Raw genomic sequence first — 115,343 nt, 5'->3', positions numbered from 1 at the left:
GGCACCCGGAAGCCAGCCGGCGCGCGTGCCGAGGTTCTCACCCGGGGCGAAGGCGATGTAGTTCTGGGGGTCGGGGTAGTCGGCTCCCCACGACCACATGCCCATTTCTTCCTTTCCGGCCCGATAGTTGTCCAGCTCGGTCGCTTCCGGGGCCGGGGCGAGTGCCACGTTGATCCCGGCTCGCTTGAGCTGGGACTGCACGGTCTCCGCGAGAGGCTGCAGAGCGATCCCGGACACGGTGACGTCGTTTGCGTAGTGCAGCGTGACCTGTTCGCCGTCATAGCCCGATTCGGCGAGCTGCTTCTTCGCCGCGGTCAGGTCGAACTGATTGCCGGCGGCGGCGGGCAGTGCCCCGACGAACATCGACGGAACGACGCCGCCGGGCCGGGTCGCACCCTCGCCTGCCAGGGCGAGGAGCTTGTCGTAGTCGAGAGCGAGCTTCACGGCAGCAGAGAACTTGGGGTTGGAGGTGATCTTGCTCACCGCCGGGTCCTGGTTCAGCATCATGTAGATCGTGTACCGCGACGGCGACGACTTCACATTGAGGGCGCCGGCTGGCAGCTCCTTGACCTGGTCAGGGTTGAGGTCGATCGCGACCTGTGACTCTCCGGCCTCGACGTTTATCTTCTGGGTTTCGCCGGCGACGTTGCGCAGCACCACCCGTGAGTAGGCCGGCTTCTTCTCGCTGTACTCCGGATTGGCCTTGATCACAATTTGGGAGGTGGCGTCGTAGCTCTCCAGGGTGTACGGGCCGGAACCGGCCGACGTAGCGTTAAGGAAGCTCTCGGCCTTGTCGTTCTTGTCGGTGGTCCCGCCGTTCTTCTTGACCACCTCAGAGTTGACGACCCCGAGGCTCGGATTCGGCAGCAGATAGGCCAGCGTCGGATTGGGCGCCGCCGAGGTCAGCGTCAGCGTGGTGTCGGAAGTTTTGGCGACCGTGACCCCATCGAGCAGGAATGACGGGTTGCCGGCGATACCCTGCACTCGCTGCAGCGAGAACACTGCGTCGTCGACAGTGACCGGTGTCCCGTCGGTGAACTTGGCATCGCCCGTCATCGTCAGTGTCAGTACCTTGTCCTCATCGCTGAGCGCGAAGGTTGCCAGGCCCGCGACGGGTTTCGAGACGTCGTCTCCGGCAAACGTGAGCAGGGTCTGATAAAGCACATGGTTGACGAGCGTACCTGTCGGTTCGAAAGAACGCCCCGGGTCGAGTGTCTTGACGTCGAAGGAGGTGTCGAGCACCAGCGAAGCGGATGGTTCGGCGCCCTGGGGCGCGGTTCCGGCCGAGCAGCCGGCCAGGCCGATCATGACCAGCGCGGCGGCGGCGGCGAGTGCGGTTCTTCCAAAAGCACGTTTCACGGTCTTCTCCTTGTCAACGCTATTCGAGAGGGGGATCGTCTGGATGGAACTGTGGGTCGTCATGGCCGCGTCACCACGGGCCTTCGAGGGCCGGCTGGTGCAGCCGGAGCAGGTCGTCGTAGCCCTGTCGTTCCGCGCCGACCCGGGCGACACCGTTGGCGCAGAAGATGATGGGCGGGATGAGTGCGCCGTTGTAGTTGTTCGCGAGTGTGTAAGCGTAGGCCCCGGTGACGGGCATGGCGATGAGATCGCCGACCTGCGGATCGGCAAGATTCACCGGCCCGACGAGCAGGTCGCCCGATTCGCACTGCCGGCCGACCACGTCGCTGACTACAGCGCGCGGAAGGGACATCTTGTTGGCGACGACGGCCTCGTACCTCTGCCCGGTAAGCGCAATATCGAGGTTGTCGGCCATTCCGCCGTCGACGGCGACAAAGGTCTTGCCGGTCTTCTTGACCGTGTTGACGGTATAGAGGGTGACACCAGCGCGAGCCACGATCGCGCGGCCTGGTTCGATCATCAGCTTGGCCCCTCGCGGCAGCAAGCGTCGGGCGGCTTCCGTCACAGCGTCGAGGTACTCGTCGACGGTCGGGGCGCTCTCCGAGTCGGTGTACGCAACGCCGAGTCCGCCTCCGATGTCGTAGGCCGCGAAGGGTCCCAGGGCCGCCACGGATTCCACGGCCTCAACGAACTGGTCGGTACCCAGTATCTGTGATCCGACGTGCACGTGAATGCCGTCGAGGCGAAGCAGCGGGCTCTCCCGCACGCGTCCGATCGCCGCGCGGAGCTGGTCGACGGGCAGCCCGAACTTCGACTCATGTCCGCCAGTCGCCTGGGAGGCATGCGTCCGGGCCGAAATGCCGGGAATCATTCGGATCAGGATCCCCTGCTCCGCGGTCGCGAGTCGGTCGAGTCGGTCGAGATCGTTGAAGTTGTCGACGATGATTCCGGCCACGCCGGCGTTCAGCGCCATCGTGATCTCGGCGTCGGACTTGGCGTTCCCGTGCAGATAGATTCGACCGGGGTCGACTCCGGCCGCCAGCGCCATGACGAGTTCGCCGCCGCCCGCCACGTCGACGCTGAGGCCTTCCGATCGGGCGATCGCGTACATCGCGACGCACGGAAGGGACTTTGAGGCGAAGATCACTTCCGAGTTCGGCCAGCGGATGGCGAGCCCGTCGATGAAACGACGGATCTGCCGACGCAGCCCCACCTCGTCCATGAGGTAGCTGGGAGTGCCGAACCGCTGGGCCAGGTCAACGACGCTGCAACCACCGATCGTGAGTTCCCCATCAGCAGTGATGCCGGATACCTCGGGAAACAGAGCGAGGAGCTCCGTCTCGGCGGTGTCGAGCTCCTGCGCTGTCGTCATGGGCTTCCTCAATGTGTCGGGCCAGGTGCGGCCAATCGGCGGGTCACGCCGACGCGGGTTTGGGTTAGGTTGAGTTTCGTCGGTGACCGGGACCCTGGCTTTGGCTCATCCGCTATGCTTTCGGGCAGCCGATTGTGGGATCGAACAAGAAAATGGCACGGCGTGCCGGGAAAGCGGCCTTCAGTGAAACCCGACACCAATCCCCTCACCCTTGGGGGCCTCATCGACACTCTCGGCAGTCAACTCATTCACTCTCTGACGGGGGCGATCGGCCTGGACCAGTCAGTGTCCATTCCCGTGGTCTACGATCCCCTCGACGACCTCCCTGATATTCCGGGAGGCGTACTTCTGATGACCGGAATGGATCCGTCCACCGCCGACACGCTCAGCGCCTTGCGAGTCGCCGCGGTTCGTGGGTTCTGTGCGATCGTGGTCAAATTGCGCGGGTCCACGCCCCTGGAGCTGGTGCGCGTCGCCGCCGAGATCCCCATCGCCGTGCTGAGCGTCGTGGACGACGCACCCTGGACGCACATCGGAAACCTCATCACCGCGGTCATCCGCAGCCGATCGCTCGTCGACCCGACCGACTCTGCCGCGGGCAGCGACCTGTTCGTGCTCGCCAACGCCGTCGCCACGGCCTTCGACGGTGCGGTGGCGATTGAGGACGTCGACCGCAACGTGTTGGCCTACTCCAATCTCGAGCATCATGAGATCGACCCGTTGCGGCGCAGTGGCATTCTCTCGCGCCAGGTTCCCGATCTGGCAAAGCACAATGAGCAATACCGGCGGGTCATGGTGGCCAACGGGATGGTCCGGTTCCCGTTCGACGCTTCGGACGGAGAATTGCCGCGCTGTGCCGCCGCGGTGCGCGCCGGCCGGGAAGATCTGGGTTCCATTTGGGTGATCGTGCCCGAAGGCGGAGTCCACCCTGATGCGGAGGCCGCTCTGCTGGAGGCCACGAGGTTGGCGGCTGTACAGATCCTGCAGGCCCGCAGTTCGGTCAACTTCGAGCGGCAGGTCCGCGCAGAGTGGTTGAGGTCGGTCTTCGACGGGTCGGTCGTTGTCGCGAGCACCGCGACCCGTTTCGGCGTGGTTCCGGGCGTGGCATCGGTCGTCGTCGCATTCTTATTCAAGGCCGCCGAGACCGGTGCCTCCCCACCGCTGATGCGCCAACTGACCGGTGTCATCGAAGGCCACTGCAGCGTCTTCAGGGCGAACGTCTCCTGCGTGTCCATCGGGCCGATCGTCTATGTGCTCTTCCCCGCTGTGCGCGACGCTACCTTCCCGTTGAGGCTGGCACAGGGGGCCGCCGCCGCCGTCGAATCCCGGCTCGAGTGCGGCGTGTATGCGGCACTCAGCTCCCCGAAGACCGGCCCCGAACACCTCTCCGACCTGCGGCATGAGGTCGATGAAGTACTGGGCGTTTTGTCCAGTGCGGGTCACTTCCCCGATATCGCCAGCGCCGGCGACATTCAGGCCCAAATGCTGCTGCTCCACCTCAAGCGAGAGCTTCGCGACAAGCCACGGCTCAGGCATCCGGGGGTCTCCGCCCTGATCAACCATGACCACGCCAAAGGGTCCGAGTACCGGGCCAGCCTGTGCGCCTATTTCGCGGCGATGGGTGACATGGCCGCGGCAGCGCAGCACCTGAACGTGCATCCCAATACGCTGCGCTACCGCATCAAGCGAGCAGAGACACTGTTCGGGCTACGGCTCGACAGTGCCGACGATCAACTTGCGATCTGGATCCAGCTGCGCCTCGCGGAGGACCACGCCACGCTCGGCAGTTGAGCCTTGAACCGCCACCGAAGGCTGGAAAGGCTCAACTCGGGGAAGATTCCGCGGCGGGGTGGAGAATCTCGTTGACGCGCCGCAGCACATCCAACTGTGCCGGGTTGTAAAGCTCGTTCATCGCCTCGCCGATGACGCTCTCGGCGAAGGCCGATCCCCGCACCGAGCCGGCGCCGGGGTCCATGAGCCAGGGGTACTTGTCGTTGAGGTCTTTGACGTGCGGGGCCAATCGCACCGCAAATTGCTGCCGGGATGCTTCATCTGTATCGGCGGGCAGGGCGATGAACTCGGCATCCTGCGAGCTTCGGCGCGCGTACTGCAGCATCTCCGCGTGCCCGGCCATCGCAGTGGGACCGAACACCTGCGAATAGATAAGGATTAGGGCGCGATTGGCATCCGGGAGGTCCGTTGCGATTTCATTGAATCCCGGAGGCAAATCGGTCGGGGCTCGGTGGTGAAGAATAGATTCGAGCTCTGCCCTGACCTGTTGGAGCCGACCGATTCTGTCGGCGAGCTCGGCATCGATTGCCCGCAGCGTTTGGTCCGTCCTGTCGTCGCCCTGTCCTAAGAGAGCAACCTGGGCCAGAGGCACACCGAGGTCCACAAGTCGCTTGATTCGCAGCAGGCGCACCAGGTGGGTGACTTCGTAGTGCTTGTATCCGTTGCTAGCTCGCTCTGGATCGTCAAGAAGGCCGATCTCGTGGTAGTGCCGAACGGTCTTTACCGTTGTGCCGGCGAGCTCCGCGAGCTGGCGGGTGCTCCAGGTCATCAATCCTCCTGCCCCAGGATTCACCGGATCGGTTTGGCTACTGGATCACCAGACCATGCCCGTGCGGCAAGGTCAAGCGAATCCGTCAATGTCTCCGAAATGGTGGCCGGCGGTCGATGGAACGGGTGGAGATCCCGTCTCTGCGGGGCCCGTGGTGACTCTTGGTCAGGGTGTCGCAGCGGCCACGATGACGGGAAGCATGAGCGCGGCTGTGTTGTTGACGCCGTGCAGCATGACGCCGGGCCAGATCGATCCGGTCCGGCGGAAGAGCAACGCCGCGAGGACTCCCACGACGAAGGCGCGCCCCATGATGGGGTTGATTCCGTGGGCGGCGGCGAAGATGGCGGCGCTGGCGATGATCCCGATCCAGGCCCCGTATCGCGCGAGCAGTGAGTTGGCGATGACGCCGCGGAAGAATGCCTCTTCGCCGATCGGGGTGATGACCGATCCGGCGACGAAGGTGAGGACAAGCGACAACACGCCACCCGCCGCGCCGGCCTGATACGACGCCTGAACGTTCTGCACTTCGCCGCCCACGGCCATGAACGCGAAGGCAGCAATCGACAAGATGACGAACGCGGCGAGGCCGAGGGCGGCACCCAGGGCGAGGTGGCGTACTTTCGCGCGGCGAAAGCCGAAGGGCGCCAGGCCGCGAATGCGAACGAGCACCACGACGGCCAGGGCGATCAGCCCCATCAGCCCGGAGACGAACAGGCCGACAACTCCCGTGACACCGTCATCTTCGATGAGAGGCAGAAATACCGCAACAAGACCGTACGATGCGGCGTAGGTGACCGCGCCGGCGAGAATCTCAGGCCATCCTGGCGCTGGGGCTCGTTGCTCGACAAGTGTGTTGTTGGTGAAAGTAGTCATTTGTTGCTCCTGACGATCTCGAGTGGTTTGCGGCAAAACCGCGCATGTTCGCTGACACTGTTCATTTCACTCGAATCGGAGGTATCGCTGTAGTAGCGCTCTGTCACCCGATATCTGTGACACAGCGTCACTACCCGCAGACGTCTGCACCCCCGACCCTCGGGGTGCTTGCGCCGTAGCACCCCCAACAAAGAGGATGTTCTGCGCGGTGATGTGTTCCGCGGGCGGCAAGATTCTTTGCTTGACCGTGTGGTGGGAACAAGGTGTGTACTCGTGGGAGACGAGACGCGCGCGGCCCGCCGGTGCGCGATCACAATTTCTTTCAGGAGACAGATATGACCAGCCCGCTTCACACCACCCTGTCCGACCGACCCTTTGGGGTTCACTTCCGTCTCCCCCGGTGGAAATCGCTAATCGTTCTGATTTCCGTGCCAGTGGTATTGCTGCTTGTACAGGTCCTGGTTTTCCAAGCGGTCGCAATGATCGAAGGTCCTGCGGATCCGTTGAAGCCTCGACTTACGCCGTTGACATTACTGGCGTCAGGAATCAGCACTGCCATCACGGCGCTCATCGCAACGGTGCTAGTAGCCCGGTTAGCGAAAATTTCGTGGCGGAGCGTCTTCAGCCACAACCGCAAGTTTGATTGGCGGCGTCTAGGACTCTATTTCGCTGTTTCAGCGGTGCCGGTCGGACTCAGTGTTATCGTCACTGCCCTCATCGCTCCCGGATCGACAGGTTGGGGCAACTTCGAGGTCGGAGCCACCACGATTGTCATCATTCTCGTGACATTGGTGGCCACTCCACTGCAGTCCGCCGGCGAGGAAGTCGCGTTCAGAGGGGCAGTCGTTCCGGCGGCCGGGTCGTGGTTTCGCAGTGTGCGCCCCGCGATCCTCCTTGGCATCGTCCTGTCGGGTGCGTTGTTCGCCCTCATCCACGTGTCACTCGACCCGTGGTTTGTCAGCTACATGTTCGTTTTCACGGCGTGCACTGTGTCAATGGGCCTGATCAGCGGCGGGCTCGAAGCCGCGATGGCGTTCCATGTCTCAAATAACATCATCGTGAGCATCATCAACGCCTTTTTCGCGGGCAACGACGCGACCGTAGTTGACCGCGGCGCTGGCTCCGGTCCTGGAGCATCACTAGTCATCCTCATGGTGATGAACGTCGTAATGGTCGGCACGGTTTGGCTGATCGAGCGCAAGAAGCGCAGCGCACGTGGTCCCAAGGTGCTTGTGTCTGCTGGCTAAGTTCCCCCCCAACGTAGGCACCCCGCCGCCCTCGTTCCAACGAGAGCGGCGGGGCTAACGGCCCGACCACTATCCGGCGAGCTCGGCGACCTGAGGCAGGATGACGTAGATCAACGTGACCGCCTCGTAGAGCGCGCCGATGACCAGCAGCACGAAAGCGGGCAGGATCAGCCAGCCGAACTGCTGGAGTCCACGCAGGTAGCCCCAGCGCCGGTTGGAAGCACCGACTGTTCGAGGGAAGATCCAGGACCGACCGAGGATGTAGGCGCCGAGGGCGAGGAGTACATAGGCCTCTATCTCGACGAGCACCGTCACGAGATGTGGGAGCATCACGCCCCAGAGGTCCGACCCACTTGCGGCGAGGGTCAGGCCGATCTCGGCCACCTTATAGCCGAAATATCCAATGCCGGCAAACGGCACGACAAGGGAGGGCAAGACGATTACGGCGCCGACGTTTACTGCGTTGTTGTAGAGAATGGCCAGCGCGAAGAACCAGACGTTGCCGAGAAGCGGCGCGATTTGGTCTAACGTGCCGTCCGCGACGAGCCCGTTCACCTGCCCAGCGCTCAGTTCAGGGAAAAGCATCCCCACAATGAATCCCGCCACCAACAGCCCGAACAGCGCAACGTTCAGGACGACAAACGGTCGGCGGTTTTCGTGAATGACCTGAAATGGTCTGAGAAAAACGTTGGTGCGTCGTTCGGTCGTTCGGATACCTGGTTGTGTAGTCATGGGACCACTCAAAACCATATTCCAACCACAGTGTCAAGGGCGACTAGCTGTGGCGGCATTCTCGCGGCGTTTATGTCATGCCACGTAAGCGTTCAGCATCCACATCGCCCATCTGACCGTTGAGGACTACTCCGAGATCGAGATGACCACTTTCCCCTGTACGCCGCGGGTCTCAAGTGCGGCATGTGCGTCCGCGGAACGGGCCAGCGGAAAGACGCGATCGAGTACGGAGCGGATCTCTCCCCGCTCGACCTGTGCGGTGAGCCGCTGGAAGTCGCGCCGTCCAGGCTTGCCCTGAAAGTAGCGGATGCGTCGAGTGCCGAAAGCAGCGCTGGCTGCAATGGTCACAAGGCCGCGTATCGGCGCCTCCTTGTTGAAAGCGATCGACACCATTCGTCCGCCCGGCGCCAGCAGCCGGCGAAACGCGAGCAGGTCACTCCCGTGCGCATCGAAAATGACGTCAAACCTGCCCAGTTCCTCACGCTGCGTTACCCGGTAGTCGTACACCGCATCAGCTCCCAACCCCCTCACGAATTCTTGGCTGGACGCACTCGCGAGCGCCGTCACGTGCGTCCCGAGCGCCTTCGCGAGCTGCACTGCCACGCTGCCGACGCCACCTGCCGCGCCTCGCACAAGCACTCGCTCACCGCGCTGCACGCCGGCTTTTTCCACCAGACCGGTATAGGCGGTCGTGCCGCCAGCGAGGAGCGTGACCGCTTCCTCCGAGGTGAGATTGTTCGGTGCCCGTGCGATCTGGATCGCGGGAACACTCAGGAACTCGGCAAGCGAGCGGGGCCCTCCCTTCTCATCGACAATCCCCCAGACCCGGTCGCCGATGGATAGTCCGCCAAGATCGGCTCCGGGATCTGTGGCGATGAGTGTTCCAGCAAAATCGATTCCCAGTTGCTTCGGGAAACGACGGCCGGTGAGAAGACCAAGCGTGCCCGACCGAAGCAATAGGTCCGCGCCGTTGACTGAGACGGCGTCGACTCGCACAAGGACCTCTCCTGCTCGCGCCTCCGGCATCGGAAGAGTCCCTTGGTAAAGTTCCTCCGGGTTGCCGTACCGATCGAACAGGACTGCCCGCATGCTCTCCATGATGTGCTCCTTGCTATATTTGACCACTAAGTGGTGTGGCCTCTCCAATTACAGACGATAGCATGTAACTGGACAGGGCTAACCACTTACGAGTTTCGCCCAACCGGTATCGTGCTGAAGAGAAAGGGCAGGCCATGACTGTTGCCGAACGTCGACTGCGAGCGGACGCCGCGCACAACCGCCAGCTGATTCTGGACGCCGGGCGCGCGGCATTTGCGAGCGACGGGATTGACGTCTCGATGGCCGAAATTGCGCGACGCGCTGGTGTCGGATTCGCCACAGCGCAACGCCGCTTCCCAACGAAAGACCACCTGCTTCGCGAAATTATCGCTGAGGAGCTCTCAGGCATGCAGGAGGCAGCTACCGACCCCGCTTCAGCAGGCGACCCCTGGCAGGCATTCACCACGTCAATTCGCACGTGCGCGGCTCATCAGGCTTTGCACCCTGGCCTTGCGGGAGCGATCGCTGAAAGCGTGAGCGCCGCAGCTCTCACGGACCCCGCAGGACACATCGGCTCGATGTTTACCTCTATCGCCCAGCACGCCTCCAACGCCGGAATGCTGCGTCCGGACGTCACTTTGGGCGACGTGCTTGCCATCCTCCAGGGGAACGCGGGAGTGATCGCCCACTCGCCCGGGAACGAAATGCCCGCCTCGGCACGCTTCGTCGAGCTCGCGCTGCGCGGCCTTCGCGCCAGCTAAGCGCCAGCAAGCGCCATACCGGCCCGACGCTGAAATGCTGCTCCGCTACACCACCTTCAATGTGGCGGCCGCTCGCCCTCCGTTACGACCTAGACCGGACTATGGCTCCGAGGTTTAACGCTCAGGGCGGAAGTTCGTTAGATCTACCTGCCGGCCAGAAGAGCGAAATATCCCGGAACCTGCTGCGAAAGACCGGTGGATTTCATCGGGACCACTTCGATGTTCACAGGCCCGTCCGCGATCAACTGCCAGTCGGAATCCGAAAATGTGCTGTGCCGTTCCTGGGCGCCGAAACGCCCGGGGCGGGGCAGGTTTTCCAGGGCGCTCTGCAACTGCCGAGGTATGCGTCGCGGGGTGGCGCCCAGCTGCTGCAGGTAGGCGAGGCTGTTTCCTTGGAAGTTGGTTTCGGCGAGGAACAGCCGGCCGCTGCGCCCGATGACGGTTCGAAGGTTGGCAGCCAACATGGACTGTTTGTCGGGTTTCAGGACGTGAAAGACTCCGCGGACGAAAACGTTGGCAGGACCCGTCCGCTCCAACAGGTGCTCTCCCGCACCTACTCCCGCAGCATCCATGACCATGAAGTCGGCGTTCTGGACGCCTTCAGCTTCCCTCCTCGCCAACTCGACCGCGCCGGTTGAGACATCGATGCCGAGCACGCTGGGAAAAAGACCGGCAAGCCAGCGGGTGTTGGTTCCGTTGCCACACCCGACGTCAATCACCGGAAGAGCCGGATCAAAGTGGGCTACGACGGCGTCGGAGTACTGTGCATGCTCGGTCTGGGATCCGGAGTCCCACAGCACGTCTCCGGAACGGCCGGTGGTGTGGATTCCGCGCCAGTAACTATCCCACGCGGCCGCCGGGTCTTTTGGTGCCCGGGAAGTGAGGCGTACTACTGCTGGGACAAGCAGCATCTGTTCCCAAAGCTTTGGCATGCCCTAACTCTACTGACGCTGCGTAAGACTCCGGAGCCGATCCGGCACCTTCGCGGGCGGCAGCGGGTAGCTGTAGTAATAGCCTTGCCCGTACAGGCAACCCATGGCCTGCAACTGGATCGCCTGCTCGGCGGTCTCGATGCCTTCCACGATCGCTATCAGTCCTGCAGAGGAAATCAGCTGAAGAATGGCAGCAATGAATTTCAGCTGCTGCGGGTCCGAGCCCATGTCCTGAATCAGGGATTGGTCGACCTTCACCGTGTCCGCGGGAAGCGACCGGAGATAGCTGATGGATGAATAGCCGGTACCGAAGTCATCGATTTGCAGCCCCACGCCCATGTCCCGCAGCCCGCTGAAGACCTGTTCTTCCGCCGTTCCCCTAGACATCAACACGGTCTCGGTGATCTCCAAAACCAAACGCCGCGGAGCCACCTGATACCGGTCCAGCGTATCCCTGATGTCCTCCAGCAGATCGCTGCGAAGCAGTTCGGCGGCGGAGAGATTGATGTGCAGACGGAAGTCCGTCAGGTCAGGTGCGGTTTCGCTCCAGCGTCTCATCTGGGCGACTCCTTCATGCAGCACCCACCGCCCCAGCTCTTGGATCAGGCCGGTTTCTTCCGCAATGTGAATGAAGCTGTCCGGCATGATGATTCCGCGCACGGGATGATGCCACCGAAGGAGGGCTTCGATACCGATGACCCTGCCGGAGGCCAATTCGACCACCGGCTGGTACCGCAGTGCCAGTTCGCCGCCGGCAACAGCGCTGCGCAGTTCGGCGGTTATGCGCGAGCGTTCCCGGACAGCGTCGAGCATATCGGGGTGGAAGAGCTGGACGTTGTTGCGACCCTGCTCCTTCGCCTGATACATGGCGATGTCAGCATCGCGCATCAGCGCCTCGGCTGGATACCCCGGCGTGCCGATGCAAACCCCGATGCTGGCCATTGCCCAAACCGTTTCGGTTCCGACACGCACGCTGTCCTGCAGTAGCTCGGATGCCCGGTGCGCAATTTGCAGGATCTCCTGTTCCGTGGCCTCGGTGATGACGATGGCGAATTCATCCCCACCCAGACGGGCCACTGTATCGGTGGCCCTGACGGCGGATCGGAGACGCTTGGCCACCTCGACCAGCACTGCGTCACCGGCACCATGGCCCAGAGTGTCATTTATGGCCTTGAAAGAATCCAGATCCAGCACCAGCACGGCCGGGGCTTTCCCGCTGTCCGAACTGGCCAGGATTGCCTCCTGGATCCGCTCGTTGAGCAGGGTCCTATTCGCCAGGCCTGTCAAGGCATCCGTCTTGGCCATCTGTTCCAGCTCAGCCTGCGCTCGCCCCAACATGGCGGTGCGTTCGGCAACCCGCAGTTCCAGATCAGAGTAAATATGGTCAAGTTCCTCCGCGAGCAGGTTGACACCCGTGATGACAGCATCGATGTCATCCCTACGTTCGGAAGCTTTCATGCGTGTGTCCAGCTCACCGGCAGCCAACCGCACAATGGTCTCCACCAACTGCTGCAGGCGCGGGTCCTCCGGGGCCTTTCCCGGGCTCATATCGTCCAAAGGTTCAGTCCACGACAGGAAGTCTGGCCCTGTGCAGACCCCAGCTGAAGAACTGCCAGCTGCCCCGGGGTCTCCCTGAATCGATCTGTCACGTCCTGAATCCAGCGGCACTTCCCGGCGCTCACTCACGGACACTAAGCCAGTCCAAGGCCGCGCTGCGCGATGTAAAAAAACGAGTCGGACACGGCGGGACGTGCACACCGAGGAAGAAGTTCGCCAGGACCCGGTCTACAGGCGATTCGCCCAACAGAGCAATGCGCGAGGCGCTGCAGGGAATGGACCAAACCGCCCTGGCCTCACGGCTAACCGAACCGACTGCTGCCATGTCGACGAGCATGGGATGCTCTTCCTGCTGGCAGACCTCGTTGACTTTCGCCATCGCGGCCCGAGCGTCCTCAACCTGAACGTGAACCCCGGGCAGCCAGCGCAGATGGATCAGCCCGTCAGCACTCATTTCTATGCTGAGCTTTGCCTCGTTTGCAGCAACCGGATCCACCACTATGTGTCCTCCCCCCGAGCACGCCGCCGAACCATTCAGCCGCTCCTCAAAGATACTCTTGTCCATCGATTCTTCCGTCACGATCAACGTTGGGTGGATGCGGTCCTTGCCTCTAACGGGCGCGGGACACCCCATCGTGGGCGCTCGGCGACAGTCGTGGACTGACCGCGGACCCGACGTGACGCTGACCGGCGAACCGCTCGTCACCTCGGCAGCCGCGTCGCAAAGCTCGGGCAACCCGCCATCTAAGCTGAGTCTGGTGCCCACGGAAGGAACCTCAATGAGCATGGAAGGCGCGGCCTGGAGCTCGCTGTACAAGATCTCTACCGCCAGGGACGGCAAACACGGCTTCTCCCGTGAGTCCGTTCGGCGGATCCTGACGTTCGCGGTGCCCTACCGGTCCAAGCTGCTGATCTTCATCACCCTCTCCACCGTGGGAGCCTTCCTCGCGGTCGCGACGCCGGTGCTCGCCGGCCAGGTGGTCGACGTCATCGTCGCCCAGGGCGCGGTCAGCACAATCGTTTGGCTCGCCGTTGTCATCGCCCTGGTGGCCGTGGCCGACGCCGGCGTGTCACTCGTTACGCGCTGGTACTCGGCGCGGATCGGCGAAGGCGTGATCCTGGACCTCCGCACCGCCGTCTTCAACCACGTGCAGAAGATGCCGATCGCGTTCTTCACCCGCACGCGCACGGGCGCCCTCGTGAGCCGCCTCAACAACGATGTGATCGGCGCTCAGCAGGCCTTCAGCGGCACGCTGTCCGGCGTGGTCACGAACCTCGTGGCGCTGATCCTCACCCTGATGGTCATGCTCAGCACGTCCTGGCTCGTGACGGTTCTCGCCGTGATCATGCTCCCCATCTTCCTGATACCCGCCCGCCGCATGGGCAGCCGCCTCGCCGCGCTGCGCCGCGAGGCCGCCGATCACAATTCCGCCATGAGCACACAGATGACCGAGCGCTTCTCGGCACCCGGCGCCACCCTCGTCAAGCTGTTCGGCCGGCCCGACGAAGAGGCCGAGGAGTTCCGTGTCCGCGCCGCCCGCGTCCGCGACATCGGGGTGCGCACCGCGATGCTGCAGTTCGTCTTCTTCACCGCACTAATGCTCGTCTCCGCTCTCGCCCTCGCGCTCGTGTACGGGCTCGGCGGCTCCCTCGCACTCGCCGGCCAGCTGAATACCGGTGATGTGGTCACCCTGGCGCTCCTCCTCACCCGCCTCTACGCGCCGCTGACCAGCCTCGCAAACGCCCGGGTGGAGATCATGAGCGCGGTGGTCAGCTTCGAGCGCGTCTTCGAGATACTGGACCTCGACCCGCTCATCAAGGAGAAGCCCGACGCGGTCGCCGTGCCCGACGGCCAGGTGTCCGTCGAGTTCGACAAAGTCCGCTTCGCCTACCCGTCCGCGGACAAAGTGTCCCTCGCCTCTCTCGAGGAGGTTGCCACGCTAGACACCCGCGGCGGCGAGGAGGTGCTGCACGGCGTCTCCTTCAGGATCGAGCCGGGGCAGACCGTTGCCCTCGTTGGTTCGTCCGGTGCCGGCAAGTCCACCATTGCGCAGCTCCTCTCGCGCCTGTACGACGTCGACACCGGCGCCGTACGCCTCGCGGGCACGGATGTCCGCGACGTCACCTTCGCCTCCATGCGGCACACCCTGGGCATGGTGACGCAAGACGGCCACCTGTTCCACGAGACCATCCTCTCCAACCTGCGCCTCGCAAGGCCGGAGGCATCCGACGACGAAGTGTGGGACGCCGTCCGCCGTGCGCGGCTCGAGCCGCTCATCCGGTCCCTGCCGGACCAGCTGGACACCATGGTGGGCGAGCGTGGCTACCGGCTCTCCGGAGGTGAGCGCCAGCGGATGACCATCGCGAGGCTCCTGCTCGCCCAGCCGCGCGTCGTCATCCTCGACGAGGCGACGGCGGCGCTGGACTCCACGTCTGAGGCCGCCGTGCAGGCGGCGCTCAGCGAGGCGCTCGAGGGACGCACGGCGATGGTGATCGCACACCGCCTCTCCACCATCCGCAGCGCGGACCTGATCCTCGTGGTTGAGGACGGCTCGATCGTGGAGCGCGGTACGCACGAGGAACTGCTGGCTATGGGTGGGCGGTACGAGGAATTGCACCGGACCCAGTTCGCCGTGCAGAAGAATGTTGCGGCGGATGAGGAAGCGCTGAGCGGGATCTAGTCGCTGAGCTCGGTTCCCTTGAACCCGTGACCCGCTGGAGGTTCTGGCTTTAGGGAACGTGGCGCATTGAGGATGTGCCAGCGAGAAAGCGCCCGCGATGACATGCGGTGGTCTTCAGCGCAATCGCTTGACCCTGTGGCAGGAACATGGCGTTTCATTCAGTTGTCATGGATCGCAACAACCATCGACACATCAGAAGCAGTTGTCAGCGCCCTTTCCGGCACGGCCGCGAACACAGCAGCGCGTACGAGGGCCCACACAAAAGGAACACCATGAATGCGGACCGCCCAGGGCTGATCGACCCCGCCCTCGTCCTACCCTCCACAAAAACCGTCGAAATCACCACCGGCTCGATCGACGCCAAACGTTGATAACTCGCAGCGAGGACACCGAGCAGAGTCAACGCAGCAACGACACCCGTAAACGATGGAGGAGGCCGGTGATGGCCGTCACGGCCATAGCTTCCCTCTTAGTCATCGCGGGCTGTACCTCCAGCCCGACACAGGCTGCGGATCGTGGACTGGCAACGCTCGCCAGCCAGAAAATCGATACCACGATGATCTCCACTGGCTCGAACGCCAGCCGATCTACGCTGGCCACCGAGGCCACCGGCGGGGAGGGCGTGACGCACGACGAAAACCCGCGCGTTCCGGAGGGCGCGTCGTGGACGCAACACTACTTCCCGTCTGCCGACGACTCGGAGACCGAACTGCATGCCGACGTCCTCCTCCCCGAGGGATTTCAAGAGGGCGACCAGGTCACGCCCCTCATCTCTGTCGGACCGTACTTTGCCCACATCGGCTCGCTCGAGGACGGTGACTACGCGCAAGCGGGACCTAACGACCGGTTCAACGACCTGATCACAGAAGGTGGAGCTCTCGAACGGGGATACGCTGTGGTGCTCGTTGACGGCCGCGGTTTCGGCGGTTCGACAGGCTGCCAGGATCTCGGCGGCCCAGGCGAGCGAGCCGACGTAACCGCCGCAGTTGAATGGGCTGCCGCTCAGCCATGGTCGACGGGGAAAGTGGGCATGTACGGCAAGTCCTACGACGCGATCACCGGGCTTATCGGCAACAACCTCGATCTCGACCAGCTCGGAGCAGTCGTCGCCCAGGAGCCCATCTGGGACATGGAACGAAACTTCTGGTCAGGTGGCATTCCTCGGGAGACCATCACCAGCATCGGAACGATCTACATGACGATGTCGTTCCTACAGGGCATGCCGGATGACGAACAGCGTTACAAAGACAACGCTGCCGCCATCGACTACCTCTGCACTCTCCAATATCAGAGCGACTTGCGCTCGACCGACTCCGCGTACTGGGACGAGCGCGATTTCGCGTCTCTTGCGAAGGGAACCGATACTCCCCTTTTCCTTACGCAGGGCCTCACAGAGTGGAACACCGAGCCCGAAGCAATCCAGGAGTACCTCGAAAACCACGAGGGACCTGAGCGTGGCTGGCTCGGGCCGTGGGACCACGTGCGTGGCAACGATGTCGATCCGGCAACCGGCGCGCTCAAGATGGGCCGGGCGGGCTGGTACGACGAGGTCTTCGCGTTCTACGACGAGCACCTCAAAGACGCCGAGCCAGCCACCGACGTGCCGTCGTTCGCTGTGCAGGACAACACCGGCACCTGGCGCGGGGAGGAGACATGGCCGTCCACGGATCGTGTGCAAGAGGTCAAGCTCGACGACGCCAGTTACATCGATGACGGCGCCGAACGGACGGCCGACGTTGGCAAGGATTCAAACAGCTACCTCACCTGGTCGGAACCCGTAACTAAGCCGACGCGAATGACCGGCACCCCCGAGTTGAAATTCACCGCCGAGGGACACGGCAATGCGATGATCCGGCTCTACGACGTGGCCCCCGATGGCACCGCCACCTGGATCAACGAACAGGCCACGGCCGTTCGCCCCGGAGATGGAACCATCGAACTGAGGTCGACCGACTGGACACTGGCCGAAGGCCATCAGCTCGCCATCGAGATCGGCACGATCGCGCCTTCAGGAGCGAACCCGCACCGAAGCAACGACTGGATCGTTTCCCCCAGCGGCGAGGAGATCCGTCTGTCCCACACCTCGCTGACGCTACCGCTCGACAACCCCTCAGAGGACACTGCAACCCAGGGCGACCGCGCCGCGTATCTCGACCTGTATCTCCAGTTCGCCGCGGCGAAGTTCGAACCCGCACAGGGCAGCTTCGAACTCACGAGCGGAAAGTAACAACTCCATAGCGACGGACGAGTAGCCGACGCTGACGGCTTCGCCGCATCCGTTGTCGACGCGGGTTGCTGATCCCCACCGGGTTCAGGGACCCGCGTTCGGCCGCGCGTGCACGATGGCGCGATTGCTCGCAGGATTGCAGGTGGCATCGATCGCACCTTCGATCGCGGATGGCCGAGCTGGCGGTAGACGATGTCGTCCAGTTCGCGGGTGGTGTGCGTCTCACGGTCGTTGGGCAGGTGCCACGCTCGACCGGGGGCCTCCGGATGCTCGCCGAGCACTGCCAGCCCTTCGCCGATGTCGGGGATATACGTGTAGGTGTGCGGCTGGTCGAGGTCGCCGAGAACTGCAGCGGTCCGGCCGGCGATCGCCGCAGGGAACAGACGGTCGCCGAGGTGTGACTGGGCTCCCCCTCGAGGTCCGAAATAGTCGGATGCTCGGCCAATCGTCGCTTCCATGTTTCCTAGGCGGTGCGCTTCGAGGAGTTCGACGGCCATCGTCGAGCGGATCTTCCCTTTCTTGGTGTGCGCGTTGTGGGCTCGGTTCTCGGTGAGGGGCTGCCCATTGGGCCGGCCGTACATGTAGACGTTCTCCATGCTCACGAGTCGGGCGCCGTGTGCCTGCGCTGCGTGCAGGACGGATCGCTGTAGGCCAGGGAACTTCTCCGCCCACTCTGCATAGGGCGGGTTGAGGGTCTGGTAGATGACTCGCGCCCCGGCTGTCACGGCTAGGGCGAATGCGAGGTCGCTGGCGTCTCCGCCCACCACTTCGACGCCGTCGTGCACACAGGCGGTGCCGGAGCGGTCGACGATGCGGGGGGGGTGCCCCTATGTGTTTCGTCAAGTCTTGATGGGGGTTTTGTTTTCGTAGAGCGTGCCATCGCGGAGCATGGCGTAGAGCACGTCACAGCGTCGGCGGGCGAGGGCTATGAGGGCTTGGTTATGGCGTTTACCTTGGGCGATCTTGCGGTCGTAGTAGGTGCGTGAGACGGGGTCGCTGAGGGCCGCGAAGGCGGAGAGGAACAGCGTGCGTTTGAGGACTTTGTTGCCACGCCGTGAGGGGTGCTCGCCTCGGATGGATGATCCGGAGCGTCTGGTGACCGGCGCCAGGCCGGCGTAGGAAGCGAGGTGGCCGGCGGTGGCGAACTCCTTGCCGGAGATCTCGGTGATGACACGGGCGGCGGTCCTCACACCGACCCCGGGCATGCTCGTGATGATCGGTTCCAGTGGGTTGGCGTCGACGAGCTCGGCGACCTCGACGGCAATTTCGGTGCGTTGGCGGTGGAGCGTGCTGAGCTGCTCGGCGAGGCGCGGCAGCACGGCGCGTGTGGCGTGGGTGCCACCAACGATGACGGTCTGCTCGGAGAGCGCCTGGAAGATTTCCTCTGCTAAGCGGCGGCCCATCCGTGGCGCGAGCTTGATGAGGCGGTTGCCGACCCGGACCCTCCCGGCGGCCGTCAGTGCTGTCGGTGTCGGGTATTTCTGGAGGAGATCCAGGACGGCCGGGTGGTCGAGGTGCGGGCCCAGTACCCGCTCCAACGCTGGGTGGATCTGCATCAGCAGCCCCCGGATCCGGTTGCTGGTGGCGGTCATCTGGCCGACGATGTCATCGTCGAATCCGCACAGCATCGATAGTTCAGCGATCTGCTCGTCTTCAAGGCGCAGCGGGCGCAGAGCGTGCGGGAGGGTGCGGGCAGCTTCGGCGATGATGGCCGCGTCGCGGGCATCCGTCTTTGCCTCACCGGGGTGCAAGTCGGCGATGCGACGCATAGCCAGCCCGGGCAAATAGGCCACGAGGATGCCTTCGGCATAAGCGACGGCGACGGGCAGAGCGCCGACTGTTTCGGGCTGGTCGACGACCAGAAGGACCTGCCCGCGGACCTTGAGTTTCTGGATCACGGCGCGCAGTCTTGCCTCGTCATTGGGGAGCGCTTTGTCATAGAGGCGTTTCCCAGAGCGGTCCAGAGCGACCGCGTGATGTTCGCTTTTTCCAACGTCAACACCGATGAACACGTCGACGCTGTCGTAATTCTCAATCATGAGTTTCCCGTCAGCCATGCGGATTAGTTGGCCTGTCCACGGCATCAAGTCTCGGCATCCACGTTACGTTCGACCCAGAAACGAGTTCCAGTCGAGCCCCTATTAGCGATCACCCAATGCCAGTCAGGCCCGGTGACAACACCCCCCGGATCATTAACGACTGGGGGCAACAACCATGCCGGGCCTAACAGGCCAACACCCTTCAGAAGCAAGCTTCAAGGGCTACTTACAAGGTAACGGGGGATGCCGCGACGTTGGAGGGCGTCAAGAGTCGCCAAACCGATAGCGCCGGCACCGAAGATGACGTGCTCAGTCGCGCTCATCGTCGGGCCGCCAGTTCCGCAGTGTTGGGTCGCGAGTTCTCTGTGGCGGGCAGGAGGGCGAGCAGGGTGAGGCCGCTGAGTGCGGCGTAGACAAACGCGCCACTGGCACCGAAGGTGATGAACTGCTGGTCGACGTCGATGCCAGTCAGGGTAGTCACGGTCCAGCCGAGGGAGGTGAGGACTGCAATCGCGGGTACCCACATCCACCGGAGGCGCGTTCGGGATGGCAGGGCGAGCGATTGTGCGAGTCCGACGGTGGCGCCGGCGAGGAGTCCACGCAGTGCCAGGTCGGGCAGACCTGTTCGGAAGTCGACGGCGAGCGTACCGAGCACGGTTCCGACGCTGAGGCCGATTGCGGTTGCGAGTATCCAGGTGGGCGCGTTGAGCCTGCGGCCGCTTCCCAGCGCTTGGGCCAGGCCGACGATCGCCCCAACCGTGGCTCCCCCGGCCAGGGCGGAAATGACGTTGTCGACTCGACCGACGACGGCTGTACTCAGGTATCCCGCGATGGGAAGAGCCAGGAAGGTGCTGACTGTGAAGATCGCAGTGCTGCGAACGGCTGTTTTTCGTGTGGTTGTCGCCATCAGGGTCACACTCCAGCCTTGGCGGGCGTTGCAGTGGTCGGCTTGGTTGTGGACTCGTTTTCTGGTTCGGTTTTGCGAAGGATGAGAGCGAGGCCGAGAGCGGCCACCCAGATGCCCCAGCTGCCGCTGCCCACGAGGCCGGCGATGTCGATGACGGGAAACCCTGGAACGGCGGTGGCGAGGATGTCGCCCTGGTTCAGGAGGTAAATTGTGCTCGACGCGATCCCGAACCAGCCGAGCCACAGCGGCAAAACCCTGGTCCGCAGGATGACGATGCTCACGGTGATTGACCAGGCGATGGCACCGAGCTGGCCGAGGTGTTCGCCCAGGAGGGCTCCCCCGAATTGGTGCTGGGCCAGCCACGCGGCCTCGGTTGCCGCACGGGTCAGCGCGTCACCTGTTTCCCAGGAGCGCGCAAGAGCGGGCACGACGAAGACCCAGCGCAGGAATCCGATGAGGGAGAAGATGACCGAGGCCGCCCCGACGACGGTCGCCACCCGGAGGACCGGGTCGTTGGCGCGGCCGAGCACGCGGGGTAGCAGCAAAAGGGGCACGAAGAGAATCGCGTAGGTCCACGCGGTGGCCAACCAGGTCCAGATCAAAGTCGACCCCCCAGCAAGAAATGCAGGGAGCACGATGTCGGCGTCTTCACGCAGGATATCCGGCCAATCGAACGTGACGGAGAGCACCGTTGCGGCAGTCGCGAAAGACAGTGCCCCTACCAGCAGGAGGACGCCGGCGGGGCGCCGCAGAGCTGCGGGATCGCCCACAGCTGGGAGCGTCGTGATCATTTCTGTTTCTCCAATCGGTTAGTGTACGGTGTACGTGAAAGATAATGTACAACGTACACGAGTAGAGAGTCAAGCAATGAGTGAAGAGAATTCGCAGCACCTGCGGCGCCAACGCCGCGAGCGAAGTTCCGTCAGCACGGATGAAATTCTCCAGGCCTCTGAGGTCGTCGCGCGCGGCGGCTTCGATGCCCTGACTATGCGGGCGGTCGCCACGCAGATGGGCGCCTCGCCGATGGCCCTGTACCGGTACTTCGCAACGAAAGACGAGCTCGTTGACGCGATGCTCGACCGGGTGCTGGGCCGGATCGAATTGAAGGATGCAACGGATGACTGGCTAGCGGACCTGGCCGGGTTCGCCACGGCACACCGCGCCGTTCTCGCCGACCACCCGTGGGCGATAGTGCCACTGTTCACCCATTCGAATCCTGGGATCAACGCCACGATCATCGGCGAGGCCGCTCTAGGGATCCTTGAGAGAGGCCGCGTCGCCGGCGGTGAGGCCGTCGCAATTTTCTGCGGAATTCTGGCCCTTAATTACGGCTGGTTCGCGTTTACGGCGGCTCGCGACACCACTCGAATGAATGTTGAACCGGAGGCCGTTCTCGCCACGGCGCTCTCGATGCTTCCCGCAGACCATTTCCCACTTACCTTGTCGGTAGCGGACCAGTTGAGCAACTACGGGAGTGACGCGCACTACGCCTTCGCATTGCAGGCGCTCATTGACGGCGTGGGGGCGACAGCGCAGCCGAAATAGCGCCCGACCCCATCAAGCCGACGTCACCCTTCGGCCACAGAGCGCGAGCGTTCCCCAATCAGCACTGGTGGGTGCTGACACCGGCGCCGCTCTGCCTGGTCATCACTCCGGTGAAGCGGATTGGTGGCTGTTCCACGTGGTGATGGCGGTGCTGTGCGCAACTCGGTCGATTGGTGACTGTGAGTTCGAGGTGTGTGCCGTCCACGTCGTCGCGCAGGGTGACGGTCACGACCGCCTCGCTCGCCGGGCGCGCGAGCCGGAAACGGGTCACGGGGAGTATCGGCACCATCCTGTATCTCGGCGGAGTTCCGGATCACGTCCCTCCCGACCTGATTCTCGAACAAGCCGATGAGGCGATGTACCGGTCCAAGCGCGCGGGGAAGACCAAGACACCACCGACATAGTCGGAGACACTTCGCCGTCGGAGGGCCACCCAAAGGACTCACTCATCTAGACGAGACCGATCTCTGATCGGGCCCATTGTCGGGAGCTAGAGTCTGGCCGTCGAGGATCTGCTCGATCACGGTGACTGTTGCCGGCCCAACGCTGCGCGCCCAGCCCCTTGCGACCATGCCATCCGCTTCCACGCACCCCGTCTTAGAGAGGTGATGGTAAGTCGCCGCTTGAGTGTTGAACAACGTGGAAAGAATGAGCAGTTGCTCCGTTTTCGCGAATCGGACACATTGTCCAGTGTTCTCGAGAACTCCGATGTTGATCAGATGGTCGACGCTAACTTTCTCGTCGTCACGGAAGTCCGCGTAGGCGACGCGGTTTCTTTAGGAAGCCCGGCCACGTTCTCATCGCGAAGCCACTGGTGAATGTAGTTCAAACTCGATTGGTCAGAGAACAGAAGATTTAGACTGCCGACAATCTCCCCGCTTTCTGACAGGTAGAGATGCCCGCGGCTCATCACCCATCGCGCCGCTCGAATGCAGCCAACCTGACCTGGCCGGGGTGAGCCTCAACCACCGGCCGGAACGGGATCGACGACGCGATCGCGAGCAGGGTGAGAAGCGAGAACGTGAGCACGGCGACCCAGACGCCGCGCGCCTCGGTCACCGCAAGGCGTGGTCCGGCGATATCGAACGTCGTGAGGGTCACGCCGACGATCAGCAGGGCACTGAACACGCCGCAGGCGATGCGCGCTGGGAGCCGACCTCGCCCCGAGATGGCGAACCCTCCGCCGATGGCGAGCAGCGCGACCGCTATGGCTCCCCCACCCAAACCCTGGGTGAAAAGCGCCAGAAGGGCATCGGGCAGGAGCATCGGGGCGATGGCGAACGCCGCGGGCGCGGCACCGAGCCACCGCCAGCGGCCGCGTCCCCCGCGCAGCCGAATCGTGTGCGCCCACCCCAGCAGGCCGCCGACGATCACCCCGGGCAGCAGAATGGCGGCGAACGTTTCGAGCCACGAGACGGTCGACCCAGGGCCCGCGAACTCGCTCATCACGGCGCGGAAGGACGCAGCCCAGGCAAGCCCGCACAGGGCTCCGAGGGCCACGGTCGCGCCGGCGTTGCGGCTGCTCATCGGCCCGCGACTCTCTCGGGCTGTGCCGCCGTATCGGCTGCCGCCGGTGCGAGGGTGTGTGCCCACCTGATCATCTCGGCGCCGAGCCACGTGAACAGCAGCAGCCACAGTCCGATTGCGATCCGCCCGACTTCGTACCCGGCGAAGATGGCGGGCGTGAGCGGCACGATGACCCAGACTCCGATCACGAGCACCAGCCAGCTGCCCACGCCCGAGAGCGCTCGCGCCCGCACGGCGGCAATTCCAAAAACGATCAGCGCCGCACCCGTGGCGAGCGTGATCATGCCATAAGCAGCCTCGATCCCATCGGTCAGCGGTGACGGATAGGCCGAATCGGCGGCGCTGATCGCCACCAGTTCCTGCACCGAGAGTGCGAGCATCGCCACCACCGAAGCAATTCCGGCGATCGCAGCCAGGACTCCGCGACCGGCCAGCCCCGCCCGCCAGAACGCCCACAGGGCCCACACCACAAGCAGATGGTGCAGGAAGAAGGCGACTTGGATGATCACGAACCCCGTCGCGGTGAGCGGGAAGCTGAACCGGTCGGTCTCAACTACCGGCGGCACGAACAGCAAGAACGCCGCCGCGCCCGCCCCCAATAGTCCCGCGACCACAGCCGCCCAGCCACCAGATATCGCCAGTTCTCGAGCCCGCATCCGGCTCACCTCCCTCGTCAATGCCTTCTACGAATAATTCTCACGGTAGGCTCGCGACCATCGGGCGGCATCCGTGGAATCACGCATTTTCTCGAGGTCACCATGAGTAGCGACAGTGCAGAAGGACGAGCTTCACGCTCCGACGCGCTGGCTGCGCTCGCCCGGGCGCGCGACGAACTCGCGCACGGTTCCGTCGAACGCGGCTGGGACGCTTGCATGATCGCGGCCGGAATCGGACGGGAGCTCGGCGATGCCAGTCTCATCACGGACGCGGCCACGCTGATTCCGGGGCCCCAGCTCGGGTCGCACCACATGACCACGGCGCGCCAGGCACTGTGTGTCGAGGCGCTCGGGATGCTGGACCCCGGGGAATCCGCTCGGCGCCGGCGCCTCGAGCACTACCTTGCTGCGCTCTCGGGCGGTTGGACAGAGACTCCCGCGGTGACAGGGGTGCCCCTGACCGAAGAGCAGGCAGACTCCCTGATCCTCGAGTTGCGCGCCGCGCACGCCGCGGCCATGGCTCCCGACCGGCTTGCAGAGCGTCTCGAGATCGCGACCCGGCTGCGAGACACGGCGCTCGCGGCGCACCGGGACGCCGACACCGCATGGGGGATGTTGTGGCGGTTGGATGCGCTCGCTCAGTTCGGCCGACGAATCGAGCTGAACGCGGACTTCATTGAGCTGGTCGGCGTCATCCGCCGGCTGGACAGCCCGCAATGGCATTGGCGGGTCGCGACCATCCGCTCAGTGTTGGCGTTACTGGACGACGACATCGACGACGTGCCCGCGCTCACCGCGGACGCCGCGCGTCTCGGGGCGAACGCCGGTGTGGAAGAGGCCGCGTTCATCGACCTGATAGTGCGTTCCGATCTCGCCCTCCGCACGGGCGAAGGGCTCCCCGGCATCGACGAGGAAGTGCGACACGCGCTCACGGATGCCCCGTTCCTGGCGCAGGGCTGGCGGGCCGGCATCCTGATCGCACTGGGGAAAATCGACGACGCGCTCGAGATCTGGCGTGCGCTCGCGCCGCACGTCGATGAGGTTCCGCCGACCGCAATGGAGTGGCTGCTCGCGGCGACCACACACGCCGAACTCAGCATCATCGCCCGGGATCGGCCCGCCGCCGCTCACCTCTACGAAATGCTCGGCCCCCATGGGCACCTGCACGTGATACCGACCGTGATGTCCCCTTACTCGGGCCCGGTCGCGCTCTACCTCGGCGACCTCGCCGCATTCCTGGGACGCTCCGCGAGTGCGCGGACGCACTACGAGGCGGCGCTCTCGAGCAGCCAGGACATGCACGCGCCCGCATTCTCGCGCCGGGCGCGGGAGGCGATCGCACGGCTCGGTGCGCCCACGTCTCCGCATTCGCCGCGCTCGACGCTGTCGCCGCTGTCTCTGCGCGAGGCGGAAGTCGCCGAGCTCATCGGAGCGGGGATGACGAATCGCGAAGTGGCGCATCGGCTGTTCCTGTCGGAGCGAACCGTCGAGAACCACGTCAGCAACATCCTTCATCGCCTGGGTCTGCCGAATCGCGCTGCCGTCGCGGCATGGGTGTCACGGCAGAACCCCGCCTGACTGGCCGGAACGACCACGCGCGGGAAGCTGGGCATGCCCGCCAGTGTAGGCCCGGGCCAGGGCACGCATCCGTTAGAGGTTGCGACGGCGCGACCTGACGAGCCAGACCACGCCCAGCACGATCATCAGAACGGCGACGGCAGCACGCTCATTGCAGTGCCGTCACCCATCCGATGAACTGGGGTGGGCTTGAATAAGAAATGACGCCGTCCCGGAGTCCATCGACCTTACTTTTAGAGGCGAGTTAACGGCCGCCCAACACGGAGCCGTGGATGTTCTGAAACACCACGACGCTGGTGTACCGGTTGCACCACCAGGCTCGGGAAAGACGGTCATCGCCTGCGCCCTCATCGCTGAAAGAGGCCTACCCACGGCGAGCATCGTTAATCGTGCGGAACTTGTCGAACAGTGGCGCGAGCGGCCGAGCCAGTTCCTTGACGTCGATCCCCGCCAGATCGGGCAGCTGGGCAACGGCCGGCGCAAACGCACCCAAGTCATCGACATTGTGATGCTGCAGAGCATTGCCCATCGCGCGGCGGATCCGACAATCCTGAATCGCTCCGGGTTGATCATCGTAGATGAATGCCATTCCCTGGGCGCGGCGGCGACTGAGGCCGCCGTGCGACAGGTCGCGGTGAGGCACTGGATCGGCCTGACCGCGACGCCATACCGTGCCGACCAAATGGACGACCGAAATGTCTGACCGGGACCCACTGGGACGCCGAGGTACCGGTTTTTGACCGGATGTTCCGCAAACGCCAGCGTGTCATGGCGAAGCTCGGCTTCACCGCATCGGGCGAGTTCCGACGTTAGGCCCCCGGGATCCGGCGCTGGTTCATGGAAGCAAGCCGTCCAGAACCGTTCGCCGGATTCTCTCGACCGCGTCGGCCGCGTCGGGCCCCCCAGTCCGCTGGACGTCCCACGCCACGAGAACCGGGTCGGCCGTCCAGCCGGACACCATTGACGTCCACGCCCGGGCGGTCGACCAGATCGTCGGGTCGGCCGGAACGACGTATTCGAGGGTGGCGTTCTCCGGCGTCGTCTCGGAGAAGCCGAGTCGAACCAGATCCAGACCTGTCCGTGCGTAGACAACCGCATGGCGGGCCACCCGCCACGGGGCGAGCAGATCAGCGGCCGGGTCCCCCGACACGATGACGTCCAGCTCAGCGGCAGCGGCCCGAACCGACTGCGCCTGACGCACGATGGCGTCCAGGCCCAACCAATAACTGGAAATGCCCTGCGGCCCCGGATACTCCGCCAGGAATCGGTCCCACAGGGTCTCCGGCCGCGCTGCCCGCCAGCCGCCCTCGTCGCGAACCACAGCATTGTCGAGTGCGCAGAGACCCTTGGAAACGGTCACTTGGGACACGCCGCACTCTGCGGCGAGGTCCATCTGAGTTCTCGGTCGTGACGTGCGGAGGAGCACCCGAAGCAGGGCGAATCGACCCCACGCGACACGCCCACGTCCTGCCCCAGCTCCGCGGGCGGAGGAGAGCGGCCCTCGCAGCGCGTCCTCTACCCTCTTGCCCACAAGAATGACGACCCCATCCTCCAGCGACACGACCGCAATCCCTGAGTCGGCTAGGGCTGCCTCGGCCAGTCCTACACTCGCTTTCGGGACTACGTAGAGAAGGATGTCGGGGGCAGGGTCCCGTGAACGACCGGATTCCACATCGCGCTGGATGTCCCAGTGAGAGGGGGGTGAACGGCGCACGTGCACGCGGGTAATGATGCGGCTGCCGGACAGAGTGAGGGTCACGGTGTCCGCGTCCAGGACCAGCACGTTCACGCCCAGCGCGGTGAGGAGGTTGAGGCCCTCCGAGGCAGTCACTGGTCTCATGGCTCTGGTCGGCTTCCTATAAGGTGAAGTTCAATACACCACTATAACTTATAGCCCAAATAGTCACTACAGGTTATAGAGTCGGTCGATTGTGGCGCCCCATCCGTCTCGGGTGCCGCCTTCGATGAGATTGCGCACCTCCTCATCCGTCAATTGGTCGGAGAAGGTGACTGTGAGTTCGAGGTGTGTGCCGTCCACGTCGTCGCGCAGGGTGACGGTCACGATGGGTGCTTCGTGTTCGTGATCTCCTGCGAGCTCTGGCCATCCGCCGGTTGCTCCCCACCGAAAGACCAGCCGTTCGTCCGGGACCACTTCGAGGTACACCCCGCCGGTGGGGTATTGGAGATCGTCATTGACCACCATGTGTTGTCGCCATATACCGCCGACTTTGAGGTCGACGTGGATGGGTGTGCTGGGCGTGGGCATAGCGGGGTTGTAGAACCAGTCGAGGTGTTCCGGTTTGGTCCAGGCATCGAAGACGACGCTGCGCGGTGCCTGCAGTGTGCGACTCAGGGTGAAGCTTCGTTCAGTGGGTGCGGGGGTCATCGTCATCCTTCTTCCTTGTCGAAGTGTCAGTTTCTGGTTGAGCCAGCTTCGCCGTGCCGCTGGGTCGCAGTGCTGCGGCCGCCTCGCGGAGCAACTGCTGCCGATCGAGGTCTGATGTTGCACGTTGGGCGGCGCACCCGAATGCGGTAGCGGCCTCGATATGGCGCCCCGCCCGAACGAGCATGTCGGCGCGGGCCGCCGGTAGGAGATGCGAGGTGGAGAGTCGCGCATCAGCGTCAAGGTCTTCGAGAATCTCCAGGGCCGCTTCGGGGCCGGTCGCCATCCCGACGGCGATGGCACGGCTCACGGCGACGACCGGCGAGGGCGACATCGTGACGAGCACGTCGTAGAGGTGCACGATCTGCCGCCAATCGGTCGCGCCGGGGGTCGGCGCTTGCGCATGACAGGCCGCAATTTCGGCCTGGATCCGATAGAACCCACGCCTATTGCCCGGCGTCAGCGGCGCGAGAAGCTTCAGGGCTTCGTCGATCGACTGCCGGTCCCAGCGCGATCGATCCTGATTTTCCAACGTGAGTTGCTGGCCGTCCTTGTCACGGCGCGCGGCACGGCGCGATGACTGGAGCAGCATGAGCGAGAGAAGGCAGCGTGCCTCGTCGGTGGAGGGCGCGAAACGCACCACGTTGCGGGTCATCCGGATCGCGGCATCCGCAAGGTCGGTTCGGCTCGCATCGCTGTAGCCCTGGTTGAAGAGCAGGTAGAGCACCGCGAGTACTCCCCCGAGGCGTTCGGGGAGCAGATCCGCCGTCGGAATCCGGTAGGGGATGCCCGCATTGGTGATCTTCTGGCGCGCTCGCACGAGACGCTGGGCCATGGTGGATTCCTGAACAAAGAACGCGGATGCAATCTCGCCGGTCGTGAGTCCGGCGACTGCCCGCAGGGTCAACGCGACCCGGTTCGGCAGTGCGAGGGCCGGGTGGCAGCAGGTGAACAACAGCCGCAGCTGCTCGTCGGGCAGCGTTGTTTCATCGATCTCGGGAAGCTCGTCGACCTGCGCTGCGAGATCGGCAATGTCGCGGAGCTTTTCGCGTTCGACGATGGTGTGACGAAGGCGGTCACGAGCCTTGTTGCGGGCCACTGTATACAGCCAAGCGGCCGGGCGGTCCGGCACGCCGCCGGACCGCCCGGCCACCAGTGCGGACGCGAACGCGTCCTGCACACAGTCTTCAGCCACGGCCCAGTCGCCGGTCATGCTGACAAGACCGCCGACCAGCCCGCCCCACTCTGCACGGTGCAGGTCGTCGAGGACCGCACCCAGCGGGGGTGACGTCAATCGAACGGCCAGATCGGGCGCAGCTCAAGTCGACCGAATCGAGCCATCGGATGCTTCGACGCCACTTCGATCGCCTCGTCGAGATCCGCGCATTCGAGCACGTCGTATCCGGCGATCCATTCTTTCGACTCGGTGTACGGCCCGTCGGTCACCAGTAGTTCGCCGTTACGCACGCGAACCGTTGTGGCATCCTCGACCGGCCGGAGCCGGTTGCCGTCGATCCACACGCCGCGCTCTTCGACCTCCTTGCCCCAGTCTTCAATCCGGTCGTCCTCAGCGGAATACGGGTCGCCCTCGGGGTCCGTTGCCACAAACATCATGTATCGCATCTGTTCTCCCTTTGTTAGACGGTACAGAGAGAGGACGTTCGAGTTCGAGTGAATTCGACACACCGGGCAAAGTTTTTTGTTCGAGTGCGAGCATTGCAGGCGAACGTTCGCCTTTGTCAGCGGGGCGCATAAGCTCCTGGCGGTCGAGAAGCCGGTTACTGTACTCGCCTCCGGCCGGGTGTTCGGGTGGGCCCTCACCAGCTACCGTGCGGGCGACATTCGGCCGATCGTCGAGCTGACTGCCGACGCCTCCCTTCGGGCGATCGGGAACGCACGGAAACTCGTGAAGGATATTCGTGACGTCCGTGAGAGTTGGAACGGCCAGCTGACCGTTCGCCGGGACTCCGCCGCACGGAAGATCCTCGACATCATCGCGCGTCAGCCCGTCATCTCCGCTGAGGGCGTCGCCGCGGAGCTCGGCATCGCGCCGTCAAATACCTACCGGCACCTCAAACAGCTTCAGGGTTTCGGGATTCTCCGATCAGAATCCGAGTACAAAATCGGCGTCCTCTGGCGATCTGACGAGATCCTCGTAGCAGTCGACGCTTTCGCGGAACGGGCCGGCCACCGCGGACGCTAAACCAATGTCCCTTCCAGCAGCCTGTGGGACGACGGACGGGTTCACCGAACGTCGCTCGCTGGCGCCCGGTCAATGAGCTTGGCGACGCGAAACAGTATTCGATGCGTTTGCGGTAAAATCCCAGATGAAGCTGTGCCGCCGCGGTGGCGGCACCCTGACGAATCGCCGCACCGCCGGCTTCACCTCGGACGCACGGTGCCCCAGACCTGAAGCTGGGCGAGGAGCTCCGGAACAGGGTGCACAATGCGCTGGGCCAGAGTTCAACGCTTCTTACCGCCGACACCCGGCACGGATGCGATCTGCATCATCCACGCAGATATCTGGCGTTCGTCGATGTCGTCCACGGACTCGAGCTCCACGCCCCTCGTTGACCTGCCCATCCCGATTGGCGTCACCGGCGGTACCGGCTCGAGCACCATGCCATTGATGAACATGAGCTTGACGTGGCCGGCGAAGGCGCCGCAGCTGAAGCACCATCCGTCGCCCACCCCGTAGTACGCCATGCCCCACTTCACGGAGCGCTGGAGGTCGGTCAGCGTCTTGACCGCGAGAGCATCGACTGCTTCCGCAATGCCGCGTTGCGGCTGCGGGAGGCTTGCGATGTAGGCGAAGACCGGCTTGTCGCCGACGGCCGCTTTCGAGGGGCTGGCCCGGCCGGTCATGGCTTCTGGCAGAGTCCAGGCCGTGTCGCCTAGCGCGTGAGCCTCCGTCGCCGGTGGCTCGCCCTCGGTCTTACCGATGTCCTTGCTGTCCATGGCGCGATCATATTCCTCGCCTGACCGGGCGTAGGAGTCTCGTCCAAAATCGCGGCAGCACACAGTGCAACGACGGGACTTTGCAGGTGCGAACCCAAAGGTCCCGGAAACCACACGGTTTCCGGGACTTCACGGTCGGGCTGACAGGATTTGAACCTGCGACCCCCTGAAGGTTCTGGCCTTAATTTAGTCGTTACCGAATGTCTCCGAAAACCCTCGGATTCCCTTGTGTTTACAGGGAACCAGACGATTCGCTGCCTCCGATTGTAGCCCATCGTTTTGGGTCAAATAGAGATGAATTAGATGGGTAAATAATGGACTTGTGAACCGCCTTGAGCGACACCCAGACCCCCCCTCCCAACCGCTCCCCCCGCATGACGCCGCATGTGATCGAGCGGGTCCATGCCCGCCAGGGTGGGAGCGTCACGCCGTTGGGCGACCGTCGAGCAGCTGAGCGGCACGATCCCCAATGATCACCTGGCCCAGCGCAGACATTTGAGCTGCGGCCCTCGATCGGCTCGCGCCCGCCTGAACGTCAACCCACGCCGATCGCCATGACACCGCGGAACTGGGTGAGAAAACGGCACCCAAGGTTACGAGCGGCTGAGCCGCGTTCCGCGGACACGCGGACCGCTCAGGGAGAGCCGTAGAGCTCGGGCCAGCCCGCCTTATAGTCGCTCAGCGGCTACGCTGGCGGCCACGGCGGGCGTCGGGTCAGACCTGTAGCCTTCACGTCCTTGGGTAGGGCCTCGTCGAGGTTGGCCATCGCTTGATACTTCTTCAGAAATGCAACCTGAGAGGCGAAAGCGCCGGCCTCGATGGCCCAGCGAAGAAGCGTGAGCGTGTCCGCGTGCTGGATCTGACCGCCCGCGACGTGTTGACCACGCACGTGTTGCATCTTGAGCACGCTCGCCTGCTGTTTAATCTTCGACGTTCCTGCTTCTTCGTCGCAGACCAAGACGACCCGTTCCCCTGCGCGGGCCAGGAGTACGCCGTGCAGAATGGCCATGTTCTCGCCACGGTCCTTCCTGCTTGCGTACATGTCGTCGAAGTCCAAGCCGAGGACGCTACGGCAGCACGCGCGTAAATCGGCCGTGGGCGTATCCGGGATCACTTTCTTGAAACGTTCCGGGAAGTTCGGCCAGACCTCCGCGGCCCGTTTGAACTGCTCCCGCCTCTTCGGCGTGTCCGTGATCTCGAAGTCCACGGCCTCCGGGACATTCACGACGTTGTTTCCTAGCGCAGCCAAGAGCTGGGGGACGCAATCGGTAGCGAGAAACTTGAAGATGGGACCGGTATCTAGAATGTGCATCAATCGATGCCACTTATGAGCCGCGCCAGCTCGTCCGGAGTTAGACCCTCGCCGACGTCTGTCGGGCGTTCGGGTACGGAGTCGTCTGCTCCCATGGGCACGATGCCCTCGGCTTCCAACTGCTCAGTCACAATGTGCGGGTCTCGCTTGCCGTCCAGGCGCGCGATGGTTGCGGGTGTGACAAGGTTCCAGCGATAGCCTTCAATGGCGCGTGCCAAGAGCGCCTGCGGTGCTCGAGGCGTCTTGGTCTGGGCGACAAACGTCTGGTACTCCGAACGCCACCCGAACTGAGAAGCTAGCCGGCCCGCGGTCAGTTTGCTCCACTCGCGGCAGGTGTCCTGGTCTATAGCTTTAGCGTCTCGCAACTGGATCGCCACGATGTTGGGTGAGGCCATGTATCTCTGCACGAGGTCTGACAGCAGAGCGGTCGTGGCCTCAGTCGTGCGCGCCGCCGCTCGTGCTGCATCCAGCGGGACGAGAAAGTGGCGCGCGAAGGCGTCGGCCTGAATCTCCTCCGGCGTGCGCTCATCCCAATCGCTGTGACTGAGGCCCCGGTCCACACTGCCCAGACGAAGATGCCCCAATTCATGGGCCAACGTGGACCTGAGCCGCATCGGGTGCTCGGTGCACGCCACGGACATCATGAATCGGTTGCCGAGGCGCATTGTCATACCGTGTCCCGGAGCGGGTGTGTCGACGTAGGCGACGCCGACATTCATCGTCTGCTCGATTAGGCGTGCCACGTTCGCGATCGGTTCAACGCCCAGATCGGACTCGCGCCGGAAGTCCTCGGCCGCTTTCTGACCGATCCTCTCGTTGCTCACGCAGCCTCAGCTACACCGAGCTCGTCGAGGCGCTGAGCCAGCCCGAAGGCGTAAATCATATAGTCGACCAGCGCCTGGGATCCAGCATCGTTCGTTCGGCCAGCGCACAGGACCTGCTCAGCCAGAGTGTTGGTCCCCTGCAGGTCAGCGATCAGCACGCCGCAGGAGTCGGCGAGGGCGGACAACTCCAAGATTGACACGGCGCGATTCCCCGTCTCGATCCGGTGGATCGTAGATTGCGAGATCCCGGAGTACTGCTCCAGGTCACGCTGGGTCAGTCCGACAGCTTCACGTGCGGCAACCAGCCGCTTCCCGATCTGAACATCAACGACAGACATCTTGAATCACGCTCCTTATTCTTTGATTCTACGGGATTGCCGGTCAGTCATCAAGACGTGTTCGTATCCGGGCCGCCGCTGGCACTAGTTCCGAGACACGAGCATCAGCTGCACTCCCCTGCTCAACATGTTCTCGAGCGATCGCTTACGGGCGGCCGCGACCAAAGTGGGATTCGAGCGTTGACACTGCCGTTAAACGGCTGGTCAGATTACGCTCGGCCAAGAACGGTTCAAGCTAAGACGGGGCCTGGCCGACCGTCGGTCCAATGAGAACGAGGTACGCGCATCAAGGAGAGCAACGAGATGGGACCACTCCGATACTCGATCAACGTCACGCTCGACGGCTGCTGCCATCACGAGGCAGGACTTCCCCCGGACGAGGAGTCGATGCACTACTGGACCGCTCAGCTGGAGCGCGCCGATGCCCTGCTCTTCGGCCGGGTGACCTACAAGATGATGCAGTCGGCGTGGCGGAAGCCGGCCACGGGCACGTGGCCTGACTGGATGGATGAGTGGCAGAAGCCGTTCGCCGAGACCATTGACCGGGCGAAGAAGTACGTCGTGTCGAGCACACTGAGCGGGGTCGATTGGAATGCCGAGCTGGTGCGAGGCGACTTGGGGCAAACGGTTCAACGGCTCAAGCAGGAGTCCGGCGACGGCCTGTGGGTCGGTGGCGTGACGCTCCCCCTGGCGTTGGCAGATCTGGGGCTGATCGACGAGTACGAGTTCCTTGTGCAGCCGGTCCTCGCCGGACACGGGCCGACGTTGCTTGCCGGTCTGCGTGAGCGCATCCAGCTCGACCTCGTGTACCGCCAGGAGTTCCGGTCGGGGGCAGTCGCCGTGCGATTCCGGCCCACGCGACTTACCGCTTGACGTGTCTTGTCCAGGCGCGTTGGCCGCTAGCTCGCCACGGAAGGACGGCTCGGGGCGGGTCGAGGAACACCTGAGAAAGAACTGCGCTCTCAGCCATTCCCAACCGCGGCTGCACGCATGGGCCTCTGTAGGCATGAGGGATGGTCATTTCCGACAGCGCGGCGCCGCGATTCGACCCCGGGGCGGCCGGGTGCATCCCACAAAGGGGAAGGCGTGACCTCGCAGGCGCAGTCACCATCAACTCAAGCATCCGCCCGCCCTGCTCTGACCTAAACGGCGGTGTCCCAGTCAATCGCTCTCGTGCTGAGGTCATGCGCGGCGTGAGGCTGCCCGCTTGCCGATTCCACCCGGCCGCCCTATCTTGACCACATGGAGGACTACGTCCCGCTCTTGCAGACCGGCGTCTGGGTGATCATTGCTGGAATCGTCACATTCGTCTTTCGTAAGGATCTCGCTGCCATACGGCGAGCGGTCGTAGCGCGCCTCGAGTCCGGCAGCTCGCTGAGGGTTGGGTTCTTTGAAATCGGTGAGGAGCTTGCCAAGGTGAAGGATGAGGTGGGTGCGCTGCAAAACAAGGTCAGCGAACTGTTTCTGCTCACGATGTCACCGGCCATGTACGAAAACCTGAGAAAACTGGGCACCGGACGTTTCGGCGCGTTCGTGAAATCGACAGCCCTCGAACGGGAGCTTCGTCACCTTCGCGACATCGGGTACATCCGAATTGACTCGATAGGTCAGCTGCCGAGCGAGGGTTCGCAGCTCAACGACTTCGTGGATGTGACACAGATTGGTGGGGCGTTCATCGAGCTGCGGGAAGGCTGGAGTAGCGTCGCCGTCCGTGGATCATCAAACGTCCACAGGCAGGTGAATTGACGGCCCCGCTCCGGCGAAGAAACTTGCTTTGCGCCCACCGGCGTCTTGCCAACGCTGACCCGGCACTCGCGTCCCAGTCCACCGGCGACGTAGTGCACCGTCTATCGCGGACAAGACTTTTGACTTAAACCCTCGGGCCTTTTGTCCTTCAAGGTGTCCCTTGATCCTTCGCCCACCACAGAAACTGTGCGGCGTGTTGTTGTGTTTGGAAACCATCACCGATGAGAGCCAACAGCAAGTCGTTGCTCCAGATGATGAGCCGGCCTGTTGTCCAAGTGACTCGCTCTGGGTCGGGGAGCTCGAGACCCCAGATGGACCTCGCGATTTCCCGTTTTCCTGCTTCGCCGGTGTACTTGAGGATGGTAAGGAAGCGGTCGGGATAGACGATGCACAAGACCTTGGTCAGCAACGCCTCCTTAAACCCCTTCATGCCGAAAGACTTGGTGTCATGGATCAGGGCCGTCAACCGCTCCTCCAGCTCGACGCTCTCCGGGCCGCGTAGAAGGTACTCCAGAACCTTGCGTACGCGGATGGCGCCGTCTTCGGATCCCATGTCGTTCCAGGCGTCGTTGAAGACGGACATGTTGCCGGGATTGGCACCGATATTCGCGTTAGCAAAGTCTTTGAGGTCCTGAGGGGCGGCGCTCAGCAACCCGTCGGCACTGAACACTCCCTGGTAGTAGTCCCAATACACAGCGACGGCCGGATCTGGGACAGGAACCGCTGTCAAGAATTCCCGTTTGAGGTCCTGAGCCCGGGCAAGGCGTATTGGGTCAACGTCCCCCGGCTTGGGAAACCGTGCCTTGATCGCTGCGAGGGTCGGCGGCGCCGGGGCCTGGAAGGCTGCGGTGCCCCGAGTCCACTCCTCACCGCACGGGCTACAGCGCAACTTTCGTCGTGAGTCTGGCAAGACTTCGACAAGGCTGACGTGGTCGTCTGTCCCGCATGCAGGACAATCCAGATCGAGGATCATAGTTCCCTGTCTGTTTCGGAGATGCCGGTCATGGCTTTGCGATGCGTTGCTCGGTCATCTTGCGGATGACATCGAGGAAGGTCGGTGCGTACTGACCCCATGAGTCACCGATCTTGTCGAGGTCCAGCTTCCCGGTATGAACTTGTTCGCACAAACGCAGCCACCCCTCGCCGATGGCGGCCGTCAGCGCGAATGCAACGCTCGCACCCACAACGCTCCCAGCACCGGGAATGAGCTTGAAGAAGCTACGCGCCAATGCCTGCCCAGTGATCTGAACGCCCAACTGCGCCAGGGCACCCGCGGAGAGCATGGTCTTGAGCTCGAGGTCGTAGATGGCCGCGATACGCCCCATCATGGTTAGTTGGATCGGCGCCAGAACAACGGCATCCGCGACAGGAAAGGGGATCGCGGCGGCACCGGCCGCTGCGGATGCGGCCGCTGCGATGATCGGACGAGCCATCTCCCGCTTCCACGGGAGGTTGAGTCGCTGAGCGATGCGAAAGGCATCCTTCTCGTTCTCCGGAGAGAGTGTGAGGGTTTCCGTGACGAGCTCACCGAGGCCGTGCTCCTTGCCCTTTCCATGCTTTCCCTGCGCCGATGTCAGGATGACGCGTTGGATCGGGATGTCAACCGGCATATCGTTCCCGTCGACGGGGTTCTCGAGCCAGTCGCGGAATTGCTCGACATCGTCCGGTGCCGTGCGCTTACCGGTGACCGGGTTCTTTATCCAGTCCACCTTTGTGAGGACGAGGACGACGGGCAAGCCGGCGGCATCCAGTTCACGGATCATTCCGATGTCAGGTTCGGTGAGCCTGGGAAGCTGAGAGAGCACGCAGTACCAAACGACCGATATCTGCTCGATGGAAGGTCGCTCCGCGACCGTTTTGAGATGGCGCCGGAGGATGTCGACGGGTGCTTCACGCGAACCGATCTCGAAGCCTTCCAGATCCCAAATCCCGAGCGACTCATCGTTGTAGTAGTGAACACCTCGAGTCACGGGGAGGCCCTTGCCGACCTTTGCCAAGTCGCGCCCGAACACGGCGTTGATTAGCGAGGACTTACCCACGCCCGTCCCGCCAATGACCGCGAGATTGAATCGGCCGTATCGGGACTTCGCATCTGCGTTTGCCTCGATAAACGGTTTGTCGTCGATCTCGAGCGCTTTCACCGCGCGTGCTTCTGGCTCCGTCGCCATGGTGGGGATCTCTTTCTTTTCGTTTCGGGATTTCACTGCGCGAACTCGAATTCAAGCGTGATGGTCGGGTCGATGGCGGTAACGATGTTCGTATAGAAAGTGCGCGCTTGCTCCTCGAGCACCGGACGAAGGCCTTCGATGTGCTCCAGCGCGACGTCGTCGGTGAGAAGTTCCTGCGTCAGCTGGAGGGTGTCGATCTCAGGTGTCGCGAAACTGAGCACACCATTGTTTTCGTTGACAACGGAGTACTCGGGGTCGGCGGTTCCGATAAGGATGAAATCCGGGATCGCCACTCGGAACGATTTATCTCCGGTCGGGACGATGGAGACTCCGCGGCCATCAATTCCCACCATGGTGTCGAACTCATACTGAAGCAGCAACGAACGGTCGCTCCACGGAATCACAACGCCATTGATGTCCTGGACCTCACGCTCCGGCTTGAGACCGGTAATGCCCGATCTCACCAGCACGACTTGCTCCTCCAGCTCGACAGACCTGATCACTTGGACTTCTCGTTCCTGGGCGGCACCGAAAAACATCCCCGCCGCCACGCCGGCACCACCCGCGATGCCCCCAACAACAAGGGTGAGGACTAAGAACAGGAGGACCTTCGCCCACACTGGCGTCTTGCGTGGGACAGCGGCGTTGCGGGTCATGTGTGGGCTTCCTGCTCGGATGGTGGTGACGAGATTGTCGGGTGTGGTCTGGGCAAACTAGGCTGCTCGCTCCTCGCTGTATCGAGGAGCCATCGACTCCATCTGCTCCATGACTAGCTTGATGGCCCCAGGCTGGCGGTCCGGCGGATAGCCGTGTTTGACGAGCAGCCGTTTGATCGAGGAGCGCAGCTTGGCGCGCACGTCGTCACGCACGGTCCAGTCGGTGCGCACGTCGCGGCGCATCACGGCCACCAGCTCACGCGCGATCTCGGCCAACACGCCCTCACCCTGCACCTCGACGGCCGAATCGTTCTGCGCCACCGCGTCGTAGAACGCCAGCTCGTCGTGGTTGAGCGGTGGCGCGAATCCGGCGCCGCGATTCGCTTCCGCGGCGACTTCCTGGGCCAGAGCCACGAGTGCGGCGATCACCTCGGCGGAGGTGAGCTGTTGGTTCGTGTACTTGTTCATCACCTCGGAGATCCGGTCCGAGAACGCACGCTGCCGCACAAGGTTGTTCTGAGTTGATCGGGCCGACTCTTCGGTCAGCAGCTTGCGCAGCGCTTCGATCGCGAGCTGCGGGTTTCGGGCCTGCTGCGTCTTGGCGATGAACACCGGGCTGAGATCGTCGAGCGTCGGTTTGGGCATGCCGGCGGCCTCGTAGATGTCGAGCACTCCCCCGGTAGCCATGGCAGATTCGACCAGCACATTGAGCAGCCGCTGGATGTCCTCCGGTACCGGCTCGCCACGCGCCTGCCGGTCGGCGGCGTCGTACTTCGCCATCCACACGCGCACCTCTTCGTAGAGCTGGATCTCCGGGCGGCGCTCCTCCAGGTCCTGCGACCCGGCACCCGAGCATAGCGCCCATGCGCGAGACAGCTGACCCGAGAAGCGCCGGTAGGCGGCAGCGAGAGTTTCGGCGCCCTCTTCAACTTGGTTGCCCGGCGTCGCAACGTCGCGCAGGTAGTTGACCGAGCCGGTCACCGCGTTGAGGTAGCGCTTGGGTCCGGGCTTGGCGAGGTCGGTTTTCCAGTCGTAGCCGGCGAGCATGCCGCGCAGCGTGTCGACGAGCGAGAGCGTGAGCGTGATGGCGTCGTCGACGTCACGTCCGACGGGCTTCTGGTCCTGGTCGGTCTTGGAGTATTCGCGCAGCGCCTTGGCGAGGTTGTCGGCCAGCGGCGCGTACGCCACCAGGAGCCCGTCCTCTTTGCCGCGGAAGGTGCGGTTCACCCGCGCGAGCGTCTGCATCAGCAGCGCGCCCTTGAGCGGCCGGTCCAGGTAGAGCGTGTGCAGCGGCGGCGAGTCGTAGCCGGTGAGCATCATGTCTTTCACGATCACCAGCTGCAGCTCGTCGTCCACGTCCTTGAGCCGGCCCTTGATCACCGCGTTGGCCGAGTCCCGGCGCACGTGGTCGATGACCGGTGGCTTGTCGGATGCCGTGCCGGAGTAGACGACCTTGATGACACCCTTGTCGAGCTCGGTGGAGTGCCAGTCCGGTCGCAGCGCCACGATCGCCGAATAGAGGTTTGCGCAGATCTCGCGGGTGCCGCCCACGATCATGGCCTTGCCAGGGGTCTCGATGAACTTCTTCATCTGGCCGCTCCGGTTCTCCCAGTGCGTCACGATGTCCAGCGCCAGCGCGGCCAGTCGTTCCGGTGCGCCGTAGACAGCGTTGACCACGGCGACGGATGCTTCGATCCGCGCCCGTTCGGTGTCGTCCAACCCGACGGTGGCTTCATCCGCCGCTTCGTCGAGGGTGTCTTGCGTCACGTCCGCTGCCAGGCTCACCTTGATCAGACGCGGCTCGAAGTAGACCGGCACCGTGGCCCCGTCGTCGACGGCGCGGGAGAGGTCGTAGATGTCGATGTACTCGCCGAATACGTCGCGGGTGTTGCGGTCGTCGAACGAGATCGGCGTGCCGGTGAACGCGATCAGGGTAGCGTTCGGCAGGGCGTCGCGCAGGTGCCGGGCGTAGCCGTCGAGGTCGTCGTAGTGGCTGCGGTGCGCCTCGTCGACGGCCACGATGATGTTGCGCCGGTCGGAGAGCAGCGGGTGCTCCGCGCCGGCGTCCTTTTCCGCCTCGCTGCGGCCGAACTTCTGCAGCGTGGTGAAGTAGATGCCGCCCGTGGTGCGGTTGCTGAGCTCGTCCCGCAGCTCGCTGCGGCGCTTGATCTGCTTGGGCTTCTCTGGCAGAAGCAGGCTCGCGGCGAAGGTCTCGTAGAGCTGCCCGTCGAGTTCGTTGCGGTCGGTGATCACCACGACGGTGGGGTTCATCAGCTTCGGATGCCGCGACACCAGGTTGGTGTACAGCTCCATCTCCATCGACTTGCCCGAGCCCTGGGTGTGCCAGACCACTCCGGCCTTGCCGTTGCTCTCTACCGCCTGCACGGTGCTGCCCACGGCCTTGGTGACGGCAAAGTACTGGTGCGGTTTGGCGATGCGCTTGACGAGGCCGTCGGCGCCCTCGTCGAAGGCGGTGAAGGAGCGCATCAGCTGCAGGAACCGTTCCTGGTTGTAAAGGCCGAGCAGCGCGATCTCCATGCCGGTGGTCGCGTCCCAGTCGTTGGTGTCACCGGGCTTCACCGGGGTGCCGTCGTCGTCGATATTCCACGGTGAGAAGTGGTTGAGCGGCGTGAAGGGGGTGCCGTACTTGGCGAGGATCCCGTCACTGGCGAGCGTGAACACGCAGAACCGGAACGCCATCGGAAACTCGCGCAGGTACGTCTGTAGCTGCGCGTGCGCCGCGGCGACGTCGGCCGTCTCACTGCCGGCCTTCTTCAGCTCGATGATGCTCACCGGCATGCCGTTGCAGTACAGCACGAGGTCGAGGCGGCGCTTGTAGTCGCCGCGGATGAGCGTGACCTGGTTCACCGCGAGCCAGTCATTCTCGGACGGTTCGGCGCTGACTAGGCGGATGCTCGGATTCACCTCGGTGCCGTCGTCGCCGACGTAGCTCAGCCGGAACCCGTCTATCAAATAGTCATGGACGCGGTGATTCTCGGTGATGGCGTCCTGCGACTTCGGCGACGCGATCTCGGCGAGCGCCTGCTGCAGGTACTCCCCCGGAACAGTCGGGTTCAGCCGCCGCAGTGCGTCAAGCAGTCGCGGACGAATGAGTAGCTCATCCCAACTGTCCCGCTCCCCGCTGCCCGGCGCGATCTTTTCGCCTGCCGACGGCTGCCAGTCGAGTGGACCTGCTAACAGATCAAGCGCGACGTTCTCCCACTCCGCTTCCGAAAATCCCGCCATTCAGAGCACCCCCTCAAGTACTTTCTCTGCATCCGTCACCCGAAGCTTTCCAGACATGAGCTGCGGAAGGAGCGCGTCACGGGTTGCGGCAAGGGTGCGATTTTCATCAAGAAGTTCTCCACGGAGCAAAGTGTCCGCCCACGTCTTGACCTGCAAGAGCTGTTCGCCCACCAGCATCGGCACGGAGACACCAGCCAACATCGCACCGACATCAAGGTTGGGAAATGCAGTCCCGGACTTGAAGTTCTCGAATCCTCGTCGCTCCCATTCCAGCAACATGGCAAACCAAGCCGATGGCAGGAGATCTTCTCGCCCCGAAATAGGCACGAGTCTCTTTACGAAATTGCTGTAAACGACAGGTAGGTCAAATGCTTCACGAACCCCAGGAGTAATGAGTAGCGTGGGGCCGAGGTGCGATCCCGAACCTGCCGTCCAAATCTCCAAAGAATGCTTTTGAATTCGCCGCTGTGCTTGCACGGGGGTGATCCAACGCCTCGGTGGAGTGACTTCGCGCCTGCGGGCGAGGTCTTCGAGGTCACGGCCACGAAGCGCAAGTACTTCCACAGTCGCGGTTTCCGTGCAGCTATCCTCACCCCAGACTCCCGAGAGACCCACTTCCACTACAGTCCCGAGCGGAACCGACTCGGCTGAGAGAGCAGCCTGCAACCATTTGGCCCTTGCCAATTGAGAGAGCAAATCGACAGCCTTCCTGTTGGCGGATATTTTCTTGTCGATAGCGCCCAACACCTCTGCAATCGCCCGCTGATCCTCCAGGGCTGGAACTGAGATTGGCCAAGATCCCATGGACGAGAGACCAATCCGATTCACGGTTGCACCATGAATCGTGTGCTTCTCAATCACCCCTTTGAACTCTGGGCTGATGTAGAAGTACAGCAGGAACGCAGGGTCGACTACGTCCCGATAAGGCCTAAGAAGAGCCATCCTTCGGCCCAGGCACGCAATAAGACCGGGTGGCATGAGCGCCGCGTCCCCCAGACGCGTTTCATACGAAAACAGTAGATCTCCCTCCTGGGGAGTGACTCGTCGAGTCCACTGCGCGAATTCCTCGGGGGAGACGTGATCAGACTGCGTGAGGTCAAGTCGGCCATCCACAAGGCTGGATATGTTAAGAAAATACGGCCCCACATCAGTGCGTTGGGGAGTCGCATGCGGCCCATCAAAGAGCTCCCCGAGGTCTCCAAATTTGAGACTGATCCGATCAAACATTGACTCGACCCAACTGCATGCGGACGACGTTCGCGAGGCGCTCAGACTGCTCGAACTGGGCGACTAGCTCTTTACTTAGCCGCTCGATCTTCTCGTCAAGCGGCTCGTCGTCCTCTTCGACCTCGGCGGCACCGACATAGCGGCCAGGGGTGAGTGAGTAGCTCGCCACCTTGATCTCGGTGAGGGAGGCCGAGTAAGCGAATCCAGACTCATCTGTGTAATCGAGTGCGGCATCCGTGGTCTCGACTCGCCCCACTACCGAAGATGTACCGCGCCAAGCATGGTACGTGCTCGCGATTTTGGCGATGTCCTCGTCGGACAGTGCCCGCTCGGCACGGTCGACCATGTGGCCAAGTTTGCGAGCATCGATGAAGAGAACCTGACCAGTGCGGTCGATGCTGCCGCCATCGCCTGCTGTCTTGTCGTTGGCGAAGAACCAGGTACACACCGGGATCTGGGTACTGCGGAAAAGCTGCGTCGGCAGCGCGATCATGCAGGAAACGAGGTCCGCCTCGACAAGCTGGGCACGAATGTCACCCTCGCCGCCGGAGTTAGACGACATAGACCCGTTGGCCATCACGACGCCGGCGCTGCCGCCAGGGGCGAGCTTGGAGATGATGTGTTGGATCCAGGCGTAATTGGCGTTGCCGGCTGGCGGCACACCGTACTTCCAGCGCGGGTCGCTTTCGCTGCGGGCCCAGTCCTTGATGTTGAAGGGCGGGTTGGCCATGATGAAGTCGGCCTGTAGGTCGGGGTGCTGGTCGCGTGCAAAGGTGTCGCCCCAACGGCTGGCAAGGTTTCCGTTAAGCCCGTGGATGGCGAGGTTCATCTTGGCCATGCGCCAGGTGCGTTCGTTCAGTTCCTGTCCATAGACGGAGATGTTCGAGCCCTCCTTCTGGTGCGACTCGAGGAACTTCTCAGTTTGCACGAACATGCCGCCCGAGCCGCAGCACGGGTCATAGACGCGACCGTGGGAGGGTTCGAGCACTTCAACAAGCACCCGCACGACGCCGGCGGGCGTGTAGAACTCCCCGCCGCGCTTGCCCTCGGCGTGGGCAAACTTCTCCAGGAAGTACTCGTACACCTCGCCGAGGATGTCCCGGGCCTTGGTGGCCCCGTGGCCGGTGAAGCGGGCCGAGTTGAGCAGGTCGAGCAGCTCGCCGAGGCGGCGCTGGTCCACGTTGTCGCGGTTGTAGATGCGCGGCAACGAACCGGCGAGGGCGGCGTTGTCGGCGGAGATCAGGTCCATTGCCTCGTCGATGAGCAGACCGATCGACTTGGGCGCCTCCCCCGCAACGGCCGCCAGGCCCTTCGCGTTATCGGCGAGGTAGCTCCAGCGGGCACGCGCGGCGACCCAGAACACTCCACGGCCGGTGTACTCGTCGACGTCGTCGATGAGCTGGCTGATCTGGTCCTCGTTGAGACCATCGGATTCGAGCTCGGTGCGGATCTGTTCGCGGCGCTCATCGAAGGCATCCGACACGTACTTGAGGAAGACCAGGCCGAGGATGACGTCCTTGTACTGGGAGGCGTCCATCGAGCCGCGGAGCTTGTCAGCTGCCTTCCAGAGCGTGTCCTTGAGTTCTTTCATGGTCGACGGCAGCGCGGCGACCTTGGTCTTTGGTGGCACTAGGAGATTCCTTCCGGTAGAGCGAGTGAGTCTGAGTCAGATGAGTCGGGGGCGGACGATCCAGGGGCTGCCGCGAGTGTGAGGGTGCCGGCGGTGACGCCGGTCATAATCAAGGCGATGAGTTCCTCGAGCTGGGCGAGGCGCTGCTGCGCCTGCTGCTGTTCCGAGCGTACCGAGGCGAGGGCCGCGGCCAACACACCGCGCTGGTCTGGGCTGGCCTGCCGCAGCGGCCAGCGCTGCCACCGCTTGTCGCGTCGGTCTCGGGCGTTAATGTCGGCTGCGGTCACCGCAGCGACCAGCCCGCCGGGTTCGGCAACGTTGATGCGCAGGATACGGGCGGGAAATACCACCACCGAGGTTCCCTCGTCGTCGACTACAGCCGCTGGGTGCGGTGAGGTGCAGAAGATGACGTCACCGGGTTCGGTTACCCGGCCGGCCGGGTAGGCTGCAGCAAACTTCAGTCGGTCGATGCGGCGACCACCGAGCGGCGCCTCACCGAGCAGTTCGGCGGGACCGATCACACGGATGCTCGTGGCCGACCGCCCGGTGGGCTCGAGGTCGATGTCGTCGGCTTCGAGGCGATTGCCGGGGATGTACCGAACATGGCCGTCTGCCAGCAGGTGGGCGACCGTGGCCGCCACGGTTGCGTCTGCAGGTTCGTCAGCGGGTGGCACGGGATGGATGACGAGGCGAGCCAGCGCAGGCACGTCTGCGGGAGTATCCGTTGTGCTGTTTGTGCGGGCAGGCGCATCGCCCGTTAGAACCGCAAGTAGCTCATCGACGCGGAGGGCGAGCTGCGCCGCTGAGCCTGCGGGTGCAGTGGCAGCTCGGGCACCGGCCACGAGGGAATCACGGCTGGCCAGTAGCGTGCGGGTGAGAACGAGCCGGGCGTACCGGAAGGCGTGGGCGCGCACACTGGAACGGTCACCGAGGGAAGCGACGAGGTCGCTCACCAGGTCGTCGATGGCGGCGGGAGTCAGCGGAATCTCGGTGAGGTCGGCGACGAGGGTCCAACGGTCCGCGAGGCTGACCTGGGTGTGAGCTGCACCGAGCACCCAGAGAGCTTGGGGCTGGAGCGGCTTGTGCACGAGCAGCCCGGCGGGCAGGCGAACGACCGCGCGCACCCGACCGGAGCGGAGCAGGGTGGAACGGGCCTCGTCGACCTCGTGGGTCAGGCCGGTGTCGCTGAGCACCCCGGCCGGGGCGATGACGACGGCGAGTTGCTCGTCGGTCATTTGCAGCACGATCTGGTCGATGGCTGAGAGCATCTCGACCGGGGGCATCCCGGCGCAGTGGGAGGGCGGTAGTTGCGCCGTATGCAGGGCGGCACCCTGCACGGCGAAGGCGCCGGATGGCTGCACCGCCAGAGCCTCGCGGGTGATGCCGTGCACGAGTAAGCGGCGGCGCAGCAGCCGGGAGGCATCGGTGTTGTCGTCGGGCGTGGCCACGGTGATGTCGCCGCGGGCGCTCTCGACACGGTGAATGGCAAGGATCACGTCGCTCGCGCTACCCGTGGAGTCAACAATGAAGGAATCGTGCGGTTGACCGGCTCGCAGCGCGGTCGCGACTTCGGCCATCAGAGTTAGAGCGGTGTCACCAAGGGCCGTGTCGCCGAGGGAGCGCAGGTCTAGTCGGAACCGGTCGGCCATCATCCGCTCAAATGCCGGCCCCTCGCCGAAGGCTGCCTCGACGAGGGCGTCGACGTAGGTAGCGAGGTCGGTAAGGGCGGGGCCTGCTGCCACGAGCTCGGCATAGAGGAACGCGTCGTCGGGGTCGTGTTCGTCGGCGAGGTCGAGGAGATCGGCGGCCGACATGGCGCCGAACGAGCGTCCGGACAACGTGCGCAAGGCGAGCAGGGCGGTCACCACGCTGAAGGAGCTCTCGTCGTTGGCCGACGCGTAGTTGAGAGATGCATGCGCGGCGGCATCCGCAGAGGGATCGGGATTGTTTCCGCGCCGGGTATTGGTGAGCCACGTTGCCACCTGACCGGCATTGAAGACGTCCTGCCCGCCTCTCCGGGCGACCGGCTGCGGAAACGGGTTGTCAGTGTGCGCGGACCGTGAGCGCCAGACCGAGACAACCGGTCGCTGCACACGGGCGAGATCGGCGATGTCAGACATCGTCATCAGCAGGGTCTGCTCGGTCATCGTCACGCGGCATCCCCCTACTTGTTGTGTGCACTCAGGTTAGGGCAACTCGGGACTCTGTAGATGAATCAAGTGATAACCCGGCTTATCACTTGAATTCTGGCGCGGATACCGACGTCCGCCCTAGCTTGTTCCTGCACCCGATTCACCCGAAGGAGCGGATGCCGGCGGGCGGCGCACACCTGGGGGAACAGACGTGCACCGCCCGCCACTCTCACCCGCCGTTCCGTAAGTTCTTCGACGAATAGGACCACGCACCATGACCATCGACGAATCCGCTGCTTCTCACGCAGAGACTCAGGCAGGACCCACGAACGCAACCGTGAATCCCTACGCCGGGACCACGCCTTCTCCCAAGCCGGCGCCCACCGTCAGCCGCCGAGAGCTTACGTTCGGCACGGCCGGCATCACCCTCGGGCTCACTGCAGGCGTCGCGGGGTCGCTTTTGATCGGCTCGCTGACGAGCGGAATCACATCGCTGGCACTCAACGACGCGATAGCCGAGGCAGCGTCGAGCTGCGACGTCGAGGCGAACTCTTGGATCGTCGTCGGTGATGAGGGCCAGAGTATTTCGATGCAGAGCAAAGGCGCGGAATCATCCGGCGCCGACTACGCCGACGTCCTCTGCGTTCTGGACGCGCTTGATGTTCCTGACAGCGTCCTGAGTCGAATCGACGCCACCCGAGCGCTCGACGGCCGCCAAGAAGGAGCGTGGAACGACCTCTCAGCTTCCTGGGGATACCACCCCGATAACGGCCTCGACATCGTCATCGACGCATCCGTCAAATAGCTCTCGCCCCGCCAGCACCACGCCAGTCCCTTTGCACGCCCAGCACTCTTAGAACAGGAATACGCACCATGACCGACAGCTCTCAGACTCAGCGCCCGACCGGCGTACCGATCGGCCAGAAGGAACAATCCGTGCCATTCACGGTCCCGCAGCCCCCGCCCAAGCCGGGCGCATTATACGCACCGGTAATCCCCTCTGAGAAGTCATTCCTCGCCACCTGGCTCTTCGCCTGGCTCCTGGGATTCTTCGCGGTGGACCGTTTCTACCTGGGCAAGGTCGGCACCGGCCTGCTCAAGCTCTTCACCTTCGCCGGCTTCGGCGTGTGGTACCTGGTCGATCTGGTCCTCGTGCTCGCCGGCGCACAACGCGACAAACAAGGTCGCCGGCTCGCGGGCTACGACCAGCACAAAAAGGTGGCCTGGATCGTCACCGCGGCCTGGATCGTGCTTGGCGTGATCATCTCGGGTGTGTCCGGTGCCGCCGGCTCTGGGGGCACCACAACGGCTGCCGTTGACAGCGTGGTTGAGCGTGCGGATGACGCGCCGGTCTCCGAAGCCACCGAGGAGGCCACCGAGGAGGCCACCGTCGAGCCCGCTGCCGAGCCGGCGAAGGTGACCGTCCCCGACGTGACCGGGATGACTGCCTCTGCCGCGGTCGCGACCCTCCGGGCCGCCGGGTTCGATGTAGCCGACGCAGAGGACCCAGACGCCACCGTCACCGCCACCACCCCGGCGACGGGCGGGACCGCCGATGACGGCAGCACTGTCACCCTGACCGTCGAGGTGAAGCCGAAGCTCACCCTCCCCCAGCAGAACGCGGTGGGGAAGGCGGAATCCTACCTCGACTACCAGGCGTTCTCCCGCTCGGGCCTCATCTCGCAGTTGGAGTTCGAGGGTTACAGCACTGAGGATGCCACGTTCGGGGTCGATTACATCGCCGCAGACTGGAACGCACAGGCCGGGGCGAAAGCGAAGTCCTATCTCGAGTACCAGTCGTTCTCCCGTGATGGTCTGTACGACCAGTTGATCTTCGAGGGCTTCTCCGACGGGGAGGCGACCGCAGGGCTCGTGGCCGTCGGCTACTGATCGCTGGCTAGCGCGGAAAGCCGCACAACAAGAGCTCGCTCCTGAGATCCCTCAGGAGCGTGTTCTTATGCGCCTTTTGGCCGAAAAGGCCACCAGTATATGGCTGTTTCGAGGAAACGTTCCCGATGCTCGTGCACAATGAGACTGTGGAAGCACCCCATCTGGACGCCGATATTGATGCCCTGAAGCAGCGCATAGCGTCTCTTGAAGCAGACCTGGCCGAGTCCCGTCGCGTTCTACACGATCTGGTCACCAGCCGGGCATCACTCCGCGGGTCAGGGCAGGCGCACACAACCCAGGCGATTGGTGATACGAGTCCGGGGCTTACGGTTCAGGCGAGTGTCCGGCACGATTCATCCGCCGCCGACAAGATCGCGCTCTTCCGATCTCTCTTCGTGGGAAGAAATGATGTCTACGCGACCCGATGGACAAGCAGCAAGACCGGGAAAAGCGGATGGAGCCCCGCGGTGCGCGGCGGCTATTACACCGATGCCATCAGCACCGCCGATCTCCTCCCTCTGTCCGATGAGGTCATCGAACGACATCTGGTGGGCAGCCGCACTCGCGCGGATGGCCTCCACGCCGGCCTCTACCCGATGCTGGAGGACGACACCTGCCGATTATTGGTGTGCGACTTCGACGACGGAACATGGAAGGCCGATGCCGCCGCGTACGCACAGGCGTGTTCTGGCCATGGCGTGAGCTCGGCCACCGAGATCTCCCGTTCGGGTGAGGGCGCCCACGTCTGGATCTTCTTCGCCCAGGCCATATCAGCCCACAACGCTCGGAATCTGGGACTGGCACTGCTCCGAGAGGCTATGGCGATCCGTAGCGGCATGAGCCTAACGAGCTACGACCGCCTATTCCCCTCTCAAGACCTGTTACCTCACCGTTCTCCCGGGAGAATGCGGCTTGGAAACCTGATTGCGTTACCCCTGCAGGGTTCATGCCGGCGCCGCGGAACAACGGTCTTCCTCGATCCAGTCACCTGGATACCGTTCGAGGACCAATTCGCTTTCCTCTCCAGTGTTGTGCCGCTCGAGCCCGGGGTAATGGCCGCGGCAATCAGCACGCTCCAGCCCCTGCGCAACGGTCCGGTCGACGGCAGACCGGGTCCGAACAAGGCCTCGAGGAGAGGCGGGCCCGCTCCGGGCACTGAGCCGACAGCTACTGTCTCGATGCCCACCACCGTCGTGGTCACCGTCAGCTCAGTCGTCTCGATTCCGACTCTCGGCTTACCATCAGGACTCGTCTCGGATCTCAAACACGCGGCGTCGCTGACGAACCCCGAGTTCTATCGCAGACAAGCGCAGCGATTCAGCACCTTCGGCACACCACGGTTCGTGTATTGCTTTGAACACGACGAATCGACACTTCGCCTCCCCCGTGGTCTTCTGGATTCCGTCACACAGCTGATGGCGGCAGCCGGGATCACGATCGACGTCGTTTGGGACATCCCGACCGCTGAAGCCATCGACGTTACTTTTACAGGCGAGTTGACGGCCGCCCAACAAGAAGCCGTGGTTGTTCTGAACCGGTACGACACTGGTGTGCTGGTTGCACCACCGGGCTCGGGAAAGACGGTCATCGCCTGCGCTCTCATCGCTGAACGCGGGCTGCCAACAGCGGTCATCGTCAATCGTGCGGAACTCGTCGAACAGTGGCGCGAGCGGCTGGGTCAGTTCCTTGACGTCGATCCTCGCCAAATCGGGCAGCTGGGCAACGGCCGGCGCAAGCGCACCCACGTGATCGATATCGTGATGCTGCAGAGCATCGCCCACCGCGCGGCGGATCCGACACTCCTGAATCGCTACGGGTTGATCATCGTCGATGAATGCCATTCCCTGGGCGCGGCGGCGACTGAGGCCGCCGTGCGCCAGATCGCGGTGAGGCACTGGGTCGGCCTGACCGCGACGCCGTACCGTGCCGACCAAATGGACGACATCATCACCATGCAGTGCGGGCCCATTCGTCACACGATCGACGACAGCGCGGTCTTCGAACAAGAATTGGTCGTGCATAAGACGACGTTCAGGTCGAGCGCAGCAGACGCGCCCAGCACCGAAATTCAGGCCGTCTACACCGAGCTCTCAGACGATGTCGAGCGCAACCAACGCATTGCGGCAGACGTGCTCGCGGCATATCGAGCGGGACGGAACTGCCTCGTTCTCTCGACCCGAGTTGAACATGTCGCTCGGCTGGCGGAGCTCTTGAAAACGGAGACCGCCGCGGTCTTCGTCCTGCACGGAAAGCTGGCCGCCAAGGAACGGCGCCGGATCCGCACCGACATGTCCGACCGGGACCCCTCCGATCCGTTCATTCTCGTGGCGATCGACAAGATCGCTGGCGAAGGCTTTGACCTGCCCAGCCTGGACACTCTCTTCCTCGCCGTTCCGATGGCATTCAAAGGCCGAATCGTGCAACAAATCGGCCGCATCTCCCGCGCCTCCCGCCCCGCGACAACAAACCCCGGCCCGGCCACGTCACAGGTGCACGACTACTGGGACGCCGAGGTCCCGGTGTTTGATCGGATGTTCCGCAAACGGCAGCGCGTCATGGCCAAGCTCGGCTTCACAGCGACGGGTGAGTCACACGCTGGGCTACCGGCATCGGCCTCGCGACGAGTGCCCTGATGAGCGCAGCCACTCTGTCGGCAGAGGGGCGCCCGGGGTGGCCCTCTCTAGAGTGTGAGAGATATGGGCCCGCCACCTCCCGATAGATTTCTTACGACATAGCTGCTGCCCAGCAGTCCGCCCGACTACGGCATCCAGGTCGACACTCTTGGAGTCGTGGCGACCGATGATGACGATATGTGGATGCTCTACCTCGCGCACGCCGTCGCCGCGTTCCGCGCCAGAATGGCTGCATCCCGGGACTCCGCCTCGGATGCCTTGCTAGACGCCGCGGTAGACGTCGCTCCGGTGGCCGACCTTCACGATCAGCACAATCAGCACGATAAGTTCGCGCTCACAAACGGTATAGAGCAACCGCCAGTCTCCGGTGCGGATTCGGAAGATACCCTCTGTGCCGATGAGGTGCTTCGCAGTAGGCGGATGCGGGTTGATCCTGAGCAGCTGGGCGACCTTCGCGATCCGCTCGCGGTTCGGTTTGTCGAGCTTTCGAAGCGCCTTCACGGCAGTCTCCGACCACACGACCTCCCAGGAATCACTCAAGCATGATGCCTAGCTCGTCCGCGACCTCCGCCAGCGTGTACGTTCGCTCCTCGCCGGACGTGAACCGGGCGAGGACCTCGGCCGCCTCACGGGCGCCCTCTGCCTCTTCGAGGGCTTCGAGCGCCCGCCGACCGAGTGCGGCGTCCATGAGCACGACCGTTTCGCGGCCGTGCTCGGTGATCGTCACCGGGGCCCTCTTGGCTTCGTCGATCGTCTGGGACCACTGCTGCCGCGCGCGAGTGGCTGGGATTCGGGTCATTTCAAAAGTGTACGTTTTAGCGGCTTTTGACGCAAGCGATGGCGCCTGTCAGGGCATGCGCTGCGAAGCGCAGACGCCCACGAAAGCGCACAAGACCAGAGATTCACTCCTGAGAATCCTCAGGAGCGACCATTTCGTTCCTTCCGGACCGCTTCGAGGAGAGGGTCGCGAACGGCAATTCAGTCGGGCCGACAGGAATTGAAACTGCAACCCCCTCAAGGTTCTGGCCTTAATTTGGTCGTTGCCGAATGTGTCCGAGAACCCTCGGATTCCCTTGTGTTTACAGGGAACCGGGCGGTTCGCTGCCTCCGATTGTAGGCCATCGTTTTGGGTCAAATAGAGATGAATTAGATGGGTCAATGATGGCCTTGGGAGGCCGCCTTGAGCGGTCCCCCGCCCCCTCTCAACCTCTCCCCCATGTGCCGCCGCAGATGACCGAGAATTGCCGGTGATGGCGATCGGTCGTGCGTTTGGTCCGCGGTCTGGTTCGCATCACGACGGCGCCATAAAATGAGCGCGATTTGGGGCGTCGATCTGAATCGGGCCCGGCAATGGATTGAGAACGCCCCGATGAACCCTGGGCGCATCAAAGGAGAGCAACGAGATGAGACCACTCCGATACTCAATCAACGTCACGCTCGACGGCTGCTGCCATCACGAGGCAGGACTCCCCCCGGACGAGGAGTCGATGCGCTACTGGACCGCTCAGCTGGAGCAAGCCGACGCCCTGCTCTTCGGCCGGGTGACCTACGAGATGATGGCGTCGGCGTGGCAGAAGCCAGCCACCGGCACGTGGCCGGACTGGCTGGATGACTGGCAGAAACCATTTGCGGAGACGATCGACCGGGCGAAAAAGCACGTTGTGTCGAGCACACTGAGCGGGGTCGATTGGAACGCCGAGCTGGTGCGATGCGACGTGGGGCAAGCGGTTCAGCGGCTGAAGCAGGAGCCCGGCGAGGGCCTGTGGGTGGGTGGCGTGACGCTCCCCCTGGCCTTGGCAGATCTGGGTCTGATCGACGAGTACGAGTTCGTTGTGCAGCCGGTCCTAGCCCGACACGGGCCGACGTTGCTCGCCGGTCTGCGCGAGCACATCCAGCTCGAAATCGTGAACCGCCACGAGTTCCGGTCGGGGGCAGTCGCCCTGCGTTACCGGCCCGTACGGTCCGCCCTCTCATCCGTGACATTGGTTTAGTGACGTTTCTCACTAGGTCCGTTCCCGCGGACGGCAGCTGCAGCCGACCACAGCCAGCGGCCGAGGCCTGGGCCTCCATTAGCGTCATTGCCGGCAACAGTGGCTGGCCGTCTCGGCGCGACCTCGTATAGGCCGCGCTGGTCGCGTCACGGTAGGCATCATCGCGCTCATGATCGAACCCCTCGACGTCCCATATTGTTCAGGCTGATCAACCTGCATTTCTGCTGTTACCAGACAGGCTGGATGCGCACAAGGGGCACAAATGCCGACTTGTGACCTAAGTCTCGTATCCCCATGCTTGTTACTGCAGGATCCAGCTCCGGTGAACCGGAGGAGAGCGGGTCTGATTCAAGTTGGTCGTTTCCCGCTGGAAACAATCACCGACTCGGATCAGTCCCACGCTAGAAAGGACCCGACATCTTCTACCCTCCAATCGCAGGTTACGCGTTGGTATCGCTGGCAATGATCGGTTGGGTGATCATTCAACACCGAGTTGGTCTAGGCAGGAATCTGGCCATTGGTATCAGGACAACGTACACGTCGGCATCCGACCAGGCTTGGTCATCCGCGCAGGACTCTGCCGTTCCATACCTAATCGGCATAGCGCTAATCGCCGGTAGCCACGCAGTCGCACTCCTGACAGTCCAGCTCAGTAGCTACTCGGAAGCTCTCGGCCACATTCTTGCCGTCAACGGCTTCCTGATTATCGTCGCAGTTGCCCTCCTTTCCATGAGGGCGGCGAACCGAGCCGCAAAGGCATCCGCGTAGCTCTGGAATGCCACAGTTCGTCACGCACAACCAATAGGGGGAAAAACAAAAACTCAAACCAAATTCGTCGCAGGCGCCGTCTCTTTGCTGACAGAGAGTCTCAGCTATCTGGGTCTTCTTTTGGGGGTTACTCCGTTCTGGTATTGGCTGCCGCGCATGCAGAAGAAGGTTCGGGCGTTGAACAGGGAACGTTCTGCCCTGCGACAGGCCCAAAAAGCTACTGCATTTCCTGCAAACCAAAAAAAGGAAAGATTTTCTTGACAATGAAGTCCACAAAATTAATGAAGAAAGATGCGAGTCCTATGCGCATGACAAGAAAATCAACCGCTTTGCTAACTTCCCTGGTGGGGTTGATGCTACTGATTAGCACCTCCGGCGCTGCCAATGCGGTGTCGGTTGCCCCAAATGCAGACCCCCTGACCATGATCGCCGTCAGCGACCAGGAGGCGGCGTTAAAGACCGAAATCGCCATGTCCGCCCTTGCCAGTGGCGCGATGCCACTGCAGGCACCGCTGAGCGCAGTGGTCGAGGCCGAGACCAAGGTGAATACGATTTTAGCCGAGGGGGGTGCGTTCACTACGGTGACCATACCCATTGACGGTTCCTACAGCTTCACCAGCAATGTCTCCATGGTCTTCGACAGCGCGGGTAATCGGTTGCAGTCCAGTGAAATGCTGGTCAGCAAGAACGCCGATGGCTTCTTCAACGTGAAGACCTACGTCGATGGGGTCATGACGAACAACCAGGACACCGACCTGGTGTACCTGACGGACGCCGAGCTTAAGGCTGATCTCGTTGCCTCGCAGGCCAAGAGCGGCAGCGTGGCAGCGGATGCAGCTCCTGCTCCGCTAGCCGAGAAGAACACCGGCGCCTGCATCGCGACGGTGCTCGGCGTAACCGGCGTGGTTGGAGCCATCATTGCATACGGCTGTGCTGGGGCTTGCGCCGCTGCAGCGGTCGGTGTCGGAGTCCCCTTTTGCATCGCCTGCATTGCCGGTTTCGCAACCGTCGGTGGCGCGTCCATCACAGCCGTCGCAACCTGCTTCTAAGGAGTCACCATGAGTTGGAAACCGTCCCGCACATTCTTTGCACTGTTCATCGGACTGGTCGTGTCGGGAGCCGCTCTTGTCCTGACGCTCCCTGCAATATTCGGTCCGCACGAATCGAGCCAGGCAGCGCTGACCATGATTCTCGGCGGTGTTACTGCAATATTCGCCATAGGGATCATTCTGATGCGCCCGAAGAAGCAGAATTCAGCGGAATAGCCGAGCACCAGCGAGGATCCGGTGGCCCCGCGCGGACGGCGCGGGGCCACCGTCATATCCCACCGGTATCAAGTCTTGGTAGCAACGAGTAGCGGCGCGCCTCCCCTGATTTGCCTCGTTGGCTACGATCGGGGAAGCGCCAACCGGCGCAGTCGCGCTTGGCAGTCGGCTCGATTAGGACGCTTCTCGACGACCCAGGCGCCGCGGGTCGTGGTCGTGGTCGTGGTCGACGCGATTCATCATGGCGCGATTAAGCTCGGCGAGGGCGCGCGCAGGCAGCTGGGCAGCGGCCGGCGCAAGCGCACCCACGTGATCGATATCGTGATGCTGCAGAGCATCGCCCACCGCGCGGCGGATCCGACACTCCTGAATCGCTACGGGTTGATCATCGTCGATGAATGCCATTCCCTGGGCGCGGCGGCGACTGAGGCCGCCGTGCGCCAGATCGCGGTGAGGCACTGGGTCGGCCTGACCGCGACGCCGTACCGTGCCGACCAAATGGACGACATCATCACCATGCAGTGCGGGCCCATTCGTCACACGATCGACGACAGCGCGGTCTTCGAACAAGAATTGGTCGTGCATAAGACGACGTTCAGGTCGAGCGCAGCAGACGCGCCCAGCACCGAAATTCAGGCCGTCTACACCGAGCTCTCAGACGATGTCGAGCGCAACCAACGCATTGCGGCAGACGTGCTCGCGGCATATCGAGCGGGACGGAACTGCCTCGTTCTCTCGACCCGAGTTGAACATGTCGCTCGGCTGGCGGAGCTCTTGAAAACGGAGACCGCCGCGGTCTTCGTCCTGCACGGAAAGCTGGCCGCAAGGAACGGCGCCGGATCCGCACCGAGATGTCCGAAACTGCAGCTCGGGCTTTGCGTGGTTTCTTCCATCATCGTGGCCCTGACCCCGAGCTCGCGTGGATGGCAGGGGATGCCGTGTTGGATCTGAAGTTCGGCTAGCCGGTCCGCGCTTCGCTCTTCGCGTGCCGGGCCGTGGACGCCTCGAACGCTCGTGTTTGTTGCAGGATCCGGCGCTAGTTGGAAGAACTAGAGACGCGCTTCCGCTTCTTACCCCAGACGGTCATATACGTCACGAAAGCGATACCGAGAACAACGCCGCCCCATCCGTAAATCGGATCTCCGTTGGTAAGCAGAACCCAAACGCCGACACCCAGGAAAAGTAGGCCGATCGTTAGCGCTGTGATTTTTCCCATTTCGTTCTCCAATCGGAAGCCAGATGGCTGAGCAACCCAAAGTATCCTGAGCGCCTCCCGCCAAGGCTAGGCCGCTGGGCCCGCCGCCACTGCCACTGAGCACGTGGCAGTCAGATTCGCCGCGCACTGGGCGAGAGCTTTCTTCTCGGCCGGCGTCGGAGTTGCGGCGGCCCGACTCAGCGGCTGAGAACTGCTGAAGCTGACAAAGCAATCAAATCTCTTAACCAAAAAAGTCCCGGAAACTCTTGAGTTTCCGGGACATTTGGTCGGGCTGACAGGATTTGAACCTGCGACCCCCTGACCCCCAGTCAGGTGCGCTACCAAGCTGCGCTACAGCCCGCCGTTTCCCGGTGGATTCCCGTGAGGGCATCTACCGGAGACAACTGGACTAGCTTACCGCGTCGGGAGAGTACTCGCGTTCACTTTTGGGGGTTGGGGAGAGGTTGACAACGGACGAGACCGTTTTAGTGTCTACCGGAGACGGGGCACCGGATCTCGACAGGCTCGATCAGCGGGTGCAGGCTCTATAAGCGGGTGTGCGGGTTGGTCATCGAGAGGTCACGGGGTCTCGACAAGCTCGACCAGCGAGATCGGCTCGACCAGCGAACGGGGCTTGAGTAGTGAGACGGGCACAGGCGGGACAGCGACGATTCCCTGCTCACACATAGGTTGTCCATAGAAACGGTGCGTAGCGTGACGCGAGGTCGTTTTCGGCCGCACCCACAACGAAGGAAGTTATGTCCCAGAAAAGCTCAGGCCCCCTGTCCAAGTTCAACCTCGCCCTGGCACTGCTGTGGCTGGTCGACGTGGTCGTGACCGTTGCGGGGTACCTGGTCCTCACTTCCTCCAACGCCACCCAGGCCGAGTTCTACACCTCGCAGTCCTCCGACTACGTCGCGTACTTCACGGCCCAGTCCGGCAGCAACCTGGGCGCCACCCTGCTCGGCGCCGGCGTGATCGGTTTCATCATCACCCTCGCCGCGCACGCCGTGTCCTGGTCGATCAACAAGAACGCCGTGGTCGCGGCGCCGGTGAACGCCACCGACGAGCCGAACTTCGACTTCGACGATGACACCGACTTCGACGCCGAGGAGACCGCCCCGGTGCAGGCGCGCGCTGCCGAGGCCGGCACCGTCACCTCTGCCGCCGGTACCGCTCCGGCCGACCTCACCCCGAAGGCCTCGGTGCCGGCCGATGAGACGCCTGCCGCTGCTCCCGCCGAGACCGGCACGGGCGACGCGCCCACCGACGAGCCCAAGACCGCTCGCTAACAACCCCGCGCAGAAGCGCACCGGGGAATGCCCGGGGGCGGTGCCCTAAACACCGCCCCCGGGCATATCCCTGTTTGGGACCCCCGCCCAAAAACCTACTGGGGAAGCGCGTCGAGGAGTTTCTCCACCTCGGCGTCGGAGAGTGCCGCCCACGGCGAGCCGTCGGGGTTCGCGGCCGCGGCATCCGGGCTCTCGCCCTGGTTCCACCACTTGCTCTCGTATGGCACCCTGTCGAAGAGGATCAGGGCGCCCTTCTCGTAGATGGCGGTGCCGGCCCAGTCGGGGTAGGTGCCGGCGGGCAGGGTGGGCTTGGGGATCGGGGTCTCCCCCGGCAGCACCGGGCCGATCAGCACCCACGGCGTCTCCCATTCGTTGAGCACCGGGTTGTCGGGCAGGTCGCCGCGGGTCCACCACTTGGTCTGATACACGTTCTTGTGCCAGACCACCTTGGTGCCCTCGAGGTAGGAGGACTCTTCCGCCCAGATCGAGTACGGGCTGGTCGCCGGGTTGTCGACGACCGACGCGATCTCCTGCGCTTCGTCGGTGGTCACCGTCGCCGCCGCTTCGACCGGGCGACCGGTGAAGCCCTTGCCCAGCAGGTCCACGAACTTCGTGTCGCCCTGGTCGATGCCGCTGCAGGAGTCGGACACCCGGGTGACGTCGGCGTAGTTGGACCCGCAGGTGATGTCCCGGTTCAGTGACCACACCGACATCCGGCCGATCTTCTGCTCCCGGGCGAAGGCGTTCAGCGCGGTGGCGTCGTCGAGGCCGAAGATCTCCCCCGGCACGTCGTTCTGGCCGGCCATCGGGGTGATGCCGATCTTGCCCCACACGGTGGCAGCGGTCAGTTCGGTGCCGGCCCGCGAATACAGTGTGCCGATCTGCCGGTGCGCGGCCGTAACGGCGCGCACGGATGCTTCGGCCATGGTCTCGTCGGCGTCCTTGCTGCTGCCGTAGTCCATGGTCATCAGGTTGACCCCGGCCAGGTCCACGCCGCCGTCGAGCATGGCGCTGACCATGGTGGTGCCGTCCTCGGTGAGGCCGAACGTGGCCACGGGCAGGGTCAGCCACACCGCGAGGTCGTCGCCGGCGGCGCGGCGGTCGGCCTGCAACTCGGCGATCGCCGCGGCACGGCGAGTGGCGGCGGCCGTGTCGGTGAGGTTGTCGCCCTCGAGGTCGAGGTCGATGGTGGTGACCTCGTACCGGTCCAGCACGTCACCGTAGGCGGCCACGAGCGCCGTCGTGTCGGTGCAGGCGGTACCGAGCTCGGTGTTCAGCAGGCCGCCGAACGACACCACCACCTGGCCGCCGAGCTGCTTCACCCGGGCGAGCCGGCGGTCCAGGTCCAGCTCGTCCGCCGCCTCGTCGAGGGTGTAGTGAGTGCCCCAGGTGGGGGTGCAGGCGTCGTCGGTGGCGGCGACGATGAAGGAGAGCACCACGTCGCTGCCGGCCTGGGCGGTCGAGGCCTCGAAGTCGTAGGTGGGGGTGGCGGTCACGTCGACGTAGCCGGCGAACCAGGGGTTGTACGGCTCGGCGGCCTGCGCCGATCCCCACCACTGCACACCGAGGTAGCCGCCGGTGGAAAGCGCCACGACCAGTACGACGCCGAGGAACACCCGCACCACCGACAGGCGGCGGCGCGGCGGGGCGATCCGGCCGGCGGTTTCGGCCGGTTCGGCCATCAGCGGCACCTCGGGTGCGGCGTCAGGGGCGCTCATTTCACCGCTCCCTGCTTGGCGGTCTTGGCCGCGGGCTGGCCTACGAACGGGCCGGTGATCACTTCCACGTCGCTGGGCAGTTGGCCCACCGCGTGGCCGTGGTAGATCACGGCCCGCCAGTCCAGCGCGGGTTCGGCCGGTTGCGACAGCGGGGCGGTCTCGATGGTGCCGCGCGGGGCCCGTTCGACGAACATCCACTGGGTCAGACCGAGCACCACGTCCACGACCGAGTTCCACAGGCCGATGTAGGCGAGAATCGCGAAGCCGGCCAGCAGGGCGTTGAACCCGGCGAACGCGGCGTTGCCCCAGTTCTCGTTCGAGACATCCCGCCACAGGGTGAGCGCGGAGAACGCGACGATCAAGAAAGGCACTATGACGAACATGATCGGCGAGGCGGTACGGTTGCGCACCTTGGGGGTGCGGGCGAACGGGATCTTCTTGCTGGTGACCGCCTGCTCCAGCGACTTGAGCACCCCGGCGAGGTTCACCGGCAGCAGGATCAGGTTGAAGCCGTAGATGCGCAGGATGTCGCTGAACTTGTAGCCGCAGGAGCGCAGGTCGCTGCCCATGGCGAGGAAGTATGGCAGCGCGGCGAGCACCACGACCGGGCTGAGCAGCCGGCTGTCGTACGGGTAGGCGAGGAGGAAGATCAGACCGAAGCTGGCCCAGGCGATGCTGCTCATGTAGTTCACCCGCAACGCCAGTTCGATCAGGCCGATCGGGTGGCCCGCACGGCGGCGTTCGCGCAGCTGGCGCCACAGCTTGGGCAGGATCAGCAGGCCACCATTGGCCCAGCGGCGACGTTGCACGATCAGCGAACCGAAGTCGGGCGGGGTGGCGCTGTAGCTGAGCCGTTCGGGGTAGTTCACCAGCGACCAGCCGTGGGTGCCCAGGTCGATGCTCGACTCGGTGTCCTCGATCACGGTGCGGTCCTGCACGTACCGGCGCACCTCGAAGCCGCCCACGGTTTCGACCTCGACGATGTCCTCGAGGGCCACCTTGCGGATCACCGCGTTGGCGCCCACCCAGAAGGTGGCGCCGTAGTGCGTCATGCCCTGGTGCAGGATGTGCTGAATGTCGGTGGTGGCGCCGGCGAGCCGCTCGATGCGGGTGGGGGCGCCGCGGAACGCGGAGTACGGCGTCTGGGTGACGGCTACCCGGGCGTTGTCGGGCTGTTCGAGCAGGTGGACCAGGCGCAGGCAATAGTCACGCAACAGCAGCGAGTCGGCGTCGAGGGTGAGCAGGTACTCGGAGTCCCGCACCACGAAGTCGGCGGGGGCGTCGTCGGCGGCCGGGCGCAGGATGGTGCCGTCCGGTCCGATCTCGCGCTGGAACCGGCGGCCCATCAGGCCGATGTAGGCGTTGAGGTTCATCGCCTTGTTGGCGTCGTGCGACAGCGACGAGTACAGCTTGCGTTCGAAGGTGTCCAGCTCGGCCGAGAAGGTCCAGACCAGGCGCCGGTGCAGTTCGAGCATCCGGGCGGCGGTGGGCGCGGTGCCCTCCTTGGCGGCGGCGCTGAGCGCGGCCCCGGTGAGCGACAGCTCGGCGGCGAGCCCGCCGAGCACCTGCTCCACGAAGAACGTATCGACGTGGTCGGTGATGGTCTCGGCGGAGGCCATCGCCTGCAGCCAGCGGGCGGCCCACTGGTAGTTGTCGGCCAGGCGTTGCACGGCGCGGGTGCTGGGCTGAGGCTCGTTGTCCAGCTCGAGCTCGCAGATCAGCAGCTCTTCGGTGAACCGGGCCCGGGGTTCGGCCAGGGCCCGTTCGATGTCCCGGGCGATGCCGCGGGAGGTCTGCAGCTGCGCGGCCACCACCGGGTCGGTGGGGTGCGGCGGGTCATCCAGCAGCAGCACGATGCGTAGGTCGGGGTACTCCTGCAGCGCCGCCGACCAGAGGGTGGCCCGCACCACGCCGGGCTCCTCGCTGTAGGAGGGCACCAGCACGGTGAGCGAGCCCTGGTGCGTGGTGAAGTGGCTGTCCAGCTCGGCGCGGGGCACCCGCACGTGGTCGCGGAACCGTTGCAGCGCCCCCTGCCGGGCGATCAGGTACATCAGCGCGGAAAAGCTGAGGAAGGTCACCACGATCACGTAGGACACCGCTTCGGTGGTGAACCGGAAGCTCTCGGTGCCGTTGTTGAGGAACTGGCGCAGGATCGTGTAGATGATGTACGCGACCCAGGCGAGGACGGTGGCGATGATGGCCAGGCGCCCCCAGGTGATCTTGGAATCGCTGGGAATGTCGTGAACGGTGGGGAGCGGGTGGGTGCTGCGTTCGGCACCGAATTGACGTTTGCGGGCAGGCGAAGCTAGGGACTTCGATGGCACAGTGACTACATCCTTGGAATAGGGCCAGGGATCTCGGATCAACGGTCGCGAGTTTCGGGTTCTCGTACGGACCAGGTATCAACGAAATGCAGGGACACGGAAATGTCGGAAGGGCTACAGAGGTTGGCTCAGCGTGGCTCTAGGAAGCGGACGCTGAGGTGAATCGGGAGGGTTGCAACGCACCGGTCGGGTGGTGCGACGGCTAGCTGGCGGTATCACTTGGCGGGTAGTCCGCGGGCTTCGGGGCCGGCGGGTACAGCGGATGGTGCGGTGCTGGGTGGGGGCCTGCGCCCAAAACAGAGGGGGCACGTCGGGGTGGATCACTGCTAGGTGGTTCACGAGCCGGGTGAAGCTCGTTGACGTGTCGGTGCCGGAGGAGCCGGGTCGAATCTGCCAGCAAGAAAAATTTAGAACAATCTCGCCAGCCAGTGAAGCCCCCCGGTCGGGGGCACCTTCAACCTCTGGTTGGGGGTTGAAACCTCAGTTCCGCGCCAACGCTGGGATCGGCCGGCTCGGATTGCACCGGTCTGGTGCCGCTCTTGCGCCAACCTTGCGCAAACCTTGCGGCGCGCGGTGTGGTGCTGACACACGAAAGCCGTATGCCGGCATCCGAAGATGGCGGCATACGGCCTGTGTGACCGGCGCTCGGGTTAGCGCTTACGCTTCTCGCGCACCCGCATGCTGATGTTGATCGGGCTGCCGGCGAAGCCGTAGACCTCGCGCAGGCGGCGCTGGATGAACCGGCGGTAGCCCGGGTCGAGGAACCCGGTGGTGAAAATCACGAAGGTCGGCGGGCGGCTGGAGGCCTGGGTGCCGAACAGGATGCGCGGCTGCTTGCCGCTGCGCACCGGGTGCGGGTGCTCCGCGGCCAGCTCGGCGAGGAACGCGTTGAACTTGCCGGTGGCGACGCGGGTGTCCCACGACTCGAGCGCGAGCTCGAGCGCCGGAACCAGCTTCTCCATGTGGCGGCCGGTCTTGGCCGAGATGTTCACGCGCGGGGCCCAAGCCACGTGGGCCAGGTCCTGCTCGATCTCACGCTCCAGGTAGCGGCGACGGTCGTCGTCGATCTGGTCCCACTTGTTGAACGCGAGCACCAGCGCACGGCCGGACTCGAGCACCAGGTCGATGACGCGCACGTCCTGCTCGCTGATGACCTCGGTCACGTCGATGAGCACGACGGCCACTTCGGCCTTTTCCAGCGCCGCGCTTGTGCGCAGCGACGCGTAGAAGTCGGCGCCCTGGGACAGGTGTACCCGACGGCGGATGCCGGCGGTGTCGACGAAACGCCAGACCTTGCCGCCGAGCTCGACCTGCTCGTCGACCGGGTCGCGGGTGGTGCCGGCCAGCGAGTTGACGACAACGCGTTCTTCGCCGACGACCTTGTTCAGCAGGCTGGACTTGCCCACGTTCGGGCGGCCCAGGATGGCGACGCGGCGCGGTCCGCCGACTTCCTGCTTGGCGACGTTGGAGATCTCGGGGAGCTCTTCCAGGATCGCGTCGAGCAGGTCGGCGACGCCGCGGCCGTGCAGCGCCGAGACCGGCCAGGGCTGGCCGAGGCCGAGCGCCCACAGGGTGGCCGCTTCGGGCTCCTGACGGATGTCGTCGACCTTGTTGGCGATGAGGAAGACCGGCTTGCCGCTTCGACGGAGCAGCTTGACCACGGCCTCGTCGGTGGAGGTGGGGCCCACGTTGGAGTCCACGACGAACATGACGACGTCGCACAGCTCGATGGCCAGCTCGGCCTGCATGGCGACGGAGGCGTCGATCCCCTTGGCGTCGGGCTCCCAGCCGCCGGTGTCGACGAGGCTGAAGCGGCGTTCGTGCCATTCACCCTTGTAGGTGACCCGGTCACGGGTCACGCCGGGGGTGTCCTCCACGACGGCCTCGCGGCGGCCGAGGATGCGGTTCACGAGCGCGGACTTGCCCACGTTGGGGCGGCCGACGATCGCGATGACCGGCAGGGCCGGCAGGTACGTGATGGCGTCGGGGTCCTCGGAGACGTGGTCGAGAACGTCGAAGTCCTCGTCGTCGAGGTCGTATTCGTTCAGGCCGGTGCGCAGCGCGGTGGCACGCTGGGAGATCAGCGCGTCGTCCTCGTCGAGGTCGGTCAGGCGCGAAGCGATTTCCGGGTCGAGTTCGGGGATCGTCGTGTCGTCGAATTGATTAGTCATGCGAGTTCCTCGCGGTATTGATGACCTCTACAACCGCGTCAATGGTCTGGTCGAAGTCGAGATGGGTGGATTCGACGGTGGTCACACCGTCTGCGGCGCTCATGAATTCCACTACCTGGGAGTCGGCGCGATCCCTCGATCGCAGCTGTTCCGCCACGGTGTGGGCCGATTGGGTTGATATTTCCGCAGAGCGCCTAGTCATTCTAGCCTCTTCGGTTGCCGTGAGTAGAATGCGCACCTCGGCTTCGGGTGCCACGACGGTGGTGATGTCGCGGCCCTCGACCACCACGCCGGGCTGGGGAACGGCCCGGGCGAGGCGGCGGAACAGCTCGGTGAGGTGGGTGCGCACGGCGGGGACCCGGGCGATCGCGCTGACCGCGGCGGAGATGGCCGGCTCGCGGATGGCGTCGGTGACGTCGGTCTGGCCCACCCGCACGAAGTAGGCATCCGGTTCGGTGCCGATCGTGTAGTCGAAGTCGGGCAGCAACGCGGCGACGGCGTCGGAGTTCTGCGGGTCGACCTCCTGGTCGATGACATGCCAGGCCAGCGCCCGGTAGGCGGCACCGGTGTCGAGGTAGCCGTAGCCGAGCTTCTGGGCCACGGCGCGGCTCACGCTGGACTTGCCGCTGCCGGCAGGCCCGTCAATGGCGACGAACAGGGGGAAGGAGTGCTTGCTCAAACGTCTAACCGACAATCCGCCAGCCGCGGGCGGCCAGCTCAGTGGTGAGGCGGCTGAGAGCCTCGGGGAGGATGCTGATCTCGGCGAGCCCGATCTGGGCTCCCGGGGAGTGCTCGAGGCGCAGGTCCTCGAGGTTGACGCCGGCCTCGCCGATCTCGTTGAAGAGGCGGGCCAGCTGGCCGGGGGTGTCGTCCACCATCACGGTGAGGCTGGCGTAGCGGCGGTCCTGGCCGTGCTTGCCGGGCAACCGGGCCACGCCGGTGTTGCCGCCGGCGATCTCCTCGGCCACCTGCCGGCGGGCGCCGGGGGCGGTGGGGTCGGCCAGGGCGCCGATGAACCGGTCCAGGTCGTCGCGGAGCGCCAGCAGGATCTGCCGCACCGGTTCCGGGTTGGCGCCGAGGATCTGCACCCACAGTTCGGGGTCGCTCGCGGCGACGCGGGTCACGTCGCGCAGGCCCTGGCCGGCGAGGTTGAGCGCGGAGCCGGGCGCGTCGGTGAGACGGCGGGCCATCAGGGTGCTCACCACCTGCGGCACGTGGGAAACCAGGGCGACGCCCTGGTCGTGCTCCTCGGGGGTCATCTCCACCAGGGTGGCGCCCAGGTCGAGGATCAGGTCGTCAAGCGCGGTGGCGCGCTGGTAGCTGATGTCGTCGTGCGCGGCGACCACCCAGGGCCGGCCGATGAACAGGTCGGCGCGGCCGGCGAGGGGTCCGCCGCGTTCCCGGCCGGCCAGCGGGTGCGAGCCGATGTAGCGGGAGACGTCGGCGCCCAGCCGGCGCAGCTCGGTGAGCGGGGCCAGCTTGACGCTGGCCACATCCGTCACGATCGCGTCGGGGAAGGCCTCCAGTTCGCGGGCGACGGTGTCGGCGGTGACGTCCGGCGGCACGCACACCACGATCAGCTGCGGGGCGTCCGTGTAGGTGGCGGCGCGGCCGGCGCCGTAGTCGATGGCCAGCGATAGGTTGGTCGGCGACGCGTCGGCGAGGATCACGTCGATCCCCCGGGCGCTCAGGCCCAGGCCGATGCTGGTTCCCAGCAGCCCGGCGCCGACAACACGCACCGGCCCGATCAGGCGAGACTCGACCACGTTCGGCTCCAAACTTGCGCGGTTGACAGGGTGAAACGGATGCTGCGGGGCTACTTCTGAACCTCGGCGCGGGACACGGTGAGCAGCTGACCGAGTTCCACCTTAGTGAGGTCGCGCACCGCGCCGGCCCGCAGGGTGCCCAGCTGCAGCGGCCCGAACTGACGGCGCACCAGGTCCACGACGGGGTGGCCGACGGCGTCGAGCATCCGTCGCACGATGCGGTTACGGCCGGAGTGCAGGGTCAGCTCCACCAGGGTGAAGCCGTCGCCGGGAGGGCTGGTGAGGATGCGGGCCTTGTCCGCGGCGATGGGGCCGTCGTCCAGCTCGATGCCGCTCTGCAGCTTGCCGATGGTCTGCGCCGAGACGCGGCCCTCGACCTTGGCGATGTAGGTTTTGGCCACACCGAAGGAGGGGTGCGCGAGCACGTGGGCGAGGTCACCGTCGTTGGTGAGGATCAGCAGGCCGCTGGTGGCGGCGTCGAGGCGGCCCACGTTGAACAGGCGTTCCTCGTAGCCGTCGGTGAACTGGCGGAGGTCGGGCCGGCCGCTTTCGTCTTGCATGGAGGAGACCACGCCGACGGGCTTGTTCAGCATCACGTAGCGACGGCTGGTGTCCAGCTGCACGGCGATGTTGTCCACGGCGATCTTGTCGGTTTCGGGGTGCACCCGGCGACCGAGTTCGGTGACGACCTTGCCGTTGACCCGTACCCGGCCGGAGCTGATCATCTCTTCGCTGACCCTTCTCGAGGCCACACCCGCGGCGGAGAGCACCTTCTGCAGGCGGATGCCGTCGACGGCGGCCTCGGGGTTCGTGGCGAAGTCCGGGTTGGTGCTGCTGGTGTCGGTGTAGCCGTCGTGGCTGTTTTCAGAGGTGTGGTCGGTCATGGTAGATCCTCGAATCCGTTCGCACCGTCGGCGAGCAACGGCGAAATTAGTGGCAACTCGTCAAGCGAGTTGATTCCCAGCTGCACAAGCAGCAGGTCGGTGGTGGCGTAATTGATCGCGCCGGTCTCGCTATCGGTGAAGGCCTCGGTGATCAATCCGCGGCCCAGGAGGGTGCGCACGACCGAGTCGACGTTAACGGCCCGAATCGAGGCTACCGCGCCGCGGCTGATCGGTTGCTTGTAAGCGATCACCGCGACGGTCTCCAGGGCGGCCTGGGAGAGCCGGCTGGGGTTCTGCGTGTAGACGAAATCGGCCACCACCGGGTCGTGCTCGGCGCGCACGTAGATGCGCCAGCCGCCAGCAACCTCACGCAGTTCGAAGCCGCGCCGCACGGTGCCGTGCACCCCGTCGAAGTCGGCGACGAGCCGCAGAATGGCCTCACGCACGCCGACCAGCGGATGCCCGACCGCGGTGGCCAAGTGCACCAGGCTCTGCGGCTCATCCGCCACCATCAAGATCGCCTCGAGCCGCCGCTCAATGGCCGCCGCTGCCCCTCCGCTGGTCGAGACCCCGCCGCTGGTCGAGCCTGTCGAGACCCCGCGACCCGACCTCTCGGGCGCGCCCATCTCGCTGGTCGAGCCTGTCGAGACCCCGTCACCAGGTCTCGACAAGCTCGACCAACGATCGGTCGAGCCTGTCGAGCTGTGATCCTCTGTCTCTACTGCGGCAGTGCTGGCATCAAGCGTCATAGTCGGCTCCCAAATTCGCAAGACTGTCATCCGACCAGCCCTCGGCGTCCCAGTGCAGACTGAGCTCACCCAACGGTTCCAGCTGGTCAAAGGTGAGGGCGCCGTGCCGGTACAGCTCCAGCACGGCCAGAAAACGGGCGATCACGAGCCCCTTCTCGGCGCAATCCACGATCAGCTCCCGAAACGTCAGGCTCTGATTGGCGCGCAGCATGGCAACCACGATCGCCGCCTGCTCCCGGATGCTCACCAGCGGCGCGTGCAGGTGCTCCAGCCCCACGGTCGGCAGCTCCCGGGGCGTCAGCGCCAGGGCGGCCAACGCGCCGAAGTCGCCCAGCGACAACGTCCAGACCAGCTCGGGCGTCGTCGTGCGGTACTTCTCCTCCAGCCGCACCGAGCGCACGTGCCGGGTGGCCTCGTGGTCGAGGTGCTCGAGGAACCACGCCGACGCGGTCTTGAACGCCCGGTACTGCAGCAGCCGGGCGAAGAGCAGGTCGCGGGCCTCCAGCAGCGCCACGTCCTCGGCATCCACCAGCTCGCCCTGCGGCAGCAGGCCCACCAGTTTGAGGTCGAGCAGGGTGGCCGCCACGACCAGGAACTCCGTGGCCTGGTCGAGCTCCTCCGCGGCATCCAGCCCGCGCAGGTAGGAGATGAACTCGTCGGTGACCCGGCTCAGCGAGATCTCGGTGATGTCCAGTTCGTGTTTGCCGATCAGCGAGAGCAGCAGGTCGAACGGACCCTCGAAGTTCTGCAGGGCCACGGAGAAGCCCGGCGCGGCGGTGCCGGCGTCGTCGAGCGAGTCGGTGCCGGCCGTGCCTGTTTTGGCCGTGCCGGTTCCGGCCCTGCCGGTCGAGGCCCTGCCGGTGGTGGCCCTGCCGGTTGCAGCCGTGGCGGTGGTCGCCAGGGCGGAGGCCGGGGCCGACAGCCGCTTAGGCGACCGCGCCACGCTGGATCAGTTCCCGCGCCGCCTGCTTGTAGGCCTTGGCGGCGGCGTGTTCCGGCGCGAACTCGGTGATCGGGATCCCGGCGACACTGGCATCCGGGAACTTCACGGTACGGCCGATGACGGTGTCGAGCACCCGGTCGCCGAACGCGTCGACGACCCGCTCGAGCACCTCACGAGAGTGCAGGGTGCGGGAGTCGTACATGGTCGCCAGGATGCCGTCGAGTTCGATGGCCGGGTTGAGCCGGTCGCGCACCTTGTCGATGGTTTCGATGAGCAGGGCCACGCCACGCAGGGCGAAGAACTCGCACTCCAGCGGGATCAGCACGCCGTGGCTGGCGGTGAGCGCGTTCACGGTGAGGATGCCCAGCGACGGCTGGCAGTCGATGAGGATCACGTCGTAGTCGTTGGAGACCTTGCGCAGCACCCGGGCCAGGATCTGTTCGCGGGCGACCTCGTTGACCAGGTGCACCTCCGCTGCGGAGAGGTCGATGTTGGCCGGGATGATGTCCAGGCCCTCCACCGAGGTCTGCTGAATGGCCTCGTGCGGGTCCTTGGAGCCGCTCAGGAGCAGGTCGTAGATGGTGGTGACGTCGTGGGTGGGCACGCCGAGACCGGCCGACAGGGCGCCCTGCGGGTCGAAGTCGATGGCGAGCACGCGGCGGCCGTAGCCGGCCAGGGCGGCACCCAGGTTGATGGTCGTCGTCGTCTTGCCGACGCCGCCCTTCTGGTTGCACAGCGAGACGATGCGGGCCGGGCCGTGGCTCTTCAGCGGCGCGGGTTCGTCGAACACCTGGATGGGACGGCCGGTCGCACCGGTCGGCAGCTCTTCGAGTCCGGGAAGCTGCGTCCGGCTATCCGTCTTACGCGCCACTGGGCTGTCCTCGATCCGTATGCGATTCACTTGGTCGATTCTACCGAGCCGCCACGCCCGCCCCCGCCAAGATCCCCGGTGTGCCGTCAGCTGCCTCCGGCATCCGCCGCGCCGTCTCCCGCGCATCTCCGCGCCTACTCTGCCCGCGCCCACCGCCCCCAGCTCACCCGCCCTGCCCCCAACTGTTCCCCGTGCGGACAAGTGCACCCGGTACGCCGGGACCATTTGTCCGCTTCGGAACCAGTTAGCGGGCGGATGCGGGCGGATGCGGGCTGGTGAGGGCGGGCGGATGCGGCGGCGCGGGCGGCGGCCGAGGTCAGCCGGCCTTCTCGTCGGCGGTGCCGGCGCGCACCCGCACCACGGTCTCCCAGCCGGCCACGATCACGAGCACCGCGGTGGTCACCGCGCCCAGCTGCAGCGGGGTGAGGACGAACGCCGCCGCGAACGCGACCAGCAGCGCCCCGAGGCCCACCAAATACGACACGAGCAGCTCCCGGGCCACCACCAGCCGGAACAGCAGCATCCCCAGCAGGTAGAGCAGCGGGCCGCCGACCAGCACCACCGCGCTCGACAGGGTCATCGCCGCGTGCGGATGCGAGAGCACCTCCTTGTCGGCCACCGAGGTGAGCACGATGCCGGCGATGATCACCGCGTGCACGTAGGTGTAGGCGAGCCGGGCGATGCGGCCGGGCTCGGCGGCGGCGGCGATGGCCTTGGCGCCGGCGCGTTCGCTGTGGTCGAAGTACAGCCACCACATCGCCACGCTCGCGCTGAACGCGAGCAGCATGCCCAGGATGCTCTCCGCCGACGATTCCTTGTCGACGAACGCGAACCCGGTGACCAGCAGCGATTCGCCCAGCGAGATGATCACGAACAGAGCGCTGCGTTCGGCGATGTGCGTGCCGGAGAGGTCCCAGTGGTCGACCCCGGAGGCGCCAAGCCCGGGCACCCGGAAGCCCACCCCGGCGGAGAGGTACTCGATGGCCAGGGCGATCAGCCAGAACGGCAGCCGGTATTGCAGCGGCAACAGCGCGCCCACGATCCAGAACACGCTCGAGAGGGCCAGCCAGGCCAGGATCCGCACGAAGGTGCGCCGCAGCTCCGGATCGTGCCGGGCCACGGCGAGCAGCATGAACATCGTGCGGCCCAGTTGCAGCACAGAGTACGCCAGTGCGAAGACGATGCCCCGGTCGCCGAACGATTCGTAGATCGAAACGCTCACCACGAAGCCCACCAGCGCCAGGACCAGCACGGCCCCGCGCACGGGCAGCTTGGCCGGGTCGAGCCAGTTGGTCACCCAGGTCGTGTACACCCAGAGCCACCAGAGCGCGAGCACGAGCATCGCCGACTCCAGCGCTCCCGTCCAGGACTGGTTCTCGTAGAGGTAGCGGGAGAGCTGGGTGAGCGCGAAGACGAAGATCAGGTCGAAGAACAGTTCCACGTAGGTGACGCGGTCGGCACTCTCCGAGTCATCCGGGCGCAGCAGATTACGACGGATGCCGAAGCGGCCGGCCGGCGTCGCTGCCGGCGGTGGCGGGGAGGTACGGGTCACTCCTCCATTGTCACCGATGCGGCCCGCTGCCGCCGGTCGAATCGCCATCTCGGCCCAAGGCCATCCGTAACTGTTGCCCGTGCGGACATCTGCACCCGGTGCGCCGGGCCCCTTTGTCCGCAGCGGGTGCAGTTGCGGGCGGTGGGCCGGTCAGCGGGTGCAGTTGCGGGCGGGGTCCGGTCAGCGGGCGAATCGCCATCTCGGCCCAACGCATCCGTAACTGCTCCCCGTGCGGACATCTGCACCCGGTGTGCCGGGACCATTTGTCCGTAGCGGGTGCAGTTGGCTGGATGCGCGGGCTGGGGCGCGCGGGTACCGCTCAGCGGGCGCGGGGGTGCGCGGTGGTGTACATGTCGCGCAGGGTGTCGATGGTCACGAGGGTGTAGATCTGGGTGGTGGCCACCGAGGAGTGGCCGAGCAGCTCCTGCACCACCCGCACATCGGCCCCGCCGGAGAGCAGGTGGGTGGCGAAGGAGTGCCGCAGCGTGTGCGGCGACACCTCGATGCCCAGCTCGGCCCGTTCGGCGGCGGCGCGGATGATCAACCACGCGTTCTGCCGGCTCACCCGGTGTCCGCGCACGCCGAGGAACAGCGCCGGGGTGGCTTTGCCCCGCCTCGACAGCGCCGGCCGGGCCCGCACCAGGTAGGCGTCCACCGCGGCGCGGGCGAAACTGCCCACCGGCACGATGCGTTGCTTGTCACCCTTGCCGGTGAGGCGCACCACGTCGCCCTCGAGCATGTCGTCCACGTTGAGGTTCACCACCTCGGACACCCGCGCCCCGGTCGCGTAGAGCAGCTCGAGCAGCGCCTTGTCGCGCAGTTGCGGCAGCGCGTCGCCGTCGGTGGCGGCCAGCAGCTGGTTCACCTGCTCGATCGAGATGGCCTTGGGCAGTCTGAGGCCCAGCTTGGGCGGTTTCGTCTCGTGCGCCACGTCCTCATCCACCACCGATTCCTCGAGCAGGAACCGGTGGAAACCGCGCACGGTGGAGAGGATGCGCGCGACCGACGCCGCGGTCAACGGTGATTCCGCCCGGCCGCTGAGGAACTGCACAAACGCGCTCACCTGCACTGCGGTGACGGTGCGCAGGTCGGTGACGCCGGCATCCGTGAGCCAGCCGGCGTAGATCACCAGGTCGCGCCGGTACGCGGCGACGGTGTTAGCACTCAGCCCGCGTTCAATCGAGACGTGCCGCAGATACGAGTGCACGGCCTCCTCAACCAACGCGGGGCCGGTCACACCGTGTGATCCCAGTTGTTCGGATGCCGCGGCCACGGCAGGTCCGCCGGCGCCAGCGACGCCCAGCCGCGTGAACGGGAGGCCGCGGCGGCCAGCACCCCCACGACCAGCGACGGGTTCTGCACCCGGCGTTCCAGCGCGGCGTCGACGGCGTCGTCCAGCGACACCCAGCGGGTGACCATGTCGGCCTCCTCGTCGGTGCGCTCGAAGACCTCGGTGGCCGGCGACAGGCCGCGAGCCAGGTAGATGCGGATGACCTCGTTGCTGCCGCCCGGGGACGTGTAGAACTCGGTCAGAACGTTCCACTCGGATGCGACGACGTCGGTCTCCTCGGCCAGCTCCCGCTGCGCGCCAATGAGGGCGTGTTCGCCGTCGATGTCGAGCAGCCCGGCGGGCAGTTCCCACTCCCGCATCCGCACCGGGTGCCGGTACTGCTGGATCAGGAGCACCCGGTCCTGGTCGTCGAGGGCCAGGATCGCCACGGCGCCGGGGTGGTCGACGTACTCACGCACGATCTCGGCGCCGTTGTAGTCGAACGCGTCCTGGCGGATGTTCCACACGTGACCGTCGAAACGCACCGCGCTCGAGGTGAGCGCGGTGGGTGCCGGCTCATCCTCGATGCGGGGCAGCAGGGCGTCGGCCTCGGCGCGCGCGGCGAGGGTCTTAGGCATCTTCCTTCACCTCGAACAGGCGGCTGGCCTGCTGGCGGTCCAGGGCGGCACCGATCAGGCCGCGGAACAGCGGGTGTGCGTGGCTGGGGCGTGAGCGCAGTTCGGGGTGAGCCTGGGTGCCCACGTAGAACGGGTGCTCCGCGCGGGGCAGCTCCACGTACTCCACCAGGTGGCCGTCGGGCGAGGTGCCGGAGAACCACAGGCCGGCGTCGGCGATCTGCTGACGGTAGGTGTTGTTCACCTCGTAGCGGTGACGGTGACGCTCGGATGCGACGGGGGCGCCGTAGAGCTCCTCAACAATGGAACCGGAGGCGAGGTCGGCCGGGTACAGGCCCAGGCGCATGGTGCCGCCCAGGTCGCCGCCGGCGATGATCTCGACCTGCTCTTCCATGGTCGCGATCACGGGGAACTCGGTCTCCGGGTCGAACTCGCTGGAGGAGGCGCCTTCGAAGCCGGCCTTGTTCCGGGCGTATTCGATGACCATGCACTGCAGGCCGAGGCACAGACCCAGCACCGGGATGGCGTTCTCGCGGGCGAATCTGAGGGCGCCGAGCTTGCCCTCGATGCCGCGCACGCCGAAGCCGCCGGGAACGCAGATGCCGTCCAGCTCGGAGAGCATCGCGGCGGCGCCCTCGGGGGTTTCGCAGGTGTCGGAGGCGATCCACTCGATCTTAACCTTGGTCTGCTGGGCGAAACCGCCGGCGCGCAGCGCTTCGGTCACCGAGAGGTAGGCGTCGGGCAGGTCGATGTACTTGCCGACCAGGCCGATTGTCACCTCGTGCTTGGGTTCGCGCACGGCGTCGAGCACCCGCTGCCAGGCGGTCCAGTCCACGTCCTTCACCGGCAGGTTCAGGGCGTCGGTGATGTACTTGTCCAGGCCCTGCTCGTGCAGCACGGCGGGGATCTCGTAGATGCTGGGCACGTCTTTGCAGTTCACCACGGCGTCTTCGTCCACGTCGCACATCAGCGCGATCTTGCGCTTGTTCGACTCGGACACGGCCCGGTCGCTGCGCAGGACCAGGGCATCCGGCTGGATACCCAGCGAGCGCAACGCGGCGACGGAGTGCTGGGTGGGCTTGGTCTTCTGCTCGCCGGAGGCGGCCATGAACGGCACCAGCGACACGTGCACGAAGAAGACGTTCTTGCGGCCGAGTTCGTGGCGCACCTGGCGGGCGGCCTCGATGAACGGCTGCGACTCGATGTCGCCGACCGTGCCGCCGACCTCGGTGATGATCACGTCGGGGCGGGGCTCGTCGCTGGCCTGCAGGCGCATCCGTCGCTTGATCTCGTCGGTGATGTGCGGGATGACCTGCACGGTGTCGCCGAGGTACTCGCCGCGGCGTTCGCGGGCGATGACCTGCGAGTAGACCTGACCGGTGGTGACGTTTGCCGCCTGGGTGAGGTTGATGTCGAGGAAGCGCTCGTAGTGGCCGATGTCGAGGTCGGTTTCGGAACCATCGTCGGTGACGAAGACCTCGCCGTGCTGGAACGGGTTCATCGTTCCAGGATCGACGTTGAGGTAGGGGTCGAGTTTTTGCATCACAACGCGCAGTCCGCGAGCAGTGAGCAGGTTGCCGAGGCTTGCCGCCGTCAGGCCTTTACCCAATGAAGAAACGACACCACCGGTCACAAAAATGTGCTTCGTAATGACGTCTGATTTGTCCGCGTTTATATTGTTCACCACGGGCTTCGATCCTATCACCTAGCGGGGGCCTCTCCGTTTGGAGCCGGTTGAGTGGGCGAGGTCGATGAGCTCGCGAGCGTGCTCGAGGCCGCTGGCGGAATCGGGCAGCCCGGAGAGCAGGCGGGCCATCTCGGCGGCCCGGTCGTCGCCGGTGAGCTGGCGCACGCTGCTCGCGGTGACCGATCCCTGGCTGTCCTTGACCACGCTGAGGTGGTTGCCGGCGAAGGCGGCCACCTGGGCGAGGTGGGTGACCACGATCACCTGCGCGGTTTCGGCCAGCCGGGCGAGTCGCCGGCCGATCTCGATCGCGGCCGCACCGCCCACGCCGGCGTCGACCTCGTCGAAGACGAAGGTGGGCACGGGGTCGGTGGCGTTGATGACGACCTCGATGGCCAGCATCACTCGCGACAGCTCGCCGCCGGATGCGCCGCGCGCCAACGCCCGCGGCTCCGCGCCGGCGTGGGGCTGCAGCATGATCCGCACCAGGTCGAGTCCGGTCACCGAGACCTCGTCGAGCCGGTCGATCTCCACCACGAGGCGGGCGTCGGGCATGGCCAGCGCGGCCAGTTCGGTGGTGACGGCGGTGCCGAGCGCGGCGGCCGCGGCGGTGCGGATGCCGGTGAGGGCCTCGGCGAGACGCTGCACGAGGTCCCGGTCGGCGACGGTGTCGGCACGCAGGGCGTCGATCCGCTCGGAGTCGCTGTCCAGCTCGAGAAGCCGGCTGCTGCCGGTGTCCAGGAAGTCGATGGCCTCGTCCAGGCCGCCGACGAACTTCCGAGAAAGCACGCTCAGTTCGGCGCGACGGTCCTGCACCACCTCGAGTTCCCGGGCACCGTCGGCGTCGAGGCCGGCGAGGTAGCTGGAGAGCTGCGCGGCGATGTCGGCGACGAGGAACCCGGCGTTGGCGAGGGCCTCGGCCAGCGGCGGCAGGGTCGGGTCGTGTTCGGCGGCGCGCTCCAGCTGGCGGCGGGCGGAGTCGAGCAGGGCGACGACGTCGGGCGAGTCATCCCCGGATTCCTCGGCCGAGAGCAGTTCCCGGGACGACGCGGCGGCCAGGCGGAGTTCTTCGAGGTTGCCGAGCCGTTCGGCGCGGCTGGTGAGTTCGTCGTCTTCGCCGCGCTGCGGGGCGGCGAGTTCGATCTCGGCGATCCGCAAGCGCAGGTCCTCGGCCTCCCGGGCCCGGCGGTCCTGCTCGGCGATGAGCAGGTCCAGTTCGGCCTGGTTGGCGTGCCAGCGGTGGTAGACGTGCTGGAAGGCGCTGAGGGCTTCGGTGAGGTCGGTGCCGGCGAAGCGGTCCAGTGCGTCGCGCTGGGCGGCGGTGGAGCGCAGGCGCACCTGGTCGGACTGGCCGTGCACCACGACGAGGTCGCCGCCGAGGTCTCCGAGCACCCCGGCCGGTGCGCTGCGGCCGCCGACGACGGCGCGGCTGCGGCCCTCGGCCGAGACCGAGCGGCTGAGCAACAGTTCGGGGCCGTCCAGCTCTCCCCCGGCGTCCCGCACCCGCTGGGCGACGGCGCCGTCGGGCGCGATCAGCCAGCGGCCCTCGACCCAGCTCTGTGGCTGGCCGGCCCGCACGGTGCCCGGGTCGGCGCGTTCGCCCAGCAGCAGGCCCAGCGCGGTGACGACCATGGTCTTGCCCGCCCCGGTCTCGCCGGTGATGGCGGTGAAGCCGGGTCCGAGCGGGAGGGTGGCCTCCCTGATCACGCCGAGGTCCCGGATGACGAGTTCTTCGATCATGCGGTCATCTCACTCGCGTCCGACCGGGCCGCGCCAGCCCGTGATGGGGAGGTTGAACTTGTTCACCAACCGGTCGGTGAACGGTCCGCTGTGCAGCCGGGCCAGGCGCACCGGAACCGGTGAGCGTCGCACGATCACGCGGGCGCCCGGCGGCAGTTCGGAGACCCGGCGGCCGTCGGCGCAGAGTACCGCGGTGCTGTCGCCGCGGGCGAGGACCTCCACGGCGAGGGAGGAGTCCGGTCCCACCACGAGGGGGCGGGCGAACAGGGCGTGAGCGCTCAGCGGCACCAGCAGCAGGGCGTCCAGGCTCGGCCACACGATGGGGCCGCCGGCGGAGAACGAGTAGGCGGTGGACCCGGTGGGGGTGGACAGCACCACCCCGTCGCAGCCGAAGGCGGAGAGCGGACGGCCGTCGACCTCGATGATGACCTCGATCATCCGTTGCCGGCTGGCCTTTTCGACCGTGGCCTCGTTGAGTGCCCAGGTTTCGTAGACCACCTCGTGGTCCACCTTCACCCGCACCGAGAGCGTCATGCGCTCTTCGACGAGGTAGTCGCGCAGCAGGGCGCGGCGCACGGCCTCGCCCAGGTCGTCGCGTTCGCTTTCGGCGAGGAACCCCACGTGGCCCAGGTTGATGCCCAGCAGCGGGGCGGAGCAGCCGCGCACGATCTCGGCGGCGCGCAGGATGGTGCCGTCGCCGCCGAGCACGATCACGAGTTCGAGGTCGGTGGCCTGCACGGTGTCGCCGAGTACGGCGGTGCTGCCGTTCAGCTGCGGGCAGGACGCGAGCAGGTCGGCGCGCTCCTCGGCGGCCAGCACCGGCACGGCGCCGGCGGCGATGAGCTGCTCACACACGGTGGCCGCGGCCTGGAGGGAGTCCTGTCGGCCGGTGTGCGCGACGACGAGGAAGTGCCTGGGTGTTGCGGTCATGCTCGTCACGCTCCCACCAGTGCGGTAATCCTGTCGATCCATTCTGTCGGATTGGTGCCCGTTCCACGTCTCAGCCACACGAGATATTCGTGGTTGCCGGCGGCGCCGGCGATCGGCGACGCGATCAGCCCGTTCACGCCCAGGCCCAGGTCCCAGGCCGCCCAGAGCACGCCGGACACGGCGTCGGCGCGGAGGCCGGCGTTGTGCACGACACCCTCTCGGATGCCGCCCCGGCCCACCTCGAATTGCGGCTTGATCAGCAGCACGAAGTCGGCACCCTCGGCGGCGGTGGCGACAAGGGCCGGCAGCACCGTGGTGAGGGAGATGAACGAGAGGTCGCCCACGACGAGGTCGGGGCGCTCGGCGATGCCCGAGGCGGCCGCAATGGACTCCGCGGTGGCGTAGCGCAGGTTGCAGCCCTCGACGAGCACCACCCGCGGGTCGGCCTTGATGGTCGGCGACAGCTGGCCGTGGCCCACATCCACGGCGATGACCCGGCCGATGCCACGTTCGAGCAGCACCTGGCTGAAGCCGCCGGTGGACGCGCCGGCATCCATCGCGGTGCGGTCGGTGATCGGCAGCTCGAACGCGTCGAGTGCGGCCACGAGCTTGTGCGCGCCGCGGCTCACGTAGTGGTCGGTGGGCGCCACGGCGATGACCTGGTCGGGGCGCACCTTGGCGGATGCCTTGACCACCGCGGTGCCGTCCACGGTGACCAGGCCCCCGGCGATGAGCCGGGCGGCCACGGTGCGGGAGCGCACCAGACCGCGGTCGGACAGGGCGGAGTCCAGGCGCTGCTCCCCCGTCGGCGACGGCGCGGGTTCAGCGGCGGGCGCCGGCGGCGGGCTGATCGGCACGCTGGTCGGCTGTGGCGCCTGTCTCGGCTGCGGAGCGTCCTCGTGCGGGGTCCCCATCCCGGGGTCTGGCTGTTCCGTGCTGGAGATGGTCATTCGGCCTTCGATCGGGGCACGTCGCCACCCTCGAGGTGGTCGCGCAGACTGTCGTGCAGCTGGACGTATGCCGCGGCCCGGTCCTCGAGCGGCAGGGCTTCGACGGCCGCGAGGCGCGCGTCGAGGTCGCCGTCCAGCACGGGCGGTGCGGGCAGGTCTCCGGTGGCCGCCGGAGCAGACGGCGTGGGGCGCGGCCCCGGGCGAGCCGGGGTCGGCATTCTGGGCGGCCCGACCGCATCTACTCCGTCTGCACTCACGCTTCCTAGGCTACCGTCCGAGATACAGACTCTCCGGAACGTTGAGGCCGTAGATCGGTCGTCCGGATGCCCAGATCACCGCGCAGGCGGCCCGCAACAGGTTGATGCCGTCGTCGCCCACGGACATGATTTCCACGTCGGCGCCGTGGATGCGCACGCTCGCGCCTTCGACGGTGGCCTGGGACTTGTCCTTGGAGAACACCGTCACCGGGTAGGGCTCGTGCAGCTGGCGCAGGTCCTCCAGGATGAACGTGGGTCGCTCGGTGGGGCCGGCCGCCAGAGCCTGCTTGGCCTTGTCGATGCCGGTCAGCACCAGCACCGACGGCATGCCGGCGCGGTTGGCGCCGAGAATGTCGGTGTCGAGCCGGTCGCCGATGAACAGCGGCGCGGTCGCCTCGAAGCGTGTGACGGCTTCCTGGAAGATCGGGATCTCCGGCTTGCCGGCCACCAGCGGCAGCCGGCCGACGGCGGTGTGCACCGCCGACACCAGGGTGCCGTTGCCCGGCGCGATGCCGCGGGCCTGCGGAATCGTCCAGTCGGTGTTCGTCGCGATCCACGGGATCCCCGGGTAGTCGCCGTCGGGGGTGACGCCGGCGTTCAGCGCGAAGCAGGCCTCGGCCAGCTGGGTCCAGCCCACGTCGGGGGCGAAGCCCTGCACCACGGCCGCCGGGGAATCCTCGGCGGACCGGGTGACCGTGAAGCCGTGCTTCTGCAGTTCGTCGACGAGCCCGTCGCCGCCCACGACCAGGATCCGCGAGCCGGCCGGCACCTGCTCCACGAGCAGCCGCATGGCTGCCTGGGGCGAGGTGACGACGTCGGACGGCGCCACGGTGAGACCGAGGTCGGTCAGGTGGCCGGCCACGGACGCATCCGTGCGTGAGGCGTTGTTGGTGATGTAGCCCACCCGGATGCTCTCGGCGGCCTTGTTGAGGCCGTCGATCGCGTACGGGATGGCGTGCGGTCCGGCGTACACGACACCGTCGAGGTCGGCCAGGACGACGTCGATGCCGGCCAACGGTGTGGCCGGCTCAGTCAACGGGCGTCGTTTCAGGATCTTCGTCCACGCCCTCGGCGCCGTCGGTGGAATCGTCATCGGCTGAAGCAGCGTCCTCGGTCTCGGTGATGGTGATGGTGTCGTCGGCGGTCTCGAGCTCGTCGGGCACGTCGGCGTTGTCGGCATCGTCGTCGTCGTCGGTGTCGTCGTCGTCGTCGGTGTCGTCGTTGTCCGCGGCGTCTTCGTCGGTGCTGACGTCATCGGTCTCGTCGTCGGTGTCGTCCTCGTCTTCATCGAATTCTTCGTCGTCGAGTTCGACGATCTCGATGGTCTCGTCGACGTCGCCGTTCAGGGCGGCATCGGCACGGGAGGCCCGTTCGTTCCAGACGTCGGCCTCGTCGGTGCGGCCGAGCTCTTCGAGCACCTCGGCATACGCGGCGAACAGCTCGGAGCTGTAGGAGAACGCTGTCTTCGGGTCGAGCTGGGCGATCTCGAGCTCACTCAGCGCGGCTGCGGTCTCCCCCAGGTCCAGGCGGGCACCGGACATCGCGATGGCCAGGGCCACCTGAACGCCGGCCGGCAGGCTCGAGCGGTCCACCGAGCGGCCGAGCTCGAGGGCGCGGTCGGGGCGGCCCACGCCGCGTTCGCTGTCCACCATCAGCGGCAGCTGGGCGTTGGAGCCCGAGATGCGGCGGTAGGTGCGCAGTTCCCGTAGCGCCAGGGCGAAGTCGCCGGTGGCGTAGGCGGTGATGGCCAGGCTCTCGCGCACCACGGCGATGCGGCCGGCACGACGTGCGGCGCTCATCACGTGACGGTGGGCCAGTTCGGGGTCTTCGTCGATGACCCGGGCGGCCATCGCCAGGTGACGGCCCACGGCCTCGGCGTTGTCCTTGGTGAGGGTCTTGAGCTCGTTGCGGGCGATGCGGTCCAGGTCCTCTGACGTGATGTCGTCGGGCAGCTCCGGGTCGTCGTGACGCGGACGCACCGAACGCAGCTCGCGCTGCATACGCTGCTCTTCGGTCATCTCCTCCTCGACGACGCGGGCGTCGCGGTCGTTGCGGGCGGGGGCGCCGTCGCGGGTCCACAGCTTCTTGCCGGCGTCGCGCGGGGCTCCGGCGCGGGTCGGCGAGCCGCCCCGGGCGCTGTCCTTCAGCCACGGCTTGTTCTCCGTGTCGCGCTGAGGACGGTCAGAGTTGCCCTTGTACGCCGGGCGATCGCTGTTGCCCTTGTATGCGGGACGGTCGCCGTCGCGCTGGGGACGATCAGAGTTGCCCTTGTACGCCGGACGGTCGCCGTCGCGCTGCGGACGATCAGAGTTGCCCTTGTATGCGGGGCGGTCCGAGTTGTACGCGGGGCGGTCCGAGTTGTACGCGGGGCGGTCCGAGTTGTACGCGGGGCGGTCACTGTTGCCCTTGTATGCGGGACGGTCGCCGTCGCGCTGCGGACGATCAGAGTTGCCCTTGTATGCGGGGCGGTCCGAGTTGTACGCGGGGCGGTCACTGTTGCCCTTATATGCGGGACGGTCGCCGTCACGCTGGGGACGATCAAGGTTGCCCTTGTATGCGGGGCGGTCGCCGTCACGCTGCGGACGATCAGAGTTGCCCTTGTACGCCGGACGGTCCGAGTTGTACGCCGGGCGGTCACTGTTGCCCCGGTACGGAGGACGCTCACCATCGCGCGCCGGACGGTCGGAGTTGTTGCCCTGGTAACCCGGGCGGTCACTGTTGCCCCGGTACGGCGCACGCTCCCCGCCCTGCGGACGGTCGCTGTTGCCCCGGTACGGAGGACGCTCACCATCACGCTGCGGACGGTCGCTGTTCCCACGGTACGGAGGACGCTCACCATCACGCTGCGGACGGTCGCTGTTGCCGCGGTGCGGAGGACGGTCGCCATCACGCTGCGGACGGTCAGAGTTGCCCCGGTACGGCGGACGCTCACCATCGCGCGCCGGACGGTCGGAGCTCCCCCGATACGGCGGACGCTCACCATCCCGCTGCGGGCGGTCGTTGCCGCCGGTGTTACCGCGGTACGGCGGACGTGCGCCGTCCTGGCGGGGCCGGTCCGACCCTCCGCGACCACCCTGGTAGCCGCCGGTTCGACGATCGCCGCTCCCGTTGTCGCGTGCGTCGTTCCCGTTGCGTTCCGTGGGGGTCACTGTTTATCTCCTGTAGGTGTGGCTATACGTACCGGACTACTTCTCCAGCGTACGTTAACGACAAAATGGCCACCCGAATGGGTGGCCATTTTGACTAAGTTAAGTCCGGCGGTGTCCTACTCTCCCACAGGGTCCCCCCTGCAGTACCATCGGCGCAAAGAGTCTTAGCTTCCGGGTTCGGAATGTGACCGGGCGTTTCCCTCTTGCTATGGCCGCCGAAACAATGTGCGATGCACCGGCACCAAAGCGCCAGCCATCAAGTCGTTTCGAACCATCAAGCTTCGATAGCCCAAGTCTACAGGACGCCGCGCCCCTCCCCCGCCGCGAGCTGTGAGTTAAGCCCCGAAAACGCGCGTGGTGTGGTGCTTTTCTCACGGTTCGCGGATGCCCCGTCTCGCGTCGACCTCGTTGGTCGAGCTCGTCGAGACCAGGTGACGGGGGTGCGGGGCCGGAGCCGGCGGCGTGCGTGTCCGCGGGTCGTGTCGCGGGGTCTCGACGAGCTCGACCAGCGGGAGGGGTTGCGTCCGCGGGTCGTGTCGCGGGGTCTCGACGAGCTCGACCAGCGGGAGGGGTTGCGTCCGCGGGTCGTGTCGCGGGGTCTCGACGAGCTCGACCAGCGGGAGGGGTGCGTCCGCGGGTCGTGTCGCGGGGCCTCGACGAGCTCGACCAGCGGGAGGGGTGCGTCCGTGGGTCGTGTCGCGGGGTCTGGACGAGCTCGACCAGCGCTCGACGAGCTCGACCAGCGGGGGTGGGTGCGGGTGGGGGTTAAACGCAGGAAAGCCACCCCGGTGGGGTGGCTTTCCTGTTTTCTAAGTTAAGTCCGGCGGTGTCCTACTCTCCCACAGGGTCCCCCCTGCAGTACCATCGGCGCAAAGAGTCTTAGCTTCCGGGTTCGGAATGTGACCGGGCGTTTCCCTCTTGCTATAGCCGCCGAAACACCTGGTGATGGTGAATCGATTCTATATTCTTCAGTTATAGAGCCCTCCGTGGAGGGCGTTGTTCTCGACCGTACATCGAGAACCACATAGTGGACGCAGAACAGCTTATTCAAACTGTGTGTTATCAAATTATCGGCTTATTAGTACCGGTCAGCTCCAAGAGTCTTTAGTCCTCTCTTCCACATCCGGCCTATCAACGCAGTAGTCTAGCTGCGAGCCTCTCCCCCTAAGGGATGGAAATCTCATCTCGAAGCCGGCTTCCCGCTTAGATGCTTTCAGCGGTTATCCGTTCCGAACGTAGCTAATCAGCGGTGCTCCTGGCGGAACAACTGACACACCAGAGGTTCGTCCATCCCGGTCCTCTCGTACTAGGGATAGATCTTCTCAAATTTCCTGCGCGCGCAGCGGATAGGGACCGAACTGTCTCACGACGTTCTAAACCCAGCTCGCGTACCGCTTTAATGGGCGAACAGCCCAACCCTTGGGACCTACTCCAGCCCCAGGATGCGACGAGCCGACATCGAGGTGCCAAACCATGCCGTCGATATGGACTCTTGGGCAAGATCAGCCTGTTATCCCCGAGGTACCTTTTATCCGTTGAGCGACAGCGCTTCCACAAGCCACTGCCGGATCACTAGTCCCGACTTTCGTCCCTGCTCGACTTGTCAGTCTTACAGTCAAGCTCCCTTGTGCACTTACACTCGACACCTGATTGCCAACCAGGTTGAGGGAACCTTTGGGCGCCTCCGTTACTTTTTAGGAGGCAACCGCCCCAGTTAAACTACCCACCAGGCACTGTCCCTGAACCGGATCACGGTTCGAAGTTAGGTATCCAATATGACCAGAGTGGTATTTCAACGTTGACTCCACCTGAACTAGCGTCCAAGCTTCACAGTCTCCCACCTATCCTACACAAGCCACACCGAACACCAATACCAAGCTGTAGTAAAGGTCACGGGGTCTTTCCGTCCTGCTGCGCGTAACGAGCATCTTTACTCGTAATGCAATTTCGCCGAGTTCGCGGTTGAGACAGCTGGGAAGTCGTTACGCCATTCGTGCAGGTCGGAACTTACCCGACAAGGAATTTCGCTACCTTAGGATGGTTATAGTTACCACCGCCGTTTACTGGGGCTTAAATTCTCAGCTTCGCCTTGCGGCTAACCGTTCCTCTTAACCTTCCAGCACCGGGCAGGCGTCAGTCCGTATACATCGTCTTGCGACTTGGCACGGACCTGTGTTTTTAGTAAACAGTCGCTTCCCACTGGTCTCTGCGGCCTTCGAACGCTCCAGGAGTAAATCCCTTCACGCCTCAGGCCCCCCTTCTCCCGAAGTTACGGGGGCATTTTGCCGAGTTCCTTAACCACGATTCTCTCGATCTCCTTAGTATTCTCTACCTGATCACCTGAGTCGGTTTGGGGTACGGGTGACTAGAACCTCGCGTCGATGCTTTTCTTGGCAGCATAGGATCACTGATTTCACCCTCACGGGCTACCCATCGGGTCTCAGCCGTTGTGAGAGACGGATTTGCCTATCTCTCGGCCTACATCCTTAGACCGGGACAACCATCGCCCGGCTCAGCTACCTTCCTGCGTCACACCTGTTAATACGCTAACCGCACCAGCATAGGGTCGCACGCTAGGCCTCACGCTTCACCCCGAAGGGATCCATCTAGAGGATTCAGATGCTTAGCATTACTGGATTAGCTTGGACGGTTCTTCGTCAGTACGGGAATATCAACCCGTTGTCCATCGACTACGCCTGTCGGCCTCGCCTTAGGTCCCGACTTACCCAGGGCGGATTAGCCTGGCCCTGGAAACCTTGATCTTTCGGAGGACGGGTTTCTCACCCGTCTTTCGCTACTCATGCCTGCATTCTCACTCGTGTAGCCTCCACGGCTGGTTTACACCGCCGCTTCGCTGGCCACACGACGCTCTCCTACCCATCAACACGGCTGAACCAACACCCCTTGGGTGCGGCTTACCAAAAATATCAATGCCACAACTTCGGTGGCGTGCTTGAGCCCCGTTACATTGTCGGCGCGGAATCACTTGACCAGTGAGCTATTACGCACTCTTTCAAGGGTGGCTGCTTCTAAGCCAACCTCCTGGTTGTCTATGCAACTCCACATCCTTTCCCACTTAGCACGCGCTTTGGGACCTTAGATGGTGGTCTGGGTTGTTTCCCTCTCGACGATGAAGCTTATCCCCCACCGTCTCACTGCTGCGCTCTGACTTACCGGCATTCGGAGTTTGGCTAACGTCAGTAACCTTTTAGGGCCCATCGGCTATCCAGTAGCTCTACCTCCGGCAAGAAACACGCAACGCTGCACCTAAATGCATTTCGGAGAGAACCAGCTATCACGAAGTTTGATTGGCCTTTCACCCCTATCCACAGCTCATCCCCTCCATTTTCAACTGAAGTGGGTTCGGTCCTCCACGACGTCTTACCGTCGCTTCAACCTGGCCATGGATAGATCACTTCGCTTCGGGTCTAGGACATGCGACTGAATCGCCCTATTCAGACTCGCTTTCGCTACGCATTCCCCTCTCGGGTTAAGCTCGCCACATATCACTAACTCGCAGGCTCATTCTTCAAAAGGCACGCTGTCACCAGAATCAGACTGGCTCCAACGGTTTGTAAGCAAACGGTTTCAGGTACTATTTCACTCCCCTCCCGGGGTACTTTTCACCTTTCCCTCACGGTACTTGTTCACTATCGGTCATGTAGGAGTATTTAGGCTTATCAGGTGGTCCTGACAGATTCACACGGGATTTCTCGGGCCCCGTGCTACTTGGGATACTCTTCGGGCGATTGCTGCATTTCGACTACGGGGTTCGCACCCTCTATGACCAGGCTTTCAATCCTGTTCGTCTATACAACGTTCTAACCCTCACGCTTCGGCAGAAGCAGCAGAAAAGTCCCGCAACCCCGACCATGCAACACCTGCCGGCTATCACACATGATCGGTTTAGCCTCTTCCGGGTTCGCTCGCCACTACTAACGGAATCACTATTGTTTTCTCTTCCTGTGGGTACTGAGATGTTTCACTTCCCCACGTTCCCTCTACCCGCCCTATATATTCAGGCGGGAGTCACCAGGTCACCTCACGGGCCTGGCGGGGTTTCCCCATTCGGACATCCTCGGATCACAGTTCGTTTATCAACTCCCCGAGGCTTATCGCAGATTACTACGTCCTTCTTCGGCTCTACATGCCAAGGCATTCACCGTTTGCTCTTGAAAATTTGAAATCACATGAGTTTGAATCGATTAAGTGCCACGAACAAAGTTCGTGACCGAAATTGACCAATGATCACACACTCAAAGAGTGTGTTGATCTTTGTAATTTGACCCCGAAGGGTTCAAATTTAAGATGCTCGCGTCCACTGTGTAGTTCTCAAAGTACGGGCGGTACCCCTCCAAGCCAGCGACCCCGAAAGATACGACTGCTGACAAGAAAAGGTCCAGAGGAAAAGTCCAACCGTGATCTCGACAAGCTCGATCAACGATTGTTCCGGTCCCTCAGGACCCAACAGCGTGCATATGCAAACCCGCCTGACCCAACCCTTTCCATTCACCGAAGTGAAGTACTGAGATCGAACCGATTGGTTCTGCATCAATGTCAATGTTCCACCCATGAGCGCCATCGAAGAACATTCGTCTTCGTATGACTTGGCACCGTGAATCTCCCTGTATACAGAGGAGAGGTGCTGTGCTCCTTAGAAAGGAGGTGATCCAGCCGCACCTTCCGGTACGGCTACCTTGTTACGACTTAGTCCTAATCACCGATCCCACCTTCGACAGCTCCATCCCTTACGGGTTTGGCCACTGGCTTCGGGTGTTACCGACTTTCATGACTTGACGGGCGGTGTGTACAAGGCCCGGGAACGTATTCACCGCAGCGTTGCTGATCTGCGATTACTAGCGACTCCGACTTCATGAGGTCGAGTTGCAGACCTCAATCCGAACTGAGACCGGCTTTTTGGGATTCGCTCCACCTTGCGGTATTGCAGCCCTTTGTACCGGCCATTGTAGCATGCGTGAAGCCCAAGACATAAGGGGCATGATGATTTGACGTCATCCCCACCTTCCTCCGAGTTGACCCCGGCAGTATCCCATGAGTTCCCACCATTACGTGCTGGCAACATAGGACGAGGGTTGCGCTCGTTGCGGGACTTAACCCAACATCTCACGACACGAGCTGACGACAACCATGCACCACCTGTATAGAGACCTTGCGGGGCAACTGTTTCCAGCCGTTTCCTCTATATGTCAAGCCTTGGTAAGGTTCTTCGCGTTGCATCGAATTAATCCGCATGCTCCGCCGCTTGTGCGGGCCCCCGTCAATTCCTTTGAGTTTTAGCCTTGCGGCCGTACTCCCCAGGCGGGGAACTTAATGCGTTAGCTGCGACACGGAGACCGTGGAATGGTCCCCACATCTAGTTCCCAACGTTTACGGCATGGACTACCAGGGTATCTAATCCTGTTCGCTCCCCATGCTTTCGCTCCTCAGCGTCAGTTACGGCCCAGAGATCTGCCTTCGCCATTGGTGTTCCTCCTGATATCTGCGCATTCCACCGCTACACCAGGAATTCCAATCTCCCCTACCGCACTCTAGTCTGCCCGTACCCACTGCAGACCCGAGGTTGAGCCTCGGGATTTCACAGCAGACGCGACAAACCGCCTACGAGCTCTTTACGCCCAATAATTCCGGACAACGCTTGCACCCTACGTATTACCGCGGCTGCTGGCACGTAGTTAGCCGGTGCTTTTTCTGCAGGTACCGTCACTTTCGCTTCTTCCCTACTAAAAGAGGTTTACAACCCGAAGGCCGTCGTCCCTCACGCGGCGTTGCTGCATCAGGCTTGCGCCCATTGTGCAATATTCCCCACTGCTGCCTCCCGTAGGAGTCTGGGCCGTGTCTCAGTCCCAGTGTGGCCGGTCACCCTCTCAGGCCGGCTACCCGTCGTCGCCTTGGTGAGCCATTACCTCACCAACTAGCTGATAGGCCGCGAGTCCATCCCAAACCGAAATTCTTTCCAACTCCTAGCCATGCGGCTGAAGCTCGTATCCGGTATTAGACACCGTTTCCAGTGCTTATCCCAGAGTTTGGGGCAGGTTACTCACGTGTTACTCACCCGTTCGCCACTGATCAGAAGAAGCAAGCTCCCTCATCACCGTTCGACTTGCATGTGTTAAGCACGCCGCCAGCGTTCGTCCTGAGCCAGGATCAAACTCTCCGTAAATGTTCAATAGCCTCACCGAGCAAGCTCAGTGGGCACATCTAGTGTGTCTAGCCGCCGGAATAGGCGAACAAGACACAAGTTTGAAACTGACAGAACAAATCATTACTGACTTGCTTTGTTGTTTAAATGTTTTCCAAAGGAATCTCTTCCGCGGTACTCCCTAGAAAGGAGCCCTACGACCGAGGTTTTTGGCATTTGACATTGTGCACGCTGTTGAGTTCTCAAGGATCGGACGCACCCAGCCGCCGGCCATATTGACCATTGCACTGAGGCACTTCGATGTAATTCTATTTTCGTGTCGTTACGAACTGCTCCAGAGTTGGCGCAGAACAAACGTCATCAAGTGCGCCGGATCGAATGAATTCGCCGCCATCACTTGGAAGTGGTCCCGCTTGAGGCCGGGAAGCTCTTCGGCTTTCCGCACCTGTGGGGTGACAAGAGATGACATTACGCGGGTTCCAGGGGCCCCGCAATCCCGTCAGCATCCCGGGCGTGTCGCAAATCGACACCTACCCGCAATGCCGCCGTAACCTGCCGGTCACACAAGGGGATCGATCGGGCGTCTACTCGACGAAGACGCCGGCGAGGGTCTTCTTGCCGCGCCGGAGCACGGCCACGCCCCCGGCCAACACCGAACCCTCAACGGTGGCCGCCTCATCGGTGACCTTCACGTTGTTGAGGTAGACGCCACCCTGGCCGATCGCTCGGCGGGCCTCACCCAGACTCTTGGTGAGTCCGGTGTCCACCAACAGCTGCATGACCTGAGCCTGCGGGAAAGTCGTGGTGTTCGGCAGCGCCCGGAGGGCCGCCTCGAGGGTGTCAGGGTCAAGGTCGGCGAGGTCACCCTGGCCGAACAGGGCCTGGGTGGCCTGGATGGCCGCATCCGTTGCCGTAACCCCGTGCACGAGGCTGGTCACCTCGAAGGCAAGAGTGCGCTGGCCTTCCCGCTTGAACGGTTCAGCGGCCACCGCCTCCTCGAGGCGTTCGATCTCGGCACGGCTGAGGAACGTGAACACCTTCAACCGGGCGATCACGTCGGCGTCGTCGGTGTTCAGCCAGAACTGGTACATCGCGTACGGGCTCGTGAGCGCGGGGTCCAGCCACACGGCGTTACCCTCGCTCTTGCCGAACTTGGTGCCGTCGGTGTTGATGATCAGCGGGGTGCCGATCGCGTGCACGCTGGTGCCCTCCGCACGATGGATGAGGTCGGTGCCGCTGGTGAGGTTGCCCCACTGGTCACTCCCCCCGGTTTGCAGCACACAGCCGTGACTGCGGTACAACTCGAGGAAGTCCATGCCCTGCAGCACCTGGTAGCTGAACTCGGTGTAGCTGATGCCGGCGTCGGAGTTGAGCCGGGCGCTCACCGCGTCTTTCTTGAGCATGGTGCCCACCCGGTAGTACTTGCCGATGTCGCGCAGGAAGTCGATCGCCGACAACGGCGCCGTCCAGTCGAGGTTGTTCACCAGGGTCACCGCGTTCTCGCCCTCGGCGCTGAGGAAGCGGGTGACCTGGGCCTGCAGGTAGCCGACCCACTCGTTGACGACCTCCGGGGTGTTCAAGGTGCGTTCGGCCGTGGGACGCGGGTCGCCGATGAGCCCGGTAGAGCCGCCGACGAGGCCGAGCGGCCGGTGCCCGGCCAGCTGCAGCCGGCGCATCAGCAACAGCTGCACAAGGTTACCCAGGTGCAGGCTGGCCGCGGTGGGGTCGAAGCCGCAGTAGTAGGTGATCGGCGCCCCCGTCAGCAGGGTGCGGAGTGCCGTTTCGTCGGTGGAGACCTGAACCAGGCCACGCCAGGTGATTTCCTCCCAGACGTCGTCGAAGGTGGGATCGTTGGCTTGCTGGGCAAGGATGCTGGGGTCTGACACCCTGCCAGATTACCAGCGCGGATGGTTTCCCCCGCGAGGCGACGCCGTCAACAATCAAGCCTGCAGTATGAATCGGGCTGGATTAATCCCTGAACCTTGATTAGGCTGCATTTAGGACGGAGGCTTAACCCATGTTTGTGATTACCGCCGATCAAATCGACAGCCGCCACGATCGAGACCGCGCCACCGAGATGATCGCCGACCTGGTGGGTCGGCACGGGGCGGCGTTTGCGCTGCCACCCGACCAGACCTCGGGCGATGAGATCCAGCTGCTCGTGCCCGAGGCCGCCGATGCCTTCAACGTGCTGCTCGACCTGCACCGCACCGGGTTCTGGAGTGTCGGCCTGGGGATCGGCCGGATCCGCACCCCGCTGCCGGCCACCACCCGGCAAGCGACGGGCGACGCTTTCATCGCGGCGCGGGACGCAGTGACCAGGGCCAAACGGGCCGAGGCACGGTTCGCACTGGAGACGCCGGCGCCCACCGACGCCGACGCGACTCCCCGCGGCTCCGCTCCCCCGGGCGCCGGGGGCTCCCCCGGCCCCTCGACCACCGCCGATGTCGAGGCACTCGTGTCGATGCTTCTCCTGCTGCGCCAGCGCCGCAGCACCGAGGGCTGGGCGGCCGTGGACCTGCTCGAGAGCGGACTGGCCCAGACCGCCATCGCCCGTCGGCTCGGCATCTCCACCGCCGCGGTCAGTCAGCGGGTGAAGACGGCGCAGTGGAAGGTGGAGCGCGCGGCGCATCCGGCACTCGTTAGGCTGCTACAGAACCTCGACCGCGACACCAGCGAATAGGAATCGACCGCATGAACATCCTTGACTCCTTTTCAGTCGTGCTCTACCTCTACTGGGTCCTCCTGCTCCTGGTGACCATGGCCTCGCTGATCCTGGCGGTGCTCGCCTTCCGGCTGGGCAAGCAGCCGTTCGCCATCGCCTCCGGCGCCGCGCTGGCCGCCGCGCTCCTCCTCGCCGCCGTTCCTGTGGGCGCGACCCCGGCGATTTTCGGCGTGGTCATCGGCCTCGCGGCCCTGATCCTCGCTGTGATCGGCGGCGGCCCGGCCGCGGTGCTGGCCCTGCAGCTGGCCACGAAGAACTCGGTGGCCCCGGGCAACCACGGCGGCATCCTGGTGGGCGCGGACGCCCCGGCACCGGTCGGCGACACCGGGACAGCCACCGCGGCGGCTCCCCCGCCGGTACACGAGGTGCTGCGCGGCGGCCTGACGATCGGCGTGCTCGAGCGCCTCGCCGTGGCGGGCGCCATCCTGGCCGGCTTCCCCGAGGCCCTGGCCGTGGTCGTGGCCATCAAGGGTGTGGGCCGGTTCACCGAGCTCGCCTCCTCCGAGGCCAGGGAACGGTTCATCATTGGCACGTTCGCGAGCCTCATCTGGGCGTGCGCCTGCGCCGTCCTGGTCAGCCTCGCCCAGTCCTGATCCACTGCCGGTCAGCGACCGGCGCACGCACGACAAAGCCCGGCCGGCAGGATGATCCTGCCGACCGGGCTTTGTGCTGCGGATGCCTACGCTTCGAGCGCCGCGTCCACCGTGATCTCCACGCCGGTGAGGGCCTTGCTGACCGGGCAGTTCAGCTTGGCGGTGTTCGCCGCGGCGAGGAACGTCTCGCTGTCCATGCCCGTGACCTCGCCGCGCACGGTGAGGTGGATCCCGGTGAGATGGAAGCCGCCCGTTGGGTCGGCGCCCAGAGTGACGTCGGCCGCCACATCCAGGGCCTCGATGGTGACGTCGCCGGCTGCCGCGAGCTCTGCGGAGAGCTGCATGGAGTAGCAGGCCGAGTGAGCGGCGGCGAGCAGCTCCTCGGGGCTGGTGAAGCCGTTCGCGCTGTCGGCGCTGCGCTTGGGGAAGGAGACGTCGTAGGTGCCGAGGCCTGAGCTGGTCAGCTCGACCTGGCCCTCTCCGGCTTCGAGGGTTCCGGTCCAGCCGGTGCGCGCGGTACGAGTGGGCATAGGTATTTCCGATCTGTTGTGGTGGGACTGGCCGGCAGAGCCGGCCGGGACGGGAAGGTTCAGGTGAGCCCGCGGACGCGCTCGGAGAGGGCAGCGATCTGCCCCTGCAGGTGCAGGAGCTCGGCCGGAGGGAGGCCGGTGGCCGCGCAGATCTGTTCGGCGATGTGCGGAGCATGGCTGCGCATGGCATCGCCGGCGGGCGTCAGCGCCACCTCGACCACCCTCTCGTCGCGGTCGGATCGCCCGCGCACCACCAGGCCGAGGGCCTCCAGCCGCTTCAGCAACGGGGACAGCGTGCCGGAGTCCAGTTGCAGGCGCTCGCCCAGCCGGCCCACCGTGCTGGTACCGGATTCCCACAGCACCAGCATGACGAGATACTGCGGGTAGGTGATGCCCAGGGGCGCGAGCAGGCTGCGGTACCTCCCGGTGAGCGACCGCGACGCCGAGTACAGCGCGAAGCAGATCTGTTGCTCGAGGGGGAGCATCTGCGGGGTGGCCATGCTCCCACCGTAACAGAGTTATGCACAATTATGTTGCGCCCAACCTAAATGGTGGCGTCCCGGTCCAGGCCGGGGTGCCGGCGGTAGGCGGAGACGGAGCGGTCCCCGGGGATCCAGAATCGCCAGGAGTAGTCGCTGCCGCCACCGGCACCGGCCACGCCGGTGCGCGGGCCCGTGAGTGCGACCACCGGCGTGCCGGGCAGAGTGAGCTCGAAGGGCTCGGTGAACAGGTCGGCGCTGTTCTGGTCAAGCCGGATGCCGAGGGCCCGGGTGAGCCGCGCCGGCCCGCGGGCCAGATCCCGGTCGGCCACCGCCGGCCCGCGACGAGCCCGGGCGGCGTCGATTCCCGTCACGATCTCGCCGGCCCGCAGCAGCACGGCGGATGCTTCGCCGGTGGGTGAGCAGACGATGTTCGCGCAGACGTGCATGCCGTAGCTGAAATACGCGTAGAGGTGCCCGGGCGGGCCGAACATGCCGGCGTTGCGGGCGGTCCGGCGCCGGAAGGCGTGCGAGCCCGGGTCGGTTTCGGCCAGGTAGGCCTCCACCTCGGTGATGCGCAGCACGGTGTCACCGTGCCGGAGCAGTCCGCCCAGCAGGAGCGGAGCCACGCCGACCGCGTCCTGGGCGAACAGGTCTCGGTCGGCGGGCATCCGAATTTTTTCTAGCGGGTGGGCCGGTTCTCAGCGGACCAGCGCCGTGGCGAGGGCGTGCACCCGGGCCACCAGGGCGGCGCGCTGCTCGGCGACCCGCACCGGTGCGGTGCCGGCGTGACCGTCACGACGGTTGACCGAGCCCTGGATGGTGAGCACCTCGCGCACCTCAGGTACGAGGTGCGGGGAGATCGCTGCGAGACCGGCGTCGTCGATCTCGTGCAGCTCGGCGCCCTCGGCCTCGGCCACTTTCACCAAGGTGCCGGTGATTTCGTGTGCGTCCCGGAAACTGACGTGCCGCTTGACCAACCATTCGGCGACATCCGTGGCCAGGGAGAAGCCCTGCGGGGCCAGTTCGGCCATGCGCTCGGTGTGGAAGGTGATCGTGGCGATCATGCCGGTAAAGGCGGGCAGCAGCACTTCGAGGGTTTCGATGGAGTCGAAAACCGGCTCCTTGTCTTCCTGCAGGTCACGGTTGTACGCCAGCGGGAGGCCCTTGAGGGTGGTCAGCAGGCCAGTGAGATTGCCGATCAGCCGGCCGGACTTGCCGCGGGCGAGCTCGGCGATGTCGGGGTTCTTCTTCTGCGGCATGATCGACGACCCGGTGGAGTACGAGTCGTGCAGGGTGACGAAGCCGAATTCGCGGGTGTTCCAGAGGATGATCTCCTCGGCCAGGCGAGAGAGGTCGATGCCGATCTGGGCCGTGATGTAGGCGAACTCGGCCACGAGGTCACGGCTGGCGGTGCCGTCGATGGAGTTCTCCACCATGGCGCCGAAGCCCAGCTCGGTGGCGATCATCTCGGCGTCGAGGCCGAGGGTGTTGCCGGCCAGCGCGCCGGAGCCGTACGGGGAGAAGTTGGCCCGCTTGGTCCAGTCGGCGAAGCGTTCGAGGTCGCGCACCAGCGGCCAGCAGTGCGCGAACAGGTGATGGGCCAGCAGCACCGGCTGGGCATGCTGCAGGTGGGTGCGGCCGGGCATGATGGCCGTCTCGTTCGCCTCGGCCTGCGCGGCGAGGGCGTCGATCAGGTCCACGACGAGGTGGGCGATGACCGCGGCGTGGTCACGCAGCAGCATCCGCACCAGGGTGGCGACCTGATCGTTGCGGCTGCGGCCGGCGCGCAGCTTGCCGCCGAGTTCGGTGCCGACGATGTCGATCAGCCCGCGCTCCAGCGCCGAGTGCACGTCTTCGTCGGTCGCGGCCGGCTGGAACCGACCGTCATTGACGGCCTCATCGAGGGTGTCGAGACCCGCGAGCATGCCCGCCAGTTCGTCGTCGGTGAGGTACCCGGCAGCCGCGAGGGCGCGCGCGTGGGCGCGCGACCCGCGGATGTCGTAGCCGGCCAGCTGCCAGTCGAAATGGGTCGACTTGCTCAGCCGCGCCAGCTCCGGCGACGGTCCGCCGGCGAAGCGGCCGCCCCACAGGGCGCCCGCCTCACCCGCACGGTTCACACTCGTGTCGCCGGTCATGCCGGGGCCTACTTCGCGGCCTGGTCGCGGCGGGCCGCGATCTTGCTGGGCAGGCTCCACAGTTCGATGAAGCCCTTGGCCATGGACTGGTCGAACGAGTCGCCGGTGTCGTAGGTGGCCAGGTCGAAGTCGTACAGGCTCTGCGTGCTCTGCCGGCCGGTGACGACGGCGGTGCCGGCGTGCAGCTTCATGCGGATGTCGCCGGAGACGTACTTCTGGGTGTCGTTGATGAAGGCGTCGAGTGACTTCTTCAGGCCGGAGAACCAGAGGCCGTCATAGACCAGTTCGCTCCACTTGGCTTCGACGCCGCGCTTGTAGCGGGCGACGTCGCGCTCGACGGTGACGTTCTCGAGCTCTTCGTGCGCGGTGATCAGGGCGATCCCGGCCGGGGACTCGTAGACCTCACGGCTCTTGATGCCCACGAGACGGTCCTCGACGATGTCGATGCGGCCGACACCCTGGTCGCCGGCGAGCTTGTTGAGCAGCACGACGGCCTCGAGCGGGGTGACGGGCTTGCCGTCGACGGCAACGGGCACGCCCTGGTCGAAGGTGATGATGACCTCGGTCGCTTCGCGCGGGATCGACGGGTCCTGCGTGTAGGTGTAGAGGTCCTCGATCGGAGCGTTCCACGGGTCTTCCAGGAAGCCGGTCTCGACGGCGCGACCCCAGACGTTCTGGTCGATGGAGTACGGGCTCTTCTTCGACTGCGCGATGGGCAGGTTGTGCAGCGCGGCGTATTCGATGGCTTTGTCGCGGGTGAGGGCGAAGTCGCGCACCGGGGCCAGCGAGGTGAGCTCGGGGGCCAGGGCGGTGACGGCGGCTTCGAAGCGCACCTGGTCGTTGCCCTTGCCGGTGCAGCCGTGCGCGACGCTGTCGGCGCCGAGGGCACGCGCGGTGGCGGCGAGGTGCTTGGCGATCAGCGGGCGGCTGATCGCGGAAACCAGCGGGTAGCGCTTCTGGTAGAGCGCGTTGGCCTTGAGCGCCGGAACGATGTAGTCGTTGGCGAACTCGTCCTTCGCGTCGACGACGATGGACTCCACCGCGCCGCAGTCGAGGGCGCGCTGTCGGATGACATCCATGTCCTCGCCCTCTTGTCCGACGTCGACAGCTAGTGCGACGACCTCCTTGCCGGTGGCATCCTTCAGCCAGCCGATGCCCACCGAGGTGTCAAGGCCACCCGAATATGCCAGTACAACCCGCTCAGCCATGGTTCTCCTTCATACGTGCTTTGTGATTCAAGTTTATGGGTGGTGCGTCCGAGCGGATGCTTAGAACGCGTTGTGCGCGAGCAGCCAGACGAGCAGCGCCTTCTGGGCGTGCAGGCGGTTCTCCGCCTCGTCCCAGATGATGCTCTGCGGTCCGTCGATGACGTCGGCGGTGACCTCGTAACCACGGTCGGCCGGCAGGCAGTGCATGAAGTGCGCGTCCGGCTTGGCCAGGGCAAGCAGGGCGGCGTCGACGCGGTAGCCGCCGAGCGAGTCGAGCCGGGTGGACTTCTCCTCTTCTTTGCCCATCGACACCCAGGTGTCGGTGATGACCACGTCGACGCCGGCCACGGCCTCGGCCGGGTCGGTGAACAGGGCCACCGAACCGCCGGTCTTCGCGGCGATCGCTCGCGCGTCGGCAACGACCTGCGTGTCGGGCGTGTACCCGGCCGGCGAGGCGATGCGAACGTGCATGCCCGCGGTCGCGCCGGCGAGCAGGTAGGACTGGGCCATGTTGCAGGCGCCGTCGCCCAGGAACGTGAGAGTCTGGCCGTTGAGGTCGCCGCGGTGCTCACGGATGGTGAGCAGGTCGGCGAGCAGCTGGCAGGGGTGGAAGTCGTCGGAGAGCGCGTTGACGACGGGCACCGTGGTGTGCAGGGCCATCTCTTCGAGGCCGGCCTGCCCGTAGGTGCGCCAGACGATCGCCGCCACCTGGCGTTCGAGCACCCGAGCCGTGTCGGCGGCGGTTTCCTTGCCGCCGAGCTGGCTGCTCGCGGTGCTGATGATCAACGGGCTGCCGCCGAGGTCGGCGATGCCGACAGCGAACGAGACCCGGGTGCGGGTGGAGGACTTGTCGAAGATCACGGCGACGGTTTTCGGTCCGGCCAGGGGCTGGACCGCGAATCGGTCCCGCTTCAGTTCCAGGGCCAGATCGAGGATCTCGGCCTGTTCGGCCGGTGAGATGTCGTCGTCGCGCAGGAAATGGCGGGTCACGGGGTCACTTTCGCTGAATTCTTCGGTGTAATGCGGGATTCCTCCACCCTATCTGGTGGTAAGTGGTCTGTTTGCGGGTCACCGAGTGGCGGATGCGAGACCCGAACTGGTCACACTGGCCAGGGCGGCGCGGAAGCGGTCCTCGAAATCGGCCAGCTCGGCGTCGCCGACGATCAGCGGGGGCGCGAGCCGGATGCTGAATTCGTTCGCGGCGTTCACGATCAGGCCGGCGGCGAGGGCGGCGGCGGCCAGCTGCAAGGCCACCGGTTCGGTCAGGCCGATGCCCAGAAGCAGACCGCGGCCGCGCACCTCCTCGACCAAGGGCGAGTCGATGCGGGTGATGATCTCGCGGATCTGGTCGCCACGGCGGGCCGCGTTGCCGACCAGGTCATCACGTTCGATGACGCCGAGAACCGCGTTGGAGGTGGCGGTCACGAACGGGTTACCACCGAAGGTGGAGCCGTGCTGGCCGCGGAGGAACAGGTCGCTGGTCTTACCGAAGGTGACGAGCGCGCCGATCGGCACTCCCCCGCCGATGCCCTTGGCGAGGGTGACGGCATCCGGCACCACATTGGAGTGCTCATAGGCGAACCACTTGCCGGTGCGGCCGGCACCGGTCTGCACCTCGTCGACGATCAGCAGCACGCCGTGCCGGGTGCACAGTTCGCGGGCGCGTTGCAGGTAGCCCTCCGGCAGGTCGATGACTCCGGCCTCGCCCTTGACCGGCTCGAGGAACAGCGCGGCGACGGTGTCGTCGATTTCGCGCTCGAGGCTGCTGATGCTCGTTTCGATGTGCTGCACGCCGCCGGGCACGGGTTCGAACGGAGCGCGCATCAACGGCTTGCCGGTGAGGGCGAGCGCGCCCATGGTGCGGCCGTGGAACGAGTCGTTCAGGGCGAGGATGCGGTTGCGGCGACCACCGGCGGTGTTCAGCCTGGCCAGCTTGAACGCGGCCTCGTTGGCCTCGGCGCCGGAGTTGCAGAAGTAGACCCGGCCGGCGTCGCCGGCGCCGGTGAGGCGTTTGAGGCGTTCGGCCAGTTCGATCTGCGACGGCGAGGCGAAGTAGTTGGAGATGTGCGCGAGAGTGCCGATCTGGCTCTGCGCGGCGGCGACCATGTCGGGGTGCGCGTGGCCGAGCGAGTTGACGGCGATGCCGGCCAGGAAGTCGAGGTACTTGGTGCCGTTCTCATCCCAGACGTAGCAGCCCTCGCCGCGAACCAGCACGGCCAGGGGCGGCGACAGGGTTTTCATCATGGCTACGGCGTAGCGCTCGTGCAGGGTCATGCGGGAACCACCTCAGTACCGATGCCGCTTCCGGTGAAGATTTCGACCAGGATCGAGTGCGGCACTCGACCATCGATGATCGCCGCTTTCGCGACGCCGCCCTCGACGGCGTCCAGGCAGGCCGTCATCTTGGGAATCATGCCCGATTCAAGATCGGGAAGCAGGGTGCGGAGCGCCTCGACGTCGATGACCGACACGAGGGAGTCCCGGTTGGGCCAGTCGCTGTACAGGCCGGCCACGTCGGTGAGGATCACGAGCTTGGCCGCGCCCAGAGCTACGGCGAGGGCGGCGGCGGCGGCATCCGCGTTCACGTTGAGAGACTGGCCGGGCACCTCCACGTCCGGGGCGATGGACGAGACGACCGGGATGCGGCCGGCGTTCAGCTGCGCGTGCACGGCCTCCGGGTCCACGCCGATGACGTCGCCCACCAGGCCGAGGTCGACCTCTTCGCCGTCGATGACCACACCGCGGCGCCGGCCGAGGAACAGGCCGGCGTCTTCGCCGCTGAGCCCGGCGGCCAGCGGGCCGTGGGCGTTGATGTGGCTGACCAGATCACGGTTGATCTGTCCGGTGAGCACCATCCGCACCACGTCCATGGCCTCGGGGGTGGTCACCCGGTAGCCGCCGCGGAACTCGCTTTCGATGCCGAGCCGGGCGAGCATGGCGGAGATCTGCGGGCCGCCGCCGTGCACGACGACCGGGCGGATGCCGGCGTAGCGCAGGTAGACCATGTCCTCGGCGAAGGCGCGCTGCAGTTCCTCGCTGACCATGGCGTTGCCGCCGAACTTGACGACGATGATCTGATCGTGGAACTTCTTCAGCCAGGGCAGCGCTTCGATCAGCGTGGCGGCCTTGACCTTGGCTTCGGCGGGGGTGTTGTCGACGTCGTCGAGGGTGGGCACCAGCGGCGGTGCGGCGGGAGCGGCGCTCAGCGGGTCGATGCTCATCAGCTGGAGTACGCGCTGTTCTCTTCGACGTAGTCGTGGGTGAGGTCGTTGGTCCAGATGGTGGCGCCCGCGGTGCCGGCGTGCAGGTCGATGACCACCGAGACCGCGCGCGGGGTGAGGTCAACGAGCTCGCGCGGCTCATCCGGCTCCCCCGCCGTGCAGACCTGGATGCCGTTGATGGCCACGTCGATGCCGTACGGGTCGAAGGCCGCATCCGCTTCGGAGATGGTGCCCACCGCGGCGAGCACCCGGCCCCAGTTGGGGTCGTTGCCGTAGATCGCGGCCTTGAACAGGTTGCTGCGCGACACCGCACGGGCCACGGTGACGGCCTCGGTTTCGGCCGCCGCGTTCCGCACCGTGATGGCCACGTCGTGCGAGGCGCCCTCGGCGTCGCCCTGCAGCTGCAGGGTGAGGTCGTGGCACAGCGCGGTGAGGGCGGCGGTGAACTCGGCCGGGTCGGCGTCGACGCCGCTGGCGCCGGAGGCGAGCAGGCTCACGGTGTCGTTGGTGGACATGCAGCCGTCGGAGTCGAGCCGGTCGAAGGTGACCCGGGTGGCCTCGCGGAGCGCGGCATCCAGTTGGGCCGAGCTGAGCTTCGCATCGGTGGTGATCACGACGAGCATGGTGGCCAGGCCAGGGGCGAGCATGCCGGCGCCCTTGGCCATGCCGCCGATGGTCCAGCCGGCCGGGGAGACCTGGGTGGCCTGCTTGGGGCGGGTGTCGGTGGTCATGATCGCCTGCGCGGCGGCGAGGCCGGCGGCGGCGGATGCGGCGGCGTCGTTCTTCAAGGCCAGGCCGGCGTCGAAGACCCCGGCGGTGAGCTTGCCCAGGTCGAGCTGCTCGCCGATCAGGCCGGTGGAGCAGACCAGGACGTCGCCCGCGGAGACGCCGAGCTGCTCGGCGACAGCTTCGGCGGTGGCGTGGGTAGTCTGAAAGCCGATGGTGCCGGTGTAGCAGTTGGCGCCGCCGGAGTTGAGCACGATGGCGCTCACCCGGCCGTCGGCCATGACCTGCTGGCTCCAGATGATCGGGTTGGCTTTGCAGCGGTTGCTGGTGAACACGGTGGCGGCGTTGGTGAGTGGGCCGAGGTTGGCGACGATGGCCAGGTCGAGGCCACCGGACTTCTTGAGGCCGGCGGTGACGCCGGCGGCGGCGAATCCGGCGGGGGCTGTGACGCTCACGGGGCAACTCCATTCGTGCTGAGGCCGCGAGTCTCGGGCAGCCCCAGGGCAATGTTGGCGGATTGGATGGCAGCGCCGGCGGTGCCCTTGACGAGGTTGTCGACGGCGGTCACCGTGATCACGCGACCGGCGGCCTCGTCGATCGCGAGTCCGATCAGGGCGGTGTTGGCGCCGAGCACGTCGGCGGTGCGCGGGAACTGGCCGCTGGGCAGCACGTGCACAAACGGCTCGTCGGCGTAGGCCGTCTCCCAGGCGTACCGCACGGCGGCGGCGCTCGTTCCCGGTACCAACCGGGCGGTCGAGGTGGCCAGGATGCCGCGGGACATCGGCACGATCACCGGCGTGAACGACACCGTCGGTTCGGTCGCGCCGGCCCAGCGCAGGCTCTGCTGGATCTCGGGGATGTGCCGGTGGCTGCCGCCGACGGCGTAGGGGTTGGCGGAGCCGAGGATCTCGGCGGCCAGGTTGGGCACCTTGAGGGCTTTGCCGGCGCCGGACGGGCCGACGGCAAGCACGGCGACGATGTCGGCCGCTTCGATCACGCCGGCGAGAATGCCGGGGGCCAGGGCCAGGGCCACGGTGCTGGCGTTGCAGCCGGGCGCGGCGATGCGGCGGGCTCCGACCAGGCGATCGCGCTGCCGGCCGCCGGCCACGGGAAGCTCGGGCACCCCGTAGGCCCAGGCGCCGAAGTAGTCCCCGCCGTAGAACGCGGCCCAGTCGGCCTCGCTCTCCATGCGGTGGTCCGCTCCGCAGTCCACCACGAGGGTGTCTTTCGGCAGCTGGGCGGTCAGTGCCCCGGAGGCGCCGTGCGGGAGGGCCAGGAAGACGACGTCGTGGCCGGCCAGGGTGGTGGCATCCGTGTCGGCCAGCACGAGGTGGCTCAGTGAGCGCAGGTGCGGTTGCACGTCGATCAGGCGCTGGCCGGAGGTGCTGTGCGCGGTGACAGTGCGCACCTCGAAATCGGGGTGTGCGGCCAGCAGACGCAGCAGCTCACCGCCGGCGTACCCGCTTGCACCCGCAACAGCTACCGAAGAGACCATGATTCAAACTTACCCGGGTGCTCGCGCGCGCCAGAATCGCGAGTTGCCCCGCTGCGGTCGAGTTGCCCCGCTGTGCGGGGGCAATTCGTCGGAACGGGGCAACTCGGCGAGCGGGTACGTGCTTCCGACGGGGTGCTACTCGCGCAGTTGCGCTCCCCAGTGAGCGGTGGCCAAGCCCTGCAGTCGCGCGGGCCGGCGGATGCCTCGCGGCACAGATTCGTCCCGGCGGCACACCTGAGTCCTCGCGGCACCCGTTCGTCCCGGCGGCACCTGCAAGTCCCGGCGGCGCAGGTTCGTCCCGGCGGCACCTGCAAGTCCCGGCGGCGCAGGTTCGTCCCGGCGGCACCTGTAAGTCCCGGCGGCACAGGTTCGTCCCGGCGGCACGGGTTCGAACATGTGCCGCCGGACCTAAGGCGTGCCGCGACCCCGCGCTCCCTCTCAACCCGGCTGGGAAGAGGCGGCAGGGCAGGCAACCGCTACTCGCGCAGGTGCGCTCCGTAACGGGCGGCGGCGAGTTGCACGCCGGCCAGCTTCGCGTCGCTGGCCTCCGCGGCGGTGAGGGTGCGGTCCGGCGCGCGGAACCGCAGGGCGAAGGTGAGGGACTTCTGCCCGGCTTCGATGCCCGTTCCGCGGTAGTCGTCGACCAGCTCGATGCTCTCCAGCAGCGAACCGCTACCCTCGCGCACGGCGGCGAGCACGTCGCTGGCCCGCACCGGCGCGTCGACGACGAGCGAGAGGTCCTGGGTGGCGGCGGGCTTGGTGCCGATCTGGGTGGCCTGCAGTTCCTCGGTGACCTGGGCGAAGACCGCGGACAGGTCCAGTTCGACGACCGCGACCACCGCGGGCAGGTCGGCACCGCGGGCCACGTTGGGCAGCAGTTCGCCCGCGAAGCCCACCGAGAGCTCGCCGGCATCCGTTGCCACGAACAGTTCGGCGGTGCGGCCGGGGTGCATCGCCTGGTGTGTGCCTTGGCGCACCTGGATCGGCAGGCCGACGGCGAGGCCGATCTGGGCGACCGCGGTGAGGGCGTCGCGCCAGGATGCCGCGATGGGCGCCTGGCCGGGCTGGTGCCGCACGGTGTTGCCCAGAAGCACGATGCCGGCGGTGAACGGCTGCGGCGGGATGCCCGCGTTCAGCGTCGCCTCGAGTTCGGCACTCGGGCGCACGGCGGCCGGCGGCACCACGGCGCTGCCGTAGCTGACGCCCGCCACCGGGCGGAAGACCGAACCGAGTTCGAAGATCGCCAGGTCGGTCGAGCCGCGGGAGAGGTTGCGGTGCGCGATCTGGAGCAGGCCGGGCAGCATCGACGTGCGCATGAACGGCGCTTCGCCGTCGAGCGGGTTGGCCACCTTGATCTGCGGAACCGTGCTGCTGACCGGGTCACCGAAGAGGTTGTTCGCCTTTTCGGCGACGAACGGGTAGGCCAGGACCTCGGTGTGGCCGGTGGCGGCGAGCACCGTGGCGACCGAGCGTTTGAGCTGCTGGGTGCGGGTGAGGCCGCGGCCGGGCGGGGCGACGGGCAGCACCGACGGGATGCGGTCGTACCCGACGATGCGGGCGACCTCCTCGGCGAGGGTCCACTTGTCGGTGAGGTCCGGGCGCCAGCTCGGTGCGACGACCGCGAGGCCGTCGGTGGTTTCGGTCATCGAGGCGCCGATCTCGGCGAGCGAGGTGCGCACCTCCTCGCGGGTGTACTCCAGGCCGATCAGGCCGGAGACGAAGCCGGTGGGCAGGTCGATCGGGGTGCGCTCCGGGGTGGCGTCGTGCAGCGAGCCGAGTCCGTCGGCCACTCCCCCGGCGAGTTCCTCGAGCAGCTGCACCACGCGGGCGGCGGCCACGGCGGCCACCTCGGGGTCGACGCCGCGTTCGAAGCGGCGGGACGCCTCGCTGGGCAGCTTGTGCCGGCGGGCGGTGCGCGCGATCGACACCGGGTCGAAGTTGGCCGCTTCGATCAGCACATTGGTGGTGTCTGCGCCGATTTCGGTGGTCGCTCCGCCCATCACGCCGGCCAGGCCTATGGGGCCTGATTCGTCGGTGATCAGCAGGTCTTCAGGGTTGAGGGTGCGGGTGGCGTCGTCGAGGGTGACGAGTTTCTCGCGCGGCTCGGCGCGGCGCACGGTGATTCCGCCGGTGAGCTTGTCCAGGTCGTAGCCGTGAATCGGCTGGCCGAGTTCGATCATCACGTAGTTGGTGATGTCCACGATCAGCGAGATCGAGCGGATGCCGGCCAGCTTGAGCCGGGCGATCAGCCAGGCCGGGGACGGCTTGCCGGGGTCCACGCCGCGCACGACCCGGGTGACGAAGACGCTCGCGCCGATACGTCCGCGGATCGGGGCGGCGTCGTCGATCGAGACCGGGAAGACCTCGGTGGACGCCGTCGCGGTGACCGCGAGGGCGGGGTCGCGGAAGGTGGCGCCGGTGGCGTGCGCGTACTCGCGGGCCACCCCGCGGATCGAGAAGGCGTAGCCGCGGTCGGGGGTGACGTTGATCTCCACGGCGGAGTCGTCCAGGCCCAGCAGGCTGATCGCATCCGTGCCGACCGCGGGGTCGAGGCCGAGGTCGCCGAGCACCAGGATGCCGGCGTGCTCGTCGCCGAGGCCGAGCTCGCGGGCCGAGGCGATCATGCCGTCGGACACGTGGCCATAGGTGGTGCGCGGCGCGATCGGGAACGGGCCGGGCAGCACGGCGCCGGGCAGGGTCACGACGACCTTGTCGCCGACGACGAAGTTGTGTGCGCCACAGACGATGCCGTGGACGGCCGGGCCGCCGTCGGCGGCGAGTTCGCCCTCGGGAGCGACCTGCACCTGGCACCAGTTGATGGTCTTGCCGTTGGTCTGCACCTCACCGACGAACTCGAGCACCTGGCCCACCACGATGGGTCCGGTCAGCTCGAAGCGGTAGATTTCTTCTTCCTCGAGGCCCACGCTCACCAGGGCGGCGTGCACGGCTTCGGGGGTGGTGCCGGGTTCGAGGTCGACGAATTCGCCGAGCCAGCTCAGGGGAACGCGCATCAGACGGTCATCCCGTACTGCTGGCTGAACCGAATGTCGCCTTCGACCATGTCGTGCATATCCTTCACATCGTTGCGGAACATCAGTGCTCGTTCGACGCCGACGCCGAACGCGAATCCGGAGTAGACCTCGGGGTCGAGGCCGGCGGAGCGGAGCACGTTGGCGTTGACCATGCCGCAACCGCCCCACTCGATCCAGCGGGCGCCATCCTTGAAGGTGGGGTGCCAGAGGTCGAGCTCGGCGCTCGGTTCGGTGAACGGGAAGTAGTTGGGGCGCAGGCGAACCTTGGCCTCGTCGCCGAACAGGGCCTTGACGAAGTGGTCGAGGGTGCCGCGCAGGTGGGCCATGGTGAGCCCCTTGTCCACGGCGATGCCCTCGATCTGGTGGAAGACCGGGGTGTGCGTGGCGTCGAGCTCGTCGGTGCGGTAGACCCGGCCGGGCGCGATGCGGTACACGGGCGGCTCGGTGCCCAGCAGCGCGCGCAGCTGAACCGGTGAGGTGTGCGTGCGCAGCACCAGGTGGGCCTCGGGCGGGTCGATGAAGAAGGTGTCCTGCATGGCGCGGGCCGGGTGGTCCTCGTCGAAGTTCAGCGCGTCGAAGTTGAACCACTCGCTCTCGAGCTCCGGTCCTTCGGCGACCTCCCAGCCCATGCCCACGAACACGTCGCTGACGCGTTCCTGCAGCAGGGTCAGCGGATGCCTGGCGCCGGCACGCCAGGTGGAGGCGGCGGCGGTGACGTCCACGGCTTCGGCGGCGAGCTGGGCGGTGGCCTCGGCTTCGACGATCTGGGTTTCGCGGGCGCTCAGCGCCTGATTGACCCGAGCGCGGGCCTGGCCGACGAGCTTGCCGGCGGCGGCCTTCTGGTCGCCGGGCACGCTGCGCATGAGGGCGTTCAGTGCGGCCAGCGGCGAGGCCTCGCCGACGTGCGCTGAGCGCACGGCCTTGAGGGCGGCGGAGTCGGTCGCGGCTTCGATGGCCGCGAGGGCGGCATCGATGGCCGCGGTGACGGCGGATTCGGTTATTTCAGTGGGGACAGACACGAGGCCCAAGTTTAGTGCCCGGCCCCACCCGACCGTTCCTACCGGGTCAGGCCGAGCCCGCTCCCCCGGTCTCACCTGTTGAGTAGCTGCCTCGGGTGGACGCAAGGGTGTCCTTCGGTGTCAACGTGGGCTCCGGGTCGACAAGCTTGCCGGCCTTGGGTCCCGAGCGGCGGGCGATCACACGGGCCAGCCAGGACAGCGACAGGTTCATCGCCAGGTAGATGGCCAGCACGATCAGGAAGAAGGAGAACTGGTACCGCTGTCCGAAGAAGTTGGTCATCGTGTACAGGCCACTGCGAAGCAGCTCTTCGTAACCGACGATGAACGCCAGCGAGGTGTCCTTGAGCAGCACTACGAGCTGGGCGATGATGATCGGCAACATCTGCCGGAACGCCTGCGGGAATTCGATGCGGAACCGGGTGGAGATGGGCGTCAGTCCGATCGCGAGACCGGCCTCCCGCTGGCCTCGTGGCAGCGAATTGATGCCGGCCCGCAGCGCCTCGCCGATGATCGCACCGTTGTAGATGGACAGCGCCGCAACACCGGCCCAGAACGACCCGGTGGAGAACACCAGCAGGATGAAGAGCATCATCAGCAGCACGGGCATGCCGCGCACGAATTCCAGGACGATAGTCGTGGGTACCCGAATGGCGGCGTGGTCGGCCGAACGCAGGAACGAGAACAGCACACCCAGGATCAATGCGAAGAACGCCGCGACTCCGGCCATGGTGAGGGTCGCCAGTGCGCCACGCCCGAGGGTGCGCCAGACCTCGACGTCGAGCAGGGCGTCCCAGCGGGTCGGGTCCCACATGCCGGGCTGGATGGCGCCGTTGGCGCTGGGCTTGGGGGCACCGAGCGCCAGGATCAGCGCGGTGAGGCCGGCGAGGATGATGATCACACCGACGACGGAGATGACCCGGGATCGGGCGCGCGCCTTGGGGCCCGGCGCGTCGTAGAGGACTGAGCTCATCGGAGTACCGCCACTTTCTTTTCCACCCGGCCGGCGATCTGCCCGAGCGTGATCGTGACGATCAGGTAGAAGCTCGCGACGGCCAGCAGAATCGCGATCACGGCGTCACCGCGATCGTTGACGACCTGCCGGCCGGCGCCGAAGAGTTCGAAGACGAAGAACGCGCCGGCCACAGAGGTGTTCTTGGTGAGCGCGATGAAGACGTTGATCAGCGGCGGGATCACCATCCGAACCGCCTGGGGCATGATCACGTAGCTCAGCGACTGGCCGAAGGTGAGCCCTACGCTGCGGGCGGCCTCGGCCTGACCGACGGGAACGCCGTTGATGCCCGAGCGCAGTGCCTCGGCTACGAACGGGGAGGTGTAGACGGTGAGCCCGATGAGCGCCAGGAAGAAGTACCCAGGTGAGAACTGCAGGTACGGCAGGATGTACGCGCAGAAGAACAGCACGAGGGTGAGTGGGGTGTTGCGAACCAGCTCGGTGTACACCGTCGCGAAGGCGCGAAATGATGCGATGGGCGAAATCCGCAGGGCGGCCACGAACACTCCGAGCACGAGCGCGCCGATGCCGGAGAGAATCAGTAACCCGAGCGTGTTCTTGAAGCCTTCCAAAAAGACCGGCAGGTTTTCGATGACTGCGTCCAAGACTCACCTCCTCTTGTGTGTTTTTCGAGCGTGTGGGGGAACACTGCCAATCGGGGCGGCCGGTGCGGCCACCCCGATCGGTAGTGCGGAACGGCTAGTAGCGGTCGACCGCCGGCGGTTCCGGCGTCTCGAGCACGGAACCCGCGGTGGCTTCCCAGGCGGCGGCCCAGGAGCCGTCCTCATAGGACTCCTCCAGGACGTCGTTGATGAAGTTACGGAACTCGGTGTCGTCCTTGGCCAGGCCGATGCCGTAAGGCTCGGCGGTGAACGGGTTGCCCACGACCTCGAACTCACCGGCGTTCTGGTCGGCGAGGCCGGCCAGGATCACGTTGTCGGTGGTGACGGCGTCGACTTCGCCGCTGCGCAGCGGGCCGAGGCAGTTCGAGTAGGTGTCGGTGGCGATGATGTTGGTCGTGTACGCCGCGATGTTCTTCTCCGAGGTGGAGCCGCTGACGGTACAGACCTTCTTGTCGGCCAGGTCCTCCGGGCCGGCGATCTTGGCGTCGTTGCCTGCGAGAACGAGCAGGTCCTGACCGGCTTCGTAGTACGGGCCGGCGAAGGAGACAACTTCCTTGCGGGCGTCGTTGATCGTGTAGGTGGCGACCACGAGGTCGACCTGGCCGTTCTGGATGAACGGCTCGCGGTTGGCGGAGACCGTCTCGGTCCACGTGATGTTGGACGCCTCAATGCCGAGCTTGGATGCGATGAGCTTGCCGATTTCAACATCGAAGCCGACCGGGGTGCCATCCGGGCCCTTGAGACCGAAGAGGGGCTGGTCGAACTTGGTGCCGATGGTGATTTCACCGGCTTCGTTCAGGGCGGCCATGGTGGTGCCCTCTTCGAACGTGACATCTTCCTCAACGGGTGCGGCCGACGGCGTGCTGGCGCCGGAATCGGTGCAGCCGCTCAGCGCGAACGCTCCGACCAGGGCGATGGCAGAGATCACTAGACCCTTGTTGCGTCTCATGGTTTCCTCCTGTGTGCTGTGTGTCTCGCCGACCGATTAGTGGGCAAGTATTTTGGAGAGGAAGTCTTTCGCTCTCGTGCTCTGGGGGTTCGTGAAGAACTTCTCCGGGGTGGTCTCCTCGACGATGTCGCCTTCGGCCATGAAGATGACCCGGTCGGCCGCCTTGCGGGCGAAGCCCATTTCGTGGGTGACGACGATCATGGTCATGCCCTCGTTGGCGAGGTTGACCATGACCTCGAGTACCTCGTTGATCATTTCGGGGTCGAGCGCGCTGGTTGGCTCGTCGAGCAGGATGAGCTTGGGATCCATCGCCAGGGCGCGCGCGATGGCGACGCGCTGCTGCTGGCCGCCGGACAGCTGGGACGGCATCTTCTTGGCCTGGTTGGCCACACCGACCCGCTCGAGCAGTGCCATGGCCTTGGTCTCGGCGTCGGCCTTGCTCATGCCGCGAACCTTGATCGGGCCAAGGGTGACGTTCTCGAGCACGGTCTTGTGGGCGAACAGGTTGAACGCTTGGAACACCATGCCGACGTCGGCCCGCAACTGGGCGAGCGCCTTGCCCTCTTTGGGCAGTTCCTTGCCGTCGATGGTGATCGTGCCGTTGTCGATGGTCTCGAGCCGATTGATGGCCCGGCAGAGGGTGGACTTGCCCGATCCGCTCGGTCCGATGACCACAACCACCTCGCCACGGTTGACCGTGGCGGTGATGTTTTTCAGTACGTGCAGTTCGCCGTAGTTCTTGTTGACGTCCGTAATGACGACCAGGGGTTCCCCCGGCGGACCGTGATGTTGGACGTCGCCGGTGATGCGTCTGTTGGCTCCATACCCCCCAACCTAGGCCCGCGAAGGCCCGCCAGACCACTTTTGGCGCGGCATTGGCCCGGTCGGTAACCCAAACGTAATAGACGCCCGACCGGGAAAGATGCTAGGCGCGGTGCGAGAAAGCGCTCTCGTACAGGCAGACAGAGGCAGCCGTGGCCAGATTCATCGATTCGGCGTGGCCGTAGATCGGAACACTGATTGACCGGTCGGCCATGGCCAGGTCTTCCTCGGTGAGACCGCGGGCCTCGTTGCCGAACAACCAGGCGGTGGGGGCGGCCAGCAGACCGCTGTTGCGGGCCTCGAGCAGGTCGTCGCCCTTGATGTCTGCGGCGAGGATCTGCATCCCGGCGAACTTGGCACGCTCACGCACGTCGGTGAGGGTGACGCCCACGGCGACGGGCAGGTGGAAGATCGACCCGGTGGACGAACGCACCACCTTGGGGTTGTACAGGTCGACGCTGCGGCCGGTGAAGATCACGGCGTCGGCGCCGGCGGCATCCGCTGCCCGGATGATGGTGCCCGCGTTACCCGGGTCGCGCACCTCTTCGAGGATCGCGATGAGCTTGGGCTCGTTGGCGAAGATTTTCTTGATCGAGGTGGGGAACTGGTGGCACACCGCGATGAAGCCCTGCGGGGTGACGGTGTCGGCCATCGTCTCGAGCACCTGCTCGGTGACGAACTCCACGTCCACGCCCGCGGCAACCGCGGCATCGCCGATCTCGGTGTAGCGCTCGAGGGCCGTCGGGGTGGCGTACAGCTCCACGACGAGTTCCGGGCGGAAGGTGAGGGCTTCGGAGACGGCCTGCGGGCCCTCGAGGAGGAACAGTCCCGTCTCGGAGCGGGCGGCTCGGTTCGCAAGTTTCGCGACGGCACGCACGCGAGGAGATCGGGGGTTATCTAGCATGCATCCAGTTTAGGTGCCGCGCCACCCGGCCACAGAATGCCCCGCCGGGCATGCAAAACGGGAGCGACCGCCAGTGGCGATCGCTCCCGTGTACAAGTAGGTGTGACTACTTCGCGACCTTGGGTGCGGAGGTGTCAGCGGGCAGTGCTGCCTTGGCGCTCTCAACGATGGCCGCGAAGGTGGCGGGCTCGGTGACGGCGAGGTCGGCGAGGATGCGACGGTCGACCTGGATGCCGGCCAGGGCGAGGCCCTGGATCAGGCGGTTGTAGGTCAGGCCGTTCGCGCGGGAAGCAGCGTTGATGCGCTGGATCCACAGGCGACGGAAGTCACCCTTGCGTGCACGACGGTCACGGTAGCTGTAGACGAGGGAGTGAGTGACCTGCTCCTTGGCCTTGCGGTACAGGCGTGAACGCTGACCGCGGTAACCCTGGGCGCGCTCAAGGATGACGCGACGCTTCTTGTGGGCGTTGACGGCCCTCTTTACTCTTGCCATTTTCTAATTCCTTTAGGGGTACGGGGCCTAGTGGCCGAGAAGCTTCTTGATGGCCTTGACGTCGGCCTTGGCCAGAACCTGGTCCTGGTTCAGGCGGGACTTGCGCTGCGTGCTCTTGACCTCGAGGTTGTGGCGAAGTCCGGCCTGCTGCTTCATGATCTTGCCGGAGCCAGTGACCTTGAAACGCTTCTTTGTCCCAGAGTGGGTCTTCTGCTTAGGCATTCTTTTCCTCCTGTTTGGCTGCTTTATCAGCAGCTCTATGTGCATTGGCCTCTGCCTTGGCCTCTGATTTGTTCTTCAGCGGGCCAATCACCATGACCATGTTTCGACCGTCGATGGTCGGGCTCGATTCCACGGAACCGAACTCCGCAACATCCTCGGCAAATCTCTGAAGCAGACGTACACCCTGGTCGGGACGGGACTGTTCACGGCCACGGAACAGAATCATGGCCTTGACCTTGTCGCCGGCCTTCAGGAAGCCTTCGGCGCGCTTGCGCTTGGTCTCGTAGTCGTGCTTGTCAATCTTCAGACGGAAACGAACCTCTTTGAGGATCGTGTTCGCCTGGTTGCGCCGGGCTTCTTTGGCCTTCTGCGCAGCTTCGTACTTGAACTTGCCGTAATCCATGATCTTCGCGACCGGCGGCTTGGACGTGGGGGCTACTTCGACCAGATCGAGGTCAGCCTCCTGTGCCAGGCGCAGGGCGACATCAATCGCCACGACCCCAACCTGTTCGCCGTTGGGACCAACGAGACGGACTTCGGGGACGCGGATACGGTCATTTGTACGGGGATCGCTGATGCGTCTCTCCTCTACTCAAGCATCGTGGCTACAGCCTGACAACGGATGTCGTCCGGAGACGAAGAGGAGACAATCGCGCACACGATTCCTGGTGTCAGAACATTTCCTTGTTCCACCACTCATCAACCACGTGCGGCACCCTATCTGCCGTGCAAGCTGGAAACCAGCAAGCGACGGCGGAGTGCAAACTACCCGGTAACCTTTATGAAGCGGTCAAGCGCGGGTGGGAGATTATCCACTTTCGTACCGAGACTTTCATCTCGGAGCCCGGGTAAGCATAGCAGAGGAAACCAGTGAGCGACAATTACGATCAGGACCAGTCCAGCCAGGCTACGAGGGACATCGCGGATGTGGCGGCGGTGGAGATCATCACGACCGCTGCGGTGCACCTGATGAGCGCCTCGGCGGTCAAGGTGGGGCTCGCCGACGACCCCGACACGCAGATCGACCTGGATGAGGCGCGCAAGTTGATCACGGCTCTGGCCGGGCTCATCACGGCATCCGCCCCCGACATCTCTGACATGCACGCGCGGAGTCTGCGCGACGGTCTGCGCTCGTTGCAGCTGGCGTTCCGCGAGGCCTCCAGCATCCCCGACCCGATCGGCCAGGGCCCGGGCGAGAAGTTCACCGGCCCGGTCAACTAGGGCTTTTTCCCAACCATCTCGCTGGTCGAACTTGTCGACGCCGTGCTGAGCCTGTCGAAGTAGACCTGTGGAGTCGATCTCACGGGGTCTCGACAAGCTCGACCAACGCGTGGGCGCGACCCGAGCGCACGCCACCAGGTCTGACAAGCTCGACCAACGATCGGTCGCGACGCATCCGCTGGTCGAGCCCGTCGAGACCCCGCGAGACGACCTCGAGAACGCACCACCCCGCTGGTCGAGCCCGTCGAGACCCCGCAAGACGACCTCGAGAACGCACCACCCCGCTGGTCGAGCCCGTCGAGACCCCGCAAGACGACCTCGAGAACGCACCACCCCGCTGCCGAGACTGCCGAGACCCCGCGAGACAACCTCACCAGGTCTCGACAAGCTCGACCAACGGTCGGGGACGACCCGAGCGCACGTCACCAGGTCTCGACAGGCTCGACCAACGCAGGGGCGCGACCTGTTCACGCCTCAGGTTTGGCAGCGCGGGCACCAGTAGGTGACCCGCTTCTCGAGTTCGCTACGGCCCAGTTCGCCGCTCCGGATGCGGGAGCCGCAGCGTCGGCAGGGCTGCCGTTCCCGCCCGTAGACGAAGGTGCGCGCGCCCCGGCGCAGATTGCCGGTGGTGGTGCGCTCCGAGCGATCCCGGTTGGCGGTGATCAGCCGGTGCGCCAGCGCCACCAGGCCGTCAAGGTCGGTGACCTCGCTGACGGGCCGGGTAGGAAGCAGCCCGCGCAGAAAACACAGTTCGTTGACGTACACGTTGCCGAGCCCGGCCAGGTTTCGCTGGTCGCCCAGGGCGACCGCGACCGGCCGCTCCCCCGCGCTGCTCCCGGCCCCGGTGATAGCGGCCGTACGTGCGCCCGCTGCACCGATTGCAGCCGAACTGCTTGCAGCCGCAGTGGTGCCTGCCGCGCGCAGCCGGCGCACCGCCTCCGCCGCGTCCCAGCCGGGTCCGAGCAGGTCCGGGCCCAGGTAGCCGAGGTGCTGCTCGTCCTCAGCCGTGGGAAACAGTTCAAGGGTGCCCAGCTCGAACCCCACGGCCACCCAGTCCGCGGTCTCCAGCACGATTCGGGCCTGGAACGCCGGCCGCTGCCACTTCGTGCCGTGCCTGTACAGATGCCAGGTGCCCTCCATCTTCAGGTGCGAGTGGATGCTGGTCTCCCCTACGTGCGCCACCAGGTGTTTGCCGCGGCTGATGACCTCGTGCACGGTTTGGCCGGTGAGGTCGACGGTGGCGAAGGCGGGCACCCGGAGGTCGCAGCGCGTGAGTGTGGCACCGTGCAGGGCCTCGTCCAGGCTGCGGGCACTGCGGTAAACGGTGTCGCCCTCAGGCACTGAGCCTCAGCCCCCGCGGTGTCTCGGTGAAGCCGGCGGCGCGCAGGGCGTCGCCCACCGTGGTGCCGAGCACGAACTCGGCATTCACGGTTTCCACCGCGAGCTTGGGCACCCGCCCGGCGGTGACCGTCGCGGCGAGCGACCGGGCGGCCGCCAGCACGGTGTCGGACGGCGCCGGTCGAGGCGTGCCCGCTTTCGCCGGGGCGGTGCGCGCCGCCGCCGCCGAACGGGCCGGAGCAGAACCTGCCCGCGCGGCGGGCGCGGAAGGCGCGGCGGACGTCGTCGCGTCGTCCGTACCCTCAAGTCTGTCCGCGTCGGCGGCGGCCGGATCGAAGACGAGCATCGACTTGCCGCCGCGCTCCACATAGAGCACCAGGTGCCCGTCGACGAGCACCACGAGGCCGCCGGCCTTGCGTCCGGGCCTATGGCCGGTGCCCTCGGGCAGGGCCGGCCAGGGCAGCACGGCGCCATACGGGTTGGCCGGGTCGGTGGCTGCCAGGGTCACCGTGCTCGCCGCCGACCTGTCGCCGCGTTCGGCGCGCCCCGCCTGGTCGACGTAGCCACGCATCCGGTCGATGGTGCCGGCCGTGGCGAACTGGGACGCCCCGAGCCCCTCGACGAAGTAGCCCCTGCGGCACCGGCCCATCTCCTCGAAGCCGCTGAGGGTCTTGTAGACCAGCGCGAAACCGCCCAGCACGTTCTCGCCCATCACGGCGCCGCGGGTGACCACGCCATAGCGTTCAAGCATGGTCTCGCCCAGTGCGTGCGCCCGGCGGGTGGCCGAGGTGTCGGCGACGGGCACGATCGACCAGCGACCGGACACCGTGGGCGGGCCCTGGCGGCTGGGCAGGCTGGGCCGGGGCAGGGCGCGGCCGCGGTGCAGCCGGGCGCGCGGCGCGGCGCGGCGAGTGGAGTGCGCCGTCTTGCCGCCGGAGACCAGCGAGCGCACCGGGGCGAAGGTGTCGTTGCTCACCAGGCCGGACCAGACCAGGTCCCACAGCGCGTCGACGAGTTCGCCGTCGTCCTGGCTGCCCACGGAGTCGGCCAGCTGCCGGAAGAAGTAGCCGCCACCGGTGCCCAGGGTGGCGAGGATCTCCCGCTGAAGCGCGGTGGTGTCCAACGCGGTGGGGACGGGCAGGGTGAGCGGAGCCGTGTCGGTCAGGTGCAGGCTCACCCAGCCGTCGTTGCCGGCGAGGGTGCCGGCGCCGGCCCAGAGCACCTCGCCGGCGTTGGTGAGTTCGTCGAGCATGCCGGGGTTGTAGTCGCTCACCCGGGCGGGCAGGATCAGCGTCTCCCAGGCGGAAGCCGGGATGCGGGCGCCCTCGAGCTGTTCGATCACGGAGACAACGCCGTCGACGCCGCGCAGTTTGCCGCCCACGTGTTGCCAGGCCGGCAGGAACCGGCCGAGGGTGGCCTGGTCGACGGGCTCGACCTCGTGCCGCAGCGCCGCAAGCGAGCGGCGGCGCAGGCGGCGCAGCACCTCGGCGTCACACCATTCGCTGCCGCTGCCGTGCGGGCGGAACTCGCCCTCGAGGATCCGCCGGGCATCCGCCAGCCGGCGCAGGGCACCCAGGGCGATGGCGGCGCCGAACCCGAACCTGGCGGCGACGTCGGCCGTGGTGAACGGCCCGTGGGTGCGGGCGTACCGGCTGACCAGGTCGCCGAGGGGGTCTTTCACGCTCTCGGTGAAGGCCTCGGGGATGCCGGGGGCCAGCGGAACGCCGAGGGCGTCGCGCAACCGGCCGGCATCCTCGATCACCGCCCAGCGTTCCTCGCCGGCGATACCCACCTTGAGGGCACGCCGGGCACTGGTGAGGGCGTCGAGGTGGGCGCGGGCCTCGGCCTCGGTGGCGGCGGGCGGTGCGGATGCGTCGGGGCCGTCGGTGGCGTCGGACTCGGACTCGCCCGCATCCGGTGTCTCAGCGATCGCGGGGACGTGGGCGCTGGTCTGCAGCCGGGCGGCAACTTCGGCGACGGTGAGCGGGCCGAGGCCGCGGAGCAGGTCGGCGACACCCTCCAGTCCCTTGGCGCGACGGTCCGGTGCCACCCGCTGCAGTTCCGCGTCGGTGCGCTCCATCACCACGGGGTCGAGCAGTTCCCGCAGTTCCACCCGGCCGAGCAGCTCGGCGAGCAGTCCGGAGTCGATCGAGAGGGCGGTGGCCCGGCGTTCGGCCAGCGGCGAATCGCCCTCGTACATGAACGCGGCGACGTAGCCGAAGAGCAGGGCGTTGGCGAACGGGCTCGCCGAGTCGGTGCTGGTCTCCACCAGCCGGATCGACCGGCTGGCCACCTGCTTGGCCAGCGCCACGAGGGCAGGCAGGTCGTAGACATCCTGCAGGCATTCGCGGATGGTTTCGAGGATGATCGGGAACGACGGGTACTCGCGGGCCACGTCCAGCAGCTGGGATGCCTTCTGCCGCTGTTGCCAGAGCGGCGACCGGCTGCCCGGCCGGTACCGGGGCAGCAGCAGGGCGCGGGCGGCGCACTCGCGGAACCTGGAGGCGAACAGGGCGGAGCCGCCGACCTCATCGGTGACGAGTTGCTCGAGTTCGTCCGGGTCGAAGACGAAGAGGTCGGCGCCGGGCGGTTCCGCCTCGGTGTCGGGGATGCGCACCACGATGCCGTCGTCGCTGGCGACGCAGGCTCCGTCGATGCCGAAGCGCTCGCGCACCCGGGCGCCCACGGCGAGGGCCCAGGGCGCGTGCACCGTGAGGCCGAACGGCGAGTGCAGGATGACCCGCCAATCGCCGAGCTCGTCACGGAACCTCTCCACGACCAGGGTCTGGTCGGTGGGCAGGTACCGGGTGGCTGCACGCTGCTCGTCGAGGAAGACCAACAGGTTGGTCGTCGCGCGTGCGTCAAGGCCCGCGGCCAGGCACCGCGCGTTCGCCTTGGCGGGGGTGAGCGCCGACACCTCACGGAGGAAGGCGCCGATGGCCGCACCGAGCTCGGCGGGCCGGCCCAGGCCGTCGCCCTTCCAGAACGGCAGCCGGCCCGGTTCGCCGAACGCGGGCACCACGAGCACCCTGTCGTGGGTGATCTCCTGGATGCGCCAGCTGGTGGCGCCGAGCGCGAACACGTCGCCGACCCTGGATTCGTAGACCATTTCCTCGTCGAGCTCGCCGACGCGGCGGCCGGTGGGCGAGTCGCCGCCGACCATGAAGACGCCGAACAGGCCGCGGTCGGGGATGGTGCCGCCGCTGGTGACGGCCAGGCGTTGGGCGCCGGGCCGTCCAGTGAGCAGGCCCGAGTCGCGGTCCCAGATGATGCGTGGTCGCAGTTCGGCGAACTGGTCGGACGGGTACCGGCCGGCGAGCAGGTCGAGGGTGGCTTCGTACGCGGAGCGGGGCAGGGTCGCGAACGGTGCGCTCCGCCGCACGGCGTCGAACCATTCCTCGGCGTCGATGGGTTCGAGGGCGACGGCGGCGACGGTCTGCTGGGCGAGGATGTCGAGTGGGTTCGCGGGCACCTGCAGCGACTCGATCATGCCGGAGACCATCCGCTCGGCGGCGACGGTGGCGTGGATGAGGTCGGCCCGGTGTTTGGGGAAGATGATGCCCCTGGAGACCTCGCCGACCTGGTGGCCGGCCCGGCC

97 protein-coding genes, 1 tRNA gene, 4 rRNA genes and 2 pseudogenes (2 of these 104 only partly in view) are annotated in these 115,343 nt (G+C 65.5%); 24 read left to right on the top strand and 80 right to left on the bottom strand.

The window, feature by feature from the left end; translation table 11 throughout:
• Positions 1–1,359, bottom strand: partial view of an ABC transporter substrate-binding protein gene (locus BJQ95_RS06365; RefSeq protein ID WP_205750187.1) — the 5' portion only. Its footprint begins 210 nt before the window's first position; 1,359 of the gene's 1,569 nt are visible here — the first part of the coding sequence; its start codon is at positions 1,357–1,359; its stop codon lies off the left edge, out of view.
• A gap of 70 nt (positions 1,360–1,429) precedes the next feature.
• Entirely contained in the window at positions 1,430–2,731 is a 1,302-nt protein-coding gene (gene lysA, locus BJQ95_RS06360) for a diaminopimelate decarboxylase (RefSeq protein ID WP_130178573.1), read from the bottom strand.
• A gap of 183 nt (positions 2,732–2,914) precedes the next feature.
• On the opposite strand from lysA, the gene BJQ95_RS06355 reads away from it, so the two are divergent.
• Positions 2,915–4,522 carry a CdaR family transcriptional regulator gene (locus BJQ95_RS06355; protein ID WP_256041551.1) on the top strand — a complete coding sequence of 536 codons (1,608 nt, stop codon included), beginning with the start codon at positions 2,915–2,917 and terminating at the stop codon, positions 4,520–4,522.
• A 31-nt stretch (positions 4,523–4,553) separates the two neighbouring features.
• On the opposite strand, the gene BJQ95_RS06350 is transcribed toward BJQ95_RS06355, so the two are convergent.
• Entirely contained in the window at positions 4,554–5,291 is a 738-nt protein-coding gene (locus BJQ95_RS06350; protein WP_130178575.1) for a MerR family transcriptional regulator, read from the bottom strand.
• A 165-nt stretch (positions 5,292–5,456) separates the two neighbouring features.
• Positions 5,457–6,164: a CPBP family intramembrane glutamic endopeptidase gene (locus BJQ95_RS06345; RefSeq protein ID WP_130178576.1), complete on the bottom strand. Its 708-nt coding sequence runs from the start codon at positions 6,162–6,164 to the stop codon at positions 5,457–5,459.
• Positions 6,165–6,499: 335 nt separating this feature from the next.
• Between BJQ95_RS06345 and BJQ95_RS06340 the strand changes: the two genes are divergently transcribed.
• A complete protein-coding gene (locus tag BJQ95_RS06340; protein ID WP_130178577.1) occupies positions 6,500–7,411 on the top strand; it encodes a CPBP family intramembrane glutamic endopeptidase in 912 nt (303 codons plus the stop codon).
• A gap of 69 nt (positions 7,412–7,480) precedes the next feature.
• Here BJQ95_RS06340 and BJQ95_RS06335 read toward each other — a convergent pair whose 3' ends face one another.
• Entirely contained in the window at positions 7,481–8,143 is a 663-nt protein-coding gene (locus BJQ95_RS06335) for a stage II sporulation protein M (protein ID WP_130178578.1), read from the bottom strand.
• 126 nt (positions 8,144–8,269) lie between these two features.
• On the bottom strand, positions 8,270–9,241 hold the full coding sequence (locus tag BJQ95_RS06330) for an NAD(P)-dependent alcohol dehydrogenase (RefSeq protein WP_130178579.1): 972 nt from the start codon (positions 9,239–9,241) through the stop codon (positions 8,270–8,272).
• Positions 9,242–9,375: 134 nt separating this feature from the next.
• On the opposite strand from BJQ95_RS06330, the gene BJQ95_RS06325 reads away from it, so the two are divergent.
• The gene (locus BJQ95_RS06325; RefSeq protein ID WP_130178580.1) at positions 9,376–9,942 is read left to right on the top strand and encodes a TetR/AcrR family transcriptional regulator; all 567 of its coding nucleotides are present in this window, start codon (positions 9,376–9,378) and stop codon (positions 9,940–9,942) included.
• 143 nt (positions 9,943–10,085) lie between these two features.
• Here BJQ95_RS06325 and BJQ95_RS06320 read toward each other — a convergent pair whose 3' ends face one another.
• The 3 genes from BJQ95_RS06320 to BJQ95_RS06310 form a co-directional block, all read right to left on the bottom strand.
• A complete protein-coding gene (locus BJQ95_RS06320; RefSeq protein WP_130178581.1) occupies positions 10,086–10,874 on the bottom strand; it encodes a class I SAM-dependent methyltransferase in 789 nt (262 codons plus the stop codon).
• A gap of 9 nt (positions 10,875–10,883) precedes the next feature.
• Positions 10,884–12,422, bottom strand: coding sequence for a bifunctional diguanylate cyclase/phosphodiesterase (locus tag BJQ95_RS06315; RefSeq protein WP_130178582.1), 1,539 nt, complete (start codon positions 12,420–12,422; stop codon positions 10,884–10,886).
• Positions 12,423–12,552: 130 nt separating this feature from the next.
• Entirely contained in the window at positions 12,553–12,996 is a 444-nt protein-coding gene (locus tag BJQ95_RS06310) for an STAS/SEC14 domain-containing protein (protein ID WP_370688374.1), read from the bottom strand.
• A gap of 214 nt (positions 12,997–13,210) precedes the next feature.
• On the opposite strand from BJQ95_RS06310, the gene BJQ95_RS06305 reads away from it, so the two are divergent.
• From BJQ95_RS06305 to BJQ95_RS06295, 3 genes are all read left to right on the top strand, one after another.
• Positions 13,211–15,112: an ABC transporter ATP-binding protein gene (locus BJQ95_RS06305; protein ID WP_130178583.1), complete on the top strand. Its 1,902-nt coding sequence runs from the start codon at positions 13,211–13,213 to the stop codon at positions 15,110–15,112.
• 442 nt (positions 15,113–15,554) lie between these two features.
• Positions 15,555–17,339: a CocE/NonD family hydrolase gene (locus tag BJQ95_RS06300; protein WP_256041550.1), complete on the top strand. Its 1,785-nt coding sequence runs from the start codon at positions 15,555–15,557 to the stop codon at positions 17,337–17,339.
• A gap of 170 nt (positions 17,340–17,509) precedes the next feature.
• Positions 17,510–17,740, top strand: a complete 231-nt coding sequence (locus BJQ95_RS06295) for a hypothetical protein (RefSeq protein ID WP_205750192.1) — start codon at positions 17,510–17,512, stop codon at positions 17,738–17,740.
• On the opposite strand, the pseudogene BJQ95_RS19495 reads toward BJQ95_RS06295, so the two are convergent.
• The 4 genes and pseudogenes from BJQ95_RS19495 to BJQ95_RS06280 form a co-directional block, all read right to left on the bottom strand.
• Positions 17,657–17,935, bottom strand: a pseudogene (locus BJQ95_RS19495) (hypothetical protein); the annotation flags it as partial. The gene BJQ95_RS06295 and the pseudogene BJQ95_RS19495 overlap by 84 nt on opposite strands.
• A gap of 243 nt (positions 17,936–18,178) precedes the next feature.
• Positions 18,179–19,436 (bottom strand): annotated as a pseudogene (locus BJQ95_RS06290) (IS110 family transposase).
• A gap of 261 nt (positions 19,437–19,697) precedes the next feature.
• The gene (locus BJQ95_RS06285; protein WP_130177808.1) at positions 19,698–20,285 is read right to left on the bottom strand and encodes a hypothetical protein; all 588 of its coding nucleotides are present in this window, start codon (positions 20,283–20,285) and stop codon (positions 19,698–19,700) included.
• Between the two features lie 5 nt (positions 20,286–20,290).
• Entirely contained in the window at positions 20,291–21,055 is a 765-nt protein-coding gene (locus BJQ95_RS06280) for a DUF4386 domain-containing protein (RefSeq protein WP_240694749.1), read from the bottom strand.
• 97 nt (positions 21,056–21,152) lie between these two features.
• Here BJQ95_RS06280 and BJQ95_RS06275 point away from each other — a divergent pair, with 97 nt between their 5' ends.
• The gene (locus tag BJQ95_RS06275) at positions 21,153–21,830 is read left to right on the top strand and encodes a TetR/AcrR family transcriptional regulator (protein ID WP_130177806.1); all 678 of its coding nucleotides are present in this window, start codon (positions 21,153–21,155) and stop codon (positions 21,828–21,830) included.
• A gap of 58 nt (positions 21,831–21,888) precedes the next feature.
• Here BJQ95_RS06275 and BJQ95_RS06270 read toward each other — a convergent pair whose 3' ends face one another.
• From BJQ95_RS06270 to BJQ95_RS06260, 3 genes are all read right to left on the bottom strand, one after another.
• Complete coding sequence (locus BJQ95_RS06270) at positions 21,889–22,059, bottom strand: hypothetical protein (RefSeq protein ID WP_165384928.1); 171 nt, start codon at positions 22,057–22,059, stop codon at positions 21,889–21,891.
• 680 nt (positions 22,060–22,739) lie between these two features.
• Positions 22,740–23,357, bottom strand: a complete 618-nt coding sequence (locus BJQ95_RS06265) for a hypothetical protein (RefSeq protein ID WP_130177805.1) — start codon at positions 23,355–23,357, stop codon at positions 22,740–22,742.
• Positions 23,354–24,013: a hypothetical protein gene (locus BJQ95_RS06260; RefSeq protein ID WP_130177804.1), complete on the bottom strand. Its 660-nt coding sequence runs from the start codon at positions 24,011–24,013 to the stop codon at positions 23,354–23,356. The genes BJQ95_RS06265 and BJQ95_RS06260 overlap by 4 nt, the downstream gene beginning before the upstream one ends.
• Positions 24,014–24,115: 102 nt before the next feature.
• On the opposite strand from BJQ95_RS06260, the gene BJQ95_RS06255 reads away from it, so the two are divergent.
• Together BJQ95_RS06255 and BJQ95_RS06250 are read left to right on the top strand one after the other, a co-directional pair.
• Positions 24,116–25,591 (top strand): LuxR C-terminal-related transcriptional regulator, encoded by a 1,476-nt coding sequence (locus BJQ95_RS06255; RefSeq protein ID WP_130177803.1) that lies wholly within the window; start codon positions 24,116–24,118, stop codon positions 25,589–25,591.
• Between the two features lie 268 nt (positions 25,592–25,859).
• Positions 25,860–26,294 carry a DEAD/DEAH box helicase gene (locus BJQ95_RS06250; RefSeq protein WP_165384927.1) on the top strand — a complete coding sequence of 145 codons (435 nt, stop codon included), beginning with the start codon at positions 25,860–25,862 and terminating at the stop codon, positions 26,292–26,294.
• 132 nt (positions 26,295–26,426) lie between these two features.
• Here the strand turns inward: BJQ95_RS06250 and BJQ95_RS06245 are convergent, their stop codons facing one another.
• The 4 genes from BJQ95_RS06245 to BJQ95_RS06230 form a co-directional block, all read right to left on the bottom strand.
• Complete coding sequence (locus tag BJQ95_RS06245) at positions 26,427–27,431, bottom strand: hypothetical protein (RefSeq protein ID WP_130177801.1); 1,005 nt, start codon at positions 27,429–27,431, stop codon at positions 26,427–26,429.
• Between the two features lie 66 nt (positions 27,432–27,497).
• Positions 27,498–27,977: an SRPBCC domain-containing protein gene (locus BJQ95_RS06240; RefSeq protein WP_165384926.1), complete on the bottom strand. Its 480-nt coding sequence runs from the start codon at positions 27,975–27,977 to the stop codon at positions 27,498–27,500.
• Complete coding sequence (locus tag BJQ95_RS06235) at positions 27,958–29,268, bottom strand: RNA polymerase sigma factor (protein WP_130177799.1); 1,311 nt, start codon at positions 29,266–29,268, stop codon at positions 27,958–27,960. Before BJQ95_RS06235 ends, BJQ95_RS06240 begins: the two co-directional genes overlap by 20 nt.
• Positions 29,265–29,585 carry a YciI family protein gene (locus BJQ95_RS06230; RefSeq protein WP_370688390.1) on the bottom strand — a complete coding sequence of 107 codons (321 nt, stop codon included), beginning with the start codon at positions 29,583–29,585 and terminating at the stop codon, positions 29,265–29,267. Before BJQ95_RS06230 ends, BJQ95_RS06235 begins: the two co-directional genes overlap by 4 nt.
• A gap of 88 nt (positions 29,586–29,673) precedes the next feature.
• Between BJQ95_RS06230 and BJQ95_RS06225 the strand changes: the two genes are divergently transcribed.
• Positions 29,674–30,177 (top strand): winged helix-turn-helix domain-containing protein, encoded by a 504-nt coding sequence (locus BJQ95_RS06225; protein ID WP_256041548.1) that lies wholly within the window; start codon positions 29,674–29,676, stop codon positions 30,175–30,177.
• 260 nt (positions 30,178–30,437) lie between these two features.
• On the opposite strand, the gene BJQ95_RS06220 is transcribed toward BJQ95_RS06225, so the two are convergent.
• The 4 genes from BJQ95_RS06220 to BJQ95_RS06205 all read right to left on the bottom strand — a co-directional run bounded on the left by BJQ95_RS06220 (position 30,438) and on the right by BJQ95_RS06205 (position 33,406).
• The gene (locus tag BJQ95_RS06220) at positions 30,438–30,932 is read right to left on the bottom strand and encodes a DUF1801 domain-containing protein (protein ID WP_130177796.1); all 495 of its coding nucleotides are present in this window, start codon (positions 30,930–30,932) and stop codon (positions 30,438–30,440) included.
• Positions 30,933–31,617: 685 nt separating this feature from the next.
• The gene (locus BJQ95_RS06215) at positions 31,618–32,157 is read right to left on the bottom strand and encodes a hypothetical protein (protein ID WP_205750117.1); all 540 of its coding nucleotides are present in this window, start codon (positions 32,155–32,157) and stop codon (positions 31,618–31,620) included.
• Positions 32,158–32,243: 86 nt separating this feature from the next.
• Positions 32,244–33,068: an ImmA/IrrE family metallo-endopeptidase gene (locus BJQ95_RS06210; protein WP_130177794.1), complete on the bottom strand. Its 825-nt coding sequence runs from the start codon at positions 33,066–33,068 to the stop codon at positions 32,244–32,246.
• Positions 33,065–33,406, bottom strand: coding sequence for a helix-turn-helix domain-containing protein (locus tag BJQ95_RS06205; RefSeq protein ID WP_130177793.1), 342 nt, complete (start codon positions 33,404–33,406; stop codon positions 33,065–33,067). Before BJQ95_RS06205 ends, BJQ95_RS06210 begins: the two co-directional genes overlap by 4 nt.
• A gap of 303 nt (positions 33,407–33,709) precedes the next feature.
• Between BJQ95_RS06205 and BJQ95_RS06200 the strand changes: the two genes are divergently transcribed.
• Together BJQ95_RS06200 and BJQ95_RS06195 are read left to right on the top strand one after the other, a co-directional pair.
• Positions 33,710–34,279 carry a dihydrofolate reductase family protein gene (locus tag BJQ95_RS06200; protein ID WP_130177792.1) on the top strand — a complete coding sequence of 190 codons (570 nt, stop codon included), beginning with the start codon at positions 33,710–33,712 and terminating at the stop codon, positions 34,277–34,279.
• Positions 34,280–34,648: 369 nt separating this feature from the next.
• Positions 34,649–35,152 carry a hypothetical protein gene (locus BJQ95_RS06195; RefSeq protein WP_130177791.1) on the top strand — a complete coding sequence of 168 codons (504 nt, stop codon included), beginning with the start codon at positions 34,649–34,651 and terminating at the stop codon, positions 35,150–35,152.
• 148 nt (positions 35,153–35,300) lie between these two features.
• Here the strand turns inward: BJQ95_RS06195 and BJQ95_RS06190 are convergent, their stop codons facing one another.
• The 7 genes from BJQ95_RS06190 to BJQ95_RS06160 are packed head-to-tail and all read right to left on the bottom strand — an operon-like array spanning position 35,301 to position 46,232.
• Positions 35,301–36,125, bottom strand: coding sequence for a hypothetical protein (locus tag BJQ95_RS06190; RefSeq protein WP_130177790.1), 825 nt, complete (start codon positions 36,123–36,125; stop codon positions 35,301–35,303).
• Positions 36,126–36,153: 28 nt separating this feature from the next.
• The gene (locus BJQ95_RS06185; RefSeq protein ID WP_240694748.1) at positions 36,154–37,356 is read right to left on the bottom strand and encodes a GTPase; all 1,203 of its coding nucleotides are present in this window, start codon (positions 37,354–37,356) and stop codon (positions 36,154–36,156) included.
• Complete coding sequence (locus BJQ95_RS06180) at positions 37,353–37,976, bottom strand: hypothetical protein (protein ID WP_130177789.1); 624 nt, start codon at positions 37,974–37,976, stop codon at positions 37,353–37,355. The genes BJQ95_RS06185 and BJQ95_RS06180 overlap by 4 nt, the downstream gene beginning before the upstream one ends.
• A 57-nt stretch (positions 37,977–38,033) precedes the next feature.
• Positions 38,034–41,222 carry a type I restriction endonuclease subunit R gene (locus BJQ95_RS06175; protein ID WP_130177788.1) on the bottom strand — a complete coding sequence of 1,063 codons (3,189 nt, stop codon included), beginning with the start codon at positions 41,220–41,222 and terminating at the stop codon, positions 38,034–38,036.
• Positions 41,223–42,449 carry a restriction endonuclease subunit S gene (locus BJQ95_RS06170; RefSeq protein ID WP_130177787.1) on the bottom strand — a complete coding sequence of 409 codons (1,227 nt, stop codon included), beginning with the start codon at positions 42,447–42,449 and terminating at the stop codon, positions 41,223–41,225.
• Positions 42,442–44,079, bottom strand: coding sequence for a class I SAM-dependent DNA methyltransferase (locus tag BJQ95_RS06165; RefSeq protein WP_130177786.1), 1,638 nt, complete (start codon positions 44,077–44,079; stop codon positions 42,442–42,444). The genes BJQ95_RS06170 and BJQ95_RS06165 overlap by 8 nt, the downstream gene beginning before the upstream one ends.
• Positions 44,079–46,232 (bottom strand): hypothetical protein, encoded by a 2,154-nt coding sequence (locus BJQ95_RS06160; RefSeq protein ID WP_256041547.1) that lies wholly within the window; start codon positions 46,230–46,232, stop codon positions 44,079–44,081. Before BJQ95_RS06160 ends, BJQ95_RS06165 begins: the two co-directional genes overlap by 1 nt.
• 253 nt (positions 46,233–46,485) lie before the next feature.
• Between BJQ95_RS06160 and BJQ95_RS06155 the strand changes: the two genes are divergently transcribed.
• The 3 genes from BJQ95_RS06155 to BJQ95_RS06145 all read left to right on the top strand — a co-directional run bounded on the left by BJQ95_RS06155 (position 46,486) and on the right by BJQ95_RS06145 (position 50,734).
• Complete coding sequence (locus tag BJQ95_RS06155; RefSeq protein ID WP_130177784.1) at positions 46,486–47,016, top strand: hypothetical protein; 531 nt, start codon at positions 46,486–46,488, stop codon at positions 47,014–47,016.
• A 68-nt stretch (positions 47,017–47,084) separates the two neighbouring features.
• Positions 47,085–48,101: an Ltp family lipoprotein gene (locus BJQ95_RS06150; RefSeq protein WP_165384924.1), complete on the top strand. Its 1,017-nt coding sequence runs from the start codon at positions 47,085–47,087 to the stop codon at positions 48,099–48,101.
• A gap of 146 nt (positions 48,102–48,247) precedes the next feature.
• The gene (locus tag BJQ95_RS06145) at positions 48,248–50,734 is read left to right on the top strand and encodes a DEAD/DEAH box helicase (protein ID WP_256041546.1); all 2,487 of its coding nucleotides are present in this window, start codon (positions 48,248–48,250) and stop codon (positions 50,732–50,734) included.
• A 261-nt stretch (positions 50,735–50,995) separates the two neighbouring features.
• On the opposite strand, the gene BJQ95_RS06140 is transcribed toward BJQ95_RS06145, so the two are convergent.
• Together BJQ95_RS06140 and BJQ95_RS06135 are read right to left on the bottom strand one after the other, a co-directional pair.
• Positions 50,996–51,274 (bottom strand): type II toxin-antitoxin system RelE/ParE family toxin, encoded by a 279-nt coding sequence (locus BJQ95_RS06140; RefSeq protein WP_130177216.1) that lies wholly within the window; start codon positions 51,272–51,274, stop codon positions 50,996–50,998.
• Entirely contained in the window at positions 51,267–51,533 is a 267-nt protein-coding gene (locus BJQ95_RS06135; RefSeq protein ID WP_130177217.1) for a type II toxin-antitoxin system prevent-host-death family antitoxin, read from the bottom strand. Before BJQ95_RS06135 ends, BJQ95_RS06140 begins: the two co-directional genes overlap by 8 nt.
• A gap of 604 nt (positions 51,534–52,137) precedes the next feature.
• Between BJQ95_RS06135 and BJQ95_RS06130 the strand changes: the two genes are divergently transcribed.
• The 4 genes from BJQ95_RS06130 to BJQ95_RS06115 all read left to right on the top strand — a co-directional run bounded on the left by BJQ95_RS06130 (position 52,138) and on the right by BJQ95_RS06115 (position 55,709).
• Positions 52,138–52,725 carry a dihydrofolate reductase family protein gene (locus BJQ95_RS06130; protein WP_130177218.1) on the top strand — a complete coding sequence of 196 codons (588 nt, stop codon included), beginning with the start codon at positions 52,138–52,140 and terminating at the stop codon, positions 52,723–52,725.
• A 1,025-nt stretch (positions 52,726–53,750) separates the two neighbouring features.
• Positions 53,751–54,542, top strand: a complete 792-nt coding sequence (locus BJQ95_RS06125) for a hypothetical protein (protein WP_130177220.1) — start codon at positions 53,751–53,753, stop codon at positions 54,540–54,542.
• A gap of 9 nt (positions 54,543–54,551) precedes the next feature.
• A complete protein-coding gene (locus BJQ95_RS06120) occupies positions 54,552–54,758 on the top strand; it encodes a hypothetical protein (RefSeq protein WP_130177221.1) in 207 nt (68 codons plus the stop codon).
• A gap of 210 nt (positions 54,759–54,968) precedes the next feature.
• On the top strand, positions 54,969–55,709 hold the full coding sequence (locus BJQ95_RS06115) for a DEAD/DEAH box helicase (RefSeq protein ID WP_256041545.1): 741 nt from the start codon (positions 54,969–54,971) through the stop codon (positions 55,707–55,709).
• Between the two features lie 528 nt (positions 55,710–56,237).
• Here the strand turns inward: BJQ95_RS06115 and BJQ95_RS06110 are convergent.
• Positions 56,238–56,314 (bottom strand) — tRNA-Pro (locus BJQ95_RS06110).
• Between the two features lie 397 nt (positions 56,315–56,711).
• Between BJQ95_RS06110 and BJQ95_RS06105 the strand changes: the two genes are divergently transcribed.
• Positions 56,712–57,245: a hypothetical protein gene (locus BJQ95_RS06105; RefSeq protein WP_130179279.1), complete on the top strand. Its 534-nt coding sequence runs from the start codon at positions 56,712–56,714 to the stop codon at positions 57,243–57,245.
• 95 nt (positions 57,246–57,340) lie between these two features.
• Here the strand turns inward: BJQ95_RS06105 and BJQ95_RS06100 are convergent, their stop codons facing one another.
• The 7 genes from BJQ95_RS06100 to BJQ95_RS06070 form a co-directional block, all read right to left on the bottom strand.
• Entirely contained in the window at positions 57,341–58,963 is a 1,623-nt protein-coding gene (locus BJQ95_RS06100) for a glycosyl hydrolase family 18 (protein WP_256041544.1), read from the bottom strand.
• Positions 58,960–61,287, bottom strand: a complete 2,328-nt coding sequence (locus BJQ95_RS06095) for a glycosyltransferase family 2 protein (RefSeq protein WP_130179280.1) — start codon at positions 61,285–61,287, stop codon at positions 58,960–58,962. Before BJQ95_RS06095 ends, BJQ95_RS06100 begins: the two co-directional genes overlap by 4 nt.
• A 650-nt stretch (positions 61,288–61,937) precedes the next feature.
• On the bottom strand, positions 61,938–63,458 hold the full coding sequence (gene der, locus BJQ95_RS06090) for a ribosome biogenesis GTPase Der (RefSeq protein WP_130179281.1): 1,521 nt from the start codon (positions 63,456–63,458) through the stop codon (positions 61,938–61,940).
• Positions 63,451–64,137 carry a (d)CMP kinase gene (gene cmk / locus BJQ95_RS06085; protein ID WP_130179282.1) on the bottom strand — a complete coding sequence of 229 codons (687 nt, stop codon included), beginning with the start codon at positions 64,135–64,137 and terminating at the stop codon, positions 63,451–63,453. Before cmk ends, der begins: the two co-directional genes overlap by 8 nt.
• Before the next feature lie 4 nt (positions 64,138–64,141).
• Complete coding sequence (locus BJQ95_RS06080) at positions 64,142–65,224, bottom strand: prephenate dehydrogenase (protein WP_240694952.1); 1,083 nt, start codon at positions 65,222–65,224, stop codon at positions 64,142–64,144.
• 50 nt (positions 65,225–65,274) lie between these two features.
• A complete protein-coding gene (locus tag BJQ95_RS06075; RefSeq protein ID WP_130179283.1) occupies positions 65,275–66,108 on the bottom strand; it encodes a pseudouridine synthase in 834 nt (277 codons plus the stop codon).
• Positions 66,105–66,647: an SMC-Scp complex subunit ScpB gene (locus BJQ95_RS06070; protein WP_240694953.1), complete on the bottom strand. Its 543-nt coding sequence runs from the start codon at positions 66,645–66,647 to the stop codon at positions 66,105–66,107. Before BJQ95_RS06070 ends, BJQ95_RS06075 begins: the two co-directional genes overlap by 4 nt.
• Between BJQ95_RS06070 and BJQ95_RS06065 the strand changes: the two genes are divergently transcribed.
• Positions 66,646–66,816, top strand: a complete 171-nt coding sequence (locus BJQ95_RS06065) for a hypothetical protein (protein ID WP_240694954.1) — start codon at positions 66,646–66,648, stop codon at positions 66,814–66,816. The genes BJQ95_RS06070 and BJQ95_RS06065 overlap by 2 nt on opposite strands.
• A 30-nt stretch (positions 66,817–66,846) precedes the next feature.
• Here the strand turns inward: BJQ95_RS06065 and BJQ95_RS06060 are convergent, their stop codons facing one another.
• The 17 genes from BJQ95_RS06060 to tyrS all read right to left on the bottom strand — a co-directional run bounded on the left by BJQ95_RS06060 (position 66,847) and on the right by tyrS (position 88,884).
• Positions 66,847–67,614: a ScpA family protein gene (locus BJQ95_RS06060; RefSeq protein WP_130179287.1), complete on the bottom strand. Its 768-nt coding sequence runs from the start codon at positions 67,612–67,614 to the stop codon at positions 66,847–66,849.
• A gap of 169 nt (positions 67,615–67,783) precedes the next feature.
• Complete coding sequence (locus BJQ95_RS06055) at positions 67,784–68,671, bottom strand: ParA family protein (RefSeq protein WP_130179286.1); 888 nt, start codon at positions 68,669–68,671, stop codon at positions 67,784–67,786.
• Between the two features lie 316 nt (positions 68,672–68,987).
• Positions 68,988–70,223, bottom strand: coding sequence for a low temperature requirement protein A (locus BJQ95_RS06050; protein WP_165384823.1), 1,236 nt, complete (start codon positions 70,221–70,223; stop codon positions 68,988–68,990).
• Between the two features lie 319 nt (positions 70,224–70,542).
• The gene (xerD, locus tag BJQ95_RS06045) at positions 70,543–71,460 is read right to left on the bottom strand and encodes a site-specific tyrosine recombinase XerD (protein ID WP_130176037.1); all 918 of its coding nucleotides are present in this window, start codon (positions 71,458–71,460) and stop codon (positions 70,543–70,545) included.
• Complete coding sequence (locus BJQ95_RS06040; protein ID WP_130176036.1) at positions 71,457–72,131, bottom strand: NUDIX hydrolase; 675 nt, start codon at positions 72,129–72,131, stop codon at positions 71,457–71,459. Before BJQ95_RS06040 ends, xerD begins: the two co-directional genes overlap by 4 nt.
• Positions 72,124–73,815: a CTP synthase gene (locus BJQ95_RS06035; protein WP_370688373.1), complete on the bottom strand. Its 1,692-nt coding sequence runs from the start codon at positions 73,813–73,815 to the stop codon at positions 72,124–72,126. The genes BJQ95_RS06040 and BJQ95_RS06035 overlap by 8 nt, the downstream gene beginning before the upstream one ends.
• An 18-nt stretch (positions 73,816–73,833) precedes the next feature.
• The gene (gene recN / locus BJQ95_RS06030) at positions 73,834–75,552 is read right to left on the bottom strand and encodes a DNA repair protein RecN (RefSeq protein WP_130176035.1); all 1,719 of its coding nucleotides are present in this window, start codon (positions 75,550–75,552) and stop codon (positions 73,834–73,836) included.
• A gap of 9 nt (positions 75,553–75,561) precedes the next feature.
• On the bottom strand, positions 75,562–76,482 hold the full coding sequence (locus tag BJQ95_RS06025) for an NAD kinase (RefSeq protein WP_130176034.1): 921 nt from the start codon (positions 76,480–76,482) through the stop codon (positions 75,562–75,564).
• A 5-nt stretch (positions 76,483–76,487) separates the two neighbouring features.
• Positions 76,488–77,432: a TlyA family RNA methyltransferase gene (locus BJQ95_RS06020; RefSeq protein ID WP_240694555.1), complete on the bottom strand. Its 945-nt coding sequence runs from the start codon at positions 77,430–77,432 to the stop codon at positions 76,488–76,490.
• Positions 77,429–77,689, bottom strand: coding sequence for a hypothetical protein (locus tag BJQ95_RS06015; protein ID WP_130176033.1), 261 nt, complete (start codon positions 77,687–77,689; stop codon positions 77,429–77,431). Before BJQ95_RS06015 ends, BJQ95_RS06020 begins: the two co-directional genes overlap by 4 nt.
• Before the next feature lie 10 nt (positions 77,690–77,699).
• On the bottom strand, positions 77,700–78,782 hold the full coding sequence (locus BJQ95_RS06010; protein ID WP_130176032.1) for an HAD-IIA family hydrolase: 1,083 nt from the start codon (positions 78,780–78,782) through the stop codon (positions 77,700–77,702).
• Positions 78,718–80,838 carry a primosomal protein gene (locus BJQ95_RS06005; protein WP_256041543.1) on the bottom strand — a complete coding sequence of 707 codons (2,121 nt, stop codon included), beginning with the start codon at positions 80,836–80,838 and terminating at the stop codon, positions 78,718–78,720. Before BJQ95_RS06005 ends, BJQ95_RS06010 begins: the two co-directional genes overlap by 65 nt.
• 103 nt (positions 80,839–80,941) lie before the next feature.
• Positions 80,942–81,058 (bottom strand): 5S ribosomal RNA (gene rrf, locus BJQ95_RS06000).
• A gap of 598 nt (positions 81,059–81,656) precedes the next feature.
• Positions 81,657–81,773, bottom strand: a 5S ribosomal RNA gene (rrf, locus tag BJQ95_RS05995).
• A gap of 123 nt (positions 81,774–81,896) precedes the next feature.
• Positions 81,897–85,024 (bottom strand): 23S ribosomal RNA (locus BJQ95_RS05990).
• A gap of 472 nt (positions 85,025–85,496) precedes the next feature.
• Positions 85,497–87,019: ribosomal RNA gene (locus BJQ95_RS05985) — 16S ribosomal RNA — on the bottom strand.
• The 16S, 23S and 5S rRNA genes sit together here, the layout of an rRNA operon.
• A gap of 563 nt (positions 87,020–87,582) precedes the next feature.
• The gene (gene tyrS / locus BJQ95_RS05980; RefSeq protein WP_130175978.1) at positions 87,583–88,884 is read right to left on the bottom strand and encodes a tyrosine--tRNA ligase; all 1,302 of its coding nucleotides are present in this window, start codon (positions 88,882–88,884) and stop codon (positions 87,583–87,585) included.
• Between the two features lie 131 nt (positions 88,885–89,015).
• Here tyrS and BJQ95_RS05975 point away from each other — a divergent pair, with 131 nt between their 5' ends.
• Both BJQ95_RS05975 and BJQ95_RS05970 read left to right on the top strand, forming a co-directional pair.
• Positions 89,016–89,681 carry a DNA-binding protein gene (locus BJQ95_RS05975; protein ID WP_130175977.1) on the top strand — a complete coding sequence of 222 codons (666 nt, stop codon included), beginning with the start codon at positions 89,016–89,018 and terminating at the stop codon, positions 89,679–89,681.
• Between the two features lie 11 nt (positions 89,682–89,692).
• Positions 89,693–90,316 (top strand): hypothetical protein, encoded by a 624-nt coding sequence (locus BJQ95_RS05970; protein WP_130175976.1) that lies wholly within the window; start codon positions 89,693–89,695, stop codon positions 90,314–90,316.
• Positions 90,317–90,402: 86 nt separating this feature from the next.
• Here the strand turns inward: BJQ95_RS05970 and BJQ95_RS05965 are convergent, their stop codons facing one another.
• The 20 genes from BJQ95_RS05965 to infC form a co-directional block, all read right to left on the bottom strand.
• Positions 90,403–90,846 (bottom strand): OsmC family peroxiredoxin, encoded by a 444-nt coding sequence (locus BJQ95_RS05965; RefSeq protein WP_130175975.1) that lies wholly within the window; start codon positions 90,844–90,846, stop codon positions 90,403–90,405.
• A 59-nt stretch (positions 90,847–90,905) separates the two neighbouring features.
• The gene (locus tag BJQ95_RS05960) at positions 90,906–91,346 is read right to left on the bottom strand and encodes a MarR family winged helix-turn-helix transcriptional regulator (RefSeq protein WP_205750004.1); all 441 of its coding nucleotides are present in this window, start codon (positions 91,344–91,346) and stop codon (positions 90,906–90,908) included.
• A gap of 44 nt (positions 91,347–91,390) precedes the next feature.
• Positions 91,391–91,996: a DNA-3-methyladenine glycosylase gene (locus BJQ95_RS05955; protein ID WP_130175974.1), complete on the bottom strand. Its 606-nt coding sequence runs from the start codon at positions 91,994–91,996 to the stop codon at positions 91,391–91,393.
• Positions 91,997–92,026: 30 nt separating this feature from the next.
• Positions 92,027–93,463 carry an argininosuccinate lyase gene (argH, locus tag BJQ95_RS05950; protein WP_130175973.1) on the bottom strand — a complete coding sequence of 479 codons (1,437 nt, stop codon included), beginning with the start codon at positions 93,461–93,463 and terminating at the stop codon, positions 92,027–92,029.
• A gap of 8 nt (positions 93,464–93,471) precedes the next feature.
• On the bottom strand, positions 93,472–94,671 hold the full coding sequence (locus tag BJQ95_RS05945; protein WP_130175972.1) for an argininosuccinate synthase: 1,200 nt from the start codon (positions 94,669–94,671) through the stop codon (positions 93,472–93,474).
• Positions 94,672–94,731: 60 nt separating this feature from the next.
• Positions 94,732–95,661, bottom strand: coding sequence for an ornithine carbamoyltransferase (gene argF, locus BJQ95_RS05940; protein ID WP_130175971.1), 930 nt, complete (start codon positions 95,659–95,661; stop codon positions 94,732–94,734).
• A gap of 78 nt (positions 95,662–95,739) precedes the next feature.
• A complete protein-coding gene (locus BJQ95_RS05935; protein ID WP_130175970.1) occupies positions 95,740–96,945 on the bottom strand; it encodes an acetylornithine transaminase in 1,206 nt (401 codons plus the stop codon).
• A complete protein-coding gene (gene argB, locus BJQ95_RS05930; protein WP_130175969.1) occupies positions 96,942–97,892 on the bottom strand; it encodes an acetylglutamate kinase in 951 nt (316 codons plus the stop codon). The genes BJQ95_RS05935 and argB overlap by 4 nt, the downstream gene beginning before the upstream one ends.
• Positions 97,892–99,073 carry a bifunctional glutamate N-acetyltransferase/amino-acid acetyltransferase ArgJ gene (gene argJ, locus BJQ95_RS05925; protein ID WP_130175968.1) on the bottom strand — a complete coding sequence of 394 codons (1,182 nt, stop codon included), beginning with the start codon at positions 99,071–99,073 and terminating at the stop codon, positions 97,892–97,894. The genes argB and argJ overlap by 1 nt, the downstream gene beginning before the upstream one ends.
• A complete protein-coding gene (argC, locus tag BJQ95_RS05920) occupies positions 99,070–100,113 on the bottom strand; it encodes an N-acetyl-gamma-glutamyl-phosphate reductase (RefSeq protein WP_130175967.1) in 1,044 nt (347 codons plus the stop codon). Before argC ends, argJ begins: the two co-directional genes overlap by 4 nt.
• 476 nt (positions 100,114–100,589) lie before the next feature.
• On the bottom strand, positions 100,590–103,124 hold the full coding sequence (pheT, locus tag BJQ95_RS05915; RefSeq protein ID WP_130175966.1) for a phenylalanine--tRNA ligase subunit beta: 2,535 nt from the start codon (positions 103,122–103,124) through the stop codon (positions 100,590–100,592).
• Positions 103,124–104,164, bottom strand: a complete 1,041-nt coding sequence (gene pheS, locus BJQ95_RS05910) for a phenylalanine--tRNA ligase subunit alpha (protein WP_130175965.1) — start codon at positions 104,162–104,164, stop codon at positions 103,124–103,126. The genes pheT and pheS overlap by 1 nt, the downstream gene beginning before the upstream one ends.
• A 46-nt stretch (positions 104,165–104,210) precedes the next feature.
• Complete coding sequence (locus BJQ95_RS05905; RefSeq protein WP_130175964.1) at positions 104,211–105,134, bottom strand: amino acid ABC transporter permease; 924 nt, start codon at positions 105,132–105,134, stop codon at positions 104,211–104,213.
• Positions 105,131–105,778 (bottom strand): amino acid ABC transporter permease, encoded by a 648-nt coding sequence (locus tag BJQ95_RS05900; protein ID WP_130175963.1) that lies wholly within the window; start codon positions 105,776–105,778, stop codon positions 105,131–105,133. Before BJQ95_RS05900 ends, BJQ95_RS05905 begins: the two co-directional genes overlap by 4 nt.
• Before the next feature lie 94 nt (positions 105,779–105,872).
• Complete coding sequence (locus BJQ95_RS05895) at positions 105,873–106,745, bottom strand: glutamate ABC transporter substrate-binding protein (RefSeq protein ID WP_130175962.1); 873 nt, start codon at positions 106,743–106,745, stop codon at positions 105,873–105,875.
• 36 nt (positions 106,746–106,781) lie between these two features.
• The gene (locus BJQ95_RS05890; RefSeq protein ID WP_370688389.1) at positions 106,782–107,471 is read right to left on the bottom strand and encodes an amino acid ABC transporter ATP-binding protein; all 690 of its coding nucleotides are present in this window, start codon (positions 107,469–107,471) and stop codon (positions 106,782–106,784) included.
• Between the two features lie 199 nt (positions 107,472–107,670).
• Positions 107,671–108,471, bottom strand: coding sequence for an RNA methyltransferase (locus BJQ95_RS05885; protein WP_130175960.1), 801 nt, complete (start codon positions 108,469–108,471; stop codon positions 107,671–107,673).
• A gap of 106 nt (positions 108,472–108,577) precedes the next feature.
• Positions 108,578–108,964: a 50S ribosomal protein L20 gene (rplT, locus tag BJQ95_RS05880; RefSeq protein WP_130175959.1), complete on the bottom strand. Its 387-nt coding sequence runs from the start codon at positions 108,962–108,964 to the stop codon at positions 108,578–108,580.
• Positions 108,965–108,991: 27 nt separating this feature from the next.
• Positions 108,992–109,186 carry a 50S ribosomal protein L35 gene (gene rpmI, locus BJQ95_RS05875; RefSeq protein ID WP_066594389.1) on the bottom strand — a complete coding sequence of 65 codons (195 nt, stop codon included), beginning with the start codon at positions 109,184–109,186 and terminating at the stop codon, positions 108,992–108,994.
• Positions 109,179–109,763 carry a translation initiation factor IF-3 gene (infC, locus tag BJQ95_RS05870; RefSeq protein WP_084020755.1) on the bottom strand — a complete coding sequence of 195 codons (585 nt, stop codon included), beginning with the start codon at positions 109,761–109,763 and terminating at the stop codon, positions 109,179–109,181. Before infC ends, rpmI begins: the two co-directional genes overlap by 8 nt.
• Before the next feature lie 293 nt (positions 109,764–110,056).
• Here infC and BJQ95_RS05865 point away from each other — a divergent pair, with 293 nt between their 5' ends.
• Positions 110,057–110,407 carry a DUF1844 domain-containing protein gene (locus tag BJQ95_RS05865; protein WP_130175958.1) on the top strand — a complete coding sequence of 117 codons (351 nt, stop codon included), beginning with the start codon at positions 110,057–110,059 and terminating at the stop codon, positions 110,405–110,407.
• Positions 110,408–110,881: 474 nt separating this feature from the next.
• Here the strand turns inward: BJQ95_RS05865 and BJQ95_RS05860 are convergent, their stop codons facing one another.
• Both BJQ95_RS05860 and BJQ95_RS05855 read right to left on the bottom strand, forming a co-directional pair.
• Positions 110,882–111,748 carry a DNA-formamidopyrimidine glycosylase family protein gene (locus BJQ95_RS05860; protein WP_130175957.1) on the bottom strand — a complete coding sequence of 289 codons (867 nt, stop codon included), beginning with the start codon at positions 111,746–111,748 and terminating at the stop codon, positions 110,882–110,884.
• Positions 111,741–115,343, bottom strand: the 3' portion of a protein-coding gene (locus tag BJQ95_RS05855; protein WP_130175956.1) for a DEAD/DEAH box helicase. 1,446 nt of this gene lie beyond the right edge of the window; only the last 3,603 of its 5,049 coding nucleotides appear in the window; its start codon lies beyond the right edge, outside the window; the stop codon is at positions 111,741–111,743. The genes BJQ95_RS05860 and BJQ95_RS05855 overlap by 8 nt, the downstream gene beginning before the upstream one ends.

It is taken from the genome of Cryobacterium sp. SO1, from assembly GCF_004210215.2.
Taxonomy (GTDB): domain Bacteria; phylum Actinomycetota; class Actinomycetes; order Actinomycetales; family Microbacteriaceae; genus Cryobacterium.
This window is presented reverse-complemented; position numbering and strand designations above follow the sequence as displayed.

Coding starts and splice junctions, on each gene's coding strand:
- BJQ95_RS05885 (WP_130175960.1), bottom strand. CDS start 108,471: ATGCTAGATAACCCCCGATCTCCTCGCGTGCGTGCCGTCGCGAAACTT.
- BJQ95_RS06065 (WP_240694954.1), top strand. CDS start 66,646: ATGGCCGCCGCTGCCCCTCCGCTGGTCGAGACCCCGCCGCTGGTCGAG.
- BJQ95_RS06230 (WP_370688390.1), bottom strand. CDS start 29,585: ATGTTTGTGGCAACGGACCCCGAGGGCGACCCGTATTCCGCTGAGGAC.
- BJQ95_RS05895 (WP_130175962.1), bottom strand. CDS start 106,745: ATGAGACGCAACAAGGGTCTAGTGATCTCTGCCATCGCCCTGGTCGGA.
- argH (WP_130175973.1), bottom strand. CDS start 93,463: ATGACCGGCGACACGAGTGTGAACCGTGCGGGTGAGGCGGGCGCCCTG.
- BJQ95_RS06155 (WP_130177784.1), top strand. CDS start 46,486: ATGACCATCGACGAATCCGCTGCTTCTCACGCAGAGACTCAGGCAGGA.
- argB (WP_130175969.1), bottom strand. CDS start 97,892: ATGAGCATCGACCCGCTGAGCGCCGCTCCCGCCGCACCGCCGCTGGTG.
- BJQ95_RS06315 (WP_130178582.1), bottom strand. CDS start 12,422: ATGAGCCCGGGAAAGGCCCCGGAGGACCCGCGCCTGCAGCAGTTGGTG.
- BJQ95_RS06285 (WP_130177808.1), bottom strand. CDS start 20,285: ATGGCGACAACCACACGAAAAACAGCCGTTCGCAGCACTGCGATCTTC.
- BJQ95_RS06265 (WP_130177805.1), bottom strand. CDS start 23,357: ATGAGCAGCCGCAACGCCGGCGCGACCGTGGCCCTCGGAGCCCTGTGC.
- BJQ95_RS06330 (WP_130178579.1), bottom strand. CDS start 9,241: ATGGAGAGCATGCGGGCAGTCCTGTTCGATCGGTACGGCAACCCGGAG.
- recN (WP_130176035.1), bottom strand. CDS start 75,552: ATGATCGAAGAACTCGTCATCCGGGACCTCGGCGTGATCAGGGAGGCC.
- pheT (WP_130175966.1), bottom strand. CDS start 103,124: ATGCGCGTTCCCCTGAGCTGGCTCGGCGAATTCGTCGACCTCGAACCC.
- BJQ95_RS06310 (WP_370688374.1), bottom strand. CDS start 12,996: ATGGACAAGAGTATCTTTGAGGAGCGGCTGAATGGTTCGGCGGCGTGC.
- BJQ95_RS06340 (WP_130178577.1), top strand. CDS start 6,500: ATGACCAGCCCGCTTCACACCACCCTGTCCGACCGACCCTTTGGGGTT.
- BJQ95_RS06100 (WP_256041544.1), bottom strand. CDS start 58,963: ATGAGCGCCCCTGACGCCGCACCCGAGGTGCCGCTGATGGCCGAACCG.
- BJQ95_RS06180 (WP_130177789.1), bottom strand. CDS start 37,976: ATGACCCGCAACGCCGCTGTCCCACGCAAGACGCCAGTGTGGGCGAAG.
- BJQ95_RS06345 (WP_130178576.1), bottom strand. CDS start 6,164: ATGACTACTTTCACCAACAACACACTTGTCGAGCAACGAGCCCCAGCG.
- der (WP_130179281.1), bottom strand. CDS start 63,458: ATGACTAATCAATTCGACGACACGACGATCCCCGAACTCGACCCGGAA.
- BJQ95_RS06075 (WP_130179283.1), bottom strand. CDS start 66,108: ATGACCGACCACACCTCTGAAAACAGCCACGACGGCTACACCGACACC.
- argC (WP_130175967.1), bottom strand. CDS start 100,113: ATGGTCTCTTCGGTAGCTGTTGCGGGTGCAAGCGGGTACGCCGGCGGT.
- rplT (WP_130175959.1), bottom strand. CDS start 108,964: ATGGCAAGAGTAAAGAGGGCCGTCAACGCCCACAAGAAGCGTCGCGTC.
- BJQ95_RS06150 (WP_165384924.1), top strand. CDS start 47,085: ATGACCGACAGCTCTCAGACTCAGCGCCCGACCGGCGTACCGATCGGC.
- BJQ95_RS05955 (WP_130175974.1), bottom strand. CDS start 91,996: ATGCCCGCCGACCGAGACCTGTTCGCCCAGGACGCGGTCGGCGTGGCT.
- BJQ95_RS06105 (WP_130179279.1), top strand. CDS start 56,712: ATGTCCCAGAAAAGCTCAGGCCCCCTGTCCAAGTTCAACCTCGCCCTG.
- BJQ95_RS06190 (WP_130177790.1), bottom strand. CDS start 36,125: ATGATCCTCGATCTGGATTGTCCTGCATGCGGGACAGACGACCACGTC.
- BJQ95_RS06350 (WP_130178575.1), bottom strand. CDS start 5,291: ATGACCTGGAGCACCCGCCAGCTCGCGGAGCTCGCCGGCACAACGGTA.
- lysA (WP_130178573.1), bottom strand. CDS start 2,731: ATGACGACAGCGCAGGAGCTCGACACCGCCGAGACGGAGCTCCTCGCT.
- BJQ95_RS06255 (WP_130177803.1), top strand. CDS start 24,116: ATGAGTAGCGACAGTGCAGAAGGACGAGCTTCACGCTCCGACGCGCTG.
- BJQ95_RS06335 (WP_130178578.1), bottom strand. CDS start 8,143: ATGACTACACAACCAGGTATCCGAACGACCGAACGACGCACCAACGTT.
- BJQ95_RS05935 (WP_130175970.1), bottom strand. CDS start 96,945: ATGACCCTGCACGAGCGCTACGCCGTAGCCATGATGAAAACCCTGTCG.
- BJQ95_RS06040 (WP_130176036.1), bottom strand. CDS start 72,131: ATGCCTAAGACCCTCGCCGCGCGCGCCGAGGCCGACGCCCTGCTGCCC.
- BJQ95_RS06325 (WP_130178580.1), top strand. CDS start 9,376: ATGACTGTTGCCGAACGTCGACTGCGAGCGGACGCCGCGCACAACCGC.
- BJQ95_RS05945 (WP_130175972.1), bottom strand. CDS start 94,671: ATGGCTGAGCGGGTTGTACTGGCATATTCGGGTGGCCTTGACACCTCG.
- BJQ95_RS06295 (WP_205750192.1), top strand. CDS start 17,510: ATGGCCGAGCTGGCGGTAGACGATGTCGTCCAGTTCGCGGGTGGTGTG.
- BJQ95_RS06205 (WP_130177793.1), bottom strand. CDS start 33,406: ATGTCTGTCGTTGATGTTCAGATCGGGAAGCGGCTGGTTGCCGCACGT.
- BJQ95_RS06300 (WP_256041550.1), top strand. CDS start 15,555: ATGGCCGTCACGGCCATAGCTTCCCTCTTAGTCATCGCGGGCTGTACC.
- BJQ95_RS06020 (WP_240694555.1), bottom strand. CDS start 77,432: ATGACCATCTCCAGCACGGAACAGCCAGACCCCGGGATGGGGACCCCG.
- BJQ95_RS05965 (WP_130175975.1), bottom strand. CDS start 90,846: ATGCCCACTCGTACCGCGCGCACCGGCTGGACCGGAACCCTCGAAGCC.
- BJQ95_RS06245 (WP_130177801.1), bottom strand. CDS start 27,431: ATGAGACCAGTGACTGCCTCGGAGGGCCTCAACCTCCTCACCGCGCTG.
- BJQ95_RS05975 (WP_130175977.1), top strand. CDS start 89,016: ATGTTTGTGATTACCGCCGATCAAATCGACAGCCGCCACGATCGAGAC.
- BJQ95_RS06120 (WP_130177221.1), top strand. CDS start 54,552: ATGAGTTGGAAACCGTCCCGCACATTCTTTGCACTGTTCATCGGACTG.
- BJQ95_RS06240 (WP_165384926.1), bottom strand. CDS start 27,977: ATGACCCCCGCACCCACTGAACGAAGCTTCACCCTGAGTCGCACACTG.
- BJQ95_RS06175 (WP_130177788.1), bottom strand. CDS start 41,222: ATGGCGGGATTTTCGGAAGCGGAGTGGGAGAACGTCGCGCTTGATCTG.
- BJQ95_RS05960 (WP_205750004.1), bottom strand. CDS start 91,346: ATGGCCACCCCGCAGATGCTCCCCCTCGAGCAACAGATCTGCTTCGCG.
- BJQ95_RS06135 (WP_130177217.1), bottom strand. CDS start 51,533: ATGACCCGAATCCCAGCCACTCGCGCGCGGCAGCAGTGGTCCCAGACG.
- BJQ95_RS05970 (WP_130175976.1), top strand. CDS start 89,693: ATGAACATCCTTGACTCCTTTTCAGTCGTGCTCTACCTCTACTGGGTC.
- rpmI (WP_066594389.1), bottom strand. CDS start 109,186: ATGCCTAAGCAGAAGACCCACTCTGGGACAAAGAAGCGTTTCAAGGTC.
- BJQ95_RS05905 (WP_130175964.1), bottom strand. CDS start 105,134: ATGAGCTCAGTCCTCTACGACGCGCCGGGCCCCAAGGCGCGCGCCCGA.
- BJQ95_RS06025 (WP_130176034.1), bottom strand. CDS start 76,482: ATGACCGCAACACCCAGGCACTTCCTCGTCGTCGCGCACACCGGCCGA.
- BJQ95_RS06305 (WP_130178583.1), top strand. CDS start 13,211: ATGAGCATGGAAGGCGCGGCCTGGAGCTCGCTGTACAAGATCTCTACC.
- BJQ95_RS06275 (WP_130177806.1), top strand. CDS start 21,153: ATGAGTGAAGAGAATTCGCAGCACCTGCGGCGCCAACGCCGCGAGCGA.
- BJQ95_RS06170 (WP_130177787.1), bottom strand. CDS start 42,449: ATGTTTGATCGGATCAGTCTCAAATTTGGAGACCTCGGGGAGCTCTTT.
- BJQ95_RS06130 (WP_130177218.1), top strand. CDS start 52,138: ATGAGACCACTCCGATACTCAATCAACGTCACGCTCGACGGCTGCTGC.
- BJQ95_RS06220 (WP_130177796.1), bottom strand. CDS start 30,932: ATGGACAGCAAGGACATCGGTAAGACCGAGGGCGAGCCACCGGCGACG.
- BJQ95_RS06320 (WP_130178581.1), bottom strand. CDS start 10,874: ATGCCAAAGCTTTGGGAACAGATGCTGCTTGTCCCAGCAGTAGTACGC.
- BJQ95_RS06010 (WP_130176032.1), bottom strand. CDS start 78,782: ATGACGATTCCACCGACGGCGCCGAGGGCGTGGACGAAGATCCTGAAA.
- BJQ95_RS06260 (WP_130177804.1), bottom strand. CDS start 24,013: ATGCGGGCTCGAGAACTGGCGATATCTGGTGGCTGGGCGGCTGTGGTC.
- BJQ95_RS06200 (WP_130177792.1), top strand. CDS start 33,710: ATGGGACCACTCCGATACTCGATCAACGTCACGCTCGACGGCTGCTGC.
- BJQ95_RS06195 (WP_130177791.1), top strand. CDS start 34,649: ATGGAGGACTACGTCCCGCTCTTGCAGACCGGCGTCTGGGTGATCATT.